Origin of the sequence: Luteibacter sp. 1214 (genome assembly GCF_031455395.1) — a bacterium.
GTDB lineage: Bacteria > Pseudomonadota > Gammaproteobacteria > Xanthomonadales > Rhodanobacteraceae > Luteibacter > Luteibacter mycovicinus.
Window position 1 is genome coordinate 172,680 of sequence record NZ_JAVDSQ010000001.1, and the last position, 113,743, is coordinate 286,422.

Sequence of the window (113,743 nt, forward strand, 5' to 3'; positions counted from 1 at the left end):
GCTTCGCCCGGCTTGAAGCGGCAATCCGTGCAGTAGTTGCTCATGCGCTCGATGTAGCGGCCCGATGCCGCGTACGGCTTGGATACCATGCGGCCGCCATCGGCGAACTGGCTCATGCCCAGTGTGTTGGGTGCTTCCACCCATTCGACGGCGTCGACATAGATCGCGAGGTACCACTCGTGGATCTGTGCCGGCGCGACGCCGAACAGGAGCGCGAAGTTGCCGGTGACCATGAGACGCTGGATATGGTGGGCGTAACCGGTCTGCAGCGTCTGGGTGATCGTTTCCCTCATGCAGTGCATGTCGGTGTCACCGGTCCAGTAAAAGGCTGGCAGCGGTGCGTCGGCGCGCAACGCGTTGGAGGCCAGCAGGCGCTCCGGCGATAGCCAGTAGACGCCACGCACGTATTCACGCCAGCCCAGGATTTGCCGCACGAAGCCTTCGATCGACGAAAGACTGACCTCGCCGCGATGGTAACGGCCGAGGGCGGCGTCGATCACCTCGGCGGGCGACAGCAGGCGCAGATTCATCGAGGTCGACAGACGTGCATGGTAAAGCCACGGCTCGCCGGTCCACATCGCATCCTGCCAGTGGCCGAAGGCGGGCAGGCGGTGGTCGAGAAAGTCGGTGAGTGCCTCCAGTGCCTGCTCGCGGGTGACCGGCCAGTCGAACCGGTCGAGTTCACCGGGATGGTCCGGCAGCGTGGCCTCGATATCGTCGAGGGCGCTCTGGGTGATGGCATCCGGTTTGAACGCCCTCGGGCGTGGGACCCAACCGGGTCCTTGCCGACCGAAGCTGCCCCGGTTGTCGGCGTCGTAGTTCCACTTGCCGCCGACGGGCTTTCCGTTCTCGAGCAGGATGTCATGCCGCTGGCGCATCCAGCGGTAAAAGTTCTCCATGCGCAGTTCGGTCTTGCCTTTGGCCCATTGGGCAAAGTCATCGACCGAGACGAGGAAGTGGCGATCGGGCCGCTCGACGTATTGCACGCCGCATGCGGCGGCCACTGACTGGATGCCTGTACGCAGGCGGTGTTCGCCGGGACGGATGACGATCAGGCGTTCGGGCTTGAGGTGCTGGAGGGTTTCTTGCAACAGCGCGGTGAGGTCGTCGGGGCCGGCGTCGTTGAGCTTCGCGTAACGCAGCGGAAACCCTTCTCGCTGAAGTTCGGCTGCAAAGTGCCGCATGGCAGCGATGAACAGGGCACTCCGCGCCTTGTGCGACCACACGTGTTCGGATTCGCCGCGTCGCTCGGCTATCCAGACGAGATCGGTCGCCGGATCGAAGTCATCGAAGGCGGAGGAGTTCCGGTTGAGCTGGTCACCGAGGACGACGACGAGGTGGCGAATGGTCATCGGTGGAGTTTATCTCCGCCGGGAGCCATCCCGCCGCCTCAACCGGTCAGAGCAGCGTGCACGCCCCCGCGGTAGCGCGGCCGCTGGCGAACGTCACGCTGGAGCACAGCACGCGGACCGCCGTGCCGGCTTTCAGCATCGAAACGCCCGACCACGCGTCGGCGCCGAGAACCATTCTGGGATCGGTCGCGCTGCCGCCACTTGCCAGCGTCAATACCGGAACACCCGGACCGTCGGCGTCGACGCTACGAACGTCACCCGTGATTTCCAGCTGTCGATGAGCGAAGTGCTTCGCGGCGACATCAGGATCCGCGGCAAAGGCGCCGGCCAGATCGCCGGCCGAAATCGCTTCCTTCGCCTGCATCGGCGGCCTGGCCGCGTGATGGCCCGCCACGACGGCTACCTGCCTGGAGGGCGGTTGAACCGAATCCTCGCCGGAAGGATGGCTTCGGCAGCCGCCCAGCAAGGCGAGGCCTGCAAGGGCTACGGAAAGGATGAGGGGGTACTTTGAGGTGTTCATGGGGGCTCCTGGCGGCCAAGATGGGGGCCGCCGTCGCCTTTTCCAGAGGGCACCTCGCAGGTTCAGGCGACCAGGACGGCCTTACTCCCGTCGGACGGGGCGTATGCCATGGCCTCGTCGATCTGGTCGAAGGCGAATTCCTTGCCCAGCCGGGTCCGGAACAGGGGATCCCCGATCACGCCGCCGAGCGCTCGCAGTGCGGCAACCAGACCTGTTGACCGAAACGGAATTCGTGATCGTGGCGAGCCCAGCGTATCTCGCCGAACACGGTGTTCCGCAGCGGTTGTCCGATTTGGACAAACACAGCTGTATCGTGTTCGCGCGTGGTCGCGAGCGTCGCCCGTGGACCCTGAAACAAGGACGGGAAACCGTCGCGTACGTGCCGCATGGGTCGCTGGTCACAGGCGATGCCGAACACGTGCGGGCAGGCGTGCTCAGTGGGCTTGGTATCTCCCAGGTACCGATGTGGCTGCTGGCAAAGGAAGTGCTTTCCGGCGAGGTGCAGGTGGTGCTGCCGGAGTTACAGCCCGCACGCATACCCGTGCATGTCGTTTATGCGGCGGGCCGGCGCATCCCGATGCGCGTCCGGGTGTTTATCGATTATCTGGTGGAGGCGTTCGCCGCGGCTGAATCCTGAAGGTCTTTCCCGATCGCTCCCAGCAGTCCCACCATCCATCGGGTTTCCGCCGTATCCATCATGGGTGCGAGTGCGAGCAGGTTGCAGGTCATCGGCTGCATGTCGAACGGCAGCTCGAAGAGGGTCAGTGGTGTACCCGGATTCGCCACGACGACGATCGTCTTTCACCGGGCGACGAAAACATCTAGGCGGAGGGTATGGCACCATGCTTCTCACGGCACATCCTGAAGGAGCGGGTTTTGGCAAAACGTCTGTCGGTTGGCAAGCGCAGGCTCGGTGCAGCGCTTGGCGCATCACTCAGCATCTTCGTTGCCATCATGATCCCGACGACCGGGAATCTCTGGTCCATGTGCGGCATGTTGCTGCTCTGCTGGAACATCGCGTTCACGCCTGGCCCATCGATCGCGACGCCGCTGGGCGAAGTTTACGAGCGCGCGCGGGCCGGTAGTTTTCGCACGTCTACGACATCGAAACTCGTCAGCCTGGCGGGCATGCTTCTGATCGTCGTTGGTACGTATTACACGTACGCCCGGTGACGATGCAGGGCGCATCCGTTAAGTTCGTACATCGTTCCACTCCAGGGCGTGATTCCGTACAAACATGTAAGTTCAACATGCGGGAATGTCAGTCGTTGGGCAATGGATTTGGCCGCACCATGGTATTTCAGGCCCCATGGAGTAATCGATATGAATTTTCGCATGAACATTTGTGTACGTATCGGCCCCGCTAGGGCGCTCCGATGAGGGTGGCGTGGATCGGCCTGGGCAGCATGGGCGCCGCGATCGTTCCCCGCCTCGTGGCAGCCGGACATCGCGTGTCCGTATGGAACCGTTCGCGGGAAGCGATGGATGCGCTGGACGGCGTTGAAAGGCTCGAGCGAGCGGCGGACGCGTTCGGGCACGATGTGGTGATCAGCATGCTTGCCGATGATCGTGCGGTCCGCGACGTCTTGATCGAGAGCGGTGCCATTTCACGTGCTGGAAGGTCGACAATCCACATCGTGATGTCGACGATTTCGCTGGCGCTCGTGCAGCAACTCAAAACCTTGCATGACGAAGCCGGGATGGCTTATGTCGCCGCGCCTGTCTTCGGCGTACCGGCGGTGGCAGCTGCCGGAGCGCTCAATATCCTGGCCGCGGGATCGGAAGAAGCGATTGCATCGGCCCAGCCCTTGTTCGACGTGATGGGTAAAACCACGTGGCGTCTCGGTGCGGATCAGCGCATGGCGCATGTTGCGAAGATCGCCGGCAATCTGATGATTACCCAGGCCATCGAGTCCATGGCTGAAGCGACGGCGCTCACTGAAGCGTACGGCTTATCGGCGGACGTCTTCCTCGGCGTGGTGACGCAGACAATGTTCGCCAGTCCGAGCTATCAGCGCTATGCACATAATATCGCCCACGGCTCGTACGAACCGGGTTTCAAACTTTCCCTGGGACTGAAAGACGTCAATCTTGCGCGGGATGCGGCGGAGTCCGCTGCACTCGAGCTCCCCGCGATGAGCGTCGTGCGTGAAAGCCTTTCGCGAGCCGCGTCCGCCGGTCTCGGTAACGAGGATTGGTCCGCGCTCGCGAAAGTCGTACGTGGGGAGGTAAGCGGGGAGAGCGCTACCGTGACAGATGAGTGCGGTGTGCGCGGGGCGGGCAGGGCCGCCGTGCCGCCACGGCCCTTAGTGCGCGATGACCGGCCCGGATGACTGCCGCGCCCCTGGCGGGAAGCCGTGAGACCGTGCCGCGAACGCAATAGACAGTGCGGCGAGCGCGAGGACCAGCGTGGCCCACGGAAACGACACCGCTCCGAAGTGATCGAGCAGGACGCCGCCAAGCAGGCCGCCGCCGGCGATCGCGCTGTTCCAGGTCACCACGTTCATCGACAAGGCGACATCCGCCGCATCGCCTGCCGCATCGGCGAGGGCGGTCTGCAGGAGGGTGGCGGCACCGCCGAAGGTCAGTCCCCATACGGCGACGGCCGCGCATACCACACCGGGCGATCGCATGCCGAAGCCCAGCGCGAGACATGTCGCCGCGAAGACGGCGAGACTGCCAAGAACGGAAGGCCGCAGACCCCGGTCCACGGTACGACCGGTCGCGTAGATGCCTGCCAATGCCGCTACGCCGAAGACGAGAAGCAGCTTGTCCAGGTCTCTCAGCAGGCCGGAAGGTGTCGCCAACGGAGCGATGTATGTATAAAGGATGTTGTGTCCGAGCATCCAGGTGAGCACGACGCCCAGGACAGGGCGCACACCGGGCATGCGTAGTACGGCGCGCAGGGCGTGCGATGACTTGGCTGGTTGCCCAGCGTAATCAGGGACCTTCAGTAGCACCCACGCGATCAGCACGAGCGTCAGGCCTGACATGCTGCCGAAGGCCCAGCGCCATCCGATGGCTGCCCCCAGCCACGTTCCGACCGGCACGCCCAGCGCCAGTGCGATCGGGGTACCCACCATCGCCAGTGCCATCGCCTTGCCTTGCTGGGCGACGGTGACCATGCGTCGCGCATAGCCTGCCAGCAGGCTCCATGCAAGACCGGCCGCGGCACCGGCGAAGAATCGGGCGACCAGTGTCAGCGTAAAGCTGGATGACCACGCCGTAAGTGAGTTGAAGACGAGGAAGCCAACGATCGACAGGAGGAGCACGCTGCGCCGCCGCCAGTTCTGCGTCGCGACGGTCAGGGGAATGGCCGCGATCAACGAGCCCGCGGCATAGGCCGTCACCGTCTGTCCGGCCGCGGAAGCATCAATGCCCAGACCGTCGCCGATCTGTTTCAGCAGCCCGGCGGGAAGGGTCTCCGTGACGATGCAGGTGAAGCCGGTCATCGCGAGGGCGAGTAACGCGGCTATGGGGAGCTTGGGGTCTGAAGGCTTTGCCACCGGAATTCCTGAATTGATCGAGTTGTGTATCAGTCGATACAAAAGTAGGCGGTGGCGGTCTCGTGGTCAAGGACTTCTGTATCGAGTAGTATATAAATCATCCAACGGAGGACCTTTCGATGGCTCAGATGGGGCGACCGCGCGGCTTCGATCGCGACGCCGCGGTAAAGCAGGCGATGCACCTGTTCTGGGAGCGTGGGTACGAATCCACCTCGCTGAACGACCTGAAAGCAGGTATCGGCGGCGGGATATCGTCGCCAAGCCTTTACGCGGCTTTCGGTTCGAAGGAGGGTCTGTTCCACGAGGCGGTCGAGCTGTATCTCGCGACGCACGGGCAGGTCATGGAATGCCTGTGGGACGCATCGCTGTCGCCACGTGAGGCCATCGAACAGTCGCTGCGTCGCTCAGCGCGCATGCAATCCGAGCGTGGCCATCCGCGCGGCTGCATGATCGCGCTGGGGGCGATGGGCGCCTGCTCGCCGGAGCACGCCGACACCGACAAGCCGGTGAAAGCCGCACGTGAACGGAATAAGGCGGGGCTGCTCGCCTGCGTGAGACGCGGCATCGCACAAGGCGACTTTCCCGCGGAGCTGGACGCCCAGGCAACCGCTATGGCGCTTTACGGCTTCCTGCTGGGCATGTCGACCATGGCGCGTGACGGCGCGTCGCGCGCCATGCTGGAAGGCGCGGTGAGCCGGATGATGGATCTCTTAGGACCGGCACTTAAGTAGCTTCTGCAAAGAAAGCTTAGTTTTTTGCTGATGCGAATGCATTCGATTTGCGTTAAGATCTCGCCGCGAAACGATGAGCCAGCCCTGCGGCAAGCCCTAGTCGTCACATGAATCGGGACGGCAAGACGGCCGTTCCATGGGTTTTGCTTGCCTGGGGTTTTAGCCATGTTTCATCGTTCATCGAGCCAACTGCGGCTGACTTTGCTTTGCCTTGCCCTCAGCGCGGCGCTGCCCGCGATGGTCCACGCCGAAACGGCCGTTGAGGACGCCGACAAGGACGCCAAGGACAAGAAGACGACCACCCTGGACACGGTCAACGTGAAGGGCCAGGCCGTCTCGGTGTACACGACGGACCAGACCAGCGCGACCACGCGCCTGCCGCTGACCCTGCAGGACACCCCGCAGTCGATCAGCGTGATCACCGAGCAGCGGATCAAGGACCAGAACCTGACCAACCTGCGCGACGTGCTGGACAACACCACGGGTGTCTCGTCCACGGCGTACGATTCCGAGCGCGTCGTGTTCTGGTCGCGCGGCTTCCAGATCGAGAACATGTCGTACGACGGCGTGCCGATCGCATCCAGCCTGAACATCAGCTCGGCCGACTCGTCGCTGGACACCTCGATCTATGAGCGTGTCGAAGTGATACGCGGTGCGACCGGTCTGCTGAGCGGCGCCGGCAGCCCGTCGGCCAATATCAACTTCGTGCGCAAGCATGCCGACAGCCGTACGGCCGAAGCCGATGTGAGCGTCAGCTACGGTTCCTGGAATACCCAGCGCGAGACCGTGGACGCCTCCGTCCCGCTGAACAGCTCCGGCAGCGTGCGCGGCCGCTTCGTCGCGGCGCATGAAGACGGCGACTCGTATCTCGATCGTTACCATACCCAGAAAAACGTGGCCTATGGCGTCATCGATGCCGACCTTGACGACAACACCACGCTGAGCGTGGGCTATGACTGGCAGAAGACACGTCCGACAGGCGTCACCTGGGGCTCGTATCCGGTGTACGACGACGCCGGCGGTTTCATCCAGTGGCCTCGCAGCTTCTCGCCGGCGGCGGACTGGACCCACTGGAACAACACGACGCAGACGGCGTTCGTCGACCTGAAACACAGCTTCGACAACGGCTGGCAGCTGCACGCGATGGCGAGCCACCGCAAAACCGATGCGGACTCCGCGCTGTTCTACGTTTACGGCTGGCCCAACCGCGACACGGGCGAGGGCATCACGCCGTACGCGTACAAGAGCTACCAGCGCGGCAGCCAGAACAATGTGGACCTTTATGCGTCCGGTCCGTTCAGCGCCTTCGGTCGCGAGCACGAACTGGTGGTTGGCCTGACCGACTCGCACTATCGGACCGATTACTTCGACTACCCGCATGGCGACCTGCCGGACGTGGGTAATTTCCTCCAGTGGACAGGCGACTATCCGTATCCGGATTTCTCGTCGTCGAGCGAGCGAGTGTCGATCGCCCGGACCGAACAGAGCGGCGCGTATGCCGCGGCGCGCCTGTCGCTGGCTGACCCACTGAAGCTGATCGTCGGTGCACGCTATGCCAGGTGGAAAAATGACACCAACGACAGCACGGCGGGGATCTATCACGAGACCGCCAGCAAGACGATCCCGTACGCCGGCCTGATTTACGACATCACGCCGACTTACTCCGCGTTCGTCAGCTACACCCAGATCTTCGATCCGCAGAACAACCGCAAGGAAGACGGCGGCTTCCTCGAGCCCGTGCTGGGCACGAGCCGCGAAGTGGGCGTCAAGGGTCGTCACTTCGACGGTGCACTGAATACCTCGCTGGTCTTCTTCGAAACCCGGCAGGACCATGTGGCCGACGCGCTTACGGGCGTCTACCTGCCGGACGGCATCACCCAGGCCTACCGGTCGGTTGACGGTACGAAGTCGCGCGGCTATGAGTTCGAGGCATCCGGCGTGCTGTCGCGTGACTGGAACGCGACACTCGGCTGGTCGCACTTCAACGTGAAATCGCCGGACGGCGGTGCGCTGCGTCCCTCGTTGCCACGCACGCTGGTTCGCCTGTTCACCTCGTACACGCTGCCGGACGCATGGAGCGGGCTCACCGTGGGTGGCGGTGTGAACTGGCAGGGTCCGTCGAAGGCGTATGTCGACGGTGCCAACGGGCCGAACGTGCTACGCCAGTCGTCAGTGACGCTGGTCAGCGCGATGGCCCGCTACGCCTTCAACGACCGCGCATCCGTGCAGTTCAACGGCGATAACCTCCTCAACAAGAAGTACTTCGTGCTCGACGATTCCAGCGACCTGTATTACGCGCCGGGCTCGACCTGGACGCTGTCGTTCAACTACAAGTTCTTCTGATAGAACGTCTCGACAAGCCGGAGGAAGATCGCCGGCTTTTCAGCTGCCCATGCGGGAGCGGATGGCCGACTGAATCTGCTCCAGCGTGATGTAACCGCGATGCTCGCTGTCGATGTCGTCGAAGTGCTCGGCGATGCGCGGCATACCCGCTTTCGCCTCGTCCCGGGTCAGTTTGCCATCGCGGTCCTTGTCCGCCTGGTTGAAACGCTGTGTCAGCTGGGCCATGGCCTGCTGCGCGCGACCGTCGGCTTCCTGGGGCGAAGCGATGGCGAAGGTCGGGACAATCATCAGGCAGGCGGTTACGTAGAGGTATCGCATATCGGCTCCTCGGGACGTGGCGGTATGCCTCGTCGTCGGGAGCAGGTTAGTCACCGGGTGCGTTGCGTATGTGTCGGAAGCGGCGAAACTTGTTTCAAAACGTTACCGGCGCTCAGCCATGTATCGCCCCGGGGACGTTCCCAGCGCCTTGCGGAACATGGTCACGAAACTACCGGCGCTTTCATAGCCCAGCCGCTCCGCGACGCTCTGAACGGTCGATCCCGTGCCAAGCCACCTGACGGCCAGCATCAGGTGGATCTGCTGGCGCCAGCGGCCAAAGCTCATGCCGGTTTCCCGGGGAAGGATGCGGGCCATGGTTCGTTCGCTGAGTCCGGCGCGAGCGGCCCAGCTATGCATCGTGCCGCGGTCGGCGGGCGCGGCCATGATCATCGTCGCGATTTTGCGCAAGCGGGCGTCCGTGGGCATAGGCAGGTGGAGGTTGCCTGTCGGCATCGCCGCGATTTCGTCCAGCAGCAGCGTTACGACGTGCGATTCGATCCCGCCCTCGGGATAGAGCAGGGGGAAGCTCGCCGAGCGGATCATGAGCTCGCGCAGGAGCGGGGAGACCGCGATGGAGCAGCATTCGGCCGGCATGTTCGCCGTCACCGCCGGATCGATGAAGAGCGTATAGCCTTCGAGTCGGCCGGCGATCGTGATGTTGTGCAGCACGCCCCCGGGTACCCAGATGGCGTGCTGGGGCGGCACCGTCCAGAGGCCGCTCTCGACTTCGCAACTGGCGATGCCGCGCACCAGCATCATGAGTTGCGCCTTCCGGTGCCGATGAAAATCGGTCTCGATCGGGCTCAGGTTCTCGGCGACGACACCGAACGTGATGGCGGGCCGGGGAACGTCATCGGGTTCGATCCATTCGGCATTCTCGGCGCCGGGCGTGGGCGAGTCGGTAAGGATCGGCATGCGATGGACTTGTGTCCGGTCCGGGTGGCGGTGGCAGGAATTCCAAACATTCTGGCGTTCTTGCGCAATGGCAGCAAGCTCGCCGCGGCCTAGGCTGTCCGTCCATTGCTGCCGGACTCGCCGGCAGCAGCTCACCCTCATCCGGAGAACCGGCAGCATGGAATCCTTGAGCACGGGGCGTGTCGCTGACACGCTGGCACGTCTTTTCGCGGAAGCGGAGCTGGCGGATCGCCCTCTGATGGAGCGGTTTGCGGAGGTCGAGATCGACGATGCGTTCTTCGCGCAGCAGATCGCGCTGGAGCAAGACGACCTGCGCGGCGTCTACCAGGGTTACGCGGAAAACTTCCTCAACGTGGCGCCTGAATACGGACGCTTTCTCTATCAGTGTGCGCGTGCCGGCCGAGCCACCCGCATCGTCGAATTCGGGACATCGATGGGCGTATCGGCTATTTATCTGGCCGCCGCCTTGCGCGACATGGGTGGCGGTCAGCTGGTGGGCAGTGAGATCGAGCCGGCCAAGGCCGAGCGAGCGCGTGCGAATCTTGCATCCGCCGGACTCGCGGAGTTCGTCGATATCCGGGTCGGCGATGCGCGCGAGACGCTGTTGGACGTGGGTGGCCCGATCGACATGGTGCTGCTCGATGGCGCCTTCAGCCTCTATCTGCCGATACTCAAACTGCTCGAACCTCATCTGACGTCGGGGGCGGTCATACTGGCGGAGAACGCCTTCGATCACGGCAACGACTACCTCGACTATGTGCGCGATCCGACGCATGGCTACCTGTCACAGCCCATCCCGGTGAGCGAAGGGCGGGGCAACGAATATTCGGTGTTCGTGCGATGACGGGGCAGCCCGGGCGGTTCGGGAAGACGCTGACCCGCATGTTCATGAAGCAGGCGCAGGTGACCGCAGTCGAGACCCTTGCGGGCGGATTCCATTTGATTTCGCTGCAGAGCGACGCCTTCAGAGACGTGGCGTGGGCACCCGGGCAGAAAGTGCAGGTCGCCATGGGATCCGCGTTCACGGCCCGAACCTTCACGCCCGTCGACTGGAATGCGATATTGGGAAGAACGAGGATCGTGGGCTACGCGCACGGACACGGGCCTGGCTCTCAGTGGCTTCGGAGTGTAAAGCCAGGTGCGCCATGCGATGTTTTCGGCCCTCGTGCATCCCTCGATCTGAGCGGTATGCAAGGCGAGCCCGTGGTATTCGGTGACGAAACCTCGATGGGTCTGGTGTATGCCCTTGCCGAGCGGTTCCCCCATCAGAAACTGCGCGGCATCCTGGAGGTCAGTCACGCAGCCCGTGCCGGTGAGGTCATCGCCCGGCTGGCGCTCGAGGGCGTGGAAATTCACGAGCGTTTGCCGGACGACGCCCATTTCCCGGCCGTAGAGCGCCGCTTCGCCGCGCTGGCCCCCACACCGGCCAGCTTTGTTCTTACGGGCAAGGCGACATCGATACAGCACGCCAGCCGCGCGCTGAAGGCACTGGGTGTGTCTCGGGCGCGCATGACGTCTAAGGCGTATTGGTCCCCCGGTAAAACGGGCCTCGACTGACGTTGGCGAATTCAATCGCACGGCGTCCTCGTGCGATAGCGGGATGCTGGAATCGTGTGTGGAGCAGGACGCAGAATGAGGTCTTCGTGCCTTCTGCGACTCGCCCCCGGAATCCATCATGCGATCACACGTTCTTCTTGCCGCCATGGCCCTGTTCGTCGCTCCAGCCTCGTTCGCCGCGACGCAGGATTATTCGGTCGGGCCGCAATATGACACGACGCACGTCTATGTGGCCCCCGGCGACGTCGACGCGTTCGTGCGCAGTTTTGCCGCGACGTTCGGCGGTCAGTCCACGCCGCAAGCCGTCGTCACGGTCACTCCGACGCCATCGTCGACGTCATCTCAGCTGGTGAAGAGCCCCGTGGGCGCTATCTCCGTATTCGGCTTCCGCACACCGGTGCCGTATCCGTTCGGGCTGGAGCGCACGGGTTATCTGGTGACCGATCTGGATGAGGCGGTCAGGGCGGCCAATCATGCAGGCGCCGCTACGCTGGTGGCGCCCTTCGATGATCCCATCGGTCGCGACGCGGTGGTGACGTGGCCGGGCGGCGTGAACATGCAGCTCTACTGGCACACGAAGAAATCCGAATACGCCCCACTGGCGCACGTGCCCGAGAACCGCATCTATCTGCCGGTGCAGTCGGCTGACGTTTTCGTCAAGGCGTTCGTCGCTTTCGCGCATGGCAAGGTCGTATCGGACGAGCGTGCCGCTCCGGTGGCGGATATCGGCGGCAAGAGCGGCGTGTTCCGTCGTATCCGTATCGAATCGGGCTACGGCAAGGCGACTGTGCTGGTGACGGATGGGCACCTCGACTGGCCCTATGGCGCGGAAACCACGGGCTACGAGGTCGGCGATCTGGACGCGACGCTGGCACGTGCGCGCGACAATGGCGTAAAGATCCTGGTCGACATCCATGCGGAAAGGGATCGCCGCGCCGCGATGCTGCAGTTCCCTGGCGGCTACGTCGCGGAAGTGCACAGCGCTTCCAGGTGATCGGGTGCCCGCGATTCGACGGGGTAACATGCCAAGGCCATGACGACTTCCGGATGGATCGTCGTGAAGAGGGTGTGAAAAATGACCTCTCGAATCGCTTGCACACCGGCGCTTTGGCAACACATGGTGGGCGAGACTGGCGGGACCGTCATGATATCTTAGGCAGCTAACAGGGCGGCTTTGGACAGGGCGGTATGACTTCTCAGGTTTCCGGCGCATCGCGCTCACGCGCGGTGGACCAGCGCACATCGCTGGCACTTATCGTCGTCATCGTATTTTTCCTCGTGACGGGTCTGCTTGCCTGGCAGAACATCCGGAGCATCCGCGACAACAACGAGAAAGTCATTCACTCCCAGCAGACCGTCACGGCGCTGAGTGAGATCCTTTCCAGCGCGCAGGATGCGGAGACCGGACAGCGTGGGTTCCTGCTCACCGGCAACGATCGCTACCTCGAGCCCTATCGCGCGGCTGTCGCGGGCGTACCCGCCCGACTCGACACCGTGCGCGAAGCCCTCAGGGACAATCCGGCGCAGCTTGCGCGGCTGAAGGAAGTCGGCGCCCGCCTGGGCGACAAGTTCGCGGAACTGAAAACCACGATCGAGCTGCGTCAGACGCAGGGCTTCGATGCGGCCGTGGCGGTGGTCAACAGCGACCGGGGCAAGGCCGCGATGGATGCCATCCGGTCGCAGCTGGGCACCATGCAGACGGAAGAGCTGGCACTGCGCGACAAGCGTGTCGCAGAAATGACCTCCGCGTACAGCAGTGCGCTCACCAGCGGTATCCTCAGCGCGCTGCTCGGCGTCGCGCTGACGGTGGTCGTGGGCGTGCTGATCCGTAATGCCTCGCGGGCGCGTCAGCGCAGTGAGTGGCTGCAGGCCGGCCAGCTGGAACTCGCCAGCGTGATGCGCGGTGACCAGGGCACCGACGAACTGGGTGCGAACGTTCTCGCCTTCCTGGCCCGCTTCCTCAATGCGCAAGCCGGCGCATTGTTCGTCAATGCCGCGACGTTCTTCGAGCGGATCGGTGTGTACGGGCTTGCGCCAGGGCATGACACGGTCGAGCGTTTCCTGCCCACCGAGGGCTTGCTCGGCCAGGCGGCGGCGGAACAGCGCATGCTGGTGGTCAATGACGTGCCGGACGGTTATCTCTCCGTCGGCTCGGCACTGGGCAAGGAAAAGCCCCGCCAGCTCGTGATGCTGCCCGTCCTGGTGGACGGTGAGGTCAACGGCGTACTGGAACTCGGGTTCTTCCGTCCGATCGACGATGACGCGCTGACGCTGCTCGACGAGGTGGCCTCGGATATCGGCGTTGCGCTGCGGTCGGCGACCTACCGTGCCGAGTTGAGCCGCCTGCTCGAAGAAACGCGGCGGCAGTCGGATTCGCTGCAGCACCAGAGCGAAGAGCTGCGCGCGTCCAACGAAGAGCTGGAAGAGCAGAGCCGCGCGCTCAAGCAGTCCCAGCACGAGCTCGAACAGCAGCAGGCGGAACTCGAACAGACCAACGCCCATCTCGAAGAACAAGCCAGCCAGCTTGAAGTGCAGCGCGACGACCTCTACCGCGCCAACGAACAGATCGAAGCCAAGGCGGAGGAAGTCCAGCGTGCCAGCCGCTACAAGTCGGACTTCCTGGCCAACATGTCGCACGAATTGCGGACGCCGCTGAACTCCGCCCTCATCCTGTCCAAGCTGCTCGCGGACAATCCGCGCGGCAATCTGACCGAGGAGCAGGTGAAGTTCGCCCGTACCATCCACTCCTCGGGCAACGACCTGCTCACGCTGATCAACGACATCCTCGACCTGTCGAAGATCGAGGCGGGCCATATCGCCATCCAGCCGGAGCCGTTCGCGGTCGACCGCATGGTCAATGGCCTCATCCCGGGTTTCCAGCCGATCGCCGAACAGAAGGGGTTGTCCTTCGAAGTGACGATGTCGCCGGGTTGTCCGGCTGTGCTGGATACGGATCGTCAGCGCCTGGAGCAGATCCTGCGCAACCTGTTGTCCAATGCGTTCAAGTTCACGGAAGAGGGCGGCGTACGCGTCGACGTATCGGCCGGTACGCAGGGCGATGTCGTCTTCACGGTCAGCGACACCGGTATCGGCATTCCCATCGAGCAGCAACGGCGTATCTTCGATGCGTTCCAGCAGGCCGATGGCACCATCAGCCGCAAATACGGCGGCACGGGCCTCGGCCTGTCGATCTCGGTCGAGCTTTCGCGGCTTTTGGGCGGCGGCATCACCGTGGAGAGCGAAGTCGGGCAGGGCAGCACATTCATCCTGACCCTGCCACTCAGCATCGCCGATGCCGGTGTCGACGCCGCCGCCAGCAGCGCGTCACCGGCGCGTCCTCGCATCGCCGCGTCGGGCCAGGGTCATGCTCCGCCGCCTCGTGTCGAACCCCCCGCTCCCGCGCCGGCCATCGTTCCGCGCATCCCCGACGATCGCGAAGACGAGGCCGATAACCGCCGCGTCATCCTGGTCATCGAAGACGACGAGGCCTTCGCGAGGATCGTGCTGGATCTGGTTCGCGAGATGAACTTCCGCGGCCTGGTGGCTACCAGCGCGCAGGAAGCGCTGGCGCTGGCGAGGAAGTTCCTCCCGCATGCCATCGTGCTGGACGTCGGCCTGCCGGATCAGTCGGGCCTCTCCGTGCTCGACATCCTCAAGCGCGACGTGCGCACGCGCCATATTCCGATCCATGTCGTGTCCGCGGAGGACCATTCGCACGCGGCGTTGTCGATGGGCGCCATCGGCTACCTGATCAAGCCGGTGCGCCGCCCCCAGCTGGTCGAAGTCCTGGACAAGCTGGACGCCCGTCTGTCTCGCGACGTGCGACGTGTCCTCGTGGTCGAGGACGACGACGTGCAGCGCGACGCCATCCGCAGTCTGCTTTCGACGGCGGACGTCGAAACCGTGGACGCGGGCACGGCGGCCGAATGCCTGGAGCTGCTCAAGAGCCAGACCTTCGACTGCATGGTGCTCGACCTCTCCCTGCCGGACGCGTCGGGTCTGGCCTTGCTGGAAACGCTCAGCGCCGAAGGCATCTACGCCTTCCCGCCGGTCATCGTCTATACCGGGCGCGACCTCACGGCGGAAGAAGAGTCGCGCCTGCGCGTCTATTCCCGCTCGATCATCATCAAGGGCGCCAAATCGCCCGAGCGTCTGCTCGACGAGGTGTCGCTGTTCCTGCACCAGGTCGTGACCGATCTGCCGGCCGAGCACCAGCGCATGATCCAGGAAGCCCAGCACCGCGACGCCGTGCTGGAAGGCCGCCGCATTCTGGTCGTTGAGGACGACGTGCGTAACGTCTACGCGCTGATCAATATCCTCGAGCCGCGCGGATGCGTCCTCACGGTCGCACGCAACGGCAAGGAGGCGATCGAGGCGCTGAACAAGGCGGCGGATGTCGACGGACAGCCGATGGACCTCGTGCTGATGGACGTGATGATGCCGGTCATGGATGGCCTGACCGCGACGCGTCATATCCGTAGCGACTTCCGCTGGAAGAAGCTGCCGATCATCACCCTGACCGCCAAGGCGATGCCGGACGATCAGGAAACCTGCCTGGCGGCGGGGGCCAGCGACTACATGGCCAAGCCGCTCGACGTCGACAAGCTCCTGTCTCTGGTCCGTGTGTGGCTGGCGCGATGATTTCGCCCGTGGAAATGACCGATCGCGTCGAGGCGATCGAGATCGACCTTCTGCTGGAGGCGCTGTACCAGCGCTTTCACTACGATTTTCGCGGTTACTCCAAGGCGTCGGTCAAGCGGCGCCTGAAGCAGCTGCGCGAAAGGCTGAGCTATCGCACCTATTCGGCGATGCTGGAAGGCCTGCTTCACGACCCCTCGGTCGTGCCGCAGGTGATCAGCTACCTCACCGTCCAGGTCAGCGAGATGTTCCGCGATCCGTCGTACTTCCGCGCGCTGCGGGAGCATGTCGTGCCGCACCTGCGTACCTATCCCTCGCTGAAAGTCTGGGTCGCCGGCTGCAGCAGCGGTGAAGAACTCTACTCGCTGGCCATCCTGTTCCGGGAAGAAGGGCTCGAGCAGCGCACGATGTTCTATGCGACCGATATCAATCCGGGTGCCCTCGAGGCCGCGTCGGCCGGCGTCTACAACCTGGACCGGATTCGCGGGTTTACCGAGAACCACCAGCAATCGGGCGGCCGGTCCTCGCTGTCCGACTACTACACGACCGGATACGGCAAGGCGACGTTCGATCGCAGCCTGCGCGAACGCGTGGTGTTCTCGGACCACAGCCTGGTCACCGATGCGGTCTTCGGGGAGATGCACCTCATCTCGTGCCGCAACGTGCTCATCTATTTCGACAACACGCTTCAGGATCGTACGCTGAAGTTATTCAACGACTCCCTCATTCGCAGGGGATTCCTGGGGCTCGGGTCCAAGGAGAGCATCCGCTTCTCCAGTCAGGCCGCCGCGTTCCAGGATTTCGTGCAGGGCGAGAGGATTTACCAGAAGACTTCCGACGATGCTTAAAGACACAAGTACCGCAATGAGCCCGGTTTATTTCCTGCTCGTCGACGACCTCGAGGACAATCTCCTCTCGCTGGAAGCGCTGCTCCGGCGCGAAAACCTCGTCCTGCTCAAGGCGCGCTCCGGCGAGGAGGCACTCGAGCTTTTGCTGGTTCACGACGTGGCGCTGGGCCTGCTCGACGTGCAGATGCCCGGCATGGATGGTTTCGAGCTTGCCGAGCTGATGCGCGGCAACGATCGCACTCGGCATGTGCCGATCATCTTCCTGACGGCGAGCACGGCGGACAACCAGAGAAAGTTTCGTGGATACGAGGCCGGTGCGGTCGATTTCATCCAGAAGCCGATCGAGTGGGACATCCTGCGCAGCAAGGCCAACGTGTTCTTCGACCTCTACCGTCAGAAGCAGCAGATCGCCGACCAGCGCGACCGGCTCGAAGCCTATGCCGAGACCCTGACGCGTTCGGACCGCTACAAGGATCAGTTCCTGGCGATCCTGGCGCACGAGCTGCGCAATCCGCTGACCCCCTTGCGCATGGGACTCGACGTGCTTCGTGGGCATCCCGCGCGGGAGCGCACCGAACAGATTCACGGCGTGATGGATCGGCAGCTGGTGCATCTCGTACGGCTGGTCGACGACCTGCTCGACGTATCCCGCGTGAGCCAGGGGAAGATCGCGCTGCAGCGGACGAAAGTGCGGATCGCCGACATTGTCGAGGCCGCGCTCGAGGCAAGTCAGCCCTTCGTGGATGGGGGCAAGCACGCCCTGCGGGTCGACGTCGCCGATACCCCCATGTGGATCAACGGCGACAAGACGCGACTGACCCAGATCGTCGGCAACCTGCTGAACAATGCGGCCAAGTACACGCCGACCGGCGGCTCGCTCGCCGTGGATGCCACCCGTGAGGGTGACGAGGCGGTGATCGTGGTGTCCGACAACGGCATGGGCATCCCTCCGGCCATGCAGGCGAATATCTTCGAGCTCTTTACACAGGTCGGTGAGCACCTGACCCGTTCACAGGGCGGGCTCGGTATCGGCCTTGCGCTGGTGAAGCAGCTGGTCGGCATGCACGAGGGATCGATCTCGGTCAGTAGCGAAGGCGAGAACCAAGGCAGTCGCTTCACCGTTCGCCTGCCGCTTCTGCCGATCGGGCAGCCGGCTGACCGCGTCCTGTCGTCGGACGACCGGGGCGCGAACGACGAGCGCCTCAAGGTCCTCGTCATCGACGACAACGTGGATGTCGCCGAGACGATCGGCTGGTTGCTTCAGGAGATGGGCCACGAACACCATGTGGTGCTGGATGCACGGCTGGCCCTCGACGCGGCGCACGCGTTTCAGCCCGACGTGGTCCTGCTGGACGTCGGCATGCCGACGATGAGCGGCTACGACGTCTGCCGCGCATTCCGTCAGGATGCCTTGCTGAAGCACCTTCCGATCATTGCCCAGACGGGCTGGGGTCAGGCCAACGATAAGGCGGCTACCGCCGAAGCCGGCTTCAACCATCACCTCGTCAAGCCGGTCGGCGCCGTCGATTTGCGGGATGCACTCGCGCTGGTGACCGACCCGGCCCGGAACGTCGTGGTGTAGGACCGTGCCTGCGCGCGAAACCGTGTGGACCGGGTTTCGCGAGCAGGCGCGATCCTGCATGGCGCCCTTTGCTGCTAGTAGTCATAGCTCACGCTGAGGCGCACATAACGCGGCACCTGCCTGACGACCGCCTGACCGTACTGTGGATCGGCCACGCCAGGGTCCGTCTGCGAGTACGGATACCTGTTCAGCGGCCGCTGCTCGTTGAAAGCGTTGAACACGCTGGCGGTGAAGGCAAGCTTGCCTTCGCCGAACGCCGGTTTGTAGGTCGTTCCCAGATCGAGCTGGCGGATCCACGGCAAGCGGCCCTGCTTGCCGGGCGGTGACGCGACGCCGTCGCAGTAATGGTATGACCCGCCGTACTTGCCCGGATCCGTATCGTCGGGGCCGTAATAGCCCAGGCAGATTTTCGGCGATCCTGAGGTGAGGCTCAGGTTGGCCGATACGAGCCATTCGGGGGTCAGCTGGTAATAGCCATACCATTTCAGCTGATGCGTGTGGTCGTTGTTCGTCGGGCCGTTGGTGTTTTCCATGATGTAGCTGTTGTCCCAGTCCTCGCTGGTGGACGCCGCCGTCTGCTGGAGATCGGAACGGAGCTGCCCCTCGGTGTTGCCGTAGCTGCGCGAGAACACGTAGTCGACCTTGCCGTACCAGCGACCGTCGAACGGATGCTCGAGGAAGCCTTCGAGCGAGTAGTAGCGACGCTTCAGTCCCTGAAAGCCCAGCTCGTTGTTGCTCAGCGGTACGCTGACGAGCCGGCCGGAGGCGTCGCTCACATTGAACGTATTGGCCCGGCCCGGATTGAACAGGTAGCAGCTGTTGGTGGTGGTCACGTCGTAACCCAGTTCCGCCGCCTTGGCGACGATGCGATCGGTATCGCAGTAATCGTCGATGGCGCTGCGCAGAATCCGCTGCGTAAGCTTCGCCCCGTAGACCCAGTCGTGCCCCAGCGTCCTGGTAAAGCCGAGAATGAACTCGTCCTGATACTCGGACTTGAGGTTGCTGGCGGTCACGGTGCGTGGATCGGGCAGCACGCCGTAGTAGTTGTTCGACGATACCGGCTGCGAGAACGAGGTCAGCCCGGTCGGCAGGCCCTGCGCATCGATACCGCCATAGGTAAAGTACTGCGAGGTACTGAGCGATGCGCCAGCGGCGTTGAGGCCTGGGTTCAGCGGCAGGCCGAGGTAGTAGCGCCCCGCGTTGCCGTACACCTTGAAACTGGAATCGCCGTTCACGTCCCAGCTGAAGCCCAGACGCGGTGCCCACTGAGGACGATGCTGCGTGACATAGGCATCGCCGTCGCGGTTGTAGTTCTCGAACTGGTCGTTACGCAGGCCCAGCGACAGCAACCACCGATCGTTGACCTGCCACTTGTCCTCGACGTACTGGGCCCTCTGGTCGGCGCGCACGCTCGCGAGCGAACTCACGACGTGGCGTACGACGTAGTAGCCGCCCTGGCCGTTGACGACGCCGCCCGTGGCCGGCACACCGAGACCGGTGGAGATCGGCGTATCGGGATCGGCCTGGCCGTAAGTCCAGTAATAGCCAGGGCCCGAGGCCTCGGACCCCTGATCGAGAGCTTTCGTTACCTGGTTGTCGATACCGGCGCTCAGGGTGTGATCGCCCAGCACATACGTGATGTCGAACCGTGTGTTGGTGCTGCGTGTACCTCGGCCCGGGTTCGTGAGCGTCGCGAGCGTCTGGTTGTTGCCGATCGGCGAGCCGCCGTTGAGCGCCGGGTTCTGGTTGATCAGTCCGCTCGCGTAGGTCAGGCTTTCGTCGTACGAGCCCGGCTGGTCGTACTGGTTGAGCTTCATCTTGCCGTAGAGCGCGGAGACGGTCAGGTTGTCGGTGATATAACCGGTGTATTTGCCGGACCATACGTCACCACCGGTCTTGATGTTGTCGTCGGCGCCAATGCGCTGACCACGGCTGAGTGCGGAGTAGTCGTAATCGTAGATGGTGCCCTGCGTCTCCCGCTTGCTGGAGGCACTGGTGAACTCGAGGATGTGATTGTCGGTGATGTTCCAGTCGATCTTGCCGTACCAGCTTGGCGAGCCGTAGCGGTACTGTACATCGGGTTTCGTGCTATCCACGGCGTTATGTGTCGAGCCTTGCTCGCGCGTGAACTCACCTGCGAGGAAGAAGAACAGCTTGTCCTTGATCAGCGGGCCGCCGACGTAGCTGCTGACCGTGGTGATCCAGTCGCGGTCCTGCCGTCCAGGCTGGTAAAGGCTGCCGGCGACGGGCGAGGAAGGCAGGCCGTTGGTGTAATAGGTGTTCGCCGTTTCCGAACGCGCAAACGCCGGTTCCCAGAGCACCTGTCCGCCGAAATGCCACTCGTTGGTACCGCGCTTTCCCACCTGGTTGATGACACCGCCGTCGGAACGTCCGTACTGGGCGCTGTAACCGCCCGTGTAGACTTCCTGCTGATCGATCGCTCCGTAGGGCAGGGAGATACCACCGAGTCCGCGCTGTGGATCGGTCACGTTATAGCCGTTGATGTAGTACGCGTTCTCGCTGGCGGCGGAGCCACCGAAGCTGTTCAACGACGCGCCCGTCGGCCCGGTATAACCGCCGGCATTGGAGATCACGCCGGGAGCGAGCCGGGCGATTTCGTCGGCGTTGCGAGCCAGCGGAAGCTTCGAGAGCTGATCGGCGTTGATCACCGTGCGCGAATCCACGGCGGTCACGTCGATGTCCGGAAGCCGCGAGGCGTCGACCTTGACGCCTTCGAGGTCGGAGGTCGCCGCACCGAACGAGACATCCGTCGACGCGCCCACGCGAAGGCCGATGTCCTTGCGCGTTTCCACATCGGCGCCGTTGCGCCGCAGTGTCACCGAGTAAGTGCCCAGCGGCAGCTGGCTCGCGCTGTAACGTCCCTTCGCGTCGACACCGACTTCGCGGGTCAATCCATTGCCGCCCTGTACGACGACCGTCGTACCTTGCGCGTCGTTCACCTGGCCTGAAATGGCACCGGTGGTTGACTGCGCCCATGCCCCATGGTTACCGATCGCCGCGATCAGCGCCGCCGCCAGCAAGTGCCGGCGCATCATGATTCTGGATTGCACGTTCTAGCGTCCCCTGAGTGGTCTGAAAGCCTCTGTAGGCCCGGAAAACGGTCACCAGCGATAGGCGACACGCGTGTACAGATACCGTCCGCTGTAGCCGAACGGCGAGTAATCGGGATACGGCCAGGTGCCTCCCACGGCACCGTCGCTGCCGCTCTTGTATTTCCGCGGGTAGACGTTGGTAAGGTTGTCGACGCCTGCGGTGAAGGTCCATCCATGCGTCGCGTAGCTCGTGGAGAGATCGAGCAGCCAGCGCGCCGGAAACACCTGGTCGAATCCGGGGTTGCTCACCGGATCCTGGTTGACGGCGAACTGGCCGTAGCGGGTGAGCGCGCTGTGGACACTCCATTTACCCAGCGCGTAGTCGGCGCCAAGGGCGATCTTGTCGCGTGGCGCGCCGTTGGTGATGTAGCCCTGCGCGATGTGCCCGACGCGCACCAGTTCCAGCCCGCTCTCGGCCAGCGACGCGGGATTCGGCGCCACGGACAGGATCGAAGTGTGGTTGCGGTTGTAAGCCGCCGTGAGCTGCAGCTTGCCCGCGTTGCCGAAGTCGATGCGATAGCCGCTGCTCAGGTCGATGCCCCGGGTGCGCGTCTTCAGGGCATTGGTGAAGTAGCTCCCGCCCTGGATGTTGGCGAAACCTTGTCCCTCCAGGTATGCCTGCACCGGGTCGCCGACGAGGTTCTCCGATGGCACGATACGGTTACCGATGGTGATCTGGTACAGGTCGAGTGACAGCGTCCAGGTCCCCGGCGCATACACGGCACCCAGCGTGTAGTTATGCGACTTCTCCAGCTTCAGTGGCTCGGCGCCCAGCGCGCGCGCCACCGGGTCGCTCACCGCGAAGTTTCGGATCTGCGTCGGCACACCGCCGATCACATTGGTCGACGTGGTGGTGTAGTACTGCTGAGGAAGCGATGGGGCGCGGAAGCCGGTCGCCGCCGTGCCGCGCAGCGCGAAGCTGTCCGTGAAGTCGTATCGCGCGGACAGCGTTCCCGATGTGGTATTGCCGAAGTCGCTGTAATCCTCGTGCCGGATCGCCAGCGAACCGCTCAGCTTGTCGGTAATCTGATTCTCCAGGCTGACGTATTCGGCCACGTCGTGGCGGCTGTGCTGTCCCGCATCGGCGGGCTGGAAGCCGGGGAAGCCTTGCGAGCCCGTGCCAAAGTACGACGCCGGGTCGCCAGCCTCGATCTCATATTGCTGGTGCAGGTACTCGAGCCCGAAGGCGAGTGTCACGGGATTATTGAGCCAGCTCACGTCGAGGTCGCGGGCGACGTCGACGTCGAAGGCTTTCTGAGTGGCAATCAGGCGACCTGCGTTGAAGCGGGTGGGGCTCGCGGCACCGAGGTCGACGTTGAGCGTGTGGATCGGGTCGATACTGACGCGGTCGCGTCCGTAGTTGCCGCTGATATCCCAGCGCCATCCACTCGCGGTGGTGCCGCGCACGCCGGCGACGACGGCGCTGTCGATCGAGCGGACATCGTTGAGCGGGAGGTAGCCGCTGGGGTAGATGGAGCGTACGTTGCGTGCGCTGTCGTAGGTGCGGAACAGGGCAGGCGAGGTACCTTCGCGGCTGCTGGTACTGGCGAAAGCGTAGAAGTCGATGTCCGGCGCCAGCGCGTACTGCACGTTGAGCAGCGCCTGATGGGTGCTGATGTCCGGCTCGCCGATGCGCTGCGTCTGCTGGCCGTAAACAGGCGAAGAAGGATCGCGATAGTCGCGGCCGCCACGATTCGTGGCGTCCGCGTGCCCCTGCACGACGCTCAGGCGAGCGAAGCCTTTGTCACCGCCCAGCGGCACGCCAAGGCTTGCCTCACCTTGCCACTGCCTGCCGTCGCCGGCGCTCGATCGTCCCGCGGTGATGCTCGCTTCGTTGGTGCCGTCGCCCGCGGCGCCCTTCAGCACGATGTTGATGACGCCAGCGATGGCGTCCGATCCGTACTGAGCGGACGCACCGTCACGCAGTACTTCGATGTGATCGATCGCCGAGATCGGTATCGAGTTGAGATCGGCCGGTGCCGAGCCACGACCGAGCGCACCCTGCAGATTGAGCAATGCGCTCGTGTGCCAGCGCTTGCCGTTGACGAGCACCAGGGTCTCGTCGGGTGAGAGACCGCGCAGCGCCGCGGGGCGCACGATGCCGGAGCCGTCGTTGCCCGGCGCACGCGGGAAGTTGAGTGACGGAGCGAGGCGCGACAGCACCGCGCCGAGCTGCGTATCGCCGAAGGATTGCAAGTCCTGCGCCGACACCACGTCGATCGGCGAGAGCGAACTGCTCTGGCTCCGGTTGACCGAGCGGGTGCCGGTCACGACCACGGTCTGCAGCCTGGCGGCGTCTTCCTGCGCTTCGGAAACGGGAACGTAGAGACTGGCTGCGATGACGACGGACAGCGACAAGCGCGCGGGCAGGGCATGCCTCATGAATGAATTCCTGGATTTTACGGACGGCGACACGTCAACGCGGCGGCAGGCCGCGCGTGGCACAGTGGGGGCGATCGGAGGGGGTGGGTCCGCCGGTCAGGCGGAAGCGCGCAGGGGCGCTACAGGATCAGGCGAGGCGACAACAGCAACACGCACCGATCGACATGGCGATCGGGTGAGGCGTGTGGGTTGACTGCGGCATGATCAAGATGGGTTTACCTCGAAGGACGTCCAGAAGTCTGGGCGTTTAGAAGTCCGAATGGTGAACCCATGCTGGTGCAGTGCGTTTCGAATGTCAACTAGCCGCAAACGGCGGAGCTTCAGCCGGGGCTGGGTGCGCGAACGTGGCGGCGTTGCAGCACGATCCAGCCGATGGCGGCGGTCGTGAGTACGAGGATGGTCGCGCTGTACAGGTTGACCGCGGCAATCAGTCCTTCGTGCTGCACGACGAAACCCAGAGCGATGGCGGGTGCGCTGAATGACAGGTAGCTCTCGATATAGAACACGCCCATGAGGTGGCTGCGCTCATGCGGCGCGGCGAGGGGGAGTACGGTGCGCAACGAGCCCAGGAAGGCGCTGCCGAATCCCGCGCCCGCCAGCACCGAGCCCGTGAGCAGACCGGTCGTGCTTCCGTGTACCGCCGCCCAGCGGATGCACGCCGTGCCGGCGGCAAGCAACGTGGCACCGGCAAGCAAGGCATGCAGTGCGTGCCGCTTCATCGCCAGCCATACGGCGGCCGCACCGGTCAGCGTCAGCAGGGCCACGCTCGCGCCGCCGAGCCACAGCGAGGAAGAATGCGATGCCTGCGCGATCAGCGTCGGCATGAGTGAGAGGTAGAACGCGCCAAGCATCCACAGCGCGATGTTCAGGGGAGATACCGCCACCAGGGCCGCCCGTGCGCTGGGCGGCACGCTGACTCTGGGGCGCAGGCTGGCAAGAACGCCTGGCCGCCGCACGACCGTTTCGGGGGTGCGCCACGTGAGTACCGCGCAGAGGATCAGGAGCAAACCCATCACGGCATAGACCAACGACAGGGGCGCGGGGGCCAGCTGGGCGAGGGCGGTGCTGCCCAGCGCGCCCGCGGCGAGGCCGACCAGGGGAGCGATGCTGTTGAGATCCGGGCCGCGTCTGGGATCCGTGTCCATCAGGGCCGCGCCGAGCGTGCTGGCGGCGAGGCCGGTCGCCGCGCCCTGGACCGCCCGCGCGAGCAGCAGGGCGGGCGCCGAACCGGCGATGATGAAGAGCAGCATGGTTAGCAATTCCAGTGCGATCGCCATGCCAATGACCGGGCGCCGCCCCAGATGATCGGACAGCCGGGCCCCGGTCAACAGCGCCGCCAGCAAGGCGATCGCGTACATGGCGAACACGGCGGTGAGCCAGGTCGCGGAGAAGTGCCAGGTCTGCTGGTAGACGCGATACAGCGGCGTGGGCGCCGAGGACGCCGCGAAAAACACGAGCAGCGTCAGGCCATGGGTCAGCAGCGCACCGGTCGTGCTGGGTGTCGTACGGGGCGAGGACATGCGATACTTTCCACTAAAGCTAAGAATATGCATTAGTAAGCTACCCCTCCTTTCTCACTAAAGCAAATAAATTGCGTTAGTGCTGGCAGCTTGTAATACCTATGACCGACGTTTCAGACATGCCCGACCCCGCGTCCCGCCCCGGTCCTCGTTCGGGCGGCCGCAGCGCGCGCATCCAGGCCGCCGTCCATGCGGCGGTGCGCGAGCTGCAGGACGATGCGGGCCGCGAAGGTCTCACGGTTCCCGCGATCGCATCGCGCGCCGGGGTGACCGCGTCGACGATCTACCGCCGCTGGGGCGACCTCGGACGGCTTCTTGCCGACGTGGCGGTCGAACAGCTGTGGCCCGAAACACCGCCGGCCGACGAGGGATCGTTCGAGGCGGACCTTCGTGCGTGGCTGGAGCAGTACGTCGACGAGATGACGTCGGTGCCGGGACGAGCGATGCTCCGCGACCTGCTCGGTACACAGGATCACGCGATGGCAGGGAAGTGCCTGACCTTCTGCACGCAGCAGATCGACGTGATCCGCGAGCGAGCGCTCGATCGTGGCGAACATCCCGTCCCCACCATCGACGTCATCGACGGAGTCATCGCCCCGGTGATGTTTCGTATCGTCTTCGCGAACGCGACGCCCGTCCCGGAGGACGTCGACCGCTGGACGCGGACGGCGCTTCAGCCGCGATGACGGTTATCGTCGGCAAGCGCAGCGGATATCCATTCCTGGCGTGAGCCCCTGCGGTCGTGCGCCTGACCGCCAATTTATCGCCGCCGGGCGTGGCACCGAATTTGCTTCACGCTGGCATGGCCCCAACGCATCCCCGTCCAGCGATACCCGAACCGCGCCCGCAGCGCCTGAGCCGTCTTGTCGACCGTGCGCTTCGGATGGGCGCCGCGCTGATCGGACTGCTCATCGTCTGCGGGGTGGCGACGACAGGCGCCTTGCTGATCGCGCAGGGCAGAGTGGCTCACAGTTACGACGTGCTGCATGAAACCTCGCTGGTGCGCGAAGACGTCCAGGCGCTGCGGCTCCGGGTGGGCATTTTTATCGTCCGCGGCGATCGCGCGTCGCGTGACGATGTCGCCGCCTCCATCGGCTCCGCCCGTGCGCGACTGGCGTCCCTGCGCGCCCTCGTGGGTTCGAACCAGGCGCAGAAGCCGCTGCTCGATCAGCTTGCCGGTGCCTTTGAAGAGCGTGTGCGCAGCTCGACCAGGCTGATGTCGACGGCCGACTTTTCCGCGGCGATCGAAAGTCGCGCCCGGGCGATGACGGAGCCGGCTTATCAGGTCGTCAATGCCCGCCTCATGGATTCGATCGACCGGATGGAACGGGCTGAAGAGCTGTTGCTGGCGGAACGGCGATCGCGTCAGAGCGGCATCCTCCTCGTGCTCGGTATCACTCTGTGTGGTCTGGTTTTCTGGGCGGTGGCGATCCTTGCCAGGTTGCGTCGGGCCGCGCACGACCTGATCGGCGAACTCTCCGCGGCCTATCGCGACACGGCATTGAGCAAGGCCGAACTGGAGGCGTTCATCGATGCGTCGCCACTGGGCCTGTTTCACCTCGACGAGAAAGGCTTGCCGACGTACTTCAACGCCGAAGCCATCCGGATGGGTGAACTGGTGACCGAGGGTGGCAGCGTGGCGGACTGGCTGGCCAGCGTGCATCCCGAAGATAGTGATGCCCTGAACAGTGCATGGCACCGGCTGCTACGCACCAACGAAAGTCTCGAGGAGATGTTCCGGCTGGTCCGCAAGGATGGCTCGCCGGTTTGGGTCGAATCGCATCTAGCGCCGGTGCTTGTCGAAAACCGTACCACGGGTTTTGTCGGTGTCTGCCGTGACCTGTCGGAGCGCAAGGCGCTGGAAGAAAATCTTTTCGCCGCCAAGGAGGCCGCCCAGGTCACTCTCGAATCGATCGGCGACGCGGTGATCGCGACCGATGCGGAAGGCGTGATCACCTTTCTGAATCCGCGCGCCGCCGTCTTGCTCGAAACCGAAGCGCAACTCGGCGTCGGCATGCCAGTGGATGAACTGCTGCAGCTGGTCGACGAGGATGGCGAGGCCAGTCCGACGTCGCTGCTCCGGGCGATCGCGGAAAACCGTACGATCGATGTGATCAAGCCGAGGCGCCTCGTCCTGTCGGATGGCACGCGACTCGATATCGAAGACGTCGCCGCGCCCATCCGCAATCGTCAGGGCACGGTCATCGGCGGCGTTCTCGTCTTGCGCGATGTGAGCATCGCGCAGGCTATCGCCGAACGCATGCGTCACCTCGCGGAATACGACGTTCTGACGGATCTTCCCAACCGGCTGCTGTTCGAGGACCGGGCCCGCCAGGCCCTGCATGCGGCCATTCGTCATCGTGCGCGTGTCGGCTTGCTGTATATCGACCTGGACGGCTTCAAGCAGGTCAATGACACGCATGGTCACGGCGCGGGGGACGAACTCCTCCGGCAGGTGGCTGCATGCCTGGAAAGTACCGTGCGCCTTACCGATACCGTATGCCGGATCGGCGGCGACGAGTTTGTCGTGCTCATGCCTGAGGTCAGTGACGGCGAGGGGGCGATGAACCTGGCGGAGAAGATCGTCGCCGCCGCGCAGGGACGCTTCAGCTGGCACGGCGAGCCACTGGACGTGACGTTCAGCGTCGGTGCCGCGCTTTATCCGGACCACGCGACGGACGTCATTGCGCTCATGCGGCAGGCCGACCACGCCCTGTATCGCGCGAAACAGTCCGGGCGCAATCGCGCGCTCATGGCGCCGGAAGCGGCGAACACCGTCTCAGTCTGACTCCCGCCGATCCGCCCGGCCGGGTGCTTGCGGGTCGCGGCCGACGGGCGCATACCCCTGCTGGTTAAAATGTGACGAACTTGGCTATTTGTTGACCAAGCGTGCCGCGTCTTCACATTCAACTCCTTGATTTTACGGTCGTGCAATACCGGCACGGCTCTTGCTTCTTCACGGTACCGGCCCTCTTGCCGGCGTCTGAATCGGGAGTGGGACATGGTGGTGCTGCGTGAGCTTGCGGAACGTCTGGTCTGGCGTGTAACGCTGAATCGTCGTCTGGGTGAAGTCTTCGCTCTGCCGGGTGGCGCGTCGCTGGCGAGCCGTTCGGCACCCTGGATTACCGAAGCCTCCTGGTGGGGTAACCATGACGCCGGCGCCGAGGCTTCCGCCTTGTTCGCGGCCATGCACCGTGACGACACGCTCGAAGCCGCCTTCCGTGCTCACCGCCTGCAGCGTGCCGGCCGCCTGAGCGGTATGCCTGGCGTCACCATGCATGCCGAGGCACTCGAGATCGCCCTGGTGTCGAACGCTTCGTGCGGAACGGCGTCGGTGTGCAGTGCGTCGATCCAGCTGGTCCGGTCGCTGACGGATGAGGGTGTGCTGCTGACGTCGCAGCCGTAACGCGCGAGGCGCCAGAGCTGCTCGTTGCGCGTTGCGCGGCACGTATAATGGGCGGTCCCCACAACCAAGCCGCCCTCATGTCCGCCGAGCGAATTCGTCATCCTCTTCTGCGCGATCGTGTCGTTTCCGCCGAAGCCGCGGCCGCGCTGATCCAGCCGGGCGAAACGGTAGCGATGAGTGGTTTCACCGGCTCGGGATACCCGAAGTCGGTGCCGATGGAGCTGGCGAAGCGGATCGACGCGGCACATGGCCGGGGCGAATCGTTCCGCATCAAGCTGATGACGGGTGCATCCACGGCGCCGGAGCTCGACGGCGCGTTGGCCAAGGCGGACGGCATCGCGCTGCGCATGCCTTTCCAGACCGATCCCGACGCCCGTCAGCGAATCAACGCGGGCACGCTCGATTACATCGACATCCATCTCAGTCACGTGGCCCAGCACGTATGGTTCGGCTTCTACGGCGAGATCGATACCGCTGTGGTGGAGGTGGCCGGCATTCGTGAGGACGGCAGCCTGATCCCCTCGACATCGGTCGGCAATAACAAGACCTGGCTCGACCTCGCCCGCAAGGTGATCATCGAGGTCAACGAGTGGCAACCGGAAGGCATCGACGGTATGCACGATGTCTATTACGGCACGGCCTTGCCGCCCAACCGCAAGCCGATTCCGCTGGTGCACGCCGACGATCGCATCGGTGTGCCGTCGCTGCACTGCGACCCCGACAAGATCGTCGCCATCGTGCGGACCAACGGCCCCGACCGGAACAGTCCGTTTGCCGCTGCCGACGAGTGCAGCCAGCGGATCGCCGGGCATCTCATCGAATTTCTCCAGCACGAAGTGGCGAAGGGCAGGCTTCCCGCCAACCTGCTGCCGCTGCAGTCGGGTGTGGGCAATATCCCGAATGCGGTACTGGCCGGGCTCGCCAGCAGCGGATTCCGCGACCTCACCGCCTTCACCGAAGTGATCCAGGATGGCATGCTCGACCTGCTGCGCAGCGGTGTGCTCAAGGTGGCCTCGTGTACCGGTTTCGCGCTGAGTCCTGAGGCCAACGAAGAGTTCAAGCGCAACATCGATTTCTACCGTGAGCGCATCATCCTGCGCACGCAGGAGATCTCGAATCATCCCGAGCTGGTGCGACGACTCGGCTGCATCGGCATGAACGGGATGATCGAAGCCGACCTCTACGGCAACGTCAACTCCACGCACGTCATGGGCAGCCGCATCATGAACGGCATCGGCGGATCGGGCGACTTCGCCCGCAACGGTTTCCTGTCGATCTTCCTCAGTCCGAGCACGGCGAAGAACGGAAGTATTTCGTCGATCGTGCCGATGGTCAGCCACGTCGATCACACCGAGCACGACGTTTCGATCATCGTGACCGAGCACGGTCTGGGCGATCTGCGCGGACTTCCTCCCCGGCACCGCGCGCGACAGCTGATCGATCGTTGCGTGCATCCGGACTATCGTGCGCAGCTCGAGGATTACTTCGACCGCGCCTCCCGTGACAGCTACGGCAAGCACACGCCGCATCTGTTGCCCGAGGCGTTGTCATGGCACCAGCGCTGGCTCGACACCGGGAGCATGCACGGCACGGTGTGAACCGGCGGTGCGGTGCGGGGCCGGTCTCAAGGGCCCTGCGTTTGCCAGCCGCCGCCGAGGGCGAAGAACAGGTTCACCTGAGCCTCGGTGACCTCACGGTCCGCGTCGGCCAGCGCGAGTTCGGTGGAGACCCGGGTGCGTTCCGCGTCGAGGCTGCTCAGGTAGGGCGAGCGTCCCGCACGGAACAGGGTCTGCGCATCGGACGAGGCCTGCGTGGCATCGTTCAGCGCCTGCTTGAGCAGCGCCTGTCGATCCAGCGCCCGCGCATAGTCGCACAGCGCGGTCTGCGCTTCCTTGAGGGCCGTGAGTACCGTCTGATCGAAGGCGGCAAGCTCGGCATCCGCACCTGCCTCGCTGGCGCGAACGCGCGCGTGAGACGAGCTGGTCGGTACCGTCCAGGAAATCAGCGGTCCCAGCGACCAGTAGCGTGCGGGTGCCTGACCGACATCCGCCAGCGTGCCGTTGCTGCCGAGGCCGGCGCCCAGCGTGATGTCCGGATAAAGCTCGGCGGTCGCGACGCCGATACGTGCCGTCGCCGCGGCCAGATGACGTTCGGCCTGTCGGACATCCGGTCGGCGACGGAGCAACGTCGCGCCGTCGCCGACCGGTATCGGCGTCGACAGGTGCGGTGCCTCGTCACATGCCTCGACGGTGGAGGGCAGACGTCCGGGGGTTTCACCTGTCAGGGCGGCGAGCGCGTAGCGCGAAGCGTCGCGCCGTTTCTCGATCGGCGGGAGTTCGGCGCGTGCAAGGTCACGTTGTGTCGTGGCACGCGTCACGTCGATGCGCGTGCCCCTGCCTGCCGCCATCATGCGCGTGGTGGTCGACAGGACCTGCTCCTGGATGCGCAGCGTCTCCTGCGCGACCGACAGATCGTGAGTCGCTTCGCACTGCCCGAGATAGCTGCGCGCCACCTCGGCGGCGACCGTCGTGCGCACGAGATCCCGTGCTGCGCGCGTGGCTTCGGCATCGGCGGCCGACGCCTCCGTGGCCCGCCTGAGCTTGCCGAAGAGATCGAACTCGTACGACGCGGATGCCGCCACCGACGACAGCGTGAAAACGGGCAGCTTGTCCGATTGCAGGTATGACTCGGCGGACAGCTGGTTCCGCGACGCCGAGGCGGATGCGCCGCCGGACAGGCCGCCCTCCGCACGCGCCGCATCCAGCATGGCGTACGCCTGACGGAGGTGTGCCTCGGCTTCGCGAAGCGCAGCGTTCGCCTTGAAGGCCTGCGTTTCCAGCGCATCCAGCGTCGGGTCGTCGTAGAGCTTCCACCACGCGTCGGCGGCGGCATGCGACGTGTCCACGGTTGCGGTGTCCACGTCCACGAAGGCGGCCTGAGCCTCGGGACGCTTCACCACCGCGCGGTCCGGCAAGCGGTAATCGGGGCCTACCGCCGCGCAGCCCGAAAGCAGCAGGCCGATCGTTACGAGTGCCGCGTGCCGGCGCATCACGAATGGGCCGCCGTCGCCGGGGGCGTGTGTCGCGTGTCGACGGTCACCGTGACCGTGCGGCCGGCGATCAGCCGCAGATCGTCCGGTCGCCCATCGATCGATATGCGGACGGGGATACGTTGCGCGAGACGGACCCAGTTGAAGGTGGGATTGATGTTCGGAAGCATCGTGCCGTCGGCGCTTCGCTCGCGGTCGGCGATGCCGGCCGCCAGGCTGACGACGCGGCCGTGCAGTAAGGCCGGCTCGCCCATGACCTCGATACTGACCGGTTGGCCGGGCTCCACGCCATGCAGTCGTGTTTCCTCGAAGTAGCCGTCGACGTGGAACGACGCGGCATCGACCATGGAGAACGGTGCATGACCGGCCGTGACGTAATCACCGGCGCGGACGACGCGGTCATTGAGATAACCGTCCGCGGGTGCGCGGACGACGGTACGGTCCAGATCGAGACGCGCCGTATCGGCGGCGACCTCCGCGGCGTGCAGATGCGCCTCCGCCTCGGCGACCTTCGCGTGAACCTGTTCGACGCTCTCGGCGGCGACGAGATCCTTCAGCGCATCGTTTCGACTGGCATCGCGATGGAGTTGCGCCAGGGCCGCCCGGTCTTCTTCGACGGCCGCGGCGGCCCGGCGAAAGGCCAGTTCGAAGCGTGCGCGGTCGACGAGGAAGAGAGGATCGCCCCTTTTTACGAACTGGTTGTCGGTGGCATAGACCTTGTCGACGAGTCCTGAAACGTCCGGCGAGACAGGCAGCGTGTCCGCACGGATGTGCGCGTCGCGGGTCCACGACGCGCTGCGGTACGAGGTGTAGACGTGCCAGCCGACTACGGCTGCCAGCGCCGCCATGGCCAGCGTGGGCCAGATCGAGCGGGCATGCGCGAGGCGGCCGCTCATGACGCCGCCCCGGGCATCAGCGCGAGCATCGAGCCGAGGACGACGATGTAAAGGGCGACGTTGAAGAGGCCTGGATGCCAGATGCGCGCGTAGAATCCCGAGCGCGCAAGAACGCCGCGGATCGCGCCCTTGAGGAGGTATGCCGCAGTCATGAGGACGAGGAACGTGGGGACGAAGACCCCGTAGAGATTGAGGTCGCCGGAGAGGCTGGTGTTCACGGAAGTGCCGGTGAGATGCGTAAGGGAGAGACGGGTTCGGAGAGCGCGAGTCGGTAGGCGATCAGCAGCGTGGCGAGCTGGCCGTCTCCATCTCTGCGATGCATGGCGGCGGCGTCGATAAGCGTGAGCAATGCATCGGGAGGGTCGATGCGCGTACGCCGCGCGACGCTGTCGAGCAGCCAGGCCCTGCTGCGCGCGAGTACGTCGTCGATGTCGGTCGCGGCGCCGCGTGCGATGCGTTGCAGATCCAGTAGCGCCAGGCAGAGGCGCATATCGCGCACCGCATCCATCCGGATCAGCGATTCACCCGTCGCCAGCGCGATGCGCGGCAGCCATTGCATCGTGCGATCGAGGACACGGGTGGCTCGCGCGACCTGCTTCGGGGCGGACGCTGGCTGGGCGAGCAGGGCAAGGTCCCGCGCATTGGCCAGACCGAGGCGGTGCGCCGCGCTGTCGCCGCCGAGCGGTCGCGTGACCAGGGTCCAGGCCAGCGCGAAGCCCAGTCCCAGCATCATCCCTGTCGCGGAATTGGCGAAATCCTCGAAGCCGACCGCCGCATTGTTCTGCAGGGCGATGGCGCTGACGGTCTGCGACGTGACCAGCACGATACCCGTGGTCATGGACGGACGACCGGTGAACGCCCCGAGCACGAGGAAGAAGGGTGCCATGGTCGCGACCACGCCCATGAAGGTGGTGATCCGCGGCAGCACGAGAAAGAGATACGTGCCGGCCGTGACGACGCTGATCGCCTGCCAGACCAGGAAGCGGCGCACCTGCGGCGCCGGATCGTCCGACGCGGCGAAGAAGGCGGTGGCGATGGCCACGAGCACGACCCCGCCGGCGCCGCCCGGCCAGTCCGTGAGCAGCCACAGCCATCCGGTGGCGATCACCGCCATCGCCGGCGATGCGGCGGCAAGCAGGCGGGCACGGAGGTCGTCATGACGAGCGCGGTGGTCCAGCGTGTGCGCGCGATAGATGAGCGGCGTGGGCTGTGGGCGATGCTCGGTGAACGCGGTATGCAGCAGTAGGACGTCCCGCCAGAGGTCGATGACGTCCGTGAGGCGTTCGGTGGCGTGACGATGCAGCGCGTGCGCGGCGGGCGTGGTCATAGCCGTCGTCAGTCGCAATGCGCCGCATCGTGTGCGCAGGACGTCGCCGGTCGTTATCGACGCGGTCGTCCCCTCGTGCATCCAGGCGATGGTCGCGTCCAGCACGTCCTGCAGGCCACCATCGCGCGTGTCGGCGCGTCCGTCGAGCGCGACGAGCGCGTCGCTCAGAGACGCCACCTGTGGAAGCAGCAGGGTCATGCGCATGCGGATCTGGCGTGCCTCCTCGGCCTGGCCGTCGCGCGTGCTGTCATAGGACAGATGCGTAATGAGCGCGTCGAGAGCGAGCACGTCGTTGAGCAGGCGGAGACGCAGCGGAGGCGGTGCCGACCGGTCCAGGTGCCGCAGGCGCTGCCCGGTCCAGTCCCCCGCGTCCTTCAGCAGCGAAGCGACGCGTGCATGAAACAGCGGCGATACCCGGCTGGGAAAGAGCACCGTACTGACCACGCTGGCACAGACGATACCGAGCAGGATCTCCTCCGTGCGTGCGACAGCGATATCGAAGATCGAACCGGGGGCGAGAATGGCGGGTATCGCGATCAGCGGTGCGGTGTACGAGGCGAGCAGGAAGGCGTAAGCACTGGGCGTGTTGTTACCCAGCGAGAGGTAAAGGGACACGCCCATCCACGTGCCGAGTGCGAACACCAGCAGCATGGGTGACTCGGCGAGCGCGGACACGAGGAGCAGCGCGACGGCGGCGCCGATCGCCGTGCCGATTGCGCGGTACACGCCCTTCGAGCGCGTCGCGCCCGAGAGCGGATGCGACACGATATAGACCGTCGCGAACGACCAGTAGGGATTCGGCAGTTGCAGGAACAGCGCCATATAGAAGGCCAGCATGCCGGCAAAGAACGCTTTGCCCGAGTAAAGCCACTCGAAGCGCGTGGGCGCAGCCATGGGTTTCGTTCCTCAGCTGCCCGGGCGGATGGGCGCGAGCAGGGCGAGGCGGTCGACCAGGGCTTCGTGCACGCGCAGCGCTGCCTTGAGGTCGTCGGTCGAGACGCCCTCGAAGAGTTCGGCGCGGATCTCGACGAGCCTTTTTTCCAGTCCCTCCACCATGGCCTGACCGGCGTCGGTCAGCCAGAGGGTCCGTACACGGCGGTCGTTCGGGTCGGGCTCGCGCCTCAGCAGGCCTTGTTCATCCAGCCGCGCCAGGGTGCGAACGAGCGAGGGCTCGACGACGCCGAGCTGTTCGGCCAGCGCGATCTGGGCGATGCCACCGCCGGCGCGTCCGACCAGGATCAGCGGGACGACACCTGCCGGGGTAATGTCGAAATCGGGAATCCGCGCAAAAAGCAGCCGCAGCCAGCGCCGGCTGGTCGAGGGCAGCAGCGTGGTGAATTGCATTTGCAGTCTGGCGGGAGGTCCCATCCGAAAAGCTTAGCATGCTATGAATTAACCTGGGAGCCCGGGCGTCCTGCTTCAGCGCGATCTTGCTACCGTCGGAGCGACGCTCGCAGCGAGGCATGACCGGCCATTGCCGTCTCCACGCACGTGATCAAAGCCTTTACCGTTCGCGTGACGTACCGGCGCGTCGGCACGACGACGTGGACGTCGAGGGGAGGGTAGCCGAACTCGTCGAGCACACGGACGAGCGCGCCGCTCTCCAGCTCGTTGCGCACGAGCGCCGTCTGCACGCCGCCGATGCCGCGTCCCGCGAGCAACGCTGCGATCAGCACGAAGCTGTTGTTCGCGACGAACGTCGGCGATAGAGGAACGGCTATCGTGCCGCCTGTGCCGACGAGCGCGAGGTCGTGATCCGCGCTCCCGCTGAAACACACGTAGCGATGTCGTGTCAGGTCGGAGGGTGTAAGCGGTGCGCCGTTGGCGGCGAGATACTCCGGAGAGGCAACGAGCGCACGTTCGAGTGCGCCGACGCGTCGTGCGACCAGCCCGTCCGGAGCGAGCGACCCAAGGCGAACGGCGACGTCCACGCCCTCCGCGACGATATCGGCGACGCGGTCGTCCAGGGCGAGATCCAGGCGGACGTCGGGATGTTCGGCCTGAAACGCCATCAACGCGGGGACGATGAATCGCTGCCCTATGCCGTTCGGCGCCTGGATGCGAACCCGGCCGGTCAGCCGCTTCCCGTCATCCATGACGGCGGCTTCGGTGCGCGCCAGCGCCTTGAGTACGTCCAGCGCATTTTCGTAGTAGCGCATGCCCGCGTCGGTCAACGACAACCTGCGGGTCGTCCGTTGAATCAGGCGGACGCCGAGGGTGGCCTCGAGCGCAGCCACGTTCTGGCTGACGGAAGGCTGGCTGGCGCCCATGGCCCTGGCGGCGGCGGAGAAACTTCCCAGTTCGGCGACGCGCACGAACACCTGTAGGGCGGCAAGGCGATCCATGAGAGGTCCATTGCTATTTCTTATAAGTCTAAGCGAAATCGATGGGCTAATAAGACGGTGGAGTGATCAATACCATGACGTTTCACGCCCTGCGGAGACGTCTCATGCCACAAAAAACTGCCCTGATCGTCGGAGCCACCGGTGTCATCGGAACGGAGCTCACGCGATATCTGGCCACCCGCGACGACTGGCGCGTGATGGTCGTTTCGCGGCACGCACGTGGCGATGGCGACGTTAAGGCGATCGCGGTCGATCTTCTCGACGCGGGGGCCAGTCGCAAGGCGCTCGTGACGGCTGATCAGGTCACCCATGTGTTCTATGCGGCCTATCAGGACAGCGACAGCTGGTCGGGGCTGGTCGGCCCCAACGTGTCGATGCTGGCTCATTTGCTGGATGGCTTGCTGCCGGTCGCGCACGATCTGCGCCACGTGTCCATCATGCAGGGCTACAAGGTGTATGGCGCGCATCTCGGGCCGTTCCGGACGCCGGCACGCGAAGATGATCCGCCGGTCATGCCGCCCGAGTTCATGACCTCGCAACAGCGCCTGCTCGAGCAGCGGAGCCTGGGCGCGCCGTGGACATGGTCCGCGTTGCGTCCCGCGGTCGTGGGTGGCGCAGCCATCGGCAACCCCCTGAATCTGGCCATGGCGATCGCGGTGTATGCGTCGCTGTCGAAGGAACTCGGGTTGCCCCTGCGTTTTCCGGGAAGTCCGGAGGCGTATGGCCGGCTCATCGAATTCACGGATGCGGGTTTGCTGGCGAAAGCGGCCGAATGGGCGGCGACGCAGGCGCCGGGTGGTCACGCATGGAACATCGGCAACGGCGACCTCGTGCGCTGGTGCGATCTGTGGCCGCGGATCGCCGCCTGGTTCGACATGGATCACGCGCCACCGATGAGGGTGCCGCTGGTGGACGTCATGGGCGACAAGGAGCTGGTCTGGGACGCCATGCGCCAGCGTCACCAGCTTCACCCACTGGCGTTCGCGAAGGTGAGCGCGTGGCCTTTTGCCGACTTCGTGTTCTCCTGGACCTGGGACATGTTCGGCGACACCTCCAAAGCGAGGCGTGCGGGGTTCGGCGTGTATGAAGAGACCGCCGCGATGATGTTCCGGCTGTTCGCGGACTTCCGCGAACGAGGGGTCATTCCCTGAGTTGACCCCCGGCCGCGCTAGACTGAGGTTTTCCCGGGTGTTTCACGGATGCTGAAGGTCGAAGGGCTGGTCAAGACGGTGCCGGGTGGGCGTAGCTTGTTCGGCGGGCTGGATCTGTCGCTTGCCCCCGGGGAGTTTGTCGCGGTAACCGGCGAGTCGGGTGCGGGCAAGTCGACGCTGCTCAATCTGATCGCCGGGCTGGATACGCCGGATGCCGGGAAAGTGATGATCGGTGGCGTGGATATCGCCAGCCTCGACGACGACGGGCGCACCGCCTTGCGTCGCGATCGGGTGGGTTTCGTCTTCCAGGCGTTTCACGTGTTGCCGCATCTGGATCTCGCTCATAACGTGGCCCTGCCGCTGGCACTCCAGGGGCGCGAGGCGCGTGAGTCGCTGACCGCCGCGGACGCTATGCTCGAGGCCGTTGGCCTGGGCGGGCGAGGGAGCGCGTATCCCCGCGAACTCTCGGGCGGCGAACTGCAGCGTGTCGCGGTGGCGCGGGCGCTCGTCCACCGGCCGGGGCTGATCCTTGCGGACGAGCCCACGGGGAACCTCGATCCGGAAACCGCGGCACGCACGCTGACCTTGTTTGTCGATCGCGTGCGCGACGCCGGCACCGCCGTACTGCTGGTGACGCATTCGGCCGTGGCGGCCGCGGCCGCGGATCGCACGCTGGTGCTGTCGCAGCGCGGGCTCATCGCGCATGGCTGAGCGCATGCTCCTGCCGGTGGTCGGGCGCTGGCTGCTGAGCAGCGAATGGCGCGCTTACCCCGGGCGCGCGTTCTCCGCCGTCCTTGCCATCGCGCTCGGTGTCGCGCTGGGTTTCGCGGTGCATCTCATCAACGCGTCGGCGCTCGGCGAGTTCGACAAGGCCGTGCACGCGGTGAGTGGCGCGGCCGACTTCAGCGTGCGCTCGTCCAGCCCGTTCGGTTTCGACGAGATGCTCTATCCGCGTGTCGCGAAGCTGTCGCACGTGTCGGTGTCGCCGGTCGTGTCGTTGCCCGGGATCGTCGGCGGAAAGACCCCTGTCACCCTCGAAGGCATCGACCTTCTGCGACCCGCGCCGCCCGGCCAGTCGGCCGGTGCGGTCGACTCGGGTGGCTTCGGCCGGCTGCTGACCGGTGAGTCGATCTACCTCTCATCGGACGCGATGGTGTCCGCCGGATACAAGGTGGGCGACACGGTGACACTCGTCGCCAACGGTCACACGGTATCGGTGCGGATCGCGGGGAGTCTTCCCGGCGGTGCAAACGACGGCGCACATGCGGTCATGGATATCGGCGCGGCGCAGTGGCGATTCGGCACGCTGGGGCGCCTCCAGCGTCTGGACGTCCATCTCGCCGCCGGTGCCGATGTGACGAAGGCGAAGCAGGCGGTACGCGCGGTCCTGCCTGCGGACGCCATCCTCGCCGACGCGGCGAGCGACGTCGTCCGCAACGATGGTCTCTCCGCCGCGTATCGCGTGAATCTCGACATGCTGGCGCTGATCGCGTTGCTCACCGGTGGCTTTCTCGTCTACTCGGCGCAGTCCTTGTCGGTCGCCCGCCGCCGCCCGCAGCTCGCCTTACTGCGCGTCCTGGGGATGTCGCGGAAGACGTTGCTCGGGCAGGTCCTGGCGGAAGCGCTCGCGCTGGGTGTCATCGGTGCCGCATCGGGCATCGGTCTGGGCCTCGGTCTGGCCCAGCTCGCGCTCAGGGTGCTCGGTGGCGATCTGGGCGGCGGCTACTTCCATGGCCAGGCCCCGCAGCTGGTGTTCGCGCCCTGGCCCGCGCTCGTTTTCGGTCTGCTCGGCATCGCCGCGGCGGTGCTCGGCAGCATGGTGCCGGCGCTCGCCGCCTCGCGCATTTCGCCGGGTATCGCGATCAAGAACGCGGGTGACGCGGTGGATCCCCGCGTGCGCGCACGGGTGCTGCCCGCCATCGTGTTGCTGGCCGGCGCGCTGGTGGCGTCACTTCTTCCCGCCGTGGGCGGCATCGCGCTGTTCGGATATGTAGCGATGGCGTTGCTTCTGGCGGGTGGCGTCATGCTGATGCCGTGGCTGGCCCGTGCGCTGGTCTCGCCATTGCGCCGTGTTCCCTCGCGGTCGGTGGCGTTCCGTCTCGCCACCGCCAGGCTCTGGGGCGCTCCCTCGCAGGCGTCCGTCGCGCTGGCCGGTGTTCTCGCCTCCACGGCCTTGACCGTGGCGATGGCGGTGATGGTCACCAGTTTCCGCGGATCGGTCGAACACTGGCTGGGCGACGTCCTGCAGGCCGATGTGTATCTGCTGGCGGACGGTGGCGCCGGCGGCGGCTTCGATGCCGCGATGCAGGCGCGCTTGCGCGCGGTACCCGGCGTCGCCTGGCTCGGCACGCTGAAGGAAACCCCGTTGCAGTTCGACGAGCGGCGTCCCGCCGTCACGCTGGTGGCCAGGACGCTGAATGGCCCCGGTGGGCGACTGTCCCTCATCGGTCCGCAGGTCGCGGCGGGCCCGAAAGCGTTACCGGTGTGGATCTCCGAGCCGGCATCGCGCATTTATCGCTGGCAGCCGGGTGACACGATCACCTTGCCCCTGCCGGGATCGCCCCGCGCGACGGTTGTCGGCATCTGGCGCGACTATGCACGGCAGCAGGGCGCGATCGTGATCGACGAGGCGGCATACACGCGACTGACAGGCGACCGTACACGCAGCGGCGTGTCCGTCATGGTGTCCCCGGGCACGAGCGTCGACGAGGTGGCGACGGGCTTGCGCGCCGTGGTCCGCGCGAGCGGCGGCACGGCCACGATCAGCAGCCCGCGCGACATACGCGCGAAGGCCCTGCAAGCGTTCGACCGCAGCTTCCTCATCACGTATCTGCTCGAAGGCATCGCCGTGTGCGTCGGCCTGGCCGGCGTTGCCGCGACCATCGGCGCGCAGGTACTGTCGCGCATCCGAGAGTTCGGCATGCTTCGACATGTCGGAGCGCTGCGCGGCGATCTGGCCCGCATGCTGATGATCGAGGGGACGCTCCTGGGGTTGGTGGGCGGCGTGGCGGGCGTGGCGCTGGGTCTGGCCATGAGCCAGGTGCTCATTCATGTGGTTAATCCGCAGTCGTTCCACTGGACGATGGACACCTTGCTGCCCTGGCCTTTGCTCATCGGTGTGATCGGAAGTCTTGCGGTCGCGACGGCCGGTACGGCGGTTGTCGTGGGGCGGGGCGTGCTTTCGACGGACGCGGTGCGTGCCGTGCGGGAGGACTGGTGATGCGCGCGCGCGTACTCGGACTGGCAGCCATGTTGCTCACGACCCTCACCGGCGCGGTCGACGTCGCGGCGAGCGATCGGGTCACGTATACGCCCGTGTCGCCGGACGCGCCGGTGGCGCTCCCGCGGGACCACGGCGCCCACCCGGGTTTCAGGACGGAATGGTGGTACGTCACCGGCTGGCTGCGAACGAAGGACGGTCCCGTCGGCTTTCAGATCACCTTCTTTCGCTCGCGGCTCCCGTTCGACGACGCGAATCCCAGTCGCTTCGCGCCGCGTCAGGCGATCGTCGGACACGTAGCGCTGTCCGATCCCGCGACGGGACACATCGTCGAGTCGCAGCGTCTCGCACGTGAAGGCTTCGGTCTCGCCGGGGCGTCGACCGCGGATACCGACGTGACGCTCGGTGACTGGCGGCTGCGTCGCGACCCGGGCGGCAGCTTCGCGACGAAGGTGAGCGGCGAGGATTTCACGCTCGACCTGACACTGACGCCAGGCCAGCCCGCTGTGCTGCAGGGCGACCGTGGCTACAGCCGCAAAGGCCCTGGCACAGGCGAAGCGAGCGCGTACTTCAGTCTCCCGCATCTCAAGGTCGGCGGACGCTTGTCGCGGGGAACGAAGAACGAAGCCGTGCAGGGTGAGGCCTGGCTCGATCGCGAATGGTCGTCGAGCTTGCTCGATCCACGTTCGGTCGGCTGGGACTGGGCCGGTCTCAACATGGATGACGGCAGCGCGGTCACCGTCTTCCGCGTGCGCGATGAAGCGGGCCATGCCGTCTGGGCGGGCGGCAGCGTGCGCGGCGCGGATGGAACGCTTACGGTACTCGGCGCGGGCGATGTCGCCTTCGAACCGCGACGCCGCTGGCACTCGCCGCGCACCGGTGCGGATTATCCGGTGGAAACCGATGTCATCGTCACCACCCCGACCGGCAAACGTCGTTTCACCCTGCGACCGCTGTTCGACGATCAGGAACTCGATACCCGTCGCACGGGAGGCCCGGTGTACTGGGAAGGCGCCGTGCGCACCGAAGGGGGACGTGGTTATCTCGAACTCGTCGGTTACGGCGGCAAGGTCAGTCTTTGACGTCCGGACCCGCAGCTTCCTGTGCCGCGAGCGCGCGGCCGCGCCAGTTCATCAACGGCGTGGTGCTGGCGCCGTGCGCGACGATGCTGAGCGCCACCACCGTGAGCACCGCGGCGGCGGCGGTCTGCGCCTGCGCACCCCCGAGGCCATGCACGAGCGCGTAAGCCAGATAGTTGAGGCTGCCCAGGCCGCGAATCCCGAACCAGCCGAACAGCAGGCGGCGCTGCCAGGGTGCGCCGGAGCGTATCGTCACCAGCCACACCGCGGCGGGGCGGACGACGAAGAACAGCGCGACGGCAAGCAACACGCCATCGACGGTAAAGCGGGGTAGCACCGCCACGCCGACCAGGAACACCATGGCGGCACCGATCAGGCGTTCCATGGTTTCTCCGAACGATAGCGCATCGGACACGACCCAGCCGACGGTTTGCGCGGGATGGTTCGCTTCGGACGTGGCCCGCTCATTGGGATTGACGAGCAACTCGGCGGGCGCCCGCGCGCGGCTGTGTTCGTGCCGTGCTTCGTCCTCATCGTCTTCCTTGCCGACCGGTGGATGGCCGTGGGTGACGCCCATCTCTACCCGGCGTAGCCCGACGCCCGCCGCGAACGCCGCGAGAAAGCCCGAACTATGCAGTGCTTCGGCACCCGCATACGCCAGCGCCATGATGCCGAGCGCGAGAAAATCGCTCGGTGCCACGCCCGGTGCGAAGTGCCGGAGACGCGTGCCGATGTGGCCGAGACCCCAGCCGATGAGAAAACCGATGCCGATGCCTCCCACGCAGTCCCAGCCAAGCTCGACGCTGAACCAGTGCGGCCAGAAGCCGGCATCGCCGGACATTTCGCCGGTCATCCATGCGAGTGCGAGGACGAGGAAGGGTAGCGCGGTACCGTCGTTGAGGCCGGCTTCGCCGGAGAGCCCGACACGCAGCGCATCGTCGTCACGTGCGTCGTCGACGGAGACCAGACTGGCCAACACCGGGTCGGTCGGCGACAGAATGGCCGCGAGTGCCAGCGCGAGCGGCCACGGCCACCCGAAGGCGAAATGGCCAACGAGGCAAAGCCCACCGACGGTCAGCGCCATGCCGGGCAGGGCGAGGCGTATCGCCATGCGCCAGCCGGGATCGTTGAACGGCAGACGCAGCTTCAGACCGGTGATGAACAGCGAGACGATCATGCCCATCTCGGTGGCGGGTCGCAGCCACGCCGTGCTGTCCCCATCGAACGCGACGGCCGCCAGTCCCAGCAAAGCGGGGCCGACTACCGCCCCAGCCACGAGATAGAGGGCGAACGCGGTGATCGGGCTGCGTCTTATGAAGCCGGCACTCGCCGAGGTGGCGACCAGTAGCACGCCAAAGAAAATGATCCAGCCGAGGTATCCCATGGCCCAGCATCGCGGTCAGGCCATGAAACGGCCGCGAAGGATCAGGCACGACCCGCGCGCAGTGCCCCGGGCGCGGAACCGACCACGCGTTTGAACGCCCGGCTGAACGCGGCCAGCGATCCATAACCCAGACGGAAGGCCACGGATTCGATCGGCTGACGATCATGGGAGATCCACTGCGCGGCCAGACGCATCCGCAGCTCGGTGAGGTAATGAACCGGGGTCATGCCGGTCACCGCGAGGAAACGCTCCGCGAACACCGAGCGCGAACTTCCCATTTCCGCCGCGAGATCGGCGACGGTCCATGCGCGCCCTGGATCGCGGTGCAGGGCGACGATGGCCTTGCCCAGGCGGGGATCGCGCAGCGCCTGCAGCCAGCCCGCCGCGTCGCCGCAGCCGCATTCGACCCAGCCGCGCACGATGATCGCCGCGACGACATCGGCAAGGCGCGCGAGAATGCCGGCGAAGCCGCTCCGCTTCGCGGCGGACTCGCGTTCCATCGCGGCGAGGATCGGCGGCAATTCCGGGTACCGGTCGAGCAGGGTGCCGACCTGCATCACTTCGGGCATGGCGTGCACCATGGGTTGCATCCCGCCGAGCTCGAAGTCCATGCAGCCGCTGAAGATCAGCGCGCCGTCCGCCCGTGTCGCGAACACGCAGTCAGGATGGATGTCCTTCACCGTGTCGCAGAGGGGTGTTTCGTCGAAGGTGGCGATATGCCGGGTGGTCGCCTCTTCGGACGAGAGCAACGCATGAGCACGCCCCTGCGACATGAGCAGCGCATCGCCCGTCTTCAGCGGATAGATCGTGCCGTCCTCGGTGCGCAGCAACACGGGGCCACGGCCGATGAAGTAGAACTGCGCCTTGCCGGGTGCGGCGTCCACGGCGATGCCGAACGGCCGGGCCACTTCGATCCGACGGTATCTGACGCCGACCAGACGCATGCCCAGCAGGAGTTCACTGGCGGCATCGGTGTCGTGGATAGAGAGCGTAGCGGTCATGATCCGGACGAAAGATCAAATTTTGAGGATGATGCATCATATACCGTCCGGACCTGGCCGGGTAACCTCATGTTTTCTCCGACCAAGATACCGACCACATGGATACCTGCGCAGACACCGCCGACGCGGTGACGGAAACGACGGCTCCCGCCTGGGGCGCGGTCTTCGCCATGACGCTTGGCGTCTTCGGGCTGATCACCGCCGAGTTCCTCCCGGCCAGCCTGCTTACCCCCATGGCGCTCACGCTCGGCGTGACCGAAGGCATGGCCGGGCAGACGGTCACGGCGACCGCCGTGGTGGCGCTGTTCACCAGCCTGGTGATTTCCGTGGTTACCCGCAACACCGATCGCCGGCACGTCCTGCTCGCCTTCTCGGTCCTGCTGATCGGCTCCAACCTGCTGGTCGCCTATGCGCCCAACCTGACCGTGATGCTGCTCGGTCGCGTCCTGCTGGGTGTCGCCATCGGCGGTTTCTGGACGATGTCGGCGGCGACCGCCATGCGGCTCGTGCCCGAAGCGATGGTGCCGCGTGCGTTGTCGATCATCTTTAGCGGCGTATCCGTGGCCACCGTGGCCGCGGCGCCACTCGGGAGCTACTTCGGCCATCTGATCGGCTGGCGCAACGTGTTTCTGATCGCCACCGCGATCGGCGTGTTCGCCCTGGTGTGGCAGTGGTTCACGCTGCCGCGCATGCCGTCGAACGGCGCCGCACGCATGGGTACGCTGCTCAAGGTGATGAAACGTCCCGCGATGCGCACGGGCATGGTCGCGGTGATTCTGGTCTTCACCGGGCACTTCGCGTTCTTCACCTATCTGCGCCCGTTCCTCGAAACGGTCACCGGCGTGGGCGTCAACGGCCTGTCCGCGATGTTGCTGGGGTTCGGTATCGCCAATTTCGTCGGCACCTCGCTGGCCGGCTTCCTTCTGGAGCGCAATCTGCGGCTCATGCTCCTGCTGATGCCGCTCGCGATGGGTGCGATGGCGCTGGCGCTGGTCACGCTCGGTCGGGCGCCCGTCGCCGATGCCGTGCTCGTCTCGCTGTGGGGCATGGCGTTCGGCTGCGTGCCGGTCGCCTGGACGACGTGGATCACGCGGACCGTGCCCGATGAGGCCGAGAGCGGCGGTGGCCTGATCGTCGCTGCCGTGCAGCTCGCGATCACACTGGGTGCCGCGGTAGGTGGCGTGATCTTCGATGCGTCGGGTGCGACCGGCGTCTTCGTGGCATCCGCGGTTGTGTTGCTCGTGGCGGCGGCGACGATTTCGATGCGCTTGCCCGCGGTCGCTGCGTTGCCTTCGGGTGCGAGCGCCGCGCCCGGTCTTCACTAGGCACGGTCGCTCCAGGAGCTTGCGCACGTGCGCGCTTCTGCAACGGCGTTTTCACCGGACGCTGTTCAAGCTTCGTGGTTGGTTGCGCATCGAAACGATGCGCAAGAACTTACGAGGCGAGCATGGCGAAGATCGTTCCAAAGACACCGGAGGAGCGCGCTCCCCGTCTCGCATCACTGCGCAATCTGAAGATGGCGCGCTCGGCGCACGCCTTCGTGCGCGGTAACACCGTGCAGTTCTATGAGTGGCTGGAGAGAGCCGGACGTACATTGCCCAGCGGCCCCGACCTGTGGATCTGCGGCGACTGCCATGTCAGCAACATCGGACCGGTGGCCGATATGCAAGGCGGCATCGATATCCAGATCCGCGATCTCGACCAGTCGGTCATCGGCAACCCCGCCCACGACATCGTGCGGCTCGCGGTATCGCTAGCCACCGCGGCGCGCGGCTCGGATCTGCCAGGCGTGGTGACGGCGCGCATGGTGGAACAGCTGATCGATGGCTACGAGCGGGCGATGGGCAGCGGCCGCAAGGAGTACCGTCTCGTCGACCGGCCGCCGTCGATCAAGCTGGTGATGAAGACGGCGCTCAGGCGGCGGTGGAAAGATCTTGCGCGCGAGCGCATCGACGGGGCGCATCCTCGCATCCCCGAAGGACGTCGTTTCTGGCCGGTGACGGAGGAGGAACTGGAAGAACTGCGCGCGCTCGTGCACACGGAAGGCATGCGTTCGCTGGTAACGCAGATCGTGCATCGCGCCGATGACGCGGCGATCGAACTGGTCGATGCGAAGTACTGGGTAAAGGGATGCAGCTCGCTCGGACGCTTGCGTTACGCGTTGCTGGTGCGCGTCGGCGAAGGCAAGGGCGAACTCTGCCTGGTCGACGTCAAGGAAGCGCTGCGCGCCGCCGCGCCGCGCAGCGCGGAAGCGATCATGCCGCGCGATAACGCGACGCGGGTGCGTGAGGGTGCCCTGCATCTCGCACCCAACCTCGGCCAGCGGATGCTCGGTGGCAAGGTGCAGGGACGCTCGGTCTTCGTGCGTGAGCTCAGACCGCAGGATCTCAAGGTCGACATCGAGCGGATGGAGGAGGGCGAGGCAATGGACGTCGCGCGTTACCTCGGCAACGTCGTCGGCCGTGCGCACGCCCGCCAGCTCACCCGCGAACGCCGCAAGGCCTGGCTGGGCGAGCTCGCGCGTAACCGCCCGGCCAACATCGATGCTCCCTCGTGGCTCTGGCGCAGTGTCGTGGAACTGGTCCAGGCGCACGAAGGCGGTTATCTGGAGCACTGCAGGCGTTACGCCACCGCCGCACCCTGAGTGCGTTTTCACGCGGGGCGCTCATCGTGCGTGCTCCACTCCGCGTCGAAAACGACCGATGCCCCAGGGGAACCCATGAACAGCAGCGTGCCCGAGACGAAACCGACCGTCGAACCCGAGGTTTCCAAAGCGCTGGACAGCGCCGCCGAAGACGCGGAGATGCCGCTGCCGAGTGACCCGAAGACGGTCTTTCTCGGCGGCCTCTTCCTGCTCGCCGTGCTGGCGGCGTCCTTCGTGGCGCGCGAGGTGATCCTTCCGGTCGTCCTCGCTTTCATCCTGAAACTGCTTCTTCAGCCCGTCATGCGTCTGCTGGCCCGACTGCGCGTGCCGCGCGTGCTCGCCTCGTTGCTGATGATCCTTGCGCTGTTCGGCATCATCGCCGGGCTGGGCAGTGCCCTGAGCGGTCCCGCCGCGAACTGGGCGAAGCGACTGCCGGAAGGCCTGCCCCGCCTGCAGGAACGGGTCAAGGTGATCAGTGGTCCGCTCGACAGCCTGAAGGGCATGCTCGCACACGCCAGGGGCATGGTCGGCGCCGGCGACGAGGGTCATCCGGCGCAGCCAGCGCAGCCGGCGTCCGCCGGAACGGCCGACATCCAGTCGGCCATCCTGTCCGGCGTACAGACCTTTACCTCGGAATTCCTGACCACCTTCCTGGTCCTGTTCTTCCTCCTCAATTCCGGCGACACCTTCCTGCGCAGGCTGGTCGAGGTGATGCCCCGCTTCAAGGACAAGCGTCAGGTCATCGATATATCCCAGCAGGTCGAATCGGACGTGTCGTCGTATCTGGTGACCATCACGGTGATGAACGCGGCGGTCGGCGTTGCCACCGGCCTGGCCATGTGGGCACTCGGCTTGCCCGATGCGGCGCTGTGGGGTGCGGTGGCCTTCCTGCTCAACTACGTACCGATCCTGGGCCCGCTGGTCGGCGTGGTGACCTTTCTGGGGGTGGGCATGCTCAGCCTCGATCCGTTGTGGAAGGCCTTCATGCCGATGATTCTCTACGGGGCGATCCATGTGATCGAGGGCGAGACCATCACGCCCATGCTGCTGGCGCGCCGGTTCACCCTCAATCCGGTGCTGGTGATCATCTCCCTGTTGTTCTGGGACTGGATGTGGGGCGTGCCCGGCGCGATTCTCGCCGTACCGATGCTGGCGATCACCAAGATCGTCTGCGACCGGATCCGGCCGCTCGCGGCCTTCGGGCATTTCCTCGAGGGGGAGAAACACGGGATCTCGCCTTGAGGGGCTCCTGGGACATGCGCCTGGCTCGATGCATTAAGTAAATTCGGCAGCGGCCGATACTTTTGCAAAGTGTGACGTACGTCACAACGGGGGTGAGGCATGAAGATCGGAATCAGGATCCTGGGTACGGTCGCCGCGTCGGTGGGCATCGCCGTCGTCGTTGGCTTCGTGGGGTTGCGCGGCATTCGTGCGGCGGACCAGGGCGCCCATCGGATTTACGGCGAGGCGCTGGTGCCGATCGCCGAGGTGACGGACGTTCGCCATCACATCGACCAGCAGCGAACGGCGCTGAACCGGTCGCTGCTCACGGATGCGCCGGATGCCTCGGATGTGGCTCATGCCCGGATTCAGGTCCTGCGTGCCGAGGGCGATGAAATGTGGAAGCGTTATTACCCGGACCATGTGGATACCGACCGCGAGCGTGCGGCCGCGGACGCCTTCATCGCCGCGCGGAGTGCCGTGCGGCCGCTGGTCGACGCTCAGCTGGAATTGCTCAAACGCGACCATGCCGCGGCGACGCACAACATGCTCACCGTGGTGGGCCCGTCCTTGCAGAAGGAGACGGATCTCATCGCGCAGCTGGTTACGATCAACCGCGAGCAGGCCAAGGCGACCTACGACGGCATGGTTGCCGATGGAGAGCGCTCGGCGGTCGAGGCGCTGATCGCGCTCGTCGTCGGCGCCGTGGCGATTGCCGTCATCGGCTTCTTCCTCCGCCGCGCGGTGATGCGACCGTTGCTCGAGGCCCGGGCACTGGCTTCGCAGATACGCGATGGCCAGCTCGGCAACCAGCTGACGGTGAGCGGGAACGATGAGCTGAGCGACACCTTGCGCGCGCTTGCCGCGATGGACGAGCAGCTGACGGTGATCGTGCGTCGCGTACGGGAAAACGCCGTGCAGGTGAATGCCGCCGCGCGTGACATGTCCGCCGGTAACGACGATCTTTCCAACCGGACGCAGGAGCAGGCGTCGTCGCTCGAGGAAACCGCGGCGTCCATGGAGGAGATGGCGGCGACGGTGAAGCAGAACGCGGACGCGGCGGGCCATACCCAGCGTCTGGCCGACAAGCTACGCAACGATGCGCAGGCCAGCCACACGATCGCCAGCACGGCGGTCGAGGCGATGGGGCGCATTTCGCAGGCGAGCACCGATATCGGCGAAATGGCCGTGCTGATCGACGAGATCGCTTTTCAGACGAACCTGCTCGCGCTCAATGCCGCGGTGGAAGCGGCGCGTGCGGGTGAACAGGGTCGGGGCTTCACCGTCGTGGCGGCCGAAGTTCGTGCGCTGGCGCAGCGCAGTGCGGCGGCGGCGAAGGATATCCGTCGCCTGATCGCGAGCACGCGTGACGAAGTCGGGCAGGGTAAGGAACTGGTGGAGTCGACCGGACGCTCGTTGGCGGGCATGGTCAGTGACGTGGGCGCCGTATCGGGGCTCGTCGGCGAGATAGCCGCCGCCTCGGTGGAGCAGTCGGCCGGTGTGGACCAGGTCAATCAGGCGGTCTCCGCGCTGGACGAGGTCACCCAGCAGAACGCGGCGCTGGTCGAAGAAGCCAGCGCCGCCAGCCGGGCCACGCTGGAACTGGCCGAGGCGCTGATGCGCGATGTGGCGTTCTTCAGGCTGGGCGATGAAGGGGCCGGAGTGGCACCTGCCGCTGCGGCGGTGAGCCGCCTGCAAGCCGCTCCTGTGACGGAGCCGATGCCGGCGCGCCTGCCCACCCAGCCGCGCTCCGTACCGGTGCGTGTCGAGGAAGCGGTCTGGCAGGAGTTCTGAGTCGGGGCGGGGTGCGTGGTGCGGCGCGGCGTTGCTGCCTGCTCGGGGTCAGCGCGCGAGGCGGGCGCTTTGCGCTGCCGGCTCGCACCAGAGCGCCAGGATGAGCAGACGAACGACGCAGCTGAGCGCCGCCACCGTCAGCAGGGATGTCGCTCCGACCAGCCACAGATCGAAGGCTTCCACCGGGTCGCGTGGGTCGATGGTGGCGGCCAGCGGGGCAATGCATTCGCCGAGCCGCCAGGCGACATAAGCCAGGCCTGGTACCAGCACGGCGGTCACTGCGTTCGCGGCCCGTGAGGAAGCCGGTGCCGCCGCGACGACCATGGTGAGGACGATGCCGATCAGTCCGGCCGATCCAAGAAACAGCAGCTGTGACATCGGGGTCCTGCGAAAGGAAATAGAAAGCTAAGCCGATACTAAGCTTCTCCGGTGACGTTTGGGTGACTTTGGCCGGACCCATGACTTTTGGCCTATTCAGCCGAATTCGCGTCGCGCCGATAGCTTTGCAAATGTGACGGGGGTCACAGAAGGGGCGGGATGACGATCGTGGAGCGTGGTTCGCCGCTCAAGGAAATTCCGATGGGAGACCTGAGGCTGGGCATGTTCGTCCACAAGGTCGGGGTGTCATGGGTGTCGCATCCCTTCTGGCGGACGAAGTTCCTGCTTGAAGCACCGGACGATCTGGCGACGCTCCGCGCGCTCGACGTGCCGACCATCTGGATCGATACCGACCGCGGAATGGACGTTCCGCCGGCAGACGTTCCGGTAGCGGCGGGCGGGTCCGGCGGCGAGGCGGAGAACGATGTCACGCCGGGCGAACACCCCGCCGCGTCACCCGCGGCCGTTTCCGTTCCGGACCCCGTGGCCACCGCAGCCGCCCTGTGCGAACGCGCGCGCGGTGTGGTCGTGCGTATGTTTCAGGACGCGCGGCTGGGACGAGGCATCGATGCCGTGGCCGCGCGCGAGCTGGTCGACGACATGTCGCGTTCGATCGAGGCGCATCCCTCGGCTTTGCTGAGCCTCGTCCGCCTCAAGACCGCGGACGATTACACCTATATGCACTCCGTCGCCGTGGCTGCGCTCATGCTGAGCTTCGCCCGGCACCTGGGTCTGGATGCCCTGCGCGTGCGCGCGGCTGGCATGGCGGGGATGCTGCATGACGTCGGCAAGTCGCAGGTACCCCTCGAGGTGCTGAATAAGCCGATGGAACTCAGCGTCACCGAGACGAATCAGGTCCGCAAGCATCCGCAGATGGGCCACCGCCTGCTGGTCAGCCGGGGCGGTGTCGATAACGAGGCGGTGGATGCATGCCTGCACCACCATGAGAAATTCGACGGCACCGGCTACCCGCACGGGCTGGTCGGTGAACAGATCACACGGCTGGCGCGCATGACCGCCATCTGCGACGTGTACGACGCGATCACTTCGGATCGCCCGTACAAGAAAGGCTGGGACCCGGCGCATGCGGTTCAGCGCATGGCGAGCTGGCGCGGCCACTTCGACCCCCGCCTGTTCCGCGCCTTCGTCCGCACGGTCGGCGTCTACCCCACCGGTGCCCTTGTCCGCCTCGAGTCGGGCAGGCTGGCCGTGGTGCTCGACGGCTCGCGCGACTCGCTCACCCAGCCGCTGGTCCGGGTGTTCTATTCCATCGTGGAAGGACGCCGGGTCGACCCGTTCGTCCTCGACCTTGCTACACCCGGCTGCGAGGATCGTGTCGCGGCCAAGGAGGCACGAGGTGAGTGGTCGGAAGCGGAGCTGGCGAAGCTGGCCTTGCCCTGACGGGCGCCCTGGCCGATCTCAGCCCTCGCCGAAGGCCCGGTCGATCTCGGTGGATACGTTCACCATGGCGGCGCCGTAGCCTGGGAGCGGCTCGGAACCGGGCGGCCCGAGCAGGCGGGTGAGGGCGTGCGCGGCTTCGGCGATGCCGTCGAGTCCTTCGGGCGCCGCGAGCGAGGCGATGCGACGTGCACGAAAACGGCTAACGTCGAGATTGCCCGATACGGCGGCCTCGTTCATCTCCACGGCGTCGAAGATGATCTCGCCCATCGTGAACGTGTCGGCTTCCTGATTTTGCTGCATCTTCCTTTTCTCCCCGATGGTCGGCCCAGAGCATAGCTCCGCTGACGTGGCGACGGTGTCGACGCCCTCCCGCACGAGTGCGGCGCATGGCCGATCTGTGACGATGTTCGCATCGTACGATCAGAAGGCTGAAGGTGCATCGGTTTCTGCCGAAACCGTCCGGGTGGCAGACCGACGTAGACCGGGGCTCTGAATGCGTGCGGAGCGCCTACTGGGCATGCATGGCGGGGAGGGCGCCTTCGACCCGGCTCCGGTCGATGCCGCGCTTCGCGATCGCGGCGAACTCGTCCACCGTGCATTCGCCCGGATGGCTGCACCCGGCCACGTGAACCGGCCTGCGACGCATGGCATCGAAGCGCCCCTCGCGTAGCTGTTCCATGGACGGCATCAGGGTGTCGATGCGGATCAGGCGTTTGCCATCGCGCTCGACCAGCGCCATGAGCAGCGCACCGCCCGGGGGGTAATCGTCCGGACGCGATGTATCGTGCCAGTCCAGGCCCAGGACCCCCGCCACGTTCGCAAGATTGGTGTCGTGTCCGACGAGCACCACGACGCCCTGGTGCGACGGGGTCAGGGATGCGACGTCCGTCGTGACGCCATTGGCCGCATCCAGCGTGGCAACGATATGCGCAACCAGGTTGGAGGCCGCAAGCGACGCGGCGGGCATGGCCTTCTTCGTTACGGCGAACTGGTCGTTATGCAGCGTGATGATCCGGCCAAGCCGCGTGACGCCGCCGCGGCCGAAAGCGACCGTATCCAGCGTCATGCCTTCGACATAGGCGAGCATCAGGTTCTCGCTGAGTGTGCCAGCGAGTTTCATGGCCTTCGGCAGCGCATCCGGTGTGGACAAGAGGAGCTTCTTTCCGTCGCGTCGGGCGATGTCGGCACACGTAGCGCTTTCGCAGCCCAGCAGCACGGACTGCAGTTCATCCAGTGCAGGGGGCGTTGAACCGAGGGTTGCCGGTGCCGCGTCGTCGTCATCGTCCTTGCGGTAGTGGAACAGCGGGTTGTTGGTCGCGCCGTCCATGGCAAGGTACGTCGTGCCGCAGCCCGGCGTCAGCCCTTCACGCAGGGCCACGCTGCTCTCGCGATTGCGTGGCGTGCTGTCGCCGATGAGGACCAGCGAGGATCCCGTGGGGCATGACTTCGACATGGCACCGTCGGCGACCAGTTCCTGGCGAAGGCGCGAGCCGATGGCCCGCATGCCCTCATGACCGTGCGCCGTGAGCATGCCCGGTGCCACGGGCCAGTCGGGCCAGCTGGCGTTCGCATAATCGACGTAGTTGGCGTTGGGTTTGGTCGGCGAGCGGATGCCGTGGCGCAGTAGCACGATCTCGACCTGCACGTGATCTTTCGCATGCGCCATGGGCGCCGCAAGCACCGCCGCAGCGAGGAGTAGGGCGAGCGCGGCCCTCACAGCTTCACCGACAGGTCGAGAAAGATACCGCGACCGGGCAGCCCGAAGTAGAGCGGATCGCCACTGACCGACTGCGTGCCGGCATAGCCGGTGTACTTGTGCACGTTGAACAGGTTGTTGACGTCGATGCTCACGGAAAAGCCCTTGGTTCCGGCGGGGCCTTTGTCCGTGCGGTAGCCGGCGGCGGCGTCGACGCTCATGTAGCCGGCGATGCGCTGATCGTTATGGAACGCCAGGTTGCCATCGTCGTCGGACGTATTGTCCAGACCGTACTGGTGGCCGAGGAACTTGCCCATCAGCGAACCGAAGTACCCGTTGCTTCCGCTGTAGAGCAAACCCAGCGCGGCCGTGACCTTCGGTGTGCCGGCGACCTGCACGCTGCTGTTCTTGTACGTGGCCTTGTTGTAGCTGGCATTGCCGTAGAGGCTCAGCGTGCGCGTCAGCGCCCAGGTCCCTTCGACTTCCGCACCCTTGTAGATGGCGCCGCCACCGTTGACGTACGTGCTCTCGTTGCCGTTGTCGGTGGCGACCTGGGTCTCGGTGATGTAGTTGGAAAAGTCGATGTAGTAGACATCGGCGCCGAAGGTCAGCTGGCGTGACGCGAAGGCCGTGCCCAGCTGGTAGTTCTTCGTGGTTTCCGGGCTGAGGCCGTGTGAGCCGTTGACCTGGATGACGTCGATGGGCGGTGCGAGGAAGCCCTTGGCGGCCTGCAGATACGCGCTCCACTCATCGCTCAGGCGGTCGTGCACGCTGATCGAGGGCAGGGTAGCGTGATAGGTCGCTTCCGCATCGAGCGGCACCGGCGGGGATACCTTATTCAGCGGTGCGTCGATGCTGCGGGTGACTTCCGAGTAGCGCACGCCCGGACTCACGGTGATGCTGTCCGTGGCCTTCCAGTCGTACTGGAGATAAGGCTGCAGCGTGTCGGTGCGGTCGCTCAGCTCGTAGTTCTGGACCGGGCCGTACTTCGTGCCGGTCTTCTCGCCGGTGGTCAGGTCGAGCGGATACTGGTACCGCGCATCGAGGTTTCGTTCGAGCCAGACACCCGTCTGCAGCGTGCCGGGACCGAGGTCGCGGCCAAGGCGAAGCACGTTACCGAACGCATGAAAGCCGGAGTCGGACAACTTGCCCGGCACGTCGTCCGCCACGGTGCGCACCTTCTTGCCGGCCGCATTGTAAAACGTCACGCCACTGTCGGCAGGGTCGATGTCCGACGCATCGCTGGCCTTGCGCGCCCAGTGGTCGAAGCTGTTGTAGTAGAGCTTGTCGTCGACGGTCCAGTCACCGACCTGGCTGGTGAGACCCAGATAAGTGAAGCTGGAGTAGTAGGCGGCGTTGTTCGCACCGGCGAAGTTCTGCAAGGTCGGATCGTTGCCGAGCCCGAAACGCCAGCCGTAGCGGTCGATTTCATCCTTGGTCGCGCCCTGCACGGTGTTCTGGTGTTCGCGGTTGTAACTGGTGACGAACGTGAGTTCGGTGGTGGTACCGAGCTGCGTGATCGTCTTCAGGAAGATGTGCTCACGGCGATCGTCGGTACCTTTGAGGTAGGTATCGCTGGATTCCTTGGAGATGTCGGCGAACACGCGCGTGTTGCCGAGGGTTTCGTCGGCGGTGACGCCGCCGGCCCGCGTGTCCCAGCTGCCCAGCGTGAGGTAGGGCGTGATGCCCGGCTCGTCGGACGGATCGCGCGAGCGCAGTGCGATGGTGCCGCCGAAGGTGGCGTTACCGATGGTGCTGCCGCCACCCGGGCCACGGTCGATCTCCGCCTGGCCGAGCACATGATTGTTGAAGTAAGCCGAGGTCGTGTGGTGCAGGTCGCTGGCGTCGCCGAAGGGAATGCCGTCGAAGGTGATGTTGAACTGGCCATCCTGGAATCCACGCAGGCTGATCCCTTCGTTCTTGCCCAGGCCCGGACCCTCGGGTGAGGTCACGGTGATGCTGGGTGCGTACTTGATGATGTCGTCGAAGTTGGCATTGAAGCGCAGGCCGTCGCGGATGAAACGCTCGTCGATCACTGAGGTCGGCTGGGTGGCGTCGAGCGGCGCGGCGCTGGGTGCCAGCGTGTCCACCGCGTTGGCTGATACGCTGACCGGCGCGAGGTTCTTCGCGTCGTCATGGGTGTCGATGGCGCGCAGTTCCCTCGCCGGCGCCGGGCCGGCCCCGACGTTTCCCGGCACGATCTTCACCGTCGTCGGGGTAACGAAGCGGTAGGTCAGGTGCGTACCGCGGAGCAGGGTGGCCAGCTGCTTTTCGGCGGTAACGCCGCCCGGAGCGGCGGTGCTGCGCGCGTCGTCCGGCACGCTGGTGTCATAGACCACCTGCCAGCCCGAATCCTGCGCAAAGCGATCCAGTGCCTGCGACAGCGGCATGGCGGCGATCGGTGTCGTGCTCACCGTGGCGGCGCGGAGCGTGGGCGAGGCGGTGGCCGCGAGGGCGAGGGCGATACAGAGCGCGAGCGAATGACGCATGGGAACGCTTTCCTTTGAGGGGTAGAAGCATGGCAACGTGTGGTGCCGACCCCATCAAAGAGTCCGTTCGCGGGCCATCGGGTACCGCCGATTCGATGAATTTTTTCTTACAGCGTCGTTTAGCGTTTCGCCGAAACGAACCGGATGCGTCCTGGTTCGCGGATCACGCGGACGTTCGGCAGGCTGCCGAGGTAGCTGACAAAGGCTTCGACGTCGCTCGCGTGGAAGACGCCGCTGATACGTTTGTCCGCCAGGTCGGGGTCGTCGATGGTCAGCGGTGCCTGCGTATACGCGTTGAAGCGCCGGGCCACGTCGGCCACGCTGCTACCGTGGAAGGCGATCTCCGCCGGCAGCCAGGGGGCGACCGTGGCAGTGGCGTGATTGGCGTGACCCAGCAGACGCCCGTCCATGGCGACGCGTGCGTCTTCGCCCGCGCCGAGCGCGACGATAAGATCGGTCGACCATGCGGAGCCGGTGACGCGCTGGCTCGCGCGATCCAGCCATGCCACGGGGCGCTGCGATACGGTCACGCGTCCGCTGACCACGCTGACGTCGGTCTCGCCGTCGCGAAGACCGACGTTGAAGACCGTGCCGATGTCGTCGATCCGCTGGCCACCCGCCATCACGGACAGTGGGCGCGCGGGATCCTTGCCTATGTCGAAACTGGCATGGCCGGCGATCAGCGTGATGCGGCGTGCATGAAGATCGAAGGCAACGTCCACCATGGCGCCCGGTGCAAGCTGGAGCCATGTGCCGTCATCGAGTGCAACGCTGCGGACGGCGGCAGCGTCCGCCGCATAGCGCACTGCCGGGGTTTCCCGGGCCGGCCATGCGCCGATGAGTCCGATGGACACGGCGATCGCGACGCTTGCGGCTATCGCGAGGCGTCGGACGGTGCGGGCCCGCTGACGCTCATGGCGGTGGGCTGTTGCGGGTTCGGCTGCGGCGGATGGTCGCTGCCCATCCTGCGGTGCCGCGACCCTGGACGCCTGGCCGCCACGAACGAACGGCAGCACCGACGGTTCGCTGTCGGCCAGTGCGCGCAGTTCGTCGAGCGTAGCGATCTCGGCCAGCGTCGCTGCGCGCATTTCACCGTGCAACTGAGCGATGGCGAGGTATTCGGCCACATGCTGGGGCGACCGGCGCAGCCAGTCGAGAAAGCGCTGGCGGGTGCCCGCGTCGACCTCCTCACGCATGTCGAGGTGCCAGGCCGCGGCTTCTTCGGTCGTGCGTCGCGATACGCGCGTCGTCCGTGCTTCATTCATAGCGCAGCATCCCTTGCCGGCACGTAGCCAGTCCCTTGACGATGTATTTCTTGACCATGTTGGTGGAGATCGACAACTGCTCCGCGATCTCGCGGTAGGACAGGTCATCGCGGTAATGCATGACCAGGACGGCGCGACATTTCGGCGAAAGCCGTCCGATCAGTGTCGCCAGTCGTTCACGGCGCAACGCGCGATCGACGTCGGCGCCCGCGTCGCATGGCGTGGCGAGGCGTTCGATAACGTCTTCGAGCCCTTCACTGCTGATCGGCGCGCGCTGTTTCATCTGCGCGTGTTCCTTGACCAGGTTGGCGGCGACGGTGAACAGATAGGCTTCGGGGTTGCGGACGTCCGAAGCATCGCCCTGACCATTGCGCAGCAGGCGCAGGTAGACCTCCTGCACGAGGTCTTGCGCATCCCAGCGATGGGAGACGCGGCGGCGGAAGTAATTGGCGAGGGTGGGACCCTTGTCGACCAACAAGCGCGCCCAACTCGACGGCGTCTCGTGGCTCAAGGTCGCTCCCGGTTCGTGTGACGAGCCTAGGAGGCGTTTGTGGCAGCGGTGTTACGGCGCAGGGCCGGCTTCTGTAGGAGCCAGCCCCGCTGGCGATGCTCTTTACAGGTCGAACGAAGCCGACACCATGAACGTACGCGGCGTTCCCTGGCTCAGGTAACCGCCGTTGGCACTGGCCCAGTACCCCTTGTTGGCGACGTTGCGCACCGTCAGGCGGAACGTGACGGGTACGCCCTCGAGGTGAGCCGTCGTGCGTGCACCCACGTCATACGTCGTCCATGCCGGGAGCCTGAGCGAGTTGGCGGCATCCAGATACTGCTTGCCCGTACGGACGGCGCGCGCGCTCAGCGAAATGTCCGGGGTGTTCGGAATGTCCCACTCGGCACCCAGGTTCGCCTGGAAGCGCGGCGTGCCGATGGAGTCCTTGCCTTCGTTGACCCCGTCCTGCGTGTCGGTCTGCTCAGGCTGGATATAGTTGGCGCCGCCCAGCAGGCGCAGGCCCTTGACCGGCTCACCGAAGAAGCTCCATTCGACGCCGCGGTTGCGCTGCTCGCCGTTGACCACGTAGGTGATCGTCGAGGGATCGACATACGCGTTGGGCTGCTTGATCTGGAACAGCGACAGCGTGCTGCCGAATTCGCCGGCGTCCCACTTCACGCCGACCTCGTTCTGCTTCGACTTGTACGGTGCGAACACCTGGCCGGCATTCGTCACCGGCAGGCTACCGTACGTATCCGGCGCCTGGCCACCCTGGGTCAGCGCTTCGATGTGGTTGGCGTAGATCGACCACTGGTCGGCGAGACGGAAATTGACGCCGACAATCGGGCTGTTGGCGAACTGGCTGTACTCCGAGTTCTTCACCTCGGTGCCATAGTCGTAGCCGAGTACTTCGAGCTTCTGGCGTCGGGCGCCGAGGGTCACCTGCAGGCGGTCGTCCATGAAGCCGAGGGTGTCGGACACCGCCACGCTGCGAAGGATCGTACGCCCCGTGATGCCCGGATCGGCAATAGGACCGATGTCGTAGTCGAACGCCGGAACCGGCACGTAGGTCGGCGAGTAGATGTTGGTCTGGATGGGCGTCAGCGAGCCGGCGTACGCCGCCTTCTTGCGGAAATTGAGTGCCGAGAAACTCACGTTGACGCGCTGGCTCACGTCGCCGTCGAATTTGGCGTTCAGACCCGCTTCGCCGGTGGCGGTGTCCGCGATATAGGGCACGGTGAAGCGCGTCTCGGTGGCGCTGCCGCTGCCGTTGAGCAGCGTCGGGCTCACGTAGTCGCCATACTCGTTACCGTGATGGACACCGGCGGCCACGTAACCGGTCAGCCAGTCGGTGAAGTCATATTCGGCACGAACCACGCCGAAGGTATCTTCCAGCGACGAGTTGGACCACGGCTGGGCATAGTTGGTCTTCGCCGAAGGCGCGCGCGGCACATAGGTCAGGCCGCCGTTGTAGACGACCGCACGGCCACCCGTAATGTCCTGCTTCTGATAACCGAGATCGGTCGTGATGCGCAGGTTCTCGCCCTGGAAGTCGAACGCGACGCCGAGCGCGGTAACGCGACGCTTTTCGCCATCGATGGCGTCGCCACCCTCGCGGTGGACGGCGTTCACGCGGATACCGAATTCCTTGCCGGCGCCGAACCGACGGCCGATATCGACGCTCTCGCCGATCTGGCTGTCGCTGCCCCAGTCCATGCCGATGCGTGTGATGGGCTCGGCCTCGGCGCGCTTGGGCGCGATGTTGATATTGCCCCCGACGGCCGTGCCGCCCGGGCTGATGCCGTTGAGAAAGGCGCTGGCACCCTTGAACACCTCGACGCGGTTGACCAGCTCCGGCGCCAGGAGCTGGCGTGGCAGGAGACCGTAGAGACCGTCGAAGCCGATGTCGTCGCTGGCGACCTGGAAACCGCGGATCACGAAGGTCTGCGAGAAATTGCCGTAGCCGAAACCGGTCCGGACCGACGGGTCGTTCGAGACCACGTCACCCAGCGAGCGGGCCTGCTGATTGCGGATCAGCGTGTCCGTATAGCTGGTCATGCTGAAAGGCACGTTCATCATGTCCTGGTTACCCAGCACGCCGAAGCGGCCGCCCTGGGCAACCTGCCCACCCGCGTAGGCCGCCGTAGGCGCGACGACATTCGCCGCTACCTGCATGCCGGACAGGGTGGTGACGTTGTCCGTGTGCTTGTTCTGATCGTCCGGCGCGGATGCATCGGCCGCGTGTGCGGCACCGGTGACGAGAAGCGCACCGATCAGAGAGGCGCGGATGGACACGGCGAGGCGGCGACGCGCCTGGAAGGAGGTGGCAAGCATGGTGGTCCCGAGGGCGAAAGTCGCCCGACTAGAAGCGAATGGAAATGCGAATCGATCTTATTATGATCGATCCGTGAATCCGCCGCCAGTGGCGGGACGCGGCGGCCATTTGACTTCCGGGGCGGTGCGCATGAGCATGGGCATGCCTTCTTGATGCCGGGCGCCAGGATGAGGGACGCCATGAGCCTTGAAGACACCTTTCTCGTCGTGGGTATCGGCGCTTCCGCCGGTGGCATCGAAGCCCTGCAAGGTTTTTTCCAGGGCGTACCGGATGAACTGGACGCCGCCTTCGTCGTCGCGACCCACCTGAACCCCGAACGCGAGAGCCTGCTGCACGAGGTACTGGCGCGCTTCACCTCCCGGCCCGTCTCGGTCGCTGTCCATGATTCGCCTGTGGAATCGGGGCATGTCTACGTACTGCCCGAAGGAGCCACCCTGACCACCGCCCAGGGGCGCCTCGTGCTCACTGCGACCGTGGGTCGCGGCGAGGTCAAGCCTGTCGATCTGCTCCTGGCGTCGCTGGCCACGGACTTCGCCGAGCGGTCCGTCGGCGTGGTTCTTTCCGGAGGCGATGGAGACGGGACGCTGGGGGTCAAGGCGATCAAGGAGCAAGGCGGTATCACCATGGCCCAGGCGCCCGATGGCTTCGGCCCGCGCCATCCCAGCATGCCGGACACGGCGATCTCCACGGGTTTCATCGACTTCGCCTTGCCCGCCGAGCGTATGGGGGCGCGCCTGCTCGACATGATGCACGCGGCGGATGCCCTCGAGCGGACCGGCATCGCATCCAGGGAGGCGGAGCAGTCCCGCGCCGACCTGCTGGGCCACATCTACAAGTTGCTGCGTGGCCAGCTTGGACACGACTTCAGCGGATACAAGACGAAAACCTTCGTCAGGCGCGTGGAGCGACGCATGCAGGTACACGACATGCGCTCGATGGATGAGTATCTGGCGCTGCTTCGCACGGACGCGCAGGAGGTGCACGCGTTGTTCCGCGACCTGCTGATCAGCGTGACCAGCTTCTTCCGGGACGCCGCCGCTTTCGACGCGCTGGCGGCCAGCGTGATACCCCGGCTCTTCGAGCACAAGGGAGCCGACGATGTCGTACGCCTCTGGGTGCCCGGCTGTGCCACGGGTGAAGAGGTTTACTCCATCGCCATCGTGGTACGCGAATACATGGATGCGTTGAGCGCGCCGCCGAAAGTCCAGTTGTTCGCCACCGACATCGATGACAGCGCGCTTTCCGTGGCCCGCGCGGCTCGCTATCCGGAAGCACTGATGACATCCGTGTCCGCTGAGCGCCGCGAGCGATTCTTCACCGCCGACGGGGACGCATACGTGGTGGCCAGGGAAGTGCGCGACCTGTGCATCTTCTCCCCGCACAGCCTGATCCGCGATCCGCCGTTTTCCCGCATCGACCTCGTGTCCTGCCGCAATCTGCTGATTTATTTCGGCGCGGATGTGCAGAGCCAGGTGATTCCGATCTTTCATTACGCCCTTCGTCCGGGCGGTTTCCTGTTTCTGGGCTCCGCTGAAAATGTCAGTCTGTTTGACGATCTGTTCGAATCCCTGGAGAAGCGCCATCGTATCTTCCGTCGCCGTTCCGACAGCACTCGCAATCTGCGCCTTCCGGTGGGTCCCGCGCGGGGTACCGGCGGGTACGCCGCCGTGATGTCCCCACGCCGTACCGACGTGCCGGGAACCGGTCTTCGCCAGCTGGTGGATCAGCAGGTGCTGGATCGCTTCGCGCCTGCGCACGTCGTCGCCAACCGCGATGGCGACGTTGTCTATTACTCCTCGCGTACGGGCAAGTATCTCGAGCCGCCCGCAGGCGCGCCGACCCGTCACCTTATGACCATGGCGCGGAAGGATATCCGGCTCGATCTGCGAACCTGCTTCCGTGCCTGCGTCGAGAGCGGCCGTGCCAGCAGCCGCGAAGGCGTCATGGTGGAACTCGAAGACGGGCGCATCCAGGTCCTCACGCTGCACGTCGAGGCCCTTCAGGGCGGAGACGCCGCCGATTCGCTATACATCGTCCTGTTTGTCGATCAGGGAGTGGTCCAGAGTCGCGGCGATGCGATCGATCACCTCGGTCGTGGCAGCGCCGACGGTTCGCAGGTGGAACACGAACTGCGCGAGACGCGCGATCGCCTGCAGTCGATGGTAGAGGAGTACGAGACCTCGCTCGAGGAACTCAAAGCGTCCAACGAAGAACTCGTCTCGGTCAACGAAGAACTCCAGTCCACCAACGAGGAGCTCGAAGCATCCAAGGAGGAACTGCAGTCCGTCAACGAGGAACTGCACACCGTCAATGGCGAGCTTCACGGCAAGATCGACGCGCTCGACCGGGCCAACAGCGACCTGATCAACCTGTTCGACAGCACGAACGTGGCGACGGTGTTCCTGGATCGCGGTCTCGTCATACGCTCCTACACACCGGCTGTCGCAACGGTCTTCAATATCCGGGGCAGCGACCGCGGCAGGCCTATCACGGATCTGTCCACGCAGCTGCTGATTCCCACCCTGCCGGAGGACATCGACAAGGTCTTCCGGTACCACGCGCCGATCGAGCGGCGCACCACCAGCGAGGACGGGCGGCGGCACTACCTCCTTCGTGTCGCCCCTTATCAGGCTTCCGATGCGCAGGTGGACGGCGTCGTGGTGACGTTTCTGGACATCACGAGCCTGACCCGCTCGGAAGCGCGACAGAGGATGCTCATCGCCGAGTTGCAGCATCGGACGCGCAATCTGCTGACCATCGTGGAGAGCATCGTCCGACGCACCGTCAAAGGTTCGCAGGGCCTCGACGAACTCAGCGTCCGTCTCGGTGCGCTCAGCCGTGTGCAGGGTCTGGTGGGAAGCCAGTCCGGTGAGTCGATCGACCTGAGCGATATGCTTCGGCTGGAACTGGAGGCTCACCCGGTGCCCGCCGGCAAGGTCTCCATCGAGGGTCCCGCCGTGCCGCTCAGCTATGACGTGGCGCAGACACTGTGCATGGCGCTGCACGAGCTGACAACGAACGCGGTGAAGTACGGTGCATTGCGGAACGACGGTCGTGGCACCCTCGCCGTGACCTGGCGCCTCATCGGCGAGAGCGAGGAAACGCTGTCGTTGACGTGGAAGGAAAGTGGCGTGGCGATCGCGAATCGCGAGGTCGGAAAGGGTTTCGGACGGGAACTGATCGAGCAGGCGCTCGCGTTCTCGTTACGTGCCAGGCCCTCCTGGCAACTGGAGGAAGACGGTGTCCGCTACGTTCTCGACATGCCGATGAACAATCGCGGCGTCCATTACTGATCGGCGAGGGGGGGGGGCGAAGACCATGGGTATGGAACTGACCGGCAAGGCGGTCATGGTGATCGAGGACGACTACGTCATCGCGCAGTCGCTCGTCGTTCTCCTTCGATCGGCAGGTGCCAACGCCATCGGACCGTTCGGATGGCTCGATGAAGCGATCCGGCATGCCGCATCGGACGCCTACATCGACGCGGCGCTGGTCGATGTAAACCTGCACGGCGAGTATTCCTATCCCGCCGTCGATGCCCTCCTGGCTCGTGGAGCGCACGTCGTGTTCATGACCGGCTATGCGCGCGACAGCATCAAGCCGGCCTACAGCAGCTGCACGATCTGCACCAAGCCTTTCAGGCGCGCCGACGTGGTCGAGGCGTTGCTGTCCGTCCCCGGCCGCCAGCGCCCGGCACACGTATCGTAAAGCCGCCCCCGGACACGGCCGGGGGCGGCGTATCGCGTCAGCGACCGAGGTCGCTCAGGAACCGCCTGGTGTACTGCAAGGCACTGGTGCCCGACACCGAGTTGCACGTCGGCGAGGCAAAGCCGCCGTTGTTGCCGTTGGTGCATGGCGTGTCGCGGTCGAGCGACCAGAAGTGCACGCCGGCCAGCTTGTTGGTCGCGGCGTACGCCGTCACCTCGTCGATGTCCTGAAGGGTGAAGGTCTCGCTCGACACGTCGTTGACACCGATCATCGGCGTGAGCTCGATCTTCGTCAGCGGAATGCCGTAGGTGTGCTGCAGGTTCTTCGCCGCCTGGATGGCCGACTGACCCATGTCGCAGCTACCGCCGCTGACCACGCAGATACCGGCACCGGCGGCACCGTAATCCATCGTCATGAGGTTGATGGTGTAGTTCTGCAGGCCGGATGCGAGCACGGCACGGACCACCGTGTCACCGGTGCTGTTCAGGCCGCCGTAGCTGCCGTCCGAAGCGGCCAGGGTGGCCAGCGTGAACGAGAAGCGCAGGTTCGGATACAGGCCCGCGGCATACTTGGCATTGGCGATCAGCGCGTTGAGCTGCGCGGGCGTCTGGCCGGCCTCGATGTCGAAGTCGATGCCGACGAGGTGCGATGAGTTGTACGTCTGGATGAACTTGGCCATGCCCGCGGTGCTGCCGCAGGTAAACGTTCCCGCCTGACCGCCGGTGGAGACGACGTAATTCACGCCTGCACTGTTGAGCCGCGCGATGTTCGCGCTGGCAAATGCCGCGGCGGGAACGCCGCCCCAGTTCTCGCTGCCGCATTCGCCGGTCGCGAAGGCGAGGGTGATCGCACCGATGTTCGGTACCTGCGTCGAAACCAGGCTGCCGCTGCCGACGACCGGAATCCGCGTTCCGGTGACCAGCGTCGACATGATGTTGGTGTTCCAGTCGAGGTTGATCGTGATGTCCTTGTAAGGACTGAACAGCAGGTCGCCCGCCGCGGGCGGCGGGTTGGTCGGCGGATCGCCGCCCGGATTGCCCGGGTCGGTGGGCGGCGTGGTGGTGCCGCCGTCGCAGGCGCCCTGCGAGGTCCACGGCTGACCGGAACCGGCACCGCCGCTGTTCGTGGCGGGATCGTTGCCCTGGGTCCACCAGTTGGCGACGTAGTTGGTGCCGTTCTTGCTGGCCACATTGCCACCGGTATAAACCGTGCCCGCCTGCCAGGCGGCGGCGCATGCGGTGGCCGCGTGCGCGGCATTCACAGGGACGACCGAGGAAAGAGCGAGCGCGATGGCGAGGGCGAGACTGCCTGTACATCCGCCCAGTACCGCACGAGACCGCATAGCTGATGCTTTCGGGAACATGGAGCGCCTCCGGATCGAGTGGTGCTTGAAAGGGAAGGGGCGCGCGCGACCACGGCGGATTGCCGGCGTCCACGTCCCCTGACCGCGTCCTTGCGCGATACGACCAACCACGATTGAGCGCTTACGGTTTAGTCCCGAATGACAACGTTGTCTATTTGAAATGTGACGAAATGTGACGGGCGCCATGAAAGCCGCAGCGCCCGTTTTGCGGCATCGCAGGGTATTTCCTTCCTCGATCCTGTATACGCGATGTCCCGGTCGTGATGCACTGCGCAAGCCACTTTGCGTCCACCGCAGTGGCTCAAATGTCCCGCATGACAACGTGGGTCAATCGATCGGCGTGACGGCGTCGCGGTCGCGAGCCGACTTGCCGGAAGCGCATAGGCGGTCAGGCAAAGAGCACGGTGGCGGAAGGCGGGATCGTCGGTCGGGCTGGGACGGAGAAAGGGTATTCCGGTCTATTCGCCCTGATGCTGAGGCAGCGATTCGATCGTGGGCGTGCGGTGCTTCTTCAGCTCGTGCGTTATCGCGACGATCAGCGCCGGCATGGTGTCGGGATCGACGATGGTGCGAAGGGTCTTGCGCAGCGCGCGCAGATCCTGCTTGCTGCCTATCGTGTCGGACAGGGCGGACATCGTCCTGGCGAGTGCCTTGTCGCGTTCCGCATGGTGCGAGGCGGGCATGCCGGCCGCCTTGCGTGCCTTACGGATCAACTCCAGTTGCATGCGCAACCGTCGGGCCCGCCTGCGCCAACGGTGCAGGTTGGCCGTCGTCGCCGACGTGCGCATGCGCTTGCGTGCTTTGGCGACGCGCTTTTCCGAGTTCGCGAGCGCGTGTTCGACGGCATGCCGTGACAGTTTCCGCCACGGAAGCGCGGCGATGGCGTGGGCGAGTTCGCGAATCCGTTTGCGGCGCTCAAGAAACCGGGGATCCTTGATCAGCGCCGCGGTAAGCCGGCCCTCGCTGCGTAGTTCCAGCGCGTCGATGGCGTGCTTCCATCCATCGGACGGGTCGGCGCCGGCAAGCAAGCGGGCGGTGAGAACGGCGACGTGTGCGTCGCGCACGGAAGAGAGGCTTACGGCGAGGCGATCGATGGCGATTTCGAGTGGTGGCAGGGCGTGGTCGAACACGGTCGCCCCGAGTCTCAAAAGGCTCTTCAGGCGCCGCAGGGCCTTGCGGGCTTCGTGGATGCCCTTGTGTGGCTGCTTGCTGTCGCCCAGCGACCGAATGGCTCGATGACATTCGCTGGCGGCGAACGTGGCGAGAGCCGTGGCGAGTTTCGGGGCGGTCGGCATGACGCATTAGTACCATGCTTAAACCATCTTCACACCGCGCCGGTGCGACTGACACCTATGTGTCATACGCGCTTGCTACCTCTGGGCGACCAAGACCGGAGGCGAGCCATGAACAGTACCGTCCTGACCGAAGAAGCCGCGGGGTCGCCACGAACCCGCTTGCTCAGCCTGGGAATCTTTACGCTGGTATTGCTCGTTGCAACCGTTTACGTTGCGATGCAGCTCGGCCACGACCTTCATGTCGCGCCTACCAGCCCGGTATTCGAATACGTCCTGCTCGGCATCGCGCTGTTGATCGCGCTGGGCTTCGAATTCGTCAACGGGTTTCATGACACCGCCAATGCGGTGGCGACGGTTATCTACACGCGGTCGTTGCCGGCTACCTTCGCCGTGGTCTGGTCCGGTGGCTGGAACTTCGTGGGCGTCCTGATCTCGAGTGGTGCGGTGGCCTATGCCGTGTTGCAGTTGCTACCGATCGGACTCGTGCTCAACGTAGGCAGCGGGACCGGTTTCGCGATGGTGTTCGCCTTGCTGCTCGCATCGATCGTCTGGAATCTGGGCACGTGGTATCTCGGGCTGCCATCGTCGAGTTCGCACACGCTGATCGGCTCGATCATCGGCGTGGGCCTGATGAACCAGATGATGAATCCCGGTAATGCGAATGCCGCCGTCGACTGGAGTCAGGCACTGAGCGTCGGCAAGGCCTTGTTGTTCTCGCCGCTGATCGGCTTCGGTCTCGCTTTCGCCCTGCTGATGCTGCTGAAGAAGTTCGTCAAGGCACCCGAGTTGTACGCCGAACCGCATGGCGACAAACCGCCGCCGTTCTGGGTACGCAGTCTGCTGATTCTGACGTGTACCGGCGTGTCATTCGCGCATGGCTCCAATGACGGCCAGAAGGGCATGGGCCTCATCATGCTGATCCTCATCGGTACCGTGCCGAGCGCATATGCACTGAACCGGGCGGTGACACAGGATGAGACGCAGAGCTTCGTCTCGGTCGCCCACCATGCGAGTGAGACACTGCAGAAGTACGCGCAGGGTGCGGCGCCGGTAACATCGGCACGCAGCGAGATCGAGCACTACATCCAGTCGCGCGAGGCGACGCCGACGACGATGGCCGCCCTGGTTCAGCTCACGGACAGCATCGGCGCGCAGGTCGCCAACCGGCCCACGCTGGCCGACGTGCCGGAACATGAAGTCAACAACGTTCGCAACAACATGTACCTGAGTTCGGAAGCGCTGCGCCTGATGGAAAAGGACAAGAAGCCCGCGTTCCGTGCGGAGGACAGCGCCATCCTCGGCAACTACCACGGCTTACTGGACAAATCGACCAAGTTCATTCCGCCCTGGGTCAAGGTCGCCGTCGCCATCGCGCTGGGCCTTGGCACGATGGTCGGCTGGCGGCGCATCGTGCGCACCGTGGGTGAGCGCATCGGCAAGCAGCACCTGACCTATGCGCAGGGCGCGTCCGCGGAGGTGGTCGCCATGCTCACGATCGGTGCCGCCGATCGCTTCGGATTGCCGGTGAGCACGACCCATGTGCTCTCCTCGGGCGTGGCCGGCTCGATGGTCGCGAACGGCTCGGGTCTGCAGTGGAGCACGGTGCGCAGCATGCTGATGGCGTGGGTGCTGACCTTGCCGGTATCCATCGCCCTGGCCGCGGGATTGTTCTGGCTTTTGCGTCACGTCTTCTAGACGGGAGAGGCCTGCAAGGCGAGCAGATCGTTTTCGATCGTGGTGCTGTAAGCCTCCAGTGGCAGATCGTTCGGCAGCGTGCCGAAAGGATCTTCAATCTGGTCGCCGAGCGCATCCAGGCCAAAGAAGGTATACGCCAGCACACCCACGACCAGAGGCGTGAACCAGCCCATCAGGCCGACCAGGCAGAACGGCAGCAGGAAGCAGTAGATGTGTACCGTCCGATGCAGCAGCAGGATGTACGCGAACGGGATGGGTGTGCCCTGTATGCGTTCGCAGCCACCCAGTACATGCGACAGCTTGCCGAGTTCGGCGTCGATCGCGGCCAGCAGGATGGGTTCGACGCGAAGCGCCCGGGCGATCTCCGCGTAGGCGGCCCCGGTGCGCGCCAACAAGGCGGACGGGCGATTGGGCATGGCGAGGACGGCCTCGCAGGATGCCGGGTCGAGCCAGCGCCCGAGCTCGGTGGCGGGGTCGCTGCCGCGCAGGTGATGACGCAGCGTGTGCGCATAGGCAATCAGGTGATACGTAAGCCGGCGCGAGTCCGCTGCTTCGATGCCCGGCAGAAATGCCACACGCTGGCGGGCCAGGTTACGCATGGCGATGATCATTTCGCCCCAGAGCGTGCGGGCCTCCCACCATCGCTGATAGGCCACCGTGTTGCGGAAGCCGAGAAAGATGGCGAGCGTGAGACCCATGAGGGTCAGCGGTGCCGCATTGAGACCGGCCTTGAGCGCGAAGAGGCGATGGTCCAGCAGGACCACGATCAGCGACAGAAGCACGGTGTAGAGGACGCGACGCCAGATCATGGGCACGATCGACCCGTGCACGCCACTCAGGGAGAAAAGGAGCGAGCGCAGGCTGGGCGTGCGGGTGCGGGTCATTCGTCGACGGACGGTTTCTTGGAGCGCGGCTTGCGCGGCTTTGGTTCCGCGCTGGCGATCAGGCCCTGGAGGTAAGCGATGCCCTCTTCAGGCGGAAACCATGCCACCACGTCAGCCACACTGAGCTGGTAACGAAGCCGCAGCGCCTCGAACTCCGCCCTGGCGGGCGCGAGGGGATCGACCTTGGGGGGCCGGCCGCGGCGCTTTGGCGCCACCGGTTCAGGCACTACCGGCTCGGGCGCGACGACCGGCTTCGTCGTCGCATTGCCGGATAATCGGTCGAGGGCGGCCAGTTCGTCCTGGAACTGCTTGAAGTCATATTTGCCGGACGAGTTCATGGTCATGCTTCGATCGTGGGTCGGCCCATTGTGCCACGACGATCCCATTCCGGCCTGAGACGGATTGCCCCGGATCGGGCAATACTTCGATCAGGGGCGTCGTCCTTGAGCCCCCATATCGGTAGGGGCGGACGGCACCGTTTGCCGGTGCCGTCCATTGCATCACGTCGGCGCGGTGGCTTCCGAGCCGGTGGAAATGTCGTCCGCGTTGTTTCGCTTGAAGACATCCTTGGCCACGTCGCGCTGGCGACCGCTTTCGGTGTGCACCGAAATGAGAATGCTGCCTTCGCGAACTTTCGCGTCGTAGCGTTTGGCCTCGAACTCCGGGATGCCCATGCCCACCAGCGCACCCAGGATGCCGCCGGTGGCCGTGCCCACAGCGGCGCCGCCCAGGGCGGCCATGATCGGTCCGGCCGCGATGAAGGGGCCCACGCCGGGGATGGCGAGCGCGCCAACGCCGGCAAGCCAGCCCAGGCCTGCGCCCAGACCCAGGCCGAGGACGCCACCCGTCGTGGCGCCTTCGGGCGCCTTGGTGTGGTGCTCGTGTGCGAAGTCACGGGTGCCACGGCGGTCGGGCAGGAGCGCCGAAATGTCGTCGCTCGTGAAGCCCGCCTGCTTCAGTTCCAGCACGATGTGCTCGGCCTGCTCGACGGTACGGGTGGTGCAGTAGACAGATGCTTTCATGACGGTCCTCGCTTTCAGTGCTTGATATCGAGCTGGTTTTCGACCTGGCTCACGCCGGCCACGGAATGCACGATGCTTTCGACCCGCGCCTTCTCGGCGGCGTCCTTGACGGGGCCGCGAAGGGTGACCACGCCCTTGGCGGCGATCAGCTTGAGATTATGGGCGGCGCTGGAAAGGCCGTCATCGGCGACAATGGCGGCGCGCACGCTGGCCGCCAGCTTGATGTCGGCAGGGTCGTTCGACTGATCGAACGGGGTCGCATGCTCGGTATGGCGGTCGCGCTGATTGATCTGCGTGTTGTCGACCTTCGACGTGTCCTGGGCGAACGCGGGTGCGCTGATCAGGGCGGCGAAGGCGAGAAGCGGGGCGATACGAAAGGTCACGGCGTCAACTCCGTCGCGGGGGAGGGCGCAGTACGCGGCAGACGCCGTGAACCGGCGGTGCAATCCGCGCGACGGGAGTTTCGCTCAGGCTAACGGTGGATGAATCAGGCGGCGCGAAATGTCACGACCAGCACATCGCGATGCGATGCCTGACCCGGATCCAGCGGCGTTACCGGCGTCACGCCGTGAAACACTCTGGGGTCGTGGATCAACGCGGCATCCAGCGGGCGGGCGAGAGTGAACTCGCCCAGCGACGTGCCGTCGGGTGCGTGGATGGTCGTCGTGCCGCGGGCGATGTTTTCGCGGTCGACCAGCAGAACCAGGACATAGTCGACGCCATCGCGATGGCTGCCTTCGGGAGTCGGTTCACCGGCGGCGCCGGCCGTGGCTTCGATGCGAAACTGATGGACTTCGACGTGCCACTGCTCGATCTCCGGCGACAATCCACCGAAGAAGTCGCGGCAGAATTCGAGGATCGCACGCAGCGTCGCTCCCCCGGCGATCTCCGGAAGCACCGGCTCGAACCAGCGGGCGATGTCGCCCTGCAACGTGTTGTAAGCCAGCGTCTGGAAATGCGCCTGATGCGGGCGCTGCTCGACATGACCGAAGCGAGAGGCGGCATAGACGGCGTGGCGACGACGGCGAAACCGTCCTGTCGCTGCCAGATAGGTGTCGGGCTCCAGGGCGTTCCAGCTGGCACGAAAGGTGTCCCAGTCCGCGAGCGGTGCGATATTCGACACCAGCTCCCGCATGTCGTCTCCCTGGACGAAGGCGAAGCCGTCATCCCGAACCTGGTCGTGTAAGGTCGTCTCGGTCGCGGTGGGAGAGGGGTTCATCCACACAGTATACGACCGGGACCCTTGCTTGCGCCGTGCGGCAAACGGCCCCGGATGCCTTACCGATATCTGTCAGGCGCGTTCCGGTCCGACACGATGCGGATGCACTCCCGGCTCAGGGCGCACGTAGCGGTTGCGGCTTGTCCAGTGCGGCGACCAGCGGCCCGTCGCGATCGTAGATGTCGGGCTTGTAGCTGAGCTTACCGTCGTCGGCGATGTCCACCGTCCAATAGGCGAGCAGCACGGGCACCGCGGTGGGCAAGGTGACGTTCTGTGTCTTCTTCGTCGCGATGCGCTCATCGATCGCCTGACGGCTGAACTTGTCCGGATCGTTGAACAGCAGCTCGACCAGGTCGAGAGGATGCTCGACGCGGATGCAGCCGGAACTCGTGTCGCGCTTGGCCTTGGAGAACAGCTCCTGGTGCGGCGTGTCGTGCAGGTACACCGCGAAGGAGTTCGGGAACCGGATCACCACCTGTCCCAGCGAGTTGCCCGGGCCCGCGTCCTGCCGCAGTGTGATCCCGCGCGGATTGGCCCAGTTGACGCTGGATGCCGCCACCACATTGCCGCCGCTGTCGAGTACCCGGATGCGGTTGTTGGCGAGGTACGACGGATTGCTGCGGATCTTGGGAAGCACGTCGTTCTTCAGGATCGTCGGCGGCACGGTCCACGTCGGGTTGAACGTGACGTAGGTGATCTGCGACCGGAAGATCGGCGTGCTTCGATAGGGCTTGCCGACCTGCACACGCGACTTCCATACGGGATTTCCGTCACGGTAGAAGCTGATCTTGTAGCCGGCCACATCGACGACGACAAACGTACCCTGCAGCGAATGCAGCAGCCAGCGTGCGCGCTCGAGATTGGCGCGGACCTGGCCGATACGTTCCTGGACGGGGACGTTGAGTGAGGCCAGCGTGCCGGCGCCCACGCTGCCATCGGCGTCGAGATACTGGTCGGCCTGAAAGCGTTTGACCGCGTCCGCCAACGCGTTGTCGAAGTGGTGTCCGTGAGCGAGCGTCGGGTCGAGGTAGCCACCAGCCACCATGCGAGCGCGCAAGGCTTCGACGCGGGCGTCCTTCATGCCGGGCTTGAGCGTGGGGCCTTCGGGGACGCTGGGCCATCCTCCCTGCGCGGCGGTGGTTCGCAGCTGCGCCAGTGCATCGCGTAATTTGGCGTAGAGCGGGTTTTGCGGCCTCGCCATGGCGAACGCCTGGTCGACGCTGCGCTCATCGACCGATGTCTGCAGCATGGACATACCCTGTTGGGGATCGATGGCGGCGGCATCGAAGTTCCAGGTCGGATCGAGCCGGACGGGGTCGACCTTGCCGCGGGCCAGCTGCACGAGTGCCGTGATGTATGCGCTGCTCGCAGCCATGTCGAAATCGGCCTTCTGTTCGGGCGTGGCGCTGGCGCGGTCGGGGGATTCGGCAAGCGCCTTCAGCTCGCTGAGGTGGTAATCCTCGGGAAGAAGCCCGTCGGCGTCGACCGAGGCGAGGCCCCCGAGCAGTTGCTGGACATTGCTGTCGTCCGTCCATGCCGCGGTGTAGTGGCGCTGCATGTAGAAGTCGGCGAGCGCCTTACCAAGCGCGGCGTCCTGCCGTGAAATCGGGCTGCCCTGGATCGGCGCCATCTGCTGGATGCGCGCGTAAAGTGCCTGGGCGACGGGATCGTCGATGGCTGGCGGAGCAGGGGTGGACGCCGCCGTCGCGGGGTCGGGCGCGACGATGGGAGGCGGTGACGCGGCCGATGCCGCTGTCGTCGGATGTACCTGCGGGCCCGCTGCGGCGACGAGCGGAAAGATGGACCACGCGAAGAGCGTGGCGCTGCGAAATCTGGCTTCCATAGTCATTATCTATCGCTTCCGGTGGAACGGCGGGCTTTACTTAAGCATTTCACATATATGAATGGCAGAGATGTGACGGCTTTGTGGTCAATAAATGATCAGCGCGTTAGGATGGCCTGTCGCACTTCACCCGGCTGGTCGCATGATTCGATCGTTTCGGACGCTCCTGGCGTCGGCGCCACTCGTTGGCGCACTGTTCTTCCTTCCCGCGCAGGCCCACGCCGCCGACTCCCTCGGCGAAGCTCTGGCTCATCTCGCTCCCTCCGCCGATCCGAAGGTGATCGATCTCGCGGTGAAGGCAGCTGAGTGTGCGCAGACACAGGGCGGGGCGCCGTCGGACCGCCTGGCGGTGATCGACTACTCGAAGCCGTCGTCGCAGCCACGCCTCTGGGTGTTCGACACGGTGAATCGGAAGCTGCTGTTTCAGGAACTGGTCGCGCACGGCAAGAACAGCGGCGACGCCAACGCCACCAGATTCTCCAACGCGCCCGAGAGCCTCGCATCCAGCATCGGCCTCTTCCGTACGTCGGATACGTACATGGGGAAGAACGGGTACTCCCTGCGCATGTCGGGCCTGGAGCCCGGCGTCAACGACCAGGCACTCGCGCGGGCCATCGTCATTCATGGCGCCGCCTATGTGAATGAGGCGATGGCGAAAGTCGCCGGTCGTATCGGTCGCAGCTGGGGTTGTCCCGCCGTTCGCACGGCCATCGCACACAAGCTGATCGACGCGCTGAAGGGTGGCCAGATGGTCTTTTCGTACTACCCCGACCAACGCTGGCTGGCCTCTTCCCACTACCTGAAGTGCAGCAACGGTCAGCTTGCCAAAGTGGAAGCCAACACCGTCGCGCGCGCCGGGATCTGATCCTCCCTCCCTGGTCGCGCTAGAATTCCCGGACCCTAACCGTGGAATCGAGCATGAAACACGTTCTTGCGATCGCTGCCTGTGTCGTCCTGGCCGGCTGCGCCACCAGCGGCATGACCGATACCCTGCCCAAGCTCAGCAGCAAGACGGGCAAGAATGTCACGGCCTATGTGCAGTGCGTCGAACCGAAGTGGCAGGCACTCACCAAGGACGCGAAGGGCAACGCCAAGGACGACGAAGGCCGCGTCACCGCGAACGACAACGGCAAGCATGAGCGCCTCGACGTGACCGCCAGCGGCGCGGGTGCCCAGGTGGTGATGTACGAAATTCAGAAGGTGAAGGGCGGCGAGTACGACGGCCGCTATCGCGAAGAGGCCATCTCCTGCCTGTAAGCGCGGTGCCCGGCCCGGTACTAGATGACGATGGGCTCGATCAGTTCGGGCCCATCGTTTTTAGGTGAGCCGACGCGCTTGCCGACCGGATGAAAGACGAGGTCCGGCCCGGCCGCCGAGCCGAGGGCTTCAAGTGCCGGTTCGACGGGCGCGAAGAGCCAGTCCTCCCACGCCTCCGGCGCCAGCATGACGGGCTGACGATCGTGCACGTCGCCTGTGACCTTGCCAGGCTCGCCGGTCACGATGGTGAAGCTGCGTACCGGCTCGTCATCCGGTCCTCGCCAGACTTCCCATAGCCCCGCGAACAGAAGCAAGCCTCCGTCGGCGGCCTGGATGAAATACGGCTGCTTGCTGCCTTTTTCGCCGGTCCATTCGTAGTAACCGGACGCGGGTACGAGGCAGCGACGCCGTCTGACCGCCGCACGGAACGCAGGTTTTTCGGCAAGACCTTCACGCCTGGCGTTGATCGTCTTCGCACCGATGGAGGCGTCCCTGGCCCAGGAAGGTATGAGCCCCCAGCGAGCGAGTCCGCTGTCGGCGCGGCGATCGCCGGCGGTGACGATCAGTGCTCGCTGGGTGGGAGCGATATTGAACCGGTCGTCGCGCTGGTTGATTTCGCTGGTCAGATCGAGCTCGAGCCGCTCGAGTACGTCGCGACCCTGTCGTGACAGGCTCGCAGGGCCGAAGGTGGCGTAACGTCCGCACATGATTCGAGCGTAGCGATTTCGCGTGATCTTGATGTTTATGCTGCTCCGATCGACGACCGGGGGTCGATCATCGCTCGGAGGAAACATGGAATCTGTCCGTTATCGGCGCACGCTGGGCCAGCAGGCCACTTACCTCGTGGAGTACGACACCGAAGGTTACCGGATCAGTCGCGATGGACGGCTTCGCCGGGCGCGGCCACTGGGCGCCGCCTGCCAGGCCATGGGCCGCCGTGAGCGGCAACGCGCCGCACGTCAGTTCGCCATCGACGACATCGAGAAGCTCATCGGGATGGAGGAGTGAGGCTCAGGCGACCGGACGGGCGCTGCGCGCGCGATCCACGGCGTCGAGCAACTGGGCGCGGTCGAACGGTTTTTCCAGGAAGACCGCGGTGCGCGGAAACGGCGCGAGGTCTTGCGGAAGCCGGCTGGAGATGACGACGATGGCCGTGGAAGGGCGTTCGCGCAGCGTCGCCTGCAGCAGGACACTGCCGCGCCTTTCTCCGGGCGTATCGGCATGGATGACCAGCAACGCGAGGTCGTCCATTTCATTGAAGGCTTGCTTCGCCGCCCGGTACGTGACCACGCCGCGTGCGTCGTAGCCCGCATCGCTGAGTACCATGGCCACGGTCTCGGCGACCATGGCGGCACGGTCGAAGACGAGAGCTGGCTGGCTGGCGAAGTCATTCATGGCGCGATTCTATCCCGGGCGTGCCCCGCACGGGTGGTTCAGCTTTGCGAAGATTCGGGCGGCCAGCTGGCATTGATCGCCTTCATCCGTGCGATCAGGTCGCGGACCTCGTCGTTGCGGTCGGCGATCCGCTTCTCCTCCGCCGCCTTCTGCGCCGCGAAATCGTGGTTCGTGCCCTGGACGGTGGCATGGACCAGCCGGCAGGTCTCCTCCGCGGACGCGGCCCGCGTGTGGAAGCCCAGGCGATCGGCCAGGATCTCCATGCGCAACCCGGGATGGGTCTGCTCCAGTTCGCGGGCGCGCACGAGGAAGAACTGCTGCCACTCCCGCTCGGGAGCGCCGGAGAGTATGGCTTCCACGCGCGGGATGTCGGGGCGGTCGAATTGCTCGGTATCGTCCACGGCCTCAAACGAGTCGATGTCGATCCAGTCGCGGCTGGCCATTGAGGTATTTCTCCAGGACGATGATAGTAATCGGTAGGGGCGCGCGATTGTTCGGCGTCGGATGTGCACGATCCGTCAGGGACCGGGGCACCCGTTCACCGAGCGTCGACGTTGCGAAACCAATGCTCTTCACATTCATCAACGAGGCTTTCCCCATGCGCCATCTCCGTCTTGCCGGGCTCGCCGGCGTGGCTCTCCTCGCCGGGTGCGCGACCCAGAACGAACGTCACGTCGGCATCCACGACGTTCTGTCCAGCACCGTCTTCGCCAACCAGTCCCCGACGGACGGGGATGCCACCTTGAACATCGTGCGCGACCAGGGCTTGTGGGGCGCCGGATGCTCGAGCGCCATCTATCTCGACGACAAGGCGGTGGCGGACATGGAGATCGGCGAACAGCTGGTGCTGCGCGTGCCCTCCGGTACGCGGAAGCTGAGCCTTCTTCCGCACGGGTCGTGCTCGGCCGATCGCGTCGACGTCGACGCCAGCGTTGGGCAGGGCGAAACGAAGAACTTCTCCATCCCGGCCAGTGGTCAGGGGCTAGGCACGCAGGCGCCGCCCAGGGCGTAAGACTTGCCATCGGCGTCGCGGAGGCGCAAGAATCGAGCTGTCGCCGCGACACCGGCAAGGGGGTTCCGTGCATCGACGTACCGTGGGTCAGTACTCCGTGGAGGTCCGCACGCTGCGAACCGTCGCCGGCTTCTGGAAAGCCGCCTATATCGTTGAGCCGGCCATGAGCGCCGGCCCCCGCGATTTCGTGATGATCACTCTGCTCGATGAGTTCGAGGACGAGCGCGTCGCCGTCGATGCGGCGATGGAGCGAGGCGTCAGGCACGCCGACTGGCTCGTCGCGTCACGCGGCGCATTGACGCGTTGACGTGACTGATCCGGCGACTCCGCCATAACGCGGCCGCGACGACCGTCCGCCTAGCTTCGCCCCCATGGGCCTCCGGCCCCTTCAGGCGGAGCCGACCTTGCAGCACACGACCCTCTACGTCCCTTTCAACGCCTCGACGCGCGGTCCCTGGATCCTGCGTCGAAACGCCGAGCTGGTCGGCCAGTACCCGACCCGAGAAGACGCGTTACGGCACGCGATGAGCCTGACGGCGGCGCTGCGTGCCCAGTCGGGCCAGCAGGTGGACATCAAGATCGAGGATGAATCAGGGCGCTGGCAGGCCGCCGACATGGAAGCCGCTGGCCCTGTCTGACGGCACCTGGTCGCTCTGTCGCAGGATATGAGATCGGGCTGGGGGATAAGGGGCATCTTCCTGTCCGGATGCCCTTCATGGCCGCTTATCTTCAAGCCCGACGTACCGACGAGGCCGACTCGGTTCTGGCCACGAGCCACGACGGGCGTACGCTCGCCAGTCGCCTGACCGATAAATACGGCGACCGGGTCGCCACGGCGTTCACCGTATTCGGACGGGAGGGCAGCTTCGTCCCGTTGCCTTCGGACCTGCCCGAAGGACTCTCGCGGGCGCTTACCGCCCGAGGCATCGAACGCCTCTACAGCCACCAGCAGGAGGCCTGGGATGCCGCGCGTGCGGGGCGTAACGTCCTCGTGGCCACGCCGACCGCCTCCGGCAAGACGCTCTGCTACACCTTGCCGGTGATTTCCTCGGTTCTGGAAACCGGCGGCAAGGCGCTGTACCTCTTTCCGACCAAGGCGCTCGCGCAGGACCAGGTCGCCGAACTGCTGGATATCAACCGGGCGGGCGACCTGGGCATCAAGGCCTTCACCTTCGACGGCGACACGCCGGGCGACGCAAGGCAGGCCATCCGCCTGCACGGCGACGTGGTGGTCAGCAATCCGGACATGCTGCACCAGGCGATTCTTCCGCATCACACCAAGTGGGCACAGTTCTTCGAAAACCTGCGTTATGTGGTAATCGATGAGATCCACACGTACCGGGGCGTCTTTGGTTCCCATCTGGCCAACGTGCTGCGCCGGCTGAAGCGGATCTGCGCCTTCTACGGTGTCACGCCGCAGTTCGTGCTCTGCTCGGCCACCATCGGCAATGCCACCGAGCATGCGCAGGCGCTGATCGAGGACGAGGTGGTCACCATCTCGTCCAGCGGTGCGCCCAGCGGTGACAAGCACGTGCTGCTCTGGAATCCGCCGGTGATCAATCCGGATCTGGGCCTGCGGGCGTCGGCGCGCTCGCAGACCAACCTGATCGCCCGCGTCGCCATCAAGGCGAAGATGAAAACCCTGGTGTTCGCCCAGTCACGGCTGATGGTCGAAGTGCTGACCAAGTACCTGAAGGACGTCTTCGATCACGACACCCGCAAGCCCGCACGCATTCGCGCCTACCGGGGCGGCTATCTGCCGACGGAGCGGCGTGAAGTCGAGCGTGCGATGCGAGCCGGCGACGTGGACGGGATCGTGTCGACGTCCGCGCTCGAACTGGGTGTCGACATCGGCAGCCTCGACGCCGTCGTCCTCAACGGGTATCCGGGTTCCATCGCGGCGACATGGCAGCGCTTCGGTCGTGCCGGGCGCCGCCAGCAGCCGTCTCTGGGCGTGCTCGTCGCGACCAGTGCTCCGCTGGACCAGTACCTCATGCGGCACCCGGCCTTCCTGACCGAAGCGACGCCCGAGCACGCACGCATCCAGCCGGACCAGCCGCTCATCCTGCTCGACCACATCCGTTGCGCCGCGTTCGAGCTGCCTTTTCTCGCCGGGGATACCTTCGGTCCCGATGACGCGGAACCCTATCTCACGGTGCTCGCCGAGTCGGAGGTGCTGCATCGCGAGGGTGACCGCTGGGAATGGATCGCCGACTCCCACCCGGCGAACGCGGTGAGCCTGCGCTCGGTCGCGGACGGCAATTTCGTCGTCGTCGACCGGACGGAGGGGCGCCAGACGATCATCGCCGAGGTCGACTATTCCGCCGCCGCTCTGACGCTTTACGAGGGTGCGATCCACATGATCCAGTCGGTGCCCTACCAGGTCGAGAGGCTCGACTGGGAAGGCCGCAAGGCGTATTGCACGCGAACGCGTGTCGACTACTACACCGACGCCATCGACTACACCAAGCTCAAGGAGCTGGAGTGTTTCGACGGCAGCAAGGCAGGGCAGGGCAGCTCGCGCCACGGTGAGGTGCACGTCGTGCGTCGGGTATCGGGTTACAAGAAGATTCGTTACTACACGCACGAGAACATCGGCTACGGGCCGGTGAACCTGCCCGATCAGGAACTGCATTCCACCGCGGTGTGGTGGCAGCTGCCGCAGACGGTACTGGACGAAGCGTTCCGTTCGCGTCAGCACGCCCTGGACGGGTTTCTGGGTGCGGCGTATGCGTTGCACACTTCGGCCATCGTCGCAGTCATGGCCGAGGCGCGCGACCTGCAGAAAGCGGTCGGTTCGGGTGACGGGGGATGGTCAGCGCAGGTGGACTCCTCCGGTCGCGGGCAGATCCATGCGCCTGATGGAGGCATCGCGCTGCCGGACGCGCTCGAGCGGTTCCTGCCCACCGTCTATCTGTACGACAACTTTCCCGGCGGCGTCGGCCTCAGCGAGCCGTTGTTTCACCGCTCGTCTGAGCTGCTTCGGCATGCGCTGGCGACCGTCGAAGGCTGCGAGTGCAAGGCGGGCTGTCCGGCCTGTGTCGGACCGGTGCTGGCGGCTGATGAAGCGCGCGGTGAGAACACGCCGCGTGCGCTGACGGCTCGCGTGCTGAGGTTGCTGGGTGCCGATGCGCGGATCGGTGGCGATGCATGAGTGATCTGGCCGCGCGGCTGCGGGCGCTCAGGAAGCAGGCGGGCATTCGCGAGTCCGGGCCAGCGCCGACAGGATCGGCTCCCGCCAGGGGACGATCCACCGGGGATGCTTCGTCCGAGTCACCGGGCCAGACGGCCCGGCGGGAGCCAACCCTGTCGGCGAAAGAGCCTCGTCCCGGTATCGATCTGGCCGCGCTGCGCCGCATGGCTGGCGTACGCGAACGCGTCAGTCAGCCCCGCGCTCCTTTGCGCTCGTACACCCGTGACGTTCCCGGCGATGAGCTTTCCCCCGGCCTGCGTCTTCTCGAGAAGCGTTTCGCCTCGTCCGAACCGCCCGCCGAGTTCGACCTGACCTTCGCGCGTCTCGCCACGGCGCGGCGCGAGCACCTGCTGCACTTCGACACGGAAACCACGGGCCTCGCCGGCGGGACGGGTACACGCGCTTTCATGATCGGCGCCGCCGACTGGCACGACGGCGCGCTCCGCGTGCGTCAGCTCTACATCACGACCATGGCCGCCGAGACGGCGATGCTGAAGGCGTTCTCCGAATGGATCGATCCGCACACGGTGCTCGTCAGCTACAACGGCAAGTCGTACGACGCGCCATTGCTCGCCACGCGTTACCGGCTGGCCCGGCTTACGAATCCGTTATCCGGCCTGACGCACGTCGACCTGCTGCACCCGATGCGGCGGCGCTACAGGCAGGACTGGGAGAACTGCAAGATGCAGACGGCCGAACGTCGGCTGTTGCGTATCGTCCGCGAAGACGACTTGCCGGGGTCTGAAGCGCCACGTGCGTGGCTCTCCTACCTGCGTGGCGGCGCATCGACGGACCTGATCCGCGTCGCAGACCATAACCTGCAGGACGTGCGCAGCCTCAGCGGCCTCCTGATCGAGGCGCATGGCTGGGCGGCGAAGGACGCCCTGGCGGCTTCGCTGGCCGATTACAAAAAATAGACGCTGGGCCGCGCACGCTCGACGAGGATCAAAACCATGCGGTGAGGAGTTCGCGTCATGAACGAAGCCACGAAACCCTGCGATCACGCCGGCTGTAACTGCCAGGTGCCGGTGTCCAGGGACTTCTGCAGCGAGAGCTGCCGCATGGCGTCTGAGAGCCAAATGGGAGGCGCCGGCTGCGAATGTGGGCACGCCGCGTGTCAGCAGCGCCACCGATCCGGAGGTACCGACAATGAGCAACGACACTAAACAGCCGACACCTGGCTACCGCGAGGACAACCCCAAGCCGTCGCACGGCACGCCGAAGGTTCCGGGCGAGGGGCATCCGAAAGAATCCCAGAACATGCCCAACGACAAGCCCGGTAAGCAGGGCTCCTAGTAAAAAGGCCGCGCATCCTGCGATGCGCGGCCTTTCTTCAAGCACGAAGCCCGGCGGCGCTGACGATCAGGCGGCCTTGCGCAGCAGGCCGCCGATGCCGGCCACCGCGCCGCCGATCGCCTGGGCCTTGTGATCGTCGCCCATGGCGACACCTTCCGCTCGGACGAATTCGAGGTCGGTCACGCCCAGGAAGCCGAACAGTGCCTTCAGATAGGGCTCCTGAAAATCCATTGCCGCCGCCGGGCTGCCGGCGCTGTAGATGCCGCCTCGCGACGACGCCACGATGACACGCTTGCCGCCGGCCAGGCCTTCGGGCCCCGTCGCGGTGTAGCGGAACGTCTTTCCGGCGACCGTGATGCGATCGATCCAGGCCTTGAGCGAGCTGCTGATGGAAAAGTTGTACATCGGCGCACCGATGACCACGACGTCGGCGGTAAGGAACTCCTCCATCACCCTGGCGCCTTCGGCGGCCTGCGGATCGTCTTCGCCGGCCGGCAATGCCCAGTGCGGCAACGGCTCGGCGTGGACGTCGCGATAGGTGACTTCGACATCGGGATGGTTGGCGACGAATTCGGCGACGATGGCCGAAGTCAGGCCGCGGGAGACCGAGTGGGCGCCCAGCGCGCTGGCATCGATATGCAGGAGTTTCATGGACAGATTCCTCGACAAGGGCCGCCGTGGCGGTATGCCGACAAGTTACCCCGCGCACAATGCCTTGATTAGTCGGCGTGAGGTAGACTGATTGTTCTAAACGAGAAACGACGGACTCCCCGATGGAAGGCGCGCTGCAGGACCTCAACGACCTCTATTTCTTCGCCTCGGTGGTGGAACATGGGGGTTTTTCGGCGGCGGGGCGGGCCCTGGGTATCCCCAAGTCGCGCCTCAGCAAGCGGATCGCCCAGCTCGAAGACCGTCTGGGAGTCCGGCTGTTACAGCGCACGACGCGCCGCTTCGTCGTTACCGAGATCGGCGAACGCTTCTACCAGCACTGCCGCGCCGTCCTCGAAGAGGCCCGCGCCGCACAGGATGCGGTGGACGAACTGCGCACGGAACCCCGTGGCGTGGTGAGAGTCAGCTGCCCGATCTCCCTTGCCCAGAACGTACTGGGCCCGATGCTGCCGGCTTTTCTGCTCGAGCACCCCAAGGTCCAGGTCCGCGTTACCGCGACCAATCGCCGGGTCGACCTGATCGGTGAGGGCTTCGACGTGGCGATCCGCGTGCGCGAAAAGCTGGACAGCGACGCCACGCTGGTCCTTCGCAGCATCGGCTACGCGCGCAGCCTGCTCGTGGCGAGTCCGAAGTTTCTTGACAGCTACGGCCGACCGAAGACGCTGGACGATCTCGCCCAGGTGCCGGCGCTGTCGATGTTCGAGCACGAGGGTGCGCAGGTGTGGGAGATGGTCGATGCCAGCGGCAAGAAGGCCGCTGTCGAAGTGAAGCCGCGTCTGGTCAGCGGCGATTTTTCGGTGCTGATCGCCGCCGCCGTCCAATGTTGCGGTGTGGCCTTGCTTCCCGAGGAGTATTGCGGTCCGCTGATCGCCAACGGTCAGCTGGAATGGGTGCTTCCGGATTACACCACCGCCCAGGGTACGTTGCACTTCGTCTACCCGAGCCGGCGTGGCCTGCTACCGGCGATCCGCAGTTTCGTCGACTTCCTCGCCGAACGGCTGCCCAAGGCACGGTCGGACTTCCATAAGGACTGCGAGACGGTGGCGGGTGATCCCGCCCAGGCAGGGGCGCTGCAGATGGCGCGCATGTTAGGATCGGATCATTCGGCGGCGTTTGGCCGTCCAAACGAATAAGGGCGTTCAATGCAGCTCGAAACCAAGCTTCCCAAGGTCGGCACGACGATTTTCAGTGTCATGAGCCAGCTCGCGCTGGAACACAAGGCGGTGAATCTGGGGCAGGGTTTTCCCGATTTCGAGCCGCCGGAGGCACTGCGCGACGCGGTCACGCGCGCCATGGCCGAGGGCAAAAATCAGTATGCGCCGGGCGTCGGCATCCCGAAGCTGCGCGAGCAGATCGCCCTCAAGACCGAGCGGCTCTACGGCCATCGGGTCAGTCCCGATACGGAAGTAACGGTCACCTCGGGCGCCACCGAAGCGCTGTTCTCGGCCATCGCCGCCGTCGTGCGCGCCGGTGACGAGGTCATCGTCTTCGATCCGTGCTACGACAGCTACGAGCCGGCCATCGAACTGCAGGGCGCGGCCGCCGTGCATATTCCGCTGACCTTGCCCTCCTTTGGCATCGACTGGCAGAGGGTTCGCGACGCGATCACGCCGAAGACGCGCATGATCCTGATCAATTCGCCGCATAACCCGTCGGGTGCGGTCCTCTCGCGCGCCGATCTCGACGAGCTCGCGTCCATCGTGCGCGATTCCGGCATCGTGGTGCTGTCCGATGAGGTCTACGAGCACATCGTGTTCGATGGCGCCGAGCATCAGAGCGTGCTGCGCCATGCGGAACTCGCCACGCGGAGCATCGTCGTTTCGTCGTTCGGCAAGACGTATCACTGCACGGGCTGGAAGGTCGGCTATGCCATCGCGCCGAAGGCGCTGACCGCCGAGTTCCGCAAGGTGCATCAGTACCTGACCTTCTGCACCTTCAATCCGGCGCAGCAGGCGTTTGCCGAGTTCCTCGAGTCCACGCCGGAGCATTACCTCGAGCTTCCCGCCTTCTATCAGGCCAAGCGCGATCGTTTTCGCGAGTTGCTCGCACCGTCGCGACTGAAGCTGCTGGACGTGCCGGGCGGATACTTCCAGCTGGTCGATTACAGCGCGATCCGCGATCTCGACGACATCAATTTCAGTGAATGGCTCGTGCGCGAGGGCGGCGTCGCCGCCATTCCGTTGAGCCCGTTCTACGAAAGCGCCCCGGACACGCGGCTGGTCCGGCTGTGCTTCGCGAAGAACGACGCCACCATGGAAGCCGCCGCGGAGCTGCTGTGCAAACTCTGACCGTCACGCTTATCCAGGGCGCGACCCGCTGGCACGACGCGGCGGCTAACCGCGAGTATTACGGCGCGCTGGTGCGCGGCGCCGCGCGGAGCGACCTCTTCGTTCTGCCGGAAACCTTTCTGTCGGGCTTCACCAACGACACGCTCGGCAATGCCGAGACCATGGACGGCGCGAGCGTCGCATGGATGCGTGCGCTGGCCGGCGAAGTGAATGCCACGATCACCGGCAGTCTGGTGATCCGCGAAGGCGAGACGGTCTTCAACCGGCTGATCTGGGCGTCGCCCGATGGCTCGCTGGCTTACTACGATAAGCGACACCTGTTCCGCATGGCGGGCGAGCACACGCGCTACGGTGGCGGTAACGAGCGCCTGATCGTCGAGCTCAAGGGGTGGCGTATCCTTCCGCAGGTCTGCTACGACCTGCGCTTCCCGGTGTGGCTGCGCAACGGTCGTCGTGAGGAAGCCGCGGGCGGCATGGATTACGACCTCGCGCTGTTCGTCGCCAACTGGCCGGCGCCGCGTCGTCAGCCGTGGCGCACCTTGCTGCGTGCGCGGGCGATCGAGAACCTGGCTTACGTGATCGGCGTGAATCGCGTCGGGGTGGACGGTAACGACCATCCGTACGCGGGCGACAGCGCGGTCATCGATCCGGTGGGCGAGCCATTGGTCGAACTGGGGCCGCAGGAGCAGGTGGTCACCCTCGTGCTCGATCCGAAGCCGTTGCAGGCGCACCGCGAGCGGTTTCCTGCCTGGATGGACGCGGATCGGTTCTCTCTGGACGTGTCGGTCTGACCGGATGTAGGAGCGCGCGGGGCGCGCCCTACCTTGCGCTGAACGGCACTACCGGCCCCGCCTTGAGGCCCTTCCGCCACGCTGCCAGCTTGTCTTCGATGCCCTCACCGACGTCGATCTGCGGCTCCGACGCCTCGAGCGAATCCTTCTTCTCCCACGCCGCGATTTCCGTCTTCGCCTTACCGAAGGCTTCCACGAAATCGCTGGTGGCATTCAGTCCGTCGGTGAGCCAGGCACGGCCGAAGTACGTGATGTCCGAGTCGGCGCCGCAGCCGAACGAGGTGCGGTCGGTGCGCGCCGAGGTCATGACCAGGGTGCCTTCGCCGCGCAGCTTCGGGACGAAGCCGCCGGAGTAGCACGCGTTGACCACCACGACCTTCCAGCGGAACGGGTGCTTGGCGAAGATATCGGCCAGGCCGTCGACGTCGAGCTGATCCAGCGGAATCGGATCCATATCCACGAGCAGGGAGTGGTCGCTGCCGCCGTGGGTCGCGACATAGAGCAGCAACACGTCTTCCTTCGGGTCCATCACCTTCGACAGTCCGGTCAGGGCGGCCTCGAGATTGGTCCAGCTGGCGAGGGGATGGGTCGACAGCGTTGCCGGATTGTTCTCCAGCACCAGCGTATGCCCCGGGCTGCCGAACCGCGTCGTCATCAGGCGATCCAGGTACTCGGCCTCGTTGCGGAACACGTCCTCGGAGCCGTCGCCCGCGAAAGCGATGGCGTAGACGTTGGTCTTTCCCGGTCGGCGCTTCGCCAGCCTGGCCAGCGATGCTCTGACCTGATCAGGCTGTGCGGAGAAAACCTGCTCTGGCGTGGGAGCATCGTCCGGCCACGCGCTCGCGTCGAGCTCGACGGGCTGATCGTTGTCGGCGTCATCGATCGCTGTCGCAGGAGCGGACGTGCTTGCCGGCCTGGCCGGCCCGGCGGTCGTCGCAACCGGCGCCGGCGCAACCCCGGGCGCGGAGACAGCGGCGACGGGTCGCGTCGTCACGGGAGCAGGCCCGAAACGAAGGACGCCGACGGTTCCCAGCACGCCGACCGCGAACGCGGCCAGCACGTAGATCGCCGTGCGTCGGCGTGGATCAAGGAATGATGGCATCGAAATCCGTTACGGCGGGGTGGCCGGCGTCCACCAGCGGAAGCGGCGGACGGATGAGGTGGGTGGTGAGCATGCCGGCATCGCGGGCGGCGTCGAGCTCTTCGCGGATGTCGGAAAGGAACAGAACCTGCGCGGGTTCGAGACCGATCGCTTCGGCGATCTTTCGGTACGACTCCGTTTCGCGCTTGTGACCCGTGTGCGTATCGAAGTAGCCGGAGAACAGAGGAGTGAGATCGCCGTTTTCCGTGAAGCCGAACAGCAGCTTCTGCGCGGGCACCGAACCCGACGAATACACGTAGAGCGAGAGCCCCTGCTGATGCCAGGCCCGCAGGCGTCCCGCTACTTCGGGATACATGTGGGAGGTGTAAACGCCCGACTCGTAACCTTCACGCCAGATCATGCCCTGCAGCGCCTTCAGGGCCGTGGACTTGCGGTCTTCGTCGATCCAGCGAATCAGCAGGTCGATGATCTCACCCCGTGTCGCCTCGACGATGCCAGCCTCTTTGGCGGCTTCGTGCAGCCAGTGCTGTACCTCGGGTTCGTCCGTATGTGTTTCCACGTAGGCCGGCAGGTGCTGACGGGCATACGGAAACAGCACGTCCTTGACGAAGTCGATCGAGCTGGTGGTGCCTTCGATGTCGGTGAGGACGGCGCGGATATCGGACATGCGGGGGAAGCCTGCGGGGCGGGGAGACCATGCAGGATAAACGACGACCAGGGCCGGCGGAATGGCCGGGCGTCACGGGAGGTCGCGGAACGTGAACAGGCTCGCTGGCTAAGGCGGGGTATCCAACCCCAGCCACCACCTCGCGGAGGTCATCCGCGAGGTGGTGAGAGCCGTCGTGCGCGCCGGCCGAAGCCCGTCGCGGGCAGGACTCAGGCTTCGCTGGTCTGCCCGGCGGACGCGTGCGGGTTCATGCGCGGGAAGCGCTCCGCGATATCCGTTCCGGTGAAGTTCGCCACCCAGCCCTCGGTGTTGGTGAACAGGCGAATAGCCACGAAGTAGGGCGACTCGCTCATGTCGAACCAGTGAGGCGTGCCATCCGGTACGCCGATCAGGTCGCCCTTTTCGCAAAGCACCTCGTACACCTTGCCGTCGAGATGCAGGGTGAACTGACCGGCACCCGCGACGAAGAAGCGTACTTCGTCTTCGCTGTGCGTGTGCTCGTTGAGGAACTTCTCGCGGAACGCGGCACGATCGGGGTGATCGGGTTTGAGGCTGATGACATCGACCGACCGATAGCCGTTCTCCGCCATCAGCCGATCGATGTCGGTGCGGTAGGCGGCGATGACTTCGTCCTGCGTCGCACCCGGGGCGATTGGCTGGCCGGCTTCCCACTGCTCGAAGCGCACGCCGACCGCATGGAGCGCCGCTGCGATGTCGGCATGATTCTCGAGCACCGCGACCGGCGCTTCGTGCTTGTTGTCTTCGTAGATGCGCAGACGGCTCATGGGGTTAGCCTCCTCAGGTCGAGTTCGCAGCCCAGCAGAAATTCGAGTGCCTCAAGGTGACGGCGCGTCTCGGCCATGTCCCGACCCCACGTGTAGATGCCGTGCCCGTTGATCAGGTAGGCATACAGCGGCTTGCCGGAGTCGATCCAGGCGTCCACACGGGCTTCGAGCTCCGGCATGTGCTGGGTATTGGGGAAAACGGGGATGTCGAGCACGCTTTCATGCGTGGTGTAGCCCGTGATGGCCTTCTGCAGCTCCCAGCCTTCGAGGCGCACCCGGCCCTCATCTGCAAACAGGCGCGAGCAGACGCTCTGCGTTCGCGAATGCGTGTGCAGCACGACGTTGGCTTCGGGAAAACGGCGATACACCTGCGTATGGAGTCCGGTCTCGGCGGAAGGTCGGTTGTCCGAGCCGACGGCCTTGCCATCCATGTCGACGACCATGATGTCGTCGCGTCCCAGCCGACCCTTGTCGCGGCCGGAAATCGTTATGGCGGCGAGCTCGTCGTCGATCCGCATCGAGAAGTTGCTGCTGGTCGCCGGAGTCCAGCCGAAGGCCGCAAGCTCGCGTGCCGCATCGGCGATGGCGTCGGCGCGCTCGGCGAGCAGGGCGGGATCGAGGTGGGACAGGGTCTTCGACATGGAGATTTGGACGTCCAAACGGGTATGAAGTGTATCACGCACGCCAAGGCGGACTTTTTTTCCGGTCTGCTGCGACCAGACGTCGCGGAGCGGAATGCGAACCACTGCTATTTTGGCAAATCGCGTACGCTTCAACTGGGTGCGAGCCATCTGGCCCGCAGGTTGCTTTATCGACGGAGGTTAACCAATGTCGCAAGACGATAAGAATATGGAGGGGCGCCGCCGCTTCCTCAAGGCCGCCGCTGGCGGCGTGGCCGCTGCGGCGGTCCTCGGGACGGTGCCGCGTTTCGCGAACGCGCAGGACCTGCCGCACCTCGCCACGAGCGACCCGACGGCTTCGGCGCTGAAATACGTCGAGGACGGCAGCAAGGCCGCTGGCAAGAAGGATCCGAAGGACGCCTGCATGAACTGTAACTTCTACAGCGGAAAGGCCGGCGCCGCATGGGGCCCATGCCAGCTGTTCCCCGGCAAGGCCGTGGCCGCCAAGGGCTGGTGCGTTTCGCACGCCGCGATGATGTGATTCCGGCCTGACGGTGGAAAAGGGAAAAGCGCCTTCGGGCGCTTTTTTTGTGGTGGGCCGGACGGACCGCTTTCCCGAGCCCAACCAAAGAAAAAGGCCAGCTCCACAGCCGGCCTTTCCAGCCCATGAAATCATGGGAATCGCAAAATGCAGCCCAAGCGCGTCAGGCCGAGGAGCTGACCCGCCTGACGCGCTGGGCGGCAATCCGGGGCCCACTGCCAAGTGATTTACCCGCGGACTGAGGATCATACTCCCCTCCCGCCGCAGGCTGCCAATGGCAGTTAAATGACAGGCTAATTTCTGCCTATCTCGTCGCAAAACAAGACCTTCCAACGAAAACCTAATACTTTCTGTAAGATTTTTGTTAGCGGCTTACACGCGTGAGGAGCCGTGCTTCAGCCGGCTGTGGCGATACCCGTACGCGCCATAGATGGCCATGCCGATCAGGGTCCACGCGCCCATCAGCGCCCAGTTGTACCAGCTCATGTAGAACAGCAGGGCGATACAGCTGGCGATGCCGGCGAGGCAGGTGAACCAGACCCAGGGCACACGGAAAGTACGCGGGAGCCCCGGTGCGGTGAAGCGCAGGATCAGGACGCCGCCACACACGGCACAGAAGGCGATGAGCGTGCCCATCGAGGTCAGGTCGCCGAGAACGTTCAACGGGAAGACGGCGGCGAGCAACGCGATACCGACGCCCGTGATCACCGTGTTGAGGTGCGGCGTGCGGTACTTCGGGTGCACGGTGGTGAACACCTTCGGCAGCAGCCCGTCGCGACCCATGATCATGAAGATGCGTGGCTGGGCGATGACCATGACCAGCACCACCGAGGACAAGCCGATGAGGGCGCCCACTTCGACCACGCCGCGCAACCAGCCGAGTTCCGGATGGTTGCGGATGGCGGTGACGACCGGCTCGGACGTTCCGAGCTCGGTGAACGGGACGAGGCCGGTCAGCACGGCGGCCATGGCGATGTACAGCACCGTGCAGATGCCGAGCGAGGCGAGGGTGCTGATAGGCATGTCGCGCTGCGGGTTCTTGGATTCCTGCGCCGCCGTCGAGGTCGCCTCGAAGCCGATGTAGGCGAAGAACACCATGGAGGCGCCGCGCAGAATACCGGACCAGCCGTACTTGTTCTCTCCCTGGTTCTCAGGGATGAACGGGTGCCAGTTGGCGGTATCGATGTGCTGTGCGCCGACCACGATCACGGTGATGATCAGGGCGGTCTTCAGCAGCACCATCGCCATGTTGATGCCGGCGGACTCGCGGATGCCGACGTAGCAGAGCCAGGTCAGAGCCAGCACGATACCTACGGCCGGAAGATTGAACAGGGCGCCGGTGGTGACCAGGTGGCCATCGACGTAATCGAGCGGCGCGTTGGTCAGGACGGTCGGGATATGAATGCCGACGTGGTCGAGCAAGCTGACGAAATAGCCCGTCCAGCTGACAGCGACGGCGGACGCCGAGACGCCATATTCGAGGACGAGGTTCCAGCCGATGAACCAGGCGGCACCTTCGCCGAGGGTGGCGTACGCGTAGGAGTACGCGCTACCGGAAACGGGAATCATCGAGGCGAACTCGGCATAGCACAGCGCGGTGAACGTGCTGCAGATGGCCGCGAGGATGAAGGAGATGATGATCGCCGGGCCTGCGTGCTCCGCCGCGGCGACGCCGGTGATGACGAAGATGCCGCCGCCGATGACCGCGCCGATGCCCAGCGCGGTCAAACCCCAGGGGCCAAGGGTGCGGCGCAGGGCGGGGCCGTGCGCGTCGTCGGGTTCAGCCTGAGGGGCTTTCTTGGCGAGTAACTGCTTGAGCATGGGCGGCCCGGAAAGAAAAGACGTTAAGAGAATAGCCGCAAACGGAAAGGCCGGCGGGAGCCCGCCGGCCTTGTCACGTGCGCGTGTCGATCAGGAGAGCGACTTGCGCAACTTGCTGTGTGCGTAACCGTAGCCGAAGTAGATCAGCTGGCCGATGACGATCCAGCCGCACATCAGCCGCCAGTGTTCTTCAAACGCCTGCCAGAACAGGTAGACGCAGGCGAGGGCGCCGATGATGCAGATCGGCCAGACGAACGGAACGCGGAAGCTGCGCTTCAGCTCCGGACGGGTGTAACGCAGGATCAGCACGCCGATGCAGACGGTGGCGAAGGCGAGCAGGGTACCCATGGAGACAAGTTCGCCGAGCACGCTGACGGGGAACAGACCGGCCATGGCGGCCGCGGCGACGCCCACGATGATCGTGCCGATATACGGCGTGCGGAACTTCGGATGCACCTTGGCCATGGTCTGCGGAAGCAGGCCGTCCTTCGCCATCGAGAAGAAGATGCGCGGCAGGCCCATGAGCATCACGAGGATGACCGAGGACAGGCCGGTGATCGCACCGAGGATGACCAGCGCTTTCAGCCAGGACAGATGCGGATACAGACCAAGCGCGGTGGCGACCGGCTCCGGCGTGTTGAGCATGCGGAACGGGGCGATACCGGTCAGGACCAGCGCGACGGCGATGTACAGCACCGTGCAGATGGCGAGCGAGCCGAGAATGCCGATCGGCATGTCGCGCTGCGGGTTCTTCGCTTCGCCGGCGGCGGTGGAGACCGCATCGAAGCCGACATAGGAGAAGAACACGATGGTCGCGGCGCGGAAGATGCCGCCCCAGCCGTAGGTACCCGGGCCTTCCGCTTCCGGGATGAACGGATGCCAGTTGGACGGGTTGATCACCTGGATGGCGAAAGCGAGGAACAGCAGGATCACGGTGACCTTGATCGCCACGATGATCGAGTTCACGAACGCCGACTGAGTGATACCGACGTAGCACAGGCCCGACAGCGCCGCGATGATGCAGACCGCGGGGAGGTTGATCAGGGTGCCGGTCGCCTGGATATGCCCCTCGACGAACTGGTACGGCGCCGACGCGAGGGCGGCGGGCAGGGCGAGATTGCTGCCGGTGAACTGGCCGACCATGCCGAGCAGTTCGTTGAAATAGCCTGACCAGCCCGCGGCGACCGTCGCGGCGGCGAACAGGTATTCGAGGACGAGATTCCAGCCGACGAACCAGGCGACGTACTCGCCGAGCGTGGCATAGGAATAGGAGTAGGCGCTGCCCGAGACCGGGAGCATGGCCGCGAATTCGGCGTAGCAGAGGCCGGCAAGGGCGCAGGCGAAACCGGCGATAAGGAAGCTGATGACCAGTGCGGGACCCGCGTGAAGCGCGGCGGCCTGGCCGGTGATGACGAAGATACCTGCACCGATGACGGCGCCGACACCGAGAAGGATCAGGTGCTTCGCGGTGAGTACGCGCTTCAGCTCGCTATTTCCGTGGGCGCTGGTGCTGATGTGCTCACCGGCGTCTACGTGCGGCGCGGCCTCGATCGGATGCGTCGCGAACAGGTGTTTCAACATGTGTCTCCCCTACTACCGGAATGTAGCCTTTTATTATTGGGACCGCCGCGTGACTCACGGTGGACACGCCGCTGTCTTAAAGCGCTGGCACGGCACCATAGCCCAGCGGGCATTGGCCGTACAAGCTGCGATGCGGGGCGTGCCAAGGCCCTGCACGGACAGGGTGCGGATGTCGAGCATGACTTACGGCGGTTGTGCATGGCGCGGTGCTGCTTTCTCAGAAAACCATGTTCAGCGCGGCCTGCGGTGCCACGTAGTCGCCGGCGTTGCGGCCCGCGACGGTGAACTGGACGCCCGCGATGAGCCCCATCGTGGGGCTGAAGTGGTACTCCACCGCCGGAGCGAGGCTGATGTCATGGGATGCTGCGACACGGTGGCGGGTCGTCTGCCCGTGGCGCGACCGACCGCTGACGGACACCGCACTCGCGCGGTTCCAGATCGCTTCGCCGACCAGGCCCCAGTGCGTGTCGAGGACATATTCGGCGGCAAGAGTCGCGTTCCAGGCCTGCCCGACGCGTGCCCGGCCGCGAAATCCTTCGGCGGTGCCATAAACGCTGCTGTCGTGTACCTTGACGTGCCCCGGCGACGGGCTCCAGGCGAGTTGCCCGCGCCAGCGCAGGGCGTGCTGGTTCGCCAGCCAGTGCAGCTGCTGCGCGCCGAGGCTCAGCGTGGTTCGCGCGGCGCCGTTGCCCGTGGCATTCAGCGGATTGGTGTCCAGCCGCTGGTATGTGCCGGTGACGAAGCGCTGCGCCACCGCCAGGGCCAGCACCAGGCCGGTGCCGTCGGCCGCGGGAGCGATGAGGCGCTGTTGCACGCGCAGTACGGAGTCGCCCATGCGAAGACCGTCGGTATGCCGTCCGCCGCCGGACGTGCGCGAGGCGTTCAGCGTGAGCTGAACCGCACTGCTGTCGGTCAGGGCGTACGTCATGGGAACGGCGACCTGCCATTGGCGGTACATCGGATGCTGCTCGCGGCGGTGGCCGGTGTTGTCGTAGCTGCCTCGCGTATTCGTATGGATGAGGTAAGGCTCGATGTTGAGCATCCCCATCGGCATCGTGTTGACGGCGGGCGTCACGAGCGGGCCGGTGAAGCGGGGCGACTCCTGCTCCGGCGACGCCTGTGCGGCGAAGGCTGCGGGTATCGTCAGGGCGAGAACGAGGGCGGTGACGTTGGGGATGTAGCGCATGCTGCGATTCCTTGCTGGGCTGAACTGCCATGCGCGTCGTGCGCATGGACCCATCCTAGGCGGCCACGCCCGGTGAAAAACATCGGATTAGTCCTAAAATGTCGTGCGAGAATGCTCAGCCCGACCGTCACCGAAGCACCCGCATGCACGCCGAACGCCACGCCTTGCTCGATGCTTTTCGTCACTATGGCGAACGATGGCCGGCCGAACCGGATGTGGAGCGATGTGTCGCCTGGTTACGCGATAGCGAGCAGCCATTCCATCGCGAGACGTTGGCCGGGCACTTCACCGGCTCCGCATGGCTGGTCAGCGGCGACGGCGAGCGCGTTCTGCTCATGCTGCATCGCAAGCTCGGCCGCTGGCTTCAGCCGGGTGGTCATGCCGATGGCGATCCCGACCTGGCCGAGGTCGCCCTTCGCGAAGCGCGGGAAGAGACCGGACTGCGGGATCTCGAGGTACATCCCGTCATCTTCGACGTCGATACCCATCGCATCCCCGCACGGGGACACGAGCCGGAGCACTGGCACCATGACGTGCGTTACGTGGTGGTCGCGCGCGGCGACGAGACGTTCGTCGTCAACGAGGAAGCACTCGCGCTGGCGTGGCGTCCGGTCGCCGATATCGCGGCGGATCCGGAAGCGGATGTGTCCTTGCGACGCATGGCGGCGAAGTGGCTCGTCATGCGCGATACGCTGATGTCGTAGCGCGGTGCCTCAGTCCTTATATTTCGCCGGTGCCGGATGCAGGGTGCCGCACTCGGTGCACGTGCGCGCCTCGACCGACCGGTAGAAGCGCTCGAAGACGGGCGGGAAGTCGTTCTCGATGCTGTCCAGCGGGAAATAGGTCTCGAACAGCTTGTGGTTGCAGTTTTCGCAGAACCACATCAATCCGTCCCGTTCACCCGCCAGCCGCCGCCGCTCGACGACGAGGCCTACCGAATCGAGCATGCGTTGCGGTGAATGCGGGACTCTCGCGGGCAGGTAGAAGACTTCGCCGGCACGGATCGGTATGTCGCGTGCCCGACCTTCGTCCTGCACTTTCAGGACCATCTCGCCTTCGAGCTGATAGAAGAACTCCGGGCCCTCGTCGTAGTGGTAATCGGTGCGCGCGTTCGGGCCACCGACGATCATGATGATGAAATCGCCATCGACGATGCATTTGTTGCCGACAGGCGGCTTGAGCAGCGCGCGGTTGTCGTCGATCCATCGCTGAAGGTCGATCGGGGGGAGCAGACTCATGGCCGGGCGTCGTATGAGAAGTCACCGGATCATACTCCGGTGACTTCGGGTACTTCCCGTCGTGGCCCGCACTGTCGTACAACTGCGCTCTTTCGTCACCGGATCGCCACCCATGCCGTCGTGGTACCACGACCGGGTCCCCACACCCGAACGCCGGCCGCCGCCGCAAGGCAGGCGCGAGGCGGCCGTCGTGGTCGTTGGCGGCGGCTTCGCCGGGCTGAATACCGTCCTCGGTCTCGCCGCACGGGGCGTGCGCGACATCGTGCTGCTCGATGCCGAGACCATCGGCTTCGGCGCGTCCGGCCGCAACGGCGGCTTCGTCTTCGCCGGTTACTCACTGGGTGAGCGCGCGCTGCTGGAACGTGCCGGCCCCGGCCGTGCAAGACAGCTCTACGGCCGCACGGTGGATGCCGTGAACCTCATTCGCGAGCGCATCTCCACCCTCGCCATCGACTGCGACATGGTCGACGCCGGGGTGGTCTGGGCGAACTGGTTCCGCGATGCCGGCCTGCTGCGTGCGCGCCAGGAACTGCTCGCGCGGGAGTACGGGGCCGACTGGCAGTGGATACCCGCGAACGCCATGCACGAGTTCGTTCACAGTGCTCGCTATCACGATGGTCTGTACGAGCGGAACGCCCTGCACATCGACCCGCTGGCTTATGCGCGCGGGCTGGCGCGCGCCGCCGAGAGCGCAGGAGTCACCATCCACGAGGGATCGCGGGTGCGCATGCTTGAGCGTCGCGGACCACGCTGGACGCTGCGCGTGGGCGATGCGGAAATCGAAACGCCGAACGTCGTCCTGGCCTGCGGCGGCTATCTGGCCGGGCTGGATCGCGACATAGACCGCGCCGTGCTTCCCATTGCGACGTATGTGATGGTGACGGAGCCGCTGGGCGAAAGCCTGGGTGCGTGCCTGCGGACGCGCGCGGCGATCTACGACACACGCTTCGCCTTCGATTATTACCGTCCCCTGACGGACACGCGGCTGCTCTGGGGCGGTCGCATCTCGGTGCGCGACCGGTCGCCGCGCGCCGTGCAGCGATTGCTCAGGCGCGATCTGGCACGCGTCTTCCCGTCCCTGAAAGATGCGCGGATCGAGAAAGCCTGGTCGGGCCTGATGAGCTATGCACGCCATGAGATGCCCCAGGTCGGCACTCACGGCAACGGACTCTGGTACGCACAGGCATTCGGAGGCCATGGGCTGGCACCAACCTGCGCGGCGGGCGAAGCGCTGGCCGATGCGATCGCCGGCGGAGACACGTCCCTCGCGGCCTACGCGGACTTCGGTCTGGATCCCGTGCATCGCCCGTTCGGTTATCTTGCGGCTCAGGGGACGTACTGGAATCATGAATTCCGCGACTGGTTCAAGTCGCGACTGGAAGGATGACATGAGCGAGGAAATCAGCTGGGCCGACTTCGAGAAGGTCATGCTCGTCGCAGGCACCATCGTGCGCGCGGAGGCCTTTCCCGAGGCACGGCGCCCGGCCTACAAGATCTGGGCGGACTTCGGTCCGCACGGCGAACGAAAGACCAGTGCGCAGGTCGCCGCGATCTATGCGGCCGAGGAGCTGGTGGGCAAGCAGATCGTCGGGGTGATCAATTTCCCCGAGAAGCAGATCGGGCCGTTCCGGTCGCAGTTCCTGTTGACCGGATTTCATACCGATGAGGGCGTGGTGATCACGACGACGGAGCGGGCGGTGCCGAACGGGGCCAGGCTGGCCTGATCCCCGCCGGACACCGCCTCACCTCACAGCGATTCGAAGATGCCGGCGGCACCCATGCCCGTGCCGATGCACATCGTCACCATGCCGTATTTCTGTTTCCGGCGGCGGAGGCCGTGGATCAGCGTGGCGGCGCGGATGGCGCCGGTAGCGCCCAGCGGGTGGCCCAGCGCGATGGCGCCGCCCAGCGGATTGACCTTCAACGGATCGAGGCCGAGATCGCGGATGACCGCGAGCGCCTGCGCCGCGAAGGCCTCGTTCAGTTCGATCCAGTCGAGCTGATCCTGGGTGATGCCGGTCTGCTTGAGTGCCTTGGGAATCGCTTCCTTCGGGCCGATGCCCATGACTTCGGGCGCCACACCGGCAACGGAGAAACCGACGAAGCGCGCAAGCGGGGTCAGACCGTGGTCCTTGATCGCCTTCTCGCTGGCGATCAGCAGGGCGCCGGCACCGTCGGACATCTGCGAGGAGTTGCCCGCGGTGACCGAGCCGCCGAACTGGCCGTTGCGGAACACCGGACGCAGCTTGCCGAGGACCTCCAGCGTCGTGTCCTTGCGCGGACCTTCGTCGGTGTCGATGACGCGACGGTCTTCGCGAACGCTGTGGTTCTTCAGGTCGGGGTAGCGGTCGTCGAGCTGGAACGGGGTGATCTCGTCCCTGAACTCACCGGCGGCGATCGCCGCGAAGGCACGCTCGTGCGACTGCAGGGCGAAGCGATCCTGATCCTCGCGGCTGACCTTCCAGCGCTCGGCGACCTTCTCGGCCGTGATGCCCATGCCGAACGCGATGGCGCGGTTTTCGTCGTTGTCGAAGATCGCCGGATTCATGGCGATCTTGTTGCCCATCATCGGCACCATGCTCATCGACTCGGTACCGCCGGCGAGCATCAGGTCGGCCTCGCCCAGGCGGATGCGGTCGGCCGCCATCGCGATGGCCTGCACGCCGGACGAGCAGAAGCGGTTGATGGTGACGCCCGGGACCTGCTCCGGCAGGCCCGCCAGCAGCACGCCGATGCGTGCGACGTTCATGCCTTGCTCGGCTTCCGGCATCGCGTTGCCGATGACGGCGTCGGCGATCAGGGCGGGGTCGATGCCCGGGGCCTGCTCGATGACGGCGCGGATGACATGCGCGAGCAGGTCGTCGGGGCGGGTATTGCGGAACACGCCGCGCGGCGCCTTGCCCACCGGGGTGCGGGTGGCGGCGACGATGTACGCGTCTTGCACTTGCTTGCTCATGATTGGTTCCTTTAAGTGGTGAAGTCGGATGCGTAAGAGCGCGAAGCGCGTCAGTTACGCAGCGGCTTCCCCGTCGTCATCGTGTGCGCGATGCGGGCCTGGGTCTTTTCGGTCTGTGCCAGTTCGACGAAGTGGCGACGCTCGAGCGCGAGCAGCCACGTCTCATCGACCAGCGAGCCACGCTCGATCTTGCCGCCCGCCAGGGTGTCGGCGATGCGGCTGGCGATGTCGATGTCATGCGGCGAGGCGAAATAGCCTTCGGCGAGATTCGCGAGCGAGGCTTTGAACGTGGCCGTGGCGACGTCGCCGCCGACCGGGATGGCGCGGCCGGGCATGGGCGGGCGATAGCCGGACTCGGCCAGGGCGACCGCCTGGGCCTTGGCCACGTGCAGCACCTCGTACGAATTGAAGACCACGATGTCGTCCTTGCGCAGGAGACCCATGGATTTGGCTTCGAGTGCGCTGGTCGAGACCTTGGCCATCGCCACGGTCTCGAAAATCTTCTTCAGGAACTCGAACGGGTCTTCCGGGTTGGCCTGCGCGGCGCGCACGGCGAACTCCTTCAGGCCACCGCCAGCGGGCAGCAGGCCCACGCCGGCTTCGACCAGACCGATATAGCTTTCCAGCGCCGCGACCGTACGCGCCGAATGCATCTGGAACTCGCAGCCTCCACCGAGGGCCAGGCCGCGAACGGCCGCGATCACCGGCACCAGCGAATACTTGATGCGCATGCTGGTGGCCTGGAAGTTCGCCACCATGGCTTCGAACTGAGCCAGCTTGCCGGCTTGCAGGAGGCCCAGCGCGCCCTTGAGGTCCGCACCGGCCGAGAACGGCTCGGACGGCTGCCACAGCACGACGCCGCGAAACTGCTGCTCCGCCAGGCCGATCGCATGCTGGATGCCGTCGAGCACGTGATCGTTGACCGTATGCATCTTGGTCTTGAACGAGATCACGCCGATGTCGTCGCCCGAGTGCCACAGGCGCACGCCGTCGTTCTCCCAGACCGTGGTGCCCTGGTCGAATTTCTCGCCCAGGATCGGATCCGGGAAGGCCTGGCGCGCGTAGACCGGGTGCGAGGAACGCGGCTTCTCCGCGTTGGCACTGGCCGAGTACGAGCCGGCCTTGCCGTGCACGCCGGCCCGACCGTCGGTGACCCAGGCGGGCAGGGGTGCGCTGCTCATGGTCTTGCCGGCGGCGATGTCTTCGGCGATCCAGCCGGCGATCTGCTGCCAGCCGGCGGCCTGCCAGAGCTCGAAGGGACCGAGCTTCCAGCCGTAACCCCAGCGGATGGCGAAATCGACGTCACGCGCCGTCTCGGCGATATCGGCCAGGTGGAAGGCGGTGTAATGGAAGAGATCGCGGAACACCGCCCAGAGGAACTGGGCCTGCGGATCCTGCGACGCGCGCAACCGGGCGAACTTCTCGGCGGGATCCTTGATTGCCAGAATGGCCGAGACCTCGTCGGAGGCCTTCTGCTCGGACGGGCGATAGTCCTGCTTCTGCAGGTCGAGCACCACGATGTCCTTACCGGCCTTGCGGTAGAAACCCGCGCCGGTCTTCTGGCCGAGCGCGCCCTTGTCGATCAGACCTTTGAGCCAGACCGGCGGCTGGAAATACGAGTGCCACGGATCGTCCGGGAGCGTGTCGCCCATGGTCTTGACCACGTGCGCCAGTGTGTCGAGGCCGACGACGTCCGCGGTGCGGAAGGTGGCGCTCTTCGGGCGGCCGATGGCCGGGCCGGTCAGCGCGTCGACGGTGTCGAAGCCCAGGCCGAACTGTTCGGTGTGGTGCATGGTCGACAGCATCGAGAACACGCCGATGCGGTTGCCGATGAAGTTCGGGGTGTCCTTGGCGTAGACGACGCCCTTGCCCAGCGTCGTGGTCAGAAAGGCTTCGAGGCCTTCCAGTACGCCCGTGTCGGTCAGTCTGGTCGGGATCAGCTCGACCAGATGCATGTAACGCGGCGGGTTGAAGAAATGCACACCCGTGAAGCGGTGGCGCATCTCTTCGGGCAGCGCCTCGGCCAGCCCGTTGATCGACAGGCCCGACGTGTTGGACGCCAGCACGGCGGTCTTCGACACGTGCGGGGCGATCTTCTGATACAGGTCGAGCTTCCAGTCCATGCGCTCGGCGATCGCTTCGATCACCAGGTCCACGTCGGCCAGCTGGGCCAGATCGTCCTCGTAGTTCGCCGGGATGATCGCGGCGCCAAGCGTTTTCTCCGCCAGCGGGGCGGGCGACAGCTTGGCCAGGTTGGCGATCGCCTTGAGGGCGATGCCGCTCTTCGGACCTTCCTTCGCGGGCAGGTCGAACAGCACGGTTTCAACGTTGGCGTTCGTCAGGTGAGCGGCAATCTGCGCGCCCATGACGCCGGCGCCGAGTACCGCGGCCTTGCGAATGCGTAACGGTGTTGCGGTCATGATGATCTCCGGTGGTACTTGGGATTCGTCCACGGTCAGCGCGTGGCCGTGGAGTTCGAAACGTTGGGGCTTCGCAGGCCGGCGGCGGCGAAGCGGATGAGGTGCTCGGCGGCGCTCTCCCGGTGGTCGCGTTCGTCCACGTCGTTCTTGCGCTGGATGATTCCGAAATCGGCCATCGCATAGGTCAGCGCGCCGGTGACGATGTCGAGGCGCCAGTAAATCTCCTCCTTGGCGAGACCAGGGAGCAGGCGGCCGAACTCGGCGGCGAACTGCCGCAGCACGTGGCCGTAGTTCTCGGAAAGGAACCGGCGCAGCGTCTCGTTGTGCTCGGCATAGGCCCGGGCCAGTACGCGGACGAAGGCGGCGCCGCCCCCGTCGTTCCGGGACAGGTCCAGAGCCGGCCTGATGTAGGCGTCGAGGATGTCCTCCAGGGACGTCCCGGCCTTGCCAGCCACCCTGGCCAGTGCCGCCAGGCGCCGGCTGTTCAGCTCGTCCAGCCGGCGGCGGAACACTTCCTCGATCAGCTTGTCCTTCGAACCGAAGTGGTAGTTGACCGCGGCCAGATTGACCCGGGCGGCAGCCGTCACCTGGCGCAGCGACGCCCCGGCGAAGCCATGCGTGGCGAACAGGGCCTCGGCGGCACCCAGGATGCGTTCCTTGGTGGTCCGCTCGCGGGACGCGTAGGGTGCGCTGGTCATGTCGGCGGACTCCGCAGGCGGCAGGTTTGAATCAAACGATCGTTTGAGAATACGCCCGGGTCCGCGAAAGGGTCAATGTGCGAACGCACATGACGCCGGAGGCCTGCAAACGGCTTGCGATTGAGCTAGAATCTGTCAAGATTTCGTGAGCTAAGTCAGTCATTCCTGACGGCTTTGGCCCCAAACTTTCACCGGGCGTCCCCGCGGACGCTGGCAGACTCGTTCACCCTTTTCCCATTCCCCGGAGCAAACGTATGGCGCTGGAGCGCACCCTTTCGATCATCAAGCCCGACGCCGTCAAGAAGAACGTCATCGGTGAAATCCTGACCCGCTTCGAAAAGGCCGGTCTCAAGATCGTTGCCGCGAAGCTGAAGCAGCTGACCCGCGAAGAGGCCGAAGGCTTCTACGCCGTCCACAAGGAGCGTCCGTTCTTCGGCGCCCTGGTCGACTTCATGATCTCCGGCCCGGTCATGATCCAGGCCCTGGAAGGCGAAGGCGCGGTCCTCAAGAACCGCGACCTGATGGGCGCCACCAATCCGAAGGAAGCCGCCGCGGGCACGATCCGCGCCGACTTCGCCGAGTCCATCGACGCCAACGCGGTCCATGGTTCGGACTCGCTCGAGAACGCCGCGAACGAGATCAAGTACTTCTTCAACGACTCGGAAGTCGTTTCGCACTGAGACACGCCGTGAATACGCCTGCTGACAAGGTCAACCTGCTCGATTTCGATCGCCAGGGGCTGCGCGATTTCTTCGCCCAGCTCGGCGAGAAGCCCTATCGCGCCGAACAGGTCATGAAGTGGATCTACCACCGTCTCGAAAGCGATTTCGAGAATATGACCGATGTCGGCAAGGCGTTGCGTGAAAAGCTCAGCGCCAGCTGCTATGTGGGCCCGCCCAAGACCGCGTTCGAAAAGACCGCGGTCGACGGCACCCAGAAGTGGCTGCTCGGTATGGATGGCGGCAACGCCATCGAGACCGTGTACATCCCGGAGCCGACCCGCGGCACGCTTTGCGTGTCGTCGCAGGTCGGCTGCGCCCTGAACTGCCAGTTCTGTTCCACGGCAACGCAGGGTTTCTCCCGCAACCTGTCGACGGCCGAGATCATCGGTCAGGTCTGGGTCGCGGCCAAACATCTGGGCAACGTGCCTCACCAGCAACGCCGCATCACCAACGTGGTGATGATGGGCATGGGTGAGCCGCTGCTCAATTTCGACAACGTGGTGAAGGCCATGAGTCTGATGCGCGACGACCTGGGCTTCGGCCTGGCCAGCAAGCGCGTCACGCTCTCCACGGCCGGCCTCGTTCCGATGATCGACAAGCTTTCGACGGAAAGCGACGTCTCGCTGGCCGTCTCGCTTCATGCGGCCAATGACGAGCTGCGCACCGAGCTGGTCCCGCTGAACAAGCGCTACCCGCTGGCGGAGCTCATGGCGGCCTGCGAGCGCTACATCAATCGCGCGCCGCGCACCTCGATCACGTTCGAATACACGCTGATGAAGGGCATCAACGATCGCCCCGAACATGCCAGGCAGCTGATCAAGTTCATGCGCCGCCTGCCGGGCGCGAACAAGGTCAACCTCATTCCGTTCAATCCTTTCCCGGGAACGCGCTTCGAGCGCTCCAATCAGGAAGACATCCGCAACTTCCAGACCCAGCTGCTCAACGCCGGTGTACTTACGATGCTTCGCCGCACCCGTGGTGACGACATCGACGCCGCTTGCGGCCAGCTGAAAGGGCAGGTGGTCGATCGCACGCGCCGTCAGGCGGAATTCCGCAAGAAGCTGGAAGAGGGAGTGGTGAATGCGGCTTGAGCGGTGGGGGATGCTGGTGGCGCTCGTGTGGGCGTGCACCGGCTGCGTGGGTGACGGCTCGGTCCTTAAGCCCGCCACGGCGGCGGATGAGCGCGCCAAGGGAGCTCAGGTGCACACCGAACTCGGTCAGCGCTACATGGAGAGCGGCAACCTGCAGGGCGCGATGGAAAAACTGCAGAAAGCGCTGAGCTTCGATCCCAGATATGTGCCCGCCCACACGGTGATCGCGGTGCTTTACGAGCGGATCAACGATCCGGTCAATGCGGAGCTGCACTACCGTAAGGCCATCGAGTTCGATCCGAAAAAGGGGTCGCTGAACAACAATCTCGCCGTGTTCCTGTGCAAGCAGGGGCGTGCAGGCGAGGCCAAACCGTTCTTCGATCGTGCCCTGGCGGATCCGTTTTACGAAACGCCCGACCTGGCCATGACCAACGCGGGCACCTGCCAGATCCAGGCTCACGATTACGAGGCCGCGGAAGGTTACTTCCGCAGGGCGCTCGAGCGTAATGGCAACAACGCCGATGCCCTGTATCAGATGGCTTACCTGTTGTACCTTAAGAACGATGCGTTCCGGGCACGGGCCTTCATGCAGCGCTATGAAGCGCTGGCCAGGCCCACTCCGGATTCGTTGAAGCTCGGTCGCGATATCGAGCTCCGTCTGGGCAACGGGGAGGTTGCCCAGGACTATGCCAAACGGTTGCGCTCACAGTTCCCGGATTCGGAACAAGCGCGCTCACTCGAAGCCAGCGCACGTCAATGACATCCGTACCTTCGAATTCTTCCGGTCGGGACGATCGCGAACAGGATCTGTTCGCCGGGCTCGCGCCGAACGCACACACGGAGCAAGCCATGGATCCCCAGCTCGATGTGAACGCTGACGAGGGCGGTCGCGTCCTCATCGACCTCGGCGCTGGCACCACGGGCTTCGGAGCCCGTCTGCGTGCCGTCCGGGAGGCGCGTGGCTACACCATCGAGGCCTGCGGTCAGGCGTTGCGTCTGCCGTCGCGCCTGCTGCGCCAGCTCGAAGCGGGCGAGTACGGTGGTATCGACTACCAGGTTTATCTGGCCGGCTATCTCAGTAAATACGGCAACCATCTCGGCGTCGACCCGGAAGCCATTCAGGCCGAGCTCGCGCGCCTGACCCCGCGCCAGCCGGAGCTCGTCGTCACCGGTGGGGTGTCCCATTCGCGCTATCTGCTCGAGCGCTATGTGACCGCCGCCACGTACGTCGTGCTGACCGCGGTGATCGTCGTGCCCATGGTGTGGCTCGGCGTACGCGGCACGCTCGATCGCGACATGCCGCGCCTGGCTCCGCTGGATGCCGCTCCCGTCGCTCAGCAGGATGCCCCGGCCGGCGCCTCGTCCACCGCGCTCGCGAGCGATGCCGCCCCCGCCAGGCCGGCGGCCGTGTCCGAGTCCCGCGCCGAGGACCAGCAACCGCTGCTGGCGTCGATGGCCATGTTCCCGCCGCTGGACAGGGGTGCCGCCAGGGCGCCGCTGGCTACCGCCGCCGCCGCGCCTGTCGTCGATGACGCGGCGAAGGCTCAGGGGCAGGGCGCGCACAGCCTTTCCCTGTCCTTGCCGTCCGCGAGCTGGGTCGAAGTGACGGCCGCCGATGGGTCGCGTCTGGAGTACGGCATCCTGCCGGCCGGAACGCAGAAGTCCTACCGCAGCGACAGCCCTCTGGATGTCCGCATCGGCAATGCCACGGGTGCCCAGGCATCGGTGGACGGGCAGGCCGTGCAGATCGACGCGTTCCGCCGCGCCAACGTCGCCCGTTTCCGTGTGGATATCCGCGACGGCAAGGCGACGCCGGTCTCCAACTGATCGCCGCGAGCGTGGTTCCGTCTCAGCGCGGCGCCGCCGGCCCGCGCTTTTCGGTTATCCTTGCCTATTGATCCGCCCCGTCATCGTCAGATGGCAGGTGCGGGCTTGTTCCCTTCAGGATGTGCTGCGCGGAGCGCAGTGGGTGATTGCATGTCTTTCGACGTATACGACGACTACGAACAAGGCGAACGCGTCCAGCAATGGCTGCGCAAGAACGGCGTTTCGATCGCCGTCGGCATCGCGCTGGGCCTCGTGCTGATCTTCGGCTGGCAGCAGTGGAAGTCGCACCGCGCCGGTCACGAGCAGGCGGCGGCCGGCGAATATTCGGCGCTCCAGGCGGCCGTGGCGCAGAACAACGCCAATGCGATCGACGTCCACACCGAAACGCTGCTGAAGGATTATGCGGACACCGCCTGGTCCGTCTTCGCAGCGGGCGAGCGGGCGCAGCGCAACGTCATGGCCGGTCAGCTCGACAAGGCTTCGGGCGACCTGGACTGGGCCGTGGCCCATGCCAAGGACGACGCGCTCAAGACACTCGTGCAGCTTCGTGTCGCACAACTCAAGTTCGCCCAGAACAAGCCACAGGACGCCCTCACCGCGCTGGACGCGATGCCGGGCAAGTCGTTTGTGGCCATCGCGCAGGAACTCCGCGGCGATGCGCTGGTCAAGCTTGGACGCCACGACGACGCACGCAAGGCCTATCAGGCGGCGATCGCCGCGATGGGCGACAGCGCACCGCAACGCGGTGTGGTTCAAACAAAGCTCGATGATCTGGCAGTGGCCGGGAAGCAGGGTGCATGAAACGTTTTTGGGCAATCGCGTTGACTTCGTCGCTGGTCGTTCTGGCCGGCTGCCATTCGTTCAAGAAGGAAAACGTCGAACCGCCGACCCCGCTCGACAAGAAGTTCGAGCCGACCCTCAAGGTCGAGCGTCTCTGGAAGTCCAGCATCGGTGACGGCGCCGCCGAGTCCGGTGTGCGTATGCGTCCGACCGTCGTCGACAACGTGCTTTACGCCGCCAGCACCGACGGCAAGATCGCCGCCTTCGAGGCGTCGACCGGCAAGAAGCTGTGGTCCAAGAGCACCCGCCAGCACGGCTGGTTCGGCTGGGGCGACGCCAAGCGCGAAGACGCGCGCTTCTCCGGCGGCCCCGGCGCCGCCGGCGACCTCGTCGCCATCGGTACGCTGGATGGACATCTGTACGGTATCAACGCGAAGGACGGCGAGCGTCGCTGGTCGTCCGAGCTGTCGTCGGAAGTCATCACGGCACCGGTCATCGTCAACGGTCTGGTCGTCGTTCGCTGCAACGACGGTCGCATCTACGGCATCGACGCCAGCAATGGCGAGCGCCGCTGGGTGTTCGACCAGGCCCAGGTGCCGCTCCTCAGCCTGCGTGGCAACGGTCGCCTGCTGATCGCCAACGGCGTGGTGTTCGTCGGCAGCGATGCCGGCAAGCTGATCGCCATTCGCCTGGACAACGGTGAGAAGCTCTGGGAGCAGACGCTCGCCAGTGGTGAAGGCCGTACCGAGATCGATCGCCTGAACGACGCCGATGGCTCGCTGGTCCTCGATGGCACCACGCTTTACGGCGCCGCGTACCATGGCAACCTTACCGCGATCGACGGCCCGAGCGGGCGTCCGCTGTGGAACCACGGCTTCTCGACGTTCACCTCGCTGGACGTGAAAGACAACGCCGTCTACGGCGTCGACGACCAGTCGCAGGTTTTCGCCTTCGACAAGAGCAGCGGCGCCAACATCTGGAAGCAGGCGGGTCTCAAGTACCGCTGGCTGACCGGGCCGGCGATCCAGGGCAACTATGCCGTGGTCGGCGACCTCGACGGTCACATCCACTGGCTGGCGGTCGGCGACGGCAAGATCGCCGCACGTGAGCGCCTGTCCAAGAAAGCCATTCGTGCCCAGCCCCTCGTGGTGGGTGACACCGTGTTCGTTGAAGATGTCGAGGGCCACATCGGCGCCTACCGCATCGCGACGAACTGATCCACAGGATAGATGTAACTCCCATGTTGCCCGTCGTCGCTTTGGTCGGCCGTCCCAATGTCGGTAAGTCGACCCTCTTCAATGCGCTGACGCGTAGCAGGGACGCTCTTGTCGCCGATATGCCCGGCGTCACTCGTGACAGACACTACGGTGTCTGTCGTCTCGGTCCCCGACCGTTCGTTGTCGTGGATACCGGCGGCTTGTCCGGTAGTGATGAAGGCATTGAAGGCCTCACCGCGCAGCAGGTTCGTCTCGCGATCAGCGAGGCCAACCTGCTCGTCTTCGTGGTGGATGCCCGCGATGGCGTCCTCCCGCTGGATGCCGGCATCCTCACCGAGCTCCGCCGCAGCGGCAAGCCGGTCATCGTCGTCGTCAACAAGACCGACGGCGTCGATGAAATCGTGGCGCTGGGCGAATTCGCTTCGTTCGGCATCGCCGAAACGCTGCCCATGTCCGCTGCGCACAACCGCGGCGTCGACGTGCTGGTGGCCAAAGCCATCGGTTACCTGCCGGACGACAGGGATAACGACCCCGCGCTCGAAGATCAGGGCATCCGCGTGGCGATCGTCGGTCGTCCCAATGCCGGCAAGTCCACGTTGATCAATCGTCTGCTGGGCGAGGATCGTCTCATCGTTTCGGACCTCGCCGGCACCACGCGCGATCCGATCCGGGTATCGCTGGAGCGTGACGGCAAGCGCTACACGCTGATCGATACCGCCGGCGTGCGCCGTCGTGCACGCGTCGAGGAAGCGGTAGAGAAATTCAGCGTCATCAAGACGTTGCAGTCCATTGCTGCGTCGCAGGTGACGGTCGTTCTGATCGATGCCCGGGAAAATCTCGCCGACCAGGACCTGACCCTCATCGGGCACGCCATCGAAGAAGGCCGGGCGCTGGTCATCGCGGTGAACAAGTGGGACGGCATGGACTCTTATGCCCGCGAGCAGACGCAGAAAGCGCTCGAGCGCCGCCTGCAGTTCGCCGAGTGGGCGAAGACGGTCTTCATCTCCGCGCTGCACGGCTCCGGCCTGCGCGAACTCATGAAGGCGGTCATCCGTGCTCACGGGGCAGCGACGAAGGTGCTGACGTCCAGCGAACTGACCCGGACGCTCGAGCAGGCTTACGAGGCCTATCAGCCGCCGTTGGTGCGCGGGCATGCGCCCAAGCTGCGTTACGCCCATCCGGGCGGATTCAATCCGCCGACGATCGTGATCCACGGCAGCCGGACCAAGCACATTGCGCCGGCTTACCGCCGTTACCTGGAAGGGTTCTTCCGCAAGCGTTACAAGCTGGAAGGCACACCCATCCGTATCGATTTCCGCGATGGTGAGAACCCGTTCGCCGGCAAGAAGAACGTCCTGACGGAAGGCCAGCAGCGCCGCCGCCGGGAAATGATCCGCAACGCGAAGCGACGCGAGAAGTAAGCGTCGCCCTCGCAGAGGTGCCTCGCATGACCGAAGACCTGGGTAGGGATCGCTGGCTGGCCGAGTTGCGCCAGCGGGTGCCCGAGATCGCCGCGACCGATGCCTTGTCCCGCCAGCTGGACGGGGCATTGCTGATCGATGTCCGTGAGGACAACGAGCGCAGCGAGGGCTCGCCGGCCGGTGCGAGCGGGCTCTCACGTGGATTTCTTGAGCTGCGCATCGAGCAGATCGAGCCGGACCGGCAGCGCGAGATCCTCGTGCTTTGTGGCAGCGGCCAGCGCTCGTTGCTCGCCGCCGAGGCCTTGCAGCGCATGGGCTATGCACGGGTGTCCTCGGTCGCGGGCGGCATGGCGGCGTGGAAGGTCGCGGGCTTACCGGTGCTTGCGGGTGCGCTCGATAGCGACGCCGCTGAGCGTTACGCCCGACAGGTGTTGCTACCGCAGGTCGGTGAGGCTGGGCAGTCCAGGCTTGCCGACGCTCGCGTGGCCGTGATCGGGGCGGGCGGCCTGGGGTCTCCGGCGTTGCTTTACCTCGCCGCGGCCGGCGTCGGGCATCTAACCCTGATCGACGACGATCGCGTCGAGCGATCCAATCTGCATCGCCAGGTCGTCCATGCGGACGCGCGCGTGGGCATGAGCAAGGCGGAGTCGGCCCGGATGACGCTGCTTGCGCTCAACCCGCGCATTCATGTCCGTGTCGTGGTCGAGCGCCTCCGCGCGGACAACGTCGAAGCGATGATCGGCGGCCACGATGTGGTGATCGATGGCGCGGACAATTTCGCCACGCGCTACCTGCTGGCCGCGGCAACGCGGCGCCTGGGGCTGCCGATGGTCTATGCCGCGATCGAGCGCTTCACCGGCCAGGCGAGTGTGTTCGATCCGCGACGCGCGGATTCTCCCTGCTATCGCTGCCTGTTCCCCGAGCCGCCGGCGGCCGCCGATGCGCCCAACTGCAGCGAGGCCGGTGTGCTGGGGGTGCTCCCCGGACTGGTGGGCATGGTGCAGGCCACCGAAGCGATGAAGCTGATCCTTGGCGTCGGCGAAACGCTCGTCGGACGATTGCTGACTTACGACGCCCTCGGCATGCGTTTCCGCGAGCTGAAGCTGAGGCGCGATCCGCAGTGCCCGGGTTGCGGAGACGGGGCGTCCTTCGACGGCTATGTGGATCTCGAGCGGATGTGCGCGATCGCCGGCTGAGGCGTTTCGGGTCGGCTGCGGGCTTCATCCTTACGGAAAGCCGGAAGACTCGCTCACAATCGATCCCCGGACACGACGGAATACATCGCAGCGTCGACAGGTTTATTTCGTAACACCAATCGGTTACGAAGCATTCCTTCGAATATGCCTCCGATGCGTTCAGCTGTCTTCCGGCTCGGCACGTTGTCGTGCGCCGCGACGATTTCCAGCCGCGAGACCCGCACGGCCTCGAAGGCGAACTGGACCGCGAGCTTGCCCGCCCGTGCCGCGACGCCCCGGCCCTGCGCCGACTCACGCACCCAGTAACCGAGGTTGGCAAAACGGTGCTCGCGATTGAGGTGGTTCACGCCCATGCCGCCGAGCAGTGCGTCCGTCGCTGCATCGAACACGAGGAACTCATGGCCTTCGCCCATCAGCCAGGCCTTATGGCAGGTTGCGATCCATGCCGCCGCGTCCATGGGTGTGTATCCCACATGGCACCAGTCCTGCCAGCGGCCGACGGTCGCGACGGACTCGCGTACGGCTTCGGCGAGGGCCTCCATGTCGCCGGTACGGTGCGGGCGAAGCGTGACCTGCCCATCGGTCAGGGCGTTTGGGTAGGGAAGGGTTTCGATGGCCATGCCGGAGAGTATGCAAGCGTCGTAAGCTCAGGGGATAATGTCCGGTTTCCACAGGGCGATATCCCATGACCGCACGTATTCTCGACGGCAAGCGCATCGCCCAGGAACTGCTCGAGCATATCGGGCGTCGTGTCGCCAAACGCGTTACCGAGGGGCATCGCGCACCTGGACTCGCCGTGGTTCTGGTCGGCGAAGACCCGGCCTCTGCGGTCTACGTCAGGAACAAGCGCAAAGCCTGTCAGCAGGTGGGCTTCAAGTCGTTCGGCTACGACCTTCCGGCCGAAACGTCGCAGGAAGAACTTTTTGCGCTGATCGACAAGCTCAACGCGGATCCGGCGGTACACGGCATCCTCGTACAGTCGCCCCTGCCGGCGCATATCGATGAAGAAGCGCTGGTCGACCGGATCGATCCGATGAAGGATGTCGATGGCTTCCAGGCGGTCAATGTCGGCCGCCTTGCGCTGCGCCGTTTCGGTCTGCGTCCGTGCACGCCCAAGGGTGTGATGACGCTGCTGGGTCATACCGATCGCCCGGTACGCGGCGAGCACGCGGTCATCGTTGGCGTCTCTAACCACGTCGGTCGGCCGCTTGCGCTTGAGCTTCTTATCGCAGGAAGTACAGTCACTTGCTGCCACAAGTTCACCCAGAATCTCGAAGGCTTCGTGGCGCAGGCGGACATCCTCGTCGTGGCCGCGGGTAAGCCGGGGCTGGTCAGGGGGGAATGGATCAAGCCGGGCGCCGTGGTCATCGACGTAGGTATCAATCGCCTGGAGGACGGGCGTCTGGTGGGCGACGTGGAATTCGCCCCCGCGGCCGAGCGTGCGTCATGGATCACGCCGGTGCCGGGTGGGGTGGGACCGATGACGGTGGCGACGTTGATGGAGAACACGCTGGAGGCGGCGGAGGCTCTCGACGGTTGAGAGGCAGGGGGTCGCCAGCATGGCCGGCTCCTGCGGGAGCGGACTCGTCGCGCTGTCGTTTTGCTGCAACGCACGCTATAATGCCGCGATTTACTCGCGGGACTAATGCTATGCGCATCCTTGCCGAGGCACTCACTTACGATGACGTGTTCCTGGTTCCCGGCCACTCCACGGTTATGCCCCGTGATGTGGATACCTCAACGCGGTTCACGCGCGGCCTGCGCCTGAATATACCCATCGTGTCCGCCGCCATGGACACCGTGACCGAAGCCCGCCTCGCCATCACGATGGCCCAGAACGGCGGCATCGGCATCATCCACAAGAACATGACCGCCGAGCTCCAGGCCGCTGAAGTACGCCTGGTCAAGAAGTTCGAAGCCGGCGTCATCCGCAGCCCGATCACCGTCCGTCCGGACACCTCGATCGGCGACGTCATGGCCCTGACCCGCGCGCACAACATCTCCGGCGTGCCGGTGGTCGACGGCGAGAAGCTGGTCGGCATCGTCACCAGCCGCGACCTGCGTTTCGAGCGCAAGCACGACGACCCGGTGCGCAACATCATGACCCGCGAAGATCGCCTGGTCACGGTGAAGGAAGGTGCCTCGCACGACGAAGTCCTCGAACTGCTGCACCGCAACCGCATCGAAAAGGTCCTGGTCGTCAACGACAGCTTCCAGCTGCGCGGTCTGATCACGGTCAAGGACATCCAGAAAGCCCGCGACAATCCCAACGCCGCCAAGGACTCGCATGAGCGCCTGGTCGTGGGCGCCGCCGTGGGTGTGGGTGGCGACACCGAGCGTCGCATCGAGCTCCTGGTCGACGCCGGCGTGGACGTGGTCGTGGTCGACACGGCGCACGGTCACTCGCAGGCGGTCATCGACCGCGCGGGCTGGGTCAAGAAGCATTACCCGCAGGTCCAGGTCATCGCCGGCAACATAGTTACCGGTGAGGCGGCGCGTGCGCTGCTCGACGCCGGTGTCGACGCGGTCAAGGTCGGCGTGGGTCCCGGTTCCATCTGCACCACCCGTATCGTCACCGGTATCGGCGTGCCGCAGATCACCTCGATCGACATGGTCGCCACCGCGCTGAAGGGCGAGATTCCGCTCATCGCCGACGGGGGCATCCGTTACTCGGGCGACATCCCCAAGGCACTGGCCGCCGGCGCGTCCTCGGTCATGCTCGGCTCGATGTTCGCCGGTACCGAAGAAGCCCCGGGTGAGGTCGAGCTGTTCCAGGGTCGCTCCTACAAGAGCTACCGCGGCATGGGCTCCATCGGCGCCATGCAGCTGGGCTCCAAGGACCGTTACTTCCAGGACGAAGCCGACGCCGACAAGCTCGTGCCGGAAGGCATCGAAGGTCGCGTGCCGTATCGCGGTCCCCTGCGCAACATCATTCACCAGATGATGGGCGGGTTGCGTGCCTCCATGGGTTACATGGGCGCGGCCTCGATCGAAGAGATCCACGAGAAGGCCCAGTTCGTGAAGGTGACCGGCGCCGGTGTGCTCGAAGCGCATCCGCACGACATCCAGATCACGAAAGAAGCGCCGAACTACCGCCGGGACTGATGCGCTCACGCGCTCGACCCCGGTGACCCAGGACGCCCGCCGCAAGTGGGCGTTCTGCTTTTTCAGGCCAACGCGCAGCGCGCGGGGCCGCCAGAAATTTCATACTGCCAGGCCGCCACGATGACCGATATCCACAGCGACAAGATCCTCATCCTCGACTTCGGTTCGCAGTACACGCAGCTGATCGCCCGCCGCATCCGCGAGATCGGCGTCTATTGCGAGGTGTGGGGCTGGGATCACGCACCGGACGAGATCGCCGGCTTCAACCCGAAGGGCGTCATCCTGTCGGGCGGCCCGGAATCGGTGACCGAGGACAACTCGCCGCGCGCGCCCCGGCAGGTCTTCGACCTCGGCGTGCCGGTGCTGGGCATCTGCTACGGCATGCAGACCATGGCCGAACAGCTCGGCGGCAAGGTCGAGGCCGGCCACGATCGCGAGTTCGGTCCGGCCACCATCACCTTCGGCAGCTGCGCGCTGTTCGACACGGTGGTCGAGGACGGTGAGGCGCTGGGTGTATGGATGTCGCACGGCGACCGCGTCACCGCGATCCCGGAAGGTTTCAGGGTCACCGCGTCGACGTCCAGCCTGCCGCTGGCCGCCATGGCCGACGACACGCGCCGCTTCTACGGCGTCCAGTTCCACCCGGAAGTGACCCACACCAAGCGCGGCATGGAGCTTCTCCGCCGCTTCGTCGTCGACCTCTGTGGCTCGGCCACGCTGTGGGACGCCGCACACATCATCGAAGACGCCGTCGCCCGCGTGCGCGAGCAGGTCGGCAGCGATCGCGTGCTCCTGGGTCTCAGCGGCGGTGTGGATTCGTCCGTCGTGGCCGCGCTGCTCGAGAAGGCCATCGGCAACCAGCTGACGTGCGTCTTCGTCGATACGGGTCTGCTGCGTTTCCAGGAAGGCGACCAGGTCATGACCACCATGGCCGAGCACATGGGCGTGCATGTCATCCGCGTGGATGCGAAGCAGCGTTATTTCGACGCGCTGGCTGGCGTGGAAGACCCGGAAGCCAAGCGCAAGGTCATCGGCCGCCTGTTCATCGAGATCTTCGACGAAGAGTCGGCCAAGCTCGAAGGCGTGAAGTGGCTGGCCCAGGGCACGATCTATCCCGACGTCATCGAATCCGCCGGCAGCAAGACGGGCAAGGCCCACGTCATCAAGAGCCATCACAACGTCGGCGGCCTGCCGGAGCACATGAAGCTCAAGCTGGTCGAGCCGTTGCGCGAGCTGTTCAAGGACGAAGTCCGCCGCATCGGCGTCGAGCTCGGCCTGCCGCGCGAGATGGTCTATCGCCATCCGTTCCCGGGTCCGGGTCTGGGCGTGCGCGTGCTCGGCGAGGTCAAGGCGGAATACGTCGACCTGCTGCAGCGTGCCGATGCGATCTTCATCGAGGAGCTGCGCAGCCACGGCCTGTATGACCGGGTGAGCCAGGCTTTCGCGGTGTTCCTGCCGGTGCGCTCGGTGGGCGTGGTCGGTGACGGCCGGGCTTACGAGTGGGTGATCGCGCTGCGTGCCGTGGAGACGATCGACTTCATGACGGCGCACTGGGCGCACTTGCCGTACGACTTCCTTGATAAGTGCTCGACGAGAATTATCAATGAGTTGCGTGGTATTTCTCGCGTCGTTTATGATATTTCGGGGAAGCCGCCGGCTACGATTGAGTGGGAGTGAGCTGGCCCGTCGGACTGATCGAGTGGAAGGGGACCATCAGCGCTTCATGTTGGCGCTGAGTGGCTAGCACGGCGCTTCGACATCGGGATCATGCAGCGACTGCCAGAGGCCGCGCAGCGCGTGATCCTGGCGCGCAATCTGCTGCCCAGTCGAGAACTATCTTCGGCCGCTGAGGCGAATGCTTCAGCTTCTTTCTCGTTACCGTCGCCATCTTGGAAGGCGTAGGCCACGAGCATTCAGGAGGGCTGCAGATAGATCGCCCATCC

Annotated in this window: 101 protein-coding genes (1 of these 101 running past the window's edge); 54 read left to right on the forward strand and 47 right to left on the reverse strand. The window is 65.3% G+C overall.

Features of this window, described 5'->3' with window-relative positions:
- Together J2X57_RS00775 and J2X57_RS00780 are read right to left on the reverse strand one after the other, a co-directional pair.
- On the reverse strand, window positions 1-1,352 hold the 5' portion of the coding sequence (locus tag J2X57_RS00775) for a cryptochrome/photolyase family protein (RefSeq protein ID WP_043694268.1). It extends 193 nt beyond the left edge of the window; only the first 1,352 of its 1,545 coding nucleotides appear in the window; the start codon lies at window positions 1,350-1,352; the stop codon falls past the left edge of the window.
- 46 nt (window positions 1,353-1,398) lie between these two features.
- Window positions 1,399-1,872: a hypothetical protein gene (locus J2X57_RS00780; protein ID WP_156108721.1), complete on the reverse strand. Its 474-nt coding sequence runs from the start codon at window positions 1,870-1,872 to the stop codon at window positions 1,399-1,401.
- A gap of 214 nt (window positions 1,873-2,086) precedes the next feature.
- On the opposite strand from J2X57_RS00780, the gene J2X57_RS00785 reads away from it, so the two are divergent.
- From J2X57_RS00785 to J2X57_RS00795, 3 genes are all read left to right on the forward strand, one after another.
- Complete coding sequence (locus tag J2X57_RS00785; protein ID WP_309862637.1) at window positions 2,087-2,509, forward strand: substrate binding domain-containing protein; 423 nt, start codon at window positions 2,087-2,089, stop codon at window positions 2,507-2,509.
- Window positions 2,510-2,748: 239 nt separating this feature from the next.
- Entirely contained in the window at window positions 2,749-3,045 is a 297-nt protein-coding gene (locus tag J2X57_RS00790) for a hypothetical protein (protein ID WP_036112821.1), read from the forward strand.
- 203 nt (window positions 3,046-3,248) lie between these two features.
- Window positions 3,249-4,205 carry an NAD(P)-dependent oxidoreductase gene (locus J2X57_RS00795; RefSeq protein WP_081907458.1) on the forward strand — a complete coding sequence of 319 codons (957 nt, stop codon included), beginning with the start codon at window positions 3,249-3,251 and terminating at the stop codon, window positions 4,203-4,205.
- Here the strand turns inward: J2X57_RS00795 and J2X57_RS00800 are convergent.
- Entirely contained in the window at window positions 4,179-5,378 is a 1,200-nt protein-coding gene (locus tag J2X57_RS00800) for an MFS transporter (protein ID WP_309862641.1), read from the reverse strand. The two genes, J2X57_RS00795 and J2X57_RS00800, sit on opposite strands and share 27 nt — an antisense overlap.
- 119 nt (window positions 5,379-5,497) lie before the next feature.
- Between J2X57_RS00800 and J2X57_RS00805 the strand changes: the two genes are divergently transcribed.
- Together J2X57_RS00805 and J2X57_RS00810 are read left to right on the forward strand one after the other, a co-directional pair.
- A complete protein-coding gene (locus J2X57_RS00805; protein WP_043694256.1) occupies window positions 5,498-6,109 on the forward strand; it encodes a TetR/AcrR family transcriptional regulator in 612 nt (203 codons plus the stop codon).
- A 165-nt stretch (window positions 6,110-6,274) separates the two neighbouring features.
- Window positions 6,275-8,452: a TonB-dependent siderophore receptor gene (locus J2X57_RS00810; RefSeq protein WP_309862646.1), complete on the forward strand. Its 2,178-nt coding sequence runs from the start codon at window positions 6,275-6,277 to the stop codon at window positions 8,450-8,452.
- Between the two features lie 39 nt (window positions 8,453-8,491).
- Here J2X57_RS00810 and J2X57_RS00815 read toward each other — a convergent pair whose 3' ends face one another.
- Both J2X57_RS00815 and J2X57_RS00820 read right to left on the reverse strand, forming a co-directional pair.
- Window positions 8,492-8,770: an EF-hand domain-containing protein gene (locus J2X57_RS00815; protein WP_309862650.1), complete on the reverse strand. Its 279-nt coding sequence runs from the start codon at window positions 8,768-8,770 to the stop codon at window positions 8,492-8,494.
- 102 nt (window positions 8,771-8,872) lie between these two features.
- A complete protein-coding gene (locus tag J2X57_RS00820; protein ID WP_309862653.1) occupies window positions 8,873-9,844 on the reverse strand; it encodes a helix-turn-helix transcriptional regulator in 972 nt (323 codons plus the stop codon).
- Between J2X57_RS00820 and J2X57_RS00825 the strand changes: the two genes are divergently transcribed.
- From J2X57_RS00825 to J2X57_RS00850, 6 genes are all read left to right on the forward strand, one after another.
- Window positions 9,843-10,529 (forward strand): class I SAM-dependent methyltransferase, encoded by a 687-nt coding sequence (locus J2X57_RS00825; RefSeq protein WP_309862655.1) that lies wholly within the window; start codon window positions 9,843-9,845, stop codon window positions 10,527-10,529. The genes J2X57_RS00820 and J2X57_RS00825 overlap by 2 nt on opposite strands.
- Before the next feature lie 38 nt (window positions 10,530-10,567).
- Window positions 10,568-11,242, forward strand: a complete 675-nt coding sequence (locus J2X57_RS00830) for a siderophore-interacting protein (RefSeq protein ID WP_309862658.1) — start codon at window positions 10,568-10,570, stop codon at window positions 11,240-11,242.
- Between the two features lie 145 nt (window positions 11,243-11,387).
- Window positions 11,388-12,236 carry a glyoxalase gene (locus J2X57_RS00835; RefSeq protein WP_343218460.1) on the forward strand — a complete coding sequence of 283 codons (849 nt, stop codon included), beginning with the start codon at window positions 11,388-11,390 and terminating at the stop codon, window positions 12,234-12,236.
- A gap of 194 nt (window positions 12,237-12,430) precedes the next feature.
- A complete protein-coding gene (locus J2X57_RS00840) occupies window positions 12,431-15,883 on the forward strand; it encodes a response regulator (RefSeq protein ID WP_309862662.1) in 3,453 nt (1,150 codons plus the stop codon).
- Between the two features lie 14 nt (window positions 15,884-15,897).
- Window positions 15,898-16,728, forward strand: coding sequence for a CheR family methyltransferase (locus J2X57_RS00845; protein WP_079520339.1), 831 nt, complete (start codon window positions 15,898-15,900; stop codon window positions 16,726-16,728).
- 16 nt (window positions 16,729-16,744) lie between these two features.
- Window positions 16,745-18,310, forward strand: coding sequence for a response regulator (locus J2X57_RS00850; RefSeq protein ID WP_309862663.1), 1,566 nt, complete (start codon window positions 16,745-16,747; stop codon window positions 18,308-18,310).
- 74 nt (window positions 18,311-18,384) lie between these two features.
- Here J2X57_RS00850 and J2X57_RS00855 read toward each other — a convergent pair whose 3' ends face one another.
- The 3 genes from J2X57_RS00855 to J2X57_RS00865 form a co-directional block, all read right to left on the reverse strand.
- The gene (locus tag J2X57_RS00855) at window positions 18,385-21,366 is read right to left on the reverse strand and encodes a TonB-dependent receptor (protein WP_309864337.1); all 2,982 of its coding nucleotides are present in this window, start codon (window positions 21,364-21,366) and stop codon (window positions 18,385-18,387) included.
- Between the two features lie 66 nt (window positions 21,367-21,432).
- Window positions 21,433-23,805, reverse strand: a complete 2,373-nt coding sequence (locus J2X57_RS00860) for a TonB-dependent receptor (RefSeq protein WP_309862666.1) — start codon at window positions 23,803-23,805, stop codon at window positions 21,433-21,435.
- A 320-nt stretch (window positions 23,806-24,125) separates the two neighbouring features.
- Window positions 24,126-25,325: an MFS transporter gene (locus tag J2X57_RS00865; RefSeq protein WP_309862668.1), complete on the reverse strand. Its 1,200-nt coding sequence runs from the start codon at window positions 25,323-25,325 to the stop codon at window positions 24,126-24,128.
- 101 nt (window positions 25,326-25,426) lie between these two features.
- Between J2X57_RS00865 and J2X57_RS00870 the strand changes: the two genes are divergently transcribed.
- From J2X57_RS00870 to J2X57_RS00885, 4 genes are all read left to right on the forward strand, one after another.
- The gene (locus J2X57_RS00870; RefSeq protein WP_309862670.1) at window positions 25,427-26,011 is read left to right on the forward strand and encodes a TetR/AcrR family transcriptional regulator; all 585 of its coding nucleotides are present in this window, start codon (window positions 25,427-25,429) and stop codon (window positions 26,009-26,011) included.
- A gap of 197 nt (window positions 26,012-26,208) precedes the next feature.
- Window positions 26,209-28,113: a diguanylate cyclase gene (locus J2X57_RS00875; protein ID WP_309862671.1), complete on the forward strand. Its 1,905-nt coding sequence runs from the start codon at window positions 26,209-26,211 to the stop codon at window positions 28,111-28,113.
- A 213-nt stretch (window positions 28,114-28,326) separates the two neighbouring features.
- Window positions 28,327-28,731, forward strand: coding sequence for a hypothetical protein (locus J2X57_RS00880; RefSeq protein WP_036112853.1), 405 nt, complete (start codon window positions 28,327-28,329; stop codon window positions 28,729-28,731).
- 77 nt (window positions 28,732-28,808) lie between these two features.
- Window positions 28,809-30,329: an acetyl-CoA hydrolase/transferase family protein gene (locus tag J2X57_RS00885; RefSeq protein WP_309862674.1), complete on the forward strand. Its 1,521-nt coding sequence runs from the start codon at window positions 28,809-28,811 to the stop codon at window positions 30,327-30,329.
- Window positions 30,330-30,355: 26 nt separating this feature from the next.
- Here J2X57_RS00885 and J2X57_RS00890 read toward each other — a convergent pair whose 3' ends face one another.
- The 6 genes from J2X57_RS00890 to J2X57_RS00915 all read right to left on the reverse strand — a co-directional run bounded on the left by J2X57_RS00890 (window position 30,356) and on the right by J2X57_RS00915 (window position 36,348).
- Entirely contained in the window at window positions 30,356-31,780 is a 1,425-nt protein-coding gene (locus tag J2X57_RS00890) for an efflux transporter outer membrane subunit (protein ID WP_309864340.1), read from the reverse strand.
- The gene (locus J2X57_RS00895; protein ID WP_309862677.1) at window positions 31,780-32,676 is read right to left on the reverse strand and encodes an HlyD family secretion protein; all 897 of its coding nucleotides are present in this window, start codon (window positions 32,674-32,676) and stop codon (window positions 31,780-31,782) included. The genes J2X57_RS00890 and J2X57_RS00895 overlap by 1 nt, the downstream gene beginning before the upstream one ends.
- The gene (locus J2X57_RS00900; protein WP_036112861.1) at window positions 32,673-32,894 is read right to left on the reverse strand and encodes a DUF1656 domain-containing protein; all 222 of its coding nucleotides are present in this window, start codon (window positions 32,892-32,894) and stop codon (window positions 32,673-32,675) included. The genes J2X57_RS00895 and J2X57_RS00900 overlap by 4 nt, the downstream gene beginning before the upstream one ends.
- Window positions 32,891-34,897 (reverse strand): FUSC family protein, encoded by a 2,007-nt coding sequence (locus J2X57_RS00905; protein WP_309862681.1) that lies wholly within the window; start codon window positions 34,895-34,897, stop codon window positions 32,891-32,893. The genes J2X57_RS00900 and J2X57_RS00905 overlap by 4 nt, the downstream gene beginning before the upstream one ends.
- 12 nt (window positions 34,898-34,909) lie before the next feature.
- Window positions 34,910-35,347: a MarR family transcriptional regulator gene (locus J2X57_RS00910; RefSeq protein ID WP_309862684.1), complete on the reverse strand. Its 438-nt coding sequence runs from the start codon at window positions 35,345-35,347 to the stop codon at window positions 34,910-34,912.
- A gap of 89 nt (window positions 35,348-35,436) precedes the next feature.
- The gene (locus tag J2X57_RS00915) at window positions 35,437-36,348 is read right to left on the reverse strand and encodes a LysR family transcriptional regulator (protein WP_043694216.1); all 912 of its coding nucleotides are present in this window, start codon (window positions 36,346-36,348) and stop codon (window positions 35,437-35,439) included.
- A gap of 104 nt (window positions 36,349-36,452) precedes the next feature.
- Between J2X57_RS00915 and J2X57_RS00920 the strand changes: the two genes are divergently transcribed.
- The 4 genes from J2X57_RS00920 to J2X57_RS00935 are packed head-to-tail and all read left to right on the forward strand — an operon-like array spanning window position 36,453 to window position 41,801.
- Entirely contained in the window at window positions 36,453-37,499 is a 1,047-nt protein-coding gene (locus tag J2X57_RS00920; RefSeq protein ID WP_309862689.1) for an SDR family oxidoreductase, read from the forward strand.
- Window positions 37,500-37,547: 48 nt separating this feature from the next.
- On the forward strand, window positions 37,548-38,210 hold the full coding sequence (locus J2X57_RS00925; protein ID WP_079520008.1) for an ABC transporter ATP-binding protein: 663 nt from the start codon (window positions 37,548-37,550) through the stop codon (window positions 38,208-38,210).
- Window positions 38,203-40,719: an FtsX-like permease family protein gene (locus J2X57_RS00930; RefSeq protein ID WP_309862694.1), complete on the forward strand. Its 2,517-nt coding sequence runs from the start codon at window positions 38,203-38,205 to the stop codon at window positions 40,717-40,719. Before J2X57_RS00925 ends, J2X57_RS00930 begins: the two co-directional genes overlap by 8 nt.
- The gene (locus J2X57_RS00935; protein WP_309862697.1) at window positions 40,719-41,801 is read left to right on the forward strand and encodes a lipocalin-like domain-containing protein; all 1,083 of its coding nucleotides are present in this window, start codon (window positions 40,719-40,721) and stop codon (window positions 41,799-41,801) included. The genes J2X57_RS00930 and J2X57_RS00935 overlap by 1 nt, the downstream gene beginning before the upstream one ends.
- Here the strand turns inward: J2X57_RS00935 and J2X57_RS00940 are convergent.
- Together J2X57_RS00940 and J2X57_RS00945 are read right to left on the reverse strand one after the other, a co-directional pair.
- A complete protein-coding gene (locus J2X57_RS00940; protein ID WP_309862699.1) occupies window positions 41,791-43,182 on the reverse strand; it encodes a cation:proton antiporter in 1,392 nt (463 codons plus the stop codon). The two genes, J2X57_RS00935 and J2X57_RS00940, sit on opposite strands and share 11 nt — an antisense overlap.
- Window positions 43,183-43,223: 41 nt before the next feature.
- Window positions 43,224-44,183 carry an AraC family transcriptional regulator gene (locus J2X57_RS00945; protein ID WP_036112878.1) on the reverse strand — a complete coding sequence of 320 codons (960 nt, stop codon included), beginning with the start codon at window positions 44,181-44,183 and terminating at the stop codon, window positions 43,224-43,226.
- Window positions 44,184-44,281: 98 nt separating this feature from the next.
- On the opposite strand from J2X57_RS00945, the gene J2X57_RS00950 reads away from it, so the two are divergent.
- The 4 genes from J2X57_RS00950 (at window position 44,282) to J2X57_RS00965 (ending at window position 49,842) form a co-directional block, all read left to right on the forward strand.
- The gene (locus J2X57_RS00950; protein WP_309862704.1) at window positions 44,282-45,508 is read left to right on the forward strand and encodes an MFS transporter; all 1,227 of its coding nucleotides are present in this window, start codon (window positions 44,282-44,284) and stop codon (window positions 45,506-45,508) included.
- A gap of 122 nt (window positions 45,509-45,630) precedes the next feature.
- Window positions 45,631-46,827, forward strand: coding sequence for a DUF2252 family protein (locus J2X57_RS00955; protein ID WP_036112882.1), 1,197 nt, complete (start codon window positions 45,631-45,633; stop codon window positions 46,825-46,827).
- A 75-nt stretch (window positions 46,828-46,902) separates the two neighbouring features.
- On the forward strand, window positions 46,903-48,069 hold the full coding sequence (locus tag J2X57_RS00960) for an AI-2E family transporter (protein ID WP_081907463.1): 1,167 nt from the start codon (window positions 46,903-46,905) through the stop codon (window positions 48,067-48,069).
- 99 nt (window positions 48,070-48,168) lie between these two features.
- On the forward strand, window positions 48,169-49,842 hold the full coding sequence (locus J2X57_RS00965; protein ID WP_309862709.1) for a methyl-accepting chemotaxis protein: 1,674 nt from the start codon (window positions 48,169-48,171) through the stop codon (window positions 49,840-49,842).
- A 48-nt stretch (window positions 49,843-49,890) separates the two neighbouring features.
- On the opposite strand, the gene J2X57_RS00970 is transcribed toward J2X57_RS00965, so the two are convergent.
- Entirely contained in the window at window positions 49,891-50,220 is a 330-nt protein-coding gene (locus J2X57_RS00970; RefSeq protein ID WP_309862712.1) for a hypothetical protein, read from the reverse strand.
- Window positions 50,221-50,379: 159 nt separating this feature from the next.
- Between J2X57_RS00970 and J2X57_RS00975 the strand changes: the two genes are divergently transcribed.
- Window positions 50,380-51,621, forward strand: a complete 1,242-nt coding sequence (locus J2X57_RS00975) for an HD-GYP domain-containing protein (RefSeq protein ID WP_043694200.1) — start codon at window positions 50,380-50,382, stop codon at window positions 51,619-51,621.
- Window positions 51,622-51,639: 18 nt separating this feature from the next.
- Here the strand turns inward: J2X57_RS00975 and J2X57_RS00980 are convergent, their stop codons facing one another.
- The 6 genes from J2X57_RS00980 to J2X57_RS01005 form a co-directional block, all read right to left on the reverse strand.
- Window positions 51,640-51,921: a hypothetical protein gene (locus J2X57_RS00980; protein ID WP_036112893.1), complete on the reverse strand. Its 282-nt coding sequence runs from the start codon at window positions 51,919-51,921 to the stop codon at window positions 51,640-51,642.
- A 208-nt stretch (window positions 51,922-52,129) separates the two neighbouring features.
- Window positions 52,130-53,287 carry a hypothetical protein gene (locus tag J2X57_RS00985; protein WP_309862717.1) on the reverse strand — a complete coding sequence of 386 codons (1,158 nt, stop codon included), beginning with the start codon at window positions 53,285-53,287 and terminating at the stop codon, window positions 52,130-52,132.
- A 47-nt stretch (window positions 53,288-53,334) separates the two neighbouring features.
- The gene (locus J2X57_RS00990) at window positions 53,335-55,806 is read right to left on the reverse strand and encodes a TonB-dependent receptor (protein ID WP_309862718.1); all 2,472 of its coding nucleotides are present in this window, start codon (window positions 55,804-55,806) and stop codon (window positions 53,335-53,337) included.
- A gap of 119 nt (window positions 55,807-55,925) precedes the next feature.
- Entirely contained in the window at window positions 55,926-57,071 is a 1,146-nt protein-coding gene (locus tag J2X57_RS00995) for a FecR domain-containing protein (protein WP_309862721.1), read from the reverse strand.
- Window positions 57,064-57,582 (reverse strand): sigma-70 family RNA polymerase sigma factor, encoded by a 519-nt coding sequence (locus tag J2X57_RS01000; RefSeq protein ID WP_308846807.1) that lies wholly within the window; start codon window positions 57,580-57,582, stop codon window positions 57,064-57,066. Before J2X57_RS01000 ends, J2X57_RS00995 begins: the two co-directional genes overlap by 8 nt.
- A gap of 102 nt (window positions 57,583-57,684) precedes the next feature.
- Window positions 57,685-59,895, reverse strand: a complete 2,211-nt coding sequence (locus J2X57_RS01005) for a TonB-dependent siderophore receptor (protein WP_309862724.1) — start codon at window positions 59,893-59,895, stop codon at window positions 57,685-57,687.
- A 180-nt stretch (window positions 59,896-60,075) separates the two neighbouring features.
- Between J2X57_RS01005 and J2X57_RS01010 the strand changes: the two genes are divergently transcribed.
- On the forward strand, window positions 60,076-63,189 hold the full coding sequence (locus J2X57_RS01010) for a CheR family methyltransferase (protein WP_309862727.1): 3,114 nt from the start codon (window positions 60,076-60,078) through the stop codon (window positions 63,187-63,189).
- Between the two features lie 25 nt (window positions 63,190-63,214).
- The gene (locus J2X57_RS01015) at window positions 63,215-63,604 is read left to right on the forward strand and encodes a response regulator (RefSeq protein ID WP_036112909.1); all 390 of its coding nucleotides are present in this window, start codon (window positions 63,215-63,217) and stop codon (window positions 63,602-63,604) included.
- 37 nt (window positions 63,605-63,641) lie between these two features.
- Here J2X57_RS01015 and J2X57_RS01020 read toward each other — a convergent pair whose 3' ends face one another.
- Together J2X57_RS01020 and J2X57_RS01025 are read right to left on the reverse strand one after the other, a co-directional pair.
- Window positions 63,642-64,946, reverse strand: coding sequence for a carbohydrate-binding protein (locus J2X57_RS01020; protein WP_051943619.1), 1,305 nt, complete (start codon window positions 64,944-64,946; stop codon window positions 63,642-63,644).
- 479 nt (window positions 64,947-65,425) lie between these two features.
- Complete coding sequence (locus J2X57_RS01025) at window positions 65,426-66,262, reverse strand: CHAD domain-containing protein (protein WP_309862733.1); 837 nt, start codon at window positions 66,260-66,262, stop codon at window positions 65,426-65,428.
- 108 nt (window positions 66,263-66,370) lie between these two features.
- On the opposite strand from J2X57_RS01025, the gene J2X57_RS01030 reads away from it, so the two are divergent.
- The gene (locus tag J2X57_RS01030; RefSeq protein WP_309862736.1) at window positions 66,371-67,957 is read left to right on the forward strand and encodes an inorganic phosphate transporter; all 1,587 of its coding nucleotides are present in this window, start codon (window positions 66,371-66,373) and stop codon (window positions 67,955-67,957) included.
- On the opposite strand, the gene J2X57_RS01035 is transcribed toward J2X57_RS01030, so the two are convergent.
- The 6 genes from J2X57_RS01035 to J2X57_RS01060 all read right to left on the reverse strand — a co-directional run bounded on the left by J2X57_RS01035 (window position 67,954) and on the right by J2X57_RS01060 (window position 72,925).
- The gene (locus J2X57_RS01035) at window positions 67,954-68,841 is read right to left on the reverse strand and encodes a bestrophin family protein (RefSeq protein WP_309862739.1); all 888 of its coding nucleotides are present in this window, start codon (window positions 68,839-68,841) and stop codon (window positions 67,954-67,956) included. The two genes, J2X57_RS01030 and J2X57_RS01035, sit on opposite strands and share 4 nt — an antisense overlap.
- A complete protein-coding gene (locus tag J2X57_RS01040; protein ID WP_036112917.1) occupies window positions 68,838-69,185 on the reverse strand; it encodes a hypothetical protein in 348 nt (115 codons plus the stop codon). The genes J2X57_RS01035 and J2X57_RS01040 overlap by 4 nt, the downstream gene beginning before the upstream one ends.
- 156 nt (window positions 69,186-69,341) lie before the next feature.
- Window positions 69,342-69,863 (reverse strand): hypothetical protein, encoded by a 522-nt coding sequence (locus J2X57_RS01045; protein ID WP_043694172.1) that lies wholly within the window; start codon window positions 69,861-69,863, stop codon window positions 69,342-69,344.
- A 14-nt stretch (window positions 69,864-69,877) separates the two neighbouring features.
- The gene (locus J2X57_RS01050; protein ID WP_036112919.1) at window positions 69,878-70,246 is read right to left on the reverse strand and encodes a BON domain-containing protein; all 369 of its coding nucleotides are present in this window, start codon (window positions 70,244-70,246) and stop codon (window positions 69,878-69,880) included.
- Window positions 70,247-70,350: 104 nt separating this feature from the next.
- Complete coding sequence (locus J2X57_RS01055) at window positions 70,351-71,082, reverse strand: 2OG-Fe dioxygenase family protein (RefSeq protein ID WP_036112920.1); 732 nt, start codon at window positions 71,080-71,082, stop codon at window positions 70,351-70,353.
- 115 nt (window positions 71,083-71,197) lie between these two features.
- The gene (locus tag J2X57_RS01060) at window positions 71,198-72,925 is read right to left on the reverse strand and encodes a L,D-transpeptidase family protein (protein WP_309862746.1); all 1,728 of its coding nucleotides are present in this window, start codon (window positions 72,923-72,925) and stop codon (window positions 71,198-71,200) included.
- Window positions 72,926-73,067: 142 nt separating this feature from the next.
- Here J2X57_RS01060 and J2X57_RS01065 point away from each other — a divergent pair, with 142 nt between their 5' ends.
- Window positions 73,068-73,790, forward strand: a complete 723-nt coding sequence (locus tag J2X57_RS01065) for a murein L,D-transpeptidase catalytic domain family protein (protein ID WP_036112921.1) — start codon at window positions 73,068-73,070, stop codon at window positions 73,788-73,790.
- Between the two features lie 53 nt (window positions 73,791-73,843).
- On the forward strand, window positions 73,844-74,182 hold the full coding sequence (locus J2X57_RS01070; protein WP_036112922.1) for a hypothetical protein: 339 nt from the start codon (window positions 73,844-73,846) through the stop codon (window positions 74,180-74,182).
- Window positions 74,183-74,202: 20 nt separating this feature from the next.
- On the opposite strand, the gene J2X57_RS01075 is transcribed toward J2X57_RS01070, so the two are convergent.
- A complete protein-coding gene (locus tag J2X57_RS01075; RefSeq protein ID WP_309862750.1) occupies window positions 74,203-74,889 on the reverse strand; it encodes an SOS response-associated peptidase in 687 nt (228 codons plus the stop codon).
- Between the two features lie 85 nt (window positions 74,890-74,974).
- Here J2X57_RS01075 and J2X57_RS01080 point away from each other — a divergent pair, with 85 nt between their 5' ends.
- Window positions 74,975-75,190 (forward strand): hypothetical protein, encoded by a 216-nt coding sequence (locus tag J2X57_RS01080; RefSeq protein WP_036112927.1) that lies wholly within the window; start codon window positions 74,975-74,977, stop codon window positions 75,188-75,190.
- A 3-nt stretch (window positions 75,191-75,193) separates the two neighbouring features.
- Here J2X57_RS01080 and J2X57_RS01085 read toward each other — a convergent pair whose 3' ends face one another.
- Both J2X57_RS01085 and J2X57_RS01090 read right to left on the reverse strand, forming a co-directional pair.
- Window positions 75,194-75,577 (reverse strand): hypothetical protein, encoded by a 384-nt coding sequence (locus tag J2X57_RS01085; RefSeq protein WP_036112930.1) that lies wholly within the window; start codon window positions 75,575-75,577, stop codon window positions 75,194-75,196.
- Window positions 75,578-75,615: 38 nt separating this feature from the next.
- Entirely contained in the window at window positions 75,616-76,020 is a 405-nt protein-coding gene (locus tag J2X57_RS01090) for a hypothetical protein (protein WP_036112932.1), read from the reverse strand.
- Window positions 76,021-76,175: 155 nt separating this feature from the next.
- Here J2X57_RS01090 and J2X57_RS01095 point away from each other — a divergent pair, with 155 nt between their 5' ends.
- The 6 genes from J2X57_RS01095 (at window position 76,176) to J2X57_RS01120 (ending at window position 81,078) form a co-directional block, all read left to right on the forward strand.
- A complete protein-coding gene (locus J2X57_RS01095; RefSeq protein ID WP_309862756.1) occupies window positions 76,176-76,589 on the forward strand; it encodes a hypothetical protein in 414 nt (137 codons plus the stop codon).
- Between the two features lie 67 nt (window positions 76,590-76,656).
- Window positions 76,657-76,896 carry a hypothetical protein gene (locus tag J2X57_RS01100; RefSeq protein ID WP_036112935.1) on the forward strand — a complete coding sequence of 80 codons (240 nt, stop codon included), beginning with the start codon at window positions 76,657-76,659 and terminating at the stop codon, window positions 76,894-76,896.
- A gap of 97 nt (window positions 76,897-76,993) precedes the next feature.
- Window positions 76,994-77,227: a hypothetical protein gene (locus J2X57_RS01105; RefSeq protein WP_156108723.1), complete on the forward strand. Its 234-nt coding sequence runs from the start codon at window positions 76,994-76,996 to the stop codon at window positions 77,225-77,227.
- Between the two features lie 77 nt (window positions 77,228-77,304).
- On the forward strand, window positions 77,305-79,743 hold the full coding sequence (locus J2X57_RS01110; RefSeq protein ID WP_309862760.1) for a DEAD/DEAH box helicase: 2,439 nt from the start codon (window positions 77,305-77,307) through the stop codon (window positions 79,741-79,743).
- Window positions 79,740-80,699 (forward strand): ribonuclease H-like domain-containing protein, encoded by a 960-nt coding sequence (locus tag J2X57_RS01115; protein WP_081907466.1) that lies wholly within the window; start codon window positions 79,740-79,742, stop codon window positions 80,697-80,699. The genes J2X57_RS01110 and J2X57_RS01115 overlap by 4 nt, the downstream gene beginning before the upstream one ends.
- Before the next feature lie 232 nt (window positions 80,700-80,931).
- Window positions 80,932-81,078 (forward strand): hypothetical protein, encoded by a 147-nt coding sequence (locus J2X57_RS01120; protein WP_156108724.1) that lies wholly within the window; start codon window positions 80,932-80,934, stop codon window positions 81,076-81,078.
- 66 nt (window positions 81,079-81,144) lie between these two features.
- Here the strand turns inward: J2X57_RS01120 and J2X57_RS01125 are convergent, their stop codons facing one another.
- Window positions 81,145-81,729, reverse strand: coding sequence for an FMN-dependent NADH-azoreductase (locus J2X57_RS01125; RefSeq protein ID WP_309862766.1), 585 nt, complete (start codon window positions 81,727-81,729; stop codon window positions 81,145-81,147).
- Window positions 81,730-81,851: 122 nt separating this feature from the next.
- Between J2X57_RS01125 and J2X57_RS01130 the strand changes: the two genes are divergently transcribed.
- The 3 genes from J2X57_RS01130 to J2X57_RS01140 are packed head-to-tail and all read left to right on the forward strand — an operon-like array spanning window position 81,852 to window position 84,826.
- The gene (locus tag J2X57_RS01130) at window positions 81,852-82,880 is read left to right on the forward strand and encodes a LysR substrate-binding domain-containing protein (RefSeq protein WP_081907467.1); all 1,029 of its coding nucleotides are present in this window, start codon (window positions 81,852-81,854) and stop codon (window positions 82,878-82,880) included.
- 9 nt (window positions 82,881-82,889) lie between these two features.
- Complete coding sequence (locus tag J2X57_RS01135) at window positions 82,890-84,035, forward strand: pyridoxal phosphate-dependent aminotransferase (RefSeq protein WP_043694158.1); 1,146 nt, start codon at window positions 82,890-82,892, stop codon at window positions 84,033-84,035.
- The gene (locus J2X57_RS01140) at window positions 84,023-84,826 is read left to right on the forward strand and encodes an amidohydrolase (RefSeq protein ID WP_308846796.1); all 804 of its coding nucleotides are present in this window, start codon (window positions 84,023-84,025) and stop codon (window positions 84,824-84,826) included. Before J2X57_RS01135 ends, J2X57_RS01140 begins: the two co-directional genes overlap by 13 nt.
- Before the next feature lie 28 nt (window positions 84,827-84,854).
- Here J2X57_RS01140 and J2X57_RS01145 read toward each other — a convergent pair whose 3' ends face one another.
- From J2X57_RS01145 to J2X57_RS01160, 4 genes are all read right to left on the reverse strand, one after another.
- Complete coding sequence (locus tag J2X57_RS01145) at window positions 84,855-85,928, reverse strand: C13 family peptidase (RefSeq protein WP_309862772.1); 1,074 nt, start codon at window positions 85,926-85,928, stop codon at window positions 84,855-84,857.
- Window positions 85,912-86,595 (reverse strand): acireductone synthase, encoded by a 684-nt coding sequence (gene mtnC, locus J2X57_RS01150; RefSeq protein WP_309862774.1) that lies wholly within the window; start codon window positions 86,593-86,595, stop codon window positions 85,912-85,914. The genes J2X57_RS01145 and mtnC overlap by 17 nt, the downstream gene beginning before the upstream one ends.
- Before the next feature lie 209 nt (window positions 86,596-86,804).
- Window positions 86,805-87,380 (reverse strand): acireductone dioxygenase, encoded by a 576-nt coding sequence (locus J2X57_RS01155; RefSeq protein ID WP_309862777.1) that lies wholly within the window; start codon window positions 87,378-87,380, stop codon window positions 86,805-86,807.
- Window positions 87,377-88,021 (reverse strand): methylthioribulose 1-phosphate dehydratase, encoded by a 645-nt coding sequence (locus J2X57_RS01160; RefSeq protein WP_309862778.1) that lies wholly within the window; start codon window positions 88,019-88,021, stop codon window positions 87,377-87,379. Before J2X57_RS01160 ends, J2X57_RS01155 begins: the two co-directional genes overlap by 4 nt.
- Before the next feature lie 187 nt (window positions 88,022-88,208).
- On the opposite strand from J2X57_RS01160, the gene J2X57_RS01165 reads away from it, so the two are divergent.
- Entirely contained in the window at window positions 88,209-88,541 is a 333-nt protein-coding gene (locus J2X57_RS01165) for a high-potential iron-sulfur protein (protein ID WP_036112961.1), read from the forward strand.
- A gap of 372 nt (window positions 88,542-88,913) precedes the next feature.
- Here J2X57_RS01165 and J2X57_RS01170 read toward each other — a convergent pair whose 3' ends face one another.
- The 3 genes from J2X57_RS01170 to J2X57_RS01180 all read right to left on the reverse strand — a co-directional run bounded on the left by J2X57_RS01170 (window position 88,914) and on the right by J2X57_RS01180 (window position 93,129).
- Window positions 88,914-90,362 (reverse strand): amino acid permease, encoded by a 1,449-nt coding sequence (locus tag J2X57_RS01170; protein ID WP_043694146.1) that lies wholly within the window; start codon window positions 90,360-90,362, stop codon window positions 88,914-88,916.
- A 90-nt stretch (window positions 90,363-90,452) separates the two neighbouring features.
- Complete coding sequence (locus J2X57_RS01175) at window positions 90,453-91,943, reverse strand: amino acid permease (RefSeq protein WP_309862785.1); 1,491 nt, start codon at window positions 91,941-91,943, stop codon at window positions 90,453-90,455.
- A 217-nt stretch (window positions 91,944-92,160) separates the two neighbouring features.
- Complete coding sequence (locus J2X57_RS01180) at window positions 92,161-93,129, reverse strand: hypothetical protein (RefSeq protein ID WP_309862788.1); 969 nt, start codon at window positions 93,127-93,129, stop codon at window positions 92,161-92,163.
- A 143-nt stretch (window positions 93,130-93,272) separates the two neighbouring features.
- On the opposite strand from J2X57_RS01180, the gene J2X57_RS01185 reads away from it, so the two are divergent.
- Window positions 93,273-93,833, forward strand: coding sequence for an NUDIX hydrolase (locus J2X57_RS01185; RefSeq protein WP_052191261.1), 561 nt, complete (start codon window positions 93,273-93,275; stop codon window positions 93,831-93,833).
- Between the two features lie 9 nt (window positions 93,834-93,842).
- Here J2X57_RS01185 and J2X57_RS01190 read toward each other — a convergent pair whose 3' ends face one another.
- Window positions 93,843-94,367, reverse strand: coding sequence for a 3-hydroxyanthranilate 3,4-dioxygenase (locus J2X57_RS01190; RefSeq protein WP_309862792.1), 525 nt, complete (start codon window positions 94,365-94,367; stop codon window positions 93,843-93,845).
- Window positions 94,368-94,428: 61 nt separating this feature from the next.
- Between J2X57_RS01190 and J2X57_RS01195 the strand changes: the two genes are divergently transcribed.
- The gene (locus J2X57_RS01195) at window positions 94,429-95,754 is read left to right on the forward strand and encodes an FAD-binding oxidoreductase (protein WP_309862795.1); all 1,326 of its coding nucleotides are present in this window, start codon (window positions 94,429-94,431) and stop codon (window positions 95,752-95,754) included.
- A gap of 1 nt (window position 95,755) precedes the next feature.
- Window positions 95,756-96,091, forward strand: a complete 336-nt coding sequence (locus J2X57_RS01200; RefSeq protein WP_036112977.1) for a tRNA-binding protein — start codon at window positions 95,756-95,758, stop codon at window positions 96,089-96,091.
- A 23-nt stretch (window positions 96,092-96,114) separates the two neighbouring features.
- Here J2X57_RS01200 and J2X57_RS01205 read toward each other — a convergent pair whose 3' ends face one another.
- The 3 genes from J2X57_RS01205 to J2X57_RS01215 are packed head-to-tail and all read right to left on the reverse strand — an operon-like array spanning window position 96,115 to window position 100,441.
- On the reverse strand, window positions 96,115-97,323 hold the full coding sequence (locus J2X57_RS01205; protein WP_309862799.1) for an acetyl-CoA C-acyltransferase: 1,209 nt from the start codon (window positions 97,321-97,323) through the stop codon (window positions 96,115-96,117).
- 50 nt (window positions 97,324-97,373) lie between these two features.
- Window positions 97,374-99,743 (reverse strand): 3-hydroxyacyl-CoA dehydrogenase/enoyl-CoA hydratase family protein, encoded by a 2,370-nt coding sequence (locus J2X57_RS01210; RefSeq protein ID WP_309862801.1) that lies wholly within the window; start codon window positions 99,741-99,743, stop codon window positions 97,374-97,376.
- Between the two features lie 35 nt (window positions 99,744-99,778).
- Complete coding sequence (locus J2X57_RS01215; RefSeq protein ID WP_309862804.1) at window positions 99,779-100,441, reverse strand: TetR/AcrR family transcriptional regulator; 663 nt, start codon at window positions 100,439-100,441, stop codon at window positions 99,779-99,781.
- Between the two features lie 254 nt (window positions 100,442-100,695).
- Here J2X57_RS01215 and ndk point away from each other — a divergent pair, with 254 nt between their 5' ends.
- The 8 genes from ndk (at window position 100,696) to moeB (ending at window position 108,695) form a co-directional block, all read left to right on the forward strand.
- Window positions 100,696-101,121, forward strand: coding sequence for a nucleoside-diphosphate kinase (ndk, locus tag J2X57_RS01220; RefSeq protein ID WP_036112989.1), 426 nt, complete (start codon window positions 100,696-100,698; stop codon window positions 101,119-101,121).
- Between the two features lie 8 nt (window positions 101,122-101,129).
- A complete protein-coding gene (rlmN, locus tag J2X57_RS01225) occupies window positions 101,130-102,254 on the forward strand; it encodes a 23S rRNA (adenine(2503)-C(2))-methyltransferase RlmN (protein WP_239709043.1) in 1,125 nt (374 codons plus the stop codon).
- A complete protein-coding gene (gene pilW, locus J2X57_RS01230) occupies window positions 102,244-103,014 on the forward strand; it encodes a type IV pilus biogenesis/stability protein PilW (RefSeq protein ID WP_043694127.1) in 771 nt (256 codons plus the stop codon). The genes rlmN and pilW overlap by 11 nt, the downstream gene beginning before the upstream one ends.
- A gap of 89 nt (window positions 103,015-103,103) precedes the next feature.
- Complete coding sequence (locus J2X57_RS01235) at window positions 103,104-104,081, forward strand: RodZ domain-containing protein (RefSeq protein ID WP_309862811.1); 978 nt, start codon at window positions 103,104-103,106, stop codon at window positions 104,079-104,081.
- A gap of 150 nt (window positions 104,082-104,231) precedes the next feature.
- A complete protein-coding gene (locus J2X57_RS01240) occupies window positions 104,232-104,882 on the forward strand; it encodes a tetratricopeptide repeat protein (RefSeq protein ID WP_036113000.1) in 651 nt (216 codons plus the stop codon).
- Entirely contained in the window at window positions 104,879-106,078 is a 1,200-nt protein-coding gene (bamB, locus tag J2X57_RS01245; RefSeq protein WP_036113002.1) for an outer membrane protein assembly factor BamB, read from the forward strand. The genes J2X57_RS01240 and bamB overlap by 4 nt, the downstream gene beginning before the upstream one ends.
- A 23-nt stretch (window positions 106,079-106,101) precedes the next feature.
- A complete protein-coding gene (gene der / locus J2X57_RS01250; protein ID WP_036113005.1) occupies window positions 106,102-107,499 on the forward strand; it encodes a ribosome biogenesis GTPase Der in 1,398 nt (465 codons plus the stop codon).
- 26 nt (window positions 107,500-107,525) lie between these two features.
- Entirely contained in the window at window positions 107,526-108,695 is a 1,170-nt protein-coding gene (gene moeB, locus J2X57_RS01255) for a molybdopterin-synthase adenylyltransferase MoeB (RefSeq protein ID WP_309862818.1), read from the forward strand.
- A gap of 53 nt (window positions 108,696-108,748) precedes the next feature.
- Here the strand turns inward: moeB and J2X57_RS01260 are convergent, their stop codons facing one another.
- Window positions 108,749-109,315, reverse strand: coding sequence for a GNAT family N-acetyltransferase (locus J2X57_RS01260; protein WP_309862821.1), 567 nt, complete (start codon window positions 109,313-109,315; stop codon window positions 108,749-108,751).
- Window positions 109,316-109,380: 65 nt separating this feature from the next.
- Here J2X57_RS01260 and folD point away from each other — a divergent pair, with 65 nt between their 5' ends.
- The 3 genes from folD (at window position 109,381) to guaA (ending at window position 113,477) form a co-directional block, all read left to right on the forward strand.
- Entirely contained in the window at window positions 109,381-110,235 is an 855-nt protein-coding gene (gene folD, locus J2X57_RS01265) for a bifunctional methylenetetrahydrofolate dehydrogenase/methenyltetrahydrofolate cyclohydrolase FolD (protein ID WP_036113013.1), read from the forward strand.
- 110 nt (window positions 110,236-110,345) lie between these two features.
- The gene (guaB, locus tag J2X57_RS01270) at window positions 110,346-111,800 is read left to right on the forward strand and encodes an IMP dehydrogenase (RefSeq protein WP_036113016.1); all 1,455 of its coding nucleotides are present in this window, start codon (window positions 110,346-110,348) and stop codon (window positions 111,798-111,800) included.
- 120 nt (window positions 111,801-111,920) lie between these two features.
- On the forward strand, window positions 111,921-113,477 hold the full coding sequence (gene guaA, locus J2X57_RS01275) for a glutamine-hydrolyzing GMP synthase (RefSeq protein ID WP_309862828.1): 1,557 nt from the start codon (window positions 111,921-111,923) through the stop codon (window positions 113,475-113,477).
- Window positions 113,478-113,743: the final 266 nt, after the last annotated feature.

Excerpts from the sequence above, each read along its gene's own strand:
- J2X57_RS00780 (WP_156108721.1), bottom strand. The coding sequence starts at position 1,872 with ATGAACACCTCAAAGTACCCCCTCATCCTTTCCGTAGCCCTTGCAGGC.
- J2X57_RS00795 (WP_081907458.1), top strand. The coding sequence starts at position 3,249 with ATGAGGGTGGCGTGGATCGGCCTGGGCAGCATGGGCGCCGCGATCGTT.
- J2X57_RS00805 (WP_043694256.1), top strand. The coding sequence starts at position 5,498 with ATGGCTCAGATGGGGCGACCGCGCGGCTTCGATCGCGACGCCGCGGTA.
- J2X57_RS00810 (WP_309862646.1), top strand. The coding sequence starts at position 6,275 with ATGTTTCATCGTTCATCGAGCCAACTGCGGCTGACTTTGCTTTGCCTT.
- J2X57_RS00815 (WP_309862650.1), bottom strand. The coding sequence starts at position 8,770 with ATGCGATACCTCTACGTAACCGCCTGCCTGATGATTGTCCCGACCTTC.
- J2X57_RS00825 (WP_309862655.1), top strand. The coding sequence starts at position 9,843 with ATGGAATCCTTGAGCACGGGGCGTGTCGCTGACACGCTGGCACGTCTT.
- J2X57_RS00820 (WP_309862653.1), bottom strand. The coding sequence starts at position 9,844 with ATGCTGCCGGTTCTCCGGATGAGGGTGAGCTGCTGCCGGCGAGTCCGG.
- J2X57_RS00830 (WP_309862658.1), top strand. The coding sequence starts at position 10,568 with ATGTTCATGAAGCAGGCGCAGGTGACCGCAGTCGAGACCCTTGCGGGC.
- J2X57_RS00835 (WP_343218460.1), top strand. The coding sequence starts at position 11,388 with ATGGCCCTGTTCGTCGCTCCAGCCTCGTTCGCCGCGACGCAGGATTAT.
- J2X57_RS00840 (WP_309862662.1), top strand. The coding sequence starts at position 12,431 with ATGACTTCTCAGGTTTCCGGCGCATCGCGCTCACGCGCGGTGGACCAG.
- J2X57_RS00845 (WP_079520339.1), top strand. The coding sequence starts at position 15,898 with ATGACCGATCGCGTCGAGGCGATCGAGATCGACCTTCTGCTGGAGGCG.
- J2X57_RS00850 (WP_309862663.1), top strand. The coding sequence starts at position 16,745 with ATGAGCCCGGTTTATTTCCTGCTCGTCGACGACCTCGAGGACAATCTC.
- J2X57_RS00855 (WP_309864337.1), bottom strand. The coding sequence starts at position 21,366 with ATGATGCGCCGGCACTTGCTGGCGGCGGCGCTGATCGCGGCGATCGGT.
- J2X57_RS00860 (WP_309862666.1), bottom strand. The coding sequence starts at position 23,805 with ATGAGGCATGCCCTGCCCGCGCGCTTGTCGCTGTCCGTCGTCATCGCA.
- J2X57_RS00865 (WP_309862668.1), bottom strand. The coding sequence starts at position 25,325 with ATGTCCTCGCCCCGTACGACACCCAGCACGACCGGTGCGCTGCTGACC.
- J2X57_RS00870 (WP_309862670.1), top strand. The coding sequence starts at position 25,427 with ATGACCGACGTTTCAGACATGCCCGACCCCGCGTCCCGCCCCGGTCCT.
- J2X57_RS00875 (WP_309862671.1), top strand. The coding sequence starts at position 26,209 with ATGGGCGCCGCGCTGATCGGACTGCTCATCGTCTGCGGGGTGGCGACG.
- J2X57_RS00880 (WP_036112853.1), top strand. The coding sequence starts at position 28,327 with ATGGTGGTGCTGCGTGAGCTTGCGGAACGTCTGGTCTGGCGTGTAACG.
- J2X57_RS00885 (WP_309862674.1), top strand. The coding sequence starts at position 28,809 with ATGTCCGCCGAGCGAATTCGTCATCCTCTTCTGCGCGATCGTGTCGTT.
- J2X57_RS00890 (WP_309864340.1), bottom strand. The coding sequence starts at position 31,780 with ATGCGCCGGCACGCGGCACTCGTAACGATCGGCCTGCTGCTTTCGGGC.
- J2X57_RS00895 (WP_309862677.1), bottom strand. The coding sequence starts at position 32,676 with ATGAGCGGCCGCCTCGCGCATGCCCGCTCGATCTGGCCCACGCTGGCC.
- J2X57_RS00905 (WP_309862681.1), bottom strand. The coding sequence starts at position 34,897 with ATGGCTGCGCCCACGCGCTTCGAGTGGCTTTACTCGGGCAAAGCGTTC.
- J2X57_RS00910 (WP_309862684.1), bottom strand. The coding sequence starts at position 35,347 with ATGCAATTCACCACGCTGCTGCCCTCGACCAGCCGGCGCTGGCTGCGG.
- J2X57_RS00915 (WP_043694216.1), bottom strand. The coding sequence starts at position 36,348 with ATGGATCGCCTTGCCGCCCTACAGGTGTTCGTGCGCGTCGCCGAACTG.
- J2X57_RS00920 (WP_309862689.1), top strand. The coding sequence starts at position 36,453 with ATGCCACAAAAAACTGCCCTGATCGTCGGAGCCACCGGTGTCATCGGA.
- J2X57_RS00925 (WP_079520008.1), top strand. The coding sequence starts at position 37,548 with ATGCTGAAGGTCGAAGGGCTGGTCAAGACGGTGCCGGGTGGGCGTAGC.
- J2X57_RS00930 (WP_309862694.1), top strand. The coding sequence starts at position 38,203 with ATGGCTGAGCGCATGCTCCTGCCGGTGGTCGGGCGCTGGCTGCTGAGC.
- J2X57_RS00935 (WP_309862697.1), top strand. The coding sequence starts at position 40,719 with ATGCGCGCGCGCGTACTCGGACTGGCAGCCATGTTGCTCACGACCCTC.
- J2X57_RS00940 (WP_309862699.1), bottom strand. The coding sequence starts at position 43,182 with ATGGGATACCTCGGCTGGATCATTTTCTTTGGCGTGCTACTGGTCGCC.
- J2X57_RS00945 (WP_036112878.1), bottom strand. The coding sequence starts at position 44,183 with ATGACCGCTACGCTCTCTATCCACGACACCGATGCCGCCAGTGAACTC.
- J2X57_RS00950 (WP_309862704.1), top strand. The coding sequence starts at position 44,282 with ATGGATACCTGCGCAGACACCGCCGACGCGGTGACGGAAACGACGGCT.
- J2X57_RS00955 (WP_036112882.1), top strand. The coding sequence starts at position 45,631 with ATGGCGAAGATCGTTCCAAAGACACCGGAGGAGCGCGCTCCCCGTCTC.
- J2X57_RS00960 (WP_081907463.1), top strand. The coding sequence starts at position 46,903 with ATGAACAGCAGCGTGCCCGAGACGAAACCGACCGTCGAACCCGAGGTT.
- J2X57_RS00965 (WP_309862709.1), top strand. The coding sequence starts at position 48,169 with ATGAAGATCGGAATCAGGATCCTGGGTACGGTCGCCGCGTCGGTGGGC.
- J2X57_RS00970 (WP_309862712.1), bottom strand. The coding sequence starts at position 50,220 with ATGTCACAGCTGCTGTTTCTTGGATCGGCCGGACTGATCGGCATCGTC.
- J2X57_RS00975 (WP_043694200.1), top strand. The coding sequence starts at position 50,380 with ATGACGATCGTGGAGCGTGGTTCGCCGCTCAAGGAAATTCCGATGGGA.
- J2X57_RS00980 (WP_036112893.1), bottom strand. The coding sequence starts at position 51,921 with ATGCAGCAAAATCAGGAAGCCGACACGTTCACGATGGGCGAGATCATC.
- J2X57_RS00985 (WP_309862717.1), bottom strand. The coding sequence starts at position 53,287 with ATGGCGCATGCGAAAGATCACGTGCAGGTCGAGATCGTGCTACTGCGC.
- J2X57_RS00990 (WP_309862718.1), bottom strand. The coding sequence starts at position 55,806 with ATGCGTCATTCGCTCGCGCTCTGTATCGCCCTCGCCCTCGCGGCCACC.
- J2X57_RS00995 (WP_309862721.1), bottom strand. The coding sequence starts at position 57,071 with ATGAATGAAGCACGGACGACGCGCGTATCGCGACGCACGACCGAAGAA.
- J2X57_RS01005 (WP_309862724.1), bottom strand. The coding sequence starts at position 59,895 with ATGCTTGCCACCTCCTTCCAGGCGCGTCGCCGCCTCGCCGTGTCCATC.
- J2X57_RS01010 (WP_309862727.1), top strand. The coding sequence starts at position 60,076 with ATGAGCCTTGAAGACACCTTTCTCGTCGTGGGTATCGGCGCTTCCGCC.
- J2X57_RS01015 (WP_036112909.1), top strand. The coding sequence starts at position 63,215 with ATGGGTATGGAACTGACCGGCAAGGCGGTCATGGTGATCGAGGACGAC.
- J2X57_RS01020 (WP_051943619.1), bottom strand. The coding sequence starts at position 64,946 with ATGCGGTCTCGTGCGGTACTGGGCGGATGTACAGGCAGTCTCGCCCTC.
- J2X57_RS01025 (WP_309862733.1), bottom strand. The coding sequence starts at position 66,262 with ATGCCGACCGCCCCGAAACTCGCCACGGCTCTCGCCACGTTCGCCGCC.
- J2X57_RS01030 (WP_309862736.1), top strand. The coding sequence starts at position 66,371 with ATGAACAGTACCGTCCTGACCGAAGAAGCCGCGGGGTCGCCACGAACC.
- J2X57_RS01035 (WP_309862739.1), bottom strand. The coding sequence starts at position 68,841 with ATGACCCGCACCCGCACGCCCAGCCTGCGCTCGCTCCTTTTCTCCCTG.
- J2X57_RS01040 (WP_036112917.1), bottom strand. The coding sequence starts at position 69,185 with ATGACCATGAACTCGTCCGGCAAATATGACTTCAAGCAGTTCCAGGAC.
- J2X57_RS01045 (WP_043694172.1), bottom strand. The coding sequence starts at position 69,863 with ATGAAAGCATCTGTCTACTGCACCACCCGTACCGTCGAGCAGGCCGAG.
- J2X57_RS01055 (WP_036112920.1), bottom strand. The coding sequence starts at position 71,082 with ATGAACCCCTCTCCCACCGCGACCGAGACGACCTTACACGACCAGGTT.
- J2X57_RS01060 (WP_309862746.1), bottom strand. The coding sequence starts at position 72,925 with ATGGAAGCCAGATTTCGCAGCGCCACGCTCTTCGCGTGGTCCATCTTT.
- J2X57_RS01065 (WP_036112921.1), top strand. The coding sequence starts at position 73,068 with ATGATTCGATCGTTTCGGACGCTCCTGGCGTCGGCGCCACTCGTTGGC.
- J2X57_RS01070 (WP_036112922.1), top strand. The coding sequence starts at position 73,844 with ATGAAACACGTTCTTGCGATCGCTGCCTGTGTCGTCCTGGCCGGCTGC.
- J2X57_RS01075 (WP_309862750.1), bottom strand. The coding sequence starts at position 74,889 with ATGTGCGGACGTTACGCCACCTTCGGCCCTGCGAGCCTGTCACGACAG.
- J2X57_RS01080 (WP_036112927.1), top strand. The coding sequence starts at position 74,975 with ATGGAATCTGTCCGTTATCGGCGCACGCTGGGCCAGCAGGCCACTTAC.
- J2X57_RS01085 (WP_036112930.1), bottom strand. The coding sequence starts at position 75,577 with ATGAATGACTTCGCCAGCCAGCCAGCTCTCGTCTTCGACCGTGCCGCC.
- J2X57_RS01090 (WP_036112932.1), bottom strand. The coding sequence starts at position 76,020 with ATGGCCAGCCGCGACTGGATCGACATCGACTCGTTTGAGGCCGTGGAC.
- J2X57_RS01095 (WP_309862756.1), top strand. The coding sequence starts at position 76,176 with ATGCGCCATCTCCGTCTTGCCGGGCTCGCCGGCGTGGCTCTCCTCGCC.
- J2X57_RS01110 (WP_309862760.1), top strand. The coding sequence starts at position 77,305 with ATGGCCGCTTATCTTCAAGCCCGACGTACCGACGAGGCCGACTCGGTT.
- J2X57_RS01115 (WP_081907466.1), top strand. The coding sequence starts at position 79,740 with ATGAGTGATCTGGCCGCGCGGCTGCGGGCGCTCAGGAAGCAGGCGGGC.
- J2X57_RS01120 (WP_156108724.1), top strand. The coding sequence starts at position 80,932 with ATGAGCAACGACACTAAACAGCCGACACCTGGCTACCGCGAGGACAAC.
- J2X57_RS01125 (WP_309862766.1), bottom strand. The coding sequence starts at position 81,729 with ATGAAACTCCTGCATATCGATGCCAGCGCGCTGGGCGCCCACTCGGTC.
- J2X57_RS01130 (WP_081907467.1), top strand. The coding sequence starts at position 81,852 with ATGGAAGGCGCGCTGCAGGACCTCAACGACCTCTATTTCTTCGCCTCG.
- J2X57_RS01135 (WP_043694158.1), top strand. The coding sequence starts at position 82,890 with ATGCAGCTCGAAACCAAGCTTCCCAAGGTCGGCACGACGATTTTCAGT.
- J2X57_RS01145 (WP_309862772.1), bottom strand. The coding sequence starts at position 85,928 with ATGCCATCATTCCTTGATCCACGCCGACGCACGGCGATCTACGTGCTG.
- mtnC (WP_309862774.1), bottom strand. The coding sequence starts at position 86,595 with ATGTCCGATATCCGCGCCGTCCTCACCGACATCGAAGGCACCACCAGC.
- J2X57_RS01155 (WP_309862777.1), bottom strand. The coding sequence starts at position 87,380 with ATGAGCCGTCTGCGCATCTACGAAGACAACAAGCACGAAGCGCCGGTC.
- J2X57_RS01160 (WP_309862778.1), bottom strand. The coding sequence starts at position 88,021 with ATGTCGAAGACCCTGTCCCACCTCGATCCCGCCCTGCTCGCCGAGCGC.
- J2X57_RS01165 (WP_036112961.1), top strand. The coding sequence starts at position 88,209 with ATGTCGCAAGACGATAAGAATATGGAGGGGCGCCGCCGCTTCCTCAAG.
- J2X57_RS01170 (WP_043694146.1), bottom strand. The coding sequence starts at position 90,362 with ATGCTCAAGCAGTTACTCGCCAAGAAAGCCCCTCAGGCTGAACCCGAC.
- J2X57_RS01175 (WP_309862785.1), bottom strand. The coding sequence starts at position 91,943 with ATGTTGAAACACCTGTTCGCGACGCATCCGATCGAGGCCGCGCCGCAC.
- J2X57_RS01180 (WP_309862788.1), bottom strand. The coding sequence starts at position 93,129 with ATGCGCTACATCCCCAACGTCACCGCCCTCGTTCTCGCCCTGACGATA.
- J2X57_RS01185 (WP_052191261.1), top strand. The coding sequence starts at position 93,273 with ATGCACGCCGAACGCCACGCCTTGCTCGATGCTTTTCGTCACTATGGC.
- J2X57_RS01190 (WP_309862792.1), bottom strand. The coding sequence starts at position 94,367 with ATGAGTCTGCTCCCCCCGATCGACCTTCAGCGATGGATCGACGACAAC.
- J2X57_RS01200 (WP_036112977.1), top strand. The coding sequence starts at position 95,756 with ATGAGCGAGGAAATCAGCTGGGCCGACTTCGAGAAGGTCATGCTCGTC.
- J2X57_RS01205 (WP_309862799.1), bottom strand. The coding sequence starts at position 97,323 with ATGAGCAAGCAAGTGCAAGACGCGTACATCGTCGCCGCCACCCGCACC.
- J2X57_RS01210 (WP_309862801.1), bottom strand. The coding sequence starts at position 99,743 with ATGACCGCAACACCGTTACGCATTCGCAAGGCCGCGGTACTCGGCGCC.
- J2X57_RS01215 (WP_309862804.1), bottom strand. The coding sequence starts at position 100,441 with ATGACCAGCGCACCCTACGCGTCCCGCGAGCGGACCACCAAGGAACGC.
- ndk (WP_036112989.1), top strand. The coding sequence starts at position 100,696 with ATGGCGCTGGAGCGCACCCTTTCGATCATCAAGCCCGACGCCGTCAAG.
- pilW (WP_043694127.1), top strand. The coding sequence starts at position 102,244 with ATGCGGCTTGAGCGGTGGGGGATGCTGGTGGCGCTCGTGTGGGCGTGC.
- J2X57_RS01235 (WP_309862811.1), top strand. The coding sequence starts at position 103,104 with ATGGATCCCCAGCTCGATGTGAACGCTGACGAGGGCGGTCGCGTCCTC.
- J2X57_RS01240 (WP_036113000.1), top strand. The coding sequence starts at position 104,232 with ATGTCTTTCGACGTATACGACGACTACGAACAAGGCGAACGCGTCCAG.
- bamB (WP_036113002.1), top strand. The coding sequence starts at position 104,879 with ATGAAACGTTTTTGGGCAATCGCGTTGACTTCGTCGCTGGTCGTTCTG.
- der (WP_036113005.1), top strand. The coding sequence starts at position 106,102 with ATGTTGCCCGTCGTCGCTTTGGTCGGCCGTCCCAATGTCGGTAAGTCG.
- moeB (WP_309862818.1), top strand. The coding sequence starts at position 107,526 with ATGACCGAAGACCTGGGTAGGGATCGCTGGCTGGCCGAGTTGCGCCAG.
- J2X57_RS01260 (WP_309862821.1), bottom strand. The coding sequence starts at position 109,315 with ATGGCCATCGAAACCCTTCCCTACCCAAACGCCCTGACCGATGGGCAG.
- folD (WP_036113013.1), top strand. The coding sequence starts at position 109,381 with ATGACCGCACGTATTCTCGACGGCAAGCGCATCGCCCAGGAACTGCTC.
- guaB (WP_036113016.1), top strand. The coding sequence starts at position 110,346 with ATGCGCATCCTTGCCGAGGCACTCACTTACGATGACGTGTTCCTGGTT.
- guaA (WP_309862828.1), top strand. The coding sequence starts at position 111,921 with ATGACCGATATCCACAGCGACAAGATCCTCATCCTCGACTTCGGTTCG.